Raw genomic sequence first — 95,717 nt, forward strand, 5'->3', positions numbered from 1 at the left:
CCTGAGCCAGGATCAAACTCTCCATTAAGGTGAATCTGATTGTACTCATTACTAAACTAGCATTTGTTGCAAAACGCTATTTCGTCATGCATTTGTTCAGTTTTCAAGGAACTTTGGTCCCGACTTCCGAGCGCCGTATTTGGCGAAGTTTGTCGGTCACAAGAACATATAATAGCAGGTTCCAAAAAGAAAAGCAACCCTTTTATGGGCTGCTTTTTATTTCCAACATATTCCAGATCAAACGCCTTCGAGAAGGCGGACCAATTCGGCCTCGTCGTCGATTACGGCGACGCCCAGCTCTCGTGCTTTGGCCAGCTTGCTGCCGGCCGCTTCGCCCGCAATAACGAAGTCCGTCTTCTTCGATACGCTACCGGATACCTTGGCGCCGAGCGCCTCGAGCTTCTTGGCCGCCTCATCGCGACCCATCGTCGACAGCGTGCCGGTCAACACCACCGTCTTCCCGTAGAAGACGTGGTCGGTGTTGGCCGGCGCCGCCGCGCGCTCCACGATCGGGTTGATCCCGGCGGCCTGCATGCGCTCTACGCTGCGACGCATCGTCGCATCGGCGAAGAACGACACGATGCTGTCGGCTACGATGCCGCCGATATCCGGCAGCGTCGTCAGCTCCTCGGCCGAAGCCGCCATCAGGGCGTCCAGGCTGCCGAAGTGGTCGGCGAGCACTTTGGTCGTGGTCTTGCCGGTATTGTTGATCCCAAGGGCGAACAAGAAGGAGGCGAGATCCCGCCCCTTGCTCTTCTCGAGCGCCTCTAGCAGCTTTTTCGCTTTTTTGTCGCCGAACCGCTCCAGCTTGATCAGGTCCTCGAACTGGAGGTCATACAGATCAGCCGGATCATGCACGTCCAGATGGTCGTACAACTGGTCCGCCGTCATGACGCTGAACGTCTCGATGTCCATCGCGTCGCGGGAAGCGAAATGGGCGATTCGTCCGATCATCTGCGGCTTGCAGCCGAGACGGTTCGGGCAGAAAAGATGCGCTCCGCGCTGCTCCAGCTCCGTCACGCAAGCCGGACAAACGAGCGGCACCACGATCTCCGCGCCATCGTCCTCGTTGGTCACTTTGCCGAGAATTTCCGGAATGACATCGTTCGACCGGCGGATGAAGACGGAGGTGCCCAGAGCAAACTTCAACCGTTTCCGCTCGATATCGCCGATATTGTTGAGGGTGCACTTCTGCACGGTAACGCCTGCGAGATCGACCGCCTCAACGGTCGCCACCGGCGTCAGCTTGCCGGTACGCCCGATTTCCCAAGTGACGGACTCGAGAATCGTAGTCGTCTCCTCCGCCTCGAACTTGAAGGCGACCGCCCATCGCGGGAATTTGTCCGTATAGCCGAACACTTCGCGAGTACGCATATCGGCCAGCTTCACGACGGCACCGTCGATCAAATAGTCGAACGTGTGGCGAATCGACTCCAAATGAGTCAGCTCCGCCGCGACTTCTTCGATCGAGTCGAAAAATTTGATGTATGGGTTGACCTTGAACCGGTTGTCGCGCAGGAAGGCGACCAACTCTTGGTGGTCCTGGAACCGGATATTGTCCGAGTACCCGATATTATAAATGAAGGCATTGAGCTTGCGCTCGGCCGTCATCTTCGGATTTTTGTTGCGAAGCGCTCCCGCAGCCGCATTGCGCGCGTTCTTGAGCCGCTCGATTGCTGTCTTGTTGTACTCCTCGAAGACGGACAAGAACATCATGCCCTCGCCCTGGACTTCGATAATTCCTTCTTTATAAGGGATTTCCAGCGGAATCGATTTGATCGTCTTCACCTGCGCCAGGATGCCTTCGCCCACGACACCGTTCCCGCGCGTCGAAGCTTGTACAAGCCGACCGCCGTCGTAAGTCAAGTTCAGCGAGAGGCCGTCGAACTTCAGCTCCACGACGTAGCTAGGTGCCGGAAGAGGCTCTTCCTCCGGATGCTTCGTATTGTAGTCGTTGATCAGCTTCAGCACTCGGGCATGCCATACCAGCAGATCTTCCTGGTTCTGCGCCTTGTCCAGGCTCCAGAGCCGGGCCAGATGGCGATGCGGCACGAAATCGTCCAGCAGCTCGCCGCCTACTCGCTGCGTAGGGGAATGCGGGAGCACGATGCCCGTCTCCCGCTCCATCGCTACGAGGCGGTCATACAGCTCGTCGTATTCCTTGTCGCTGAGCACAGGCTGGTCGAGCGTATAGTAAGCGTGATTATGCCCGCTGATCTCCTCGATCAGCCGCTTCATGGTGTCCAGAACGTCCTTCTCCACTACATCGTTCGCTTCCGACACAGGTTCACGATCCTCTCGTCCGAAATGTTCCACTATACCTTCGTAATCGGCGCGAACTTCGCCAGCAGCCGCTTCACGCCTACCGGCGCGGGAAAAGCAATCTGCAGCTCCGTATCGTCGCCGCTGCCCTTCACGGCAACGACGACCCCGGTGCCCCACTTGCCGTGGGACACCTTGTCTCCGTTGCCGAACGCCGTCGCCGGCCCGCCCCCCGCGGGGCCGCCGGCACCTGCAGGGCGGCTCCCCGGGGCCGCCGCCCCAACACTGCGCGCCGCGGCCGATGCCGCGGTGCCAAAACGGCCGGCGGCCGGCTGGCCGAAGCCGCCGCCAGAAGTGCCGGCAGCGCCGCTCCGGGCGCCAAAGGCCGCTGCTCCGGCTCCGCCGGCGGCGCTACCGCTGTAGCCGCCGCCATACCCGCCGGTGCCGCCGCTCGAGCGCCCGTAGCCTCCGCTGCCGTAGCCGCCCCCGCCGTAGCTGCCGGCGGACCCGAACCCCGAGCCGCCGCTCGAGACCCACTCGACGAGCGCCTCCGGCACTTCCTTCAAGAACCGCGAAGGCGGGCTCGAATTCGTCTTCCCGAACAACGTGCGCATCCGGGCGCAGGTCAAGTACAGCTGCTTCTCCGCACGGGTGATGCCGACATAAGCGAGCCGGCGCTCTTCCTCCAGCTCTTCGTTGTCCAGGAACGCTCGGCTGTGCGGGAAGACGCCTTCCTCCATGCCGATGACGAAAACAACGGGGAACTCCAAACCCTTGGCGCTATGCATCGTCATGAGAACGACGTTGTCCTTGGTCGCCTCTTCCTCGTCCTTGCCCACCGCATCGATGTCCGCGATGAGCGCAAGATCGGTGAGGAAGCTGACCAGCGACTTGTCCTCGTTGCGTTTCTCGAAGTCCATCGTCACGGACAAGAACTCGTCTATGTTCTCGAGCCGGGACTTGGACTCGATCGTATTCTCGCGCTCCAGCTCCTCGCGGTACCTCACCATCTCGAGCATCTTCTCGGTCAGCTCGGTGACGGACAAATATTCGACCATCGCATGCAGCGCCCGAATCATGTTGTAAAATTCCGTGAGCGCGCCGCGGAATCGAGCGCTCAGCTCCATCGCATCGACATGCCCCAGCATGTCGAAGATCGAGATGCTCCGCGCCGCGGCCGCTTCCGCCAGCTTATCTACGGTCGTATCGCCTATGCCCCGCTTTGGCACGTTGATGATGCGCGCCAGGCTGATGTCGTCGTCCGGATTGGAGACGAGCCTTAAGTAAGCCAGAATGTCCTTAATTTCTTTCCGATCGTAGAATTTGATACCTCCGACGATCTGATAAGGGATTTCGGACTTGATGAAAATTTCCTCGATGACCCGGGATTGCGCATTCGTCCGGTACAGCACGGCATGGTCGGCGTATGGCCGATTGTGCTTCCGGCGGTTTTGCAAAATTTCATTCGCCACATAATAGCCTTCCGCATGCTCCGAGTCGGCCAAATAAACCTTTAGCTTATCGCCGCCCTTTTGATCCGTCCATAGCCGCTTCGGCTTGCGCCCTGTATTGTTGTTGATGACCGAATTCGCCGCGTCCAGAATGTTCGAGGTCGAGCGATAGTTCTGCTCCAGATAAACCGCGGTCGATTCCGGGTAATCCTCCTCAAAGTTCAAGATGTTCGTAATATCCGCGCCTCTCCAGCGATAAATCGACTGGTCCGAGTCGCCGACGACGCAGATGTTGTGGTGCTTGTCCGCCAGCATCCGGCACAGCATGTATTGCGCCCGGTTCGTGTCCTGGTACTCGTCGACATGGATGTACTGGAACTTGTTCTGGTAAAACTCCAGCACCTCCGGCACTTGCTTGAACAGCTCCGTCGTCTTCATGATCAGGTCGTCGAAATCGAGCGAGTTGTTGCTTCTCAGCTTCCTCTGATACAGCGTATACACCTGGGCGACTCTGCTCTTGAAATAATCGCTTCCGGCCTTCTGCTCGTAGCGCTCCGGCGTAATCAACTCGTTCTTGGCATTGCCCAGCTCCGCCTGAATTGCCTTAGGCTCGAATTTCTTCGTGTCCAGGTTCAGTTCCTTCATGCAAGTCTTGATGACGGACAACTGGTCGGTCGAATCCAGAATCGTAAAGCTGGACGAGAATCCAATCCGTCCGATGTCGCGGCGCAAAATTTTGACACACATGGAGTGGAAGGTCGATACCCAAATATCGTTCGCCGACGGGCCGACCAGCTTGCTCACCCGCTCCTGCATCTCGCGCGCCGCTTTGTTCGTGAACGTGATGGCCAGAATGCTCCAAGGCGCGGCCTTGCGCGTCGCAATCAAATAGGCGATCCGGTGCGTCAGCACCCGGGTCTTGCCGCTGCCCGCTCCAGCCATAATAAGCACCGGCCCCGAGACGGTCTCGACCGCCCGCTTCTGCTCCGGATTCAGCTTCGTTACCGCCTGATGGATGTCGAGTGGAAAATTAGCATTCATGACGTGTAAACAACCTTTCTACTTTATTATCAAAACGCGGCTCATGCTCCGCCGTCAGCCGATTCCGCTTCACGGACCGCCCGAACGGTTGCCAAAGCCCGCTCCAAATCTTCATATACAATGTTGCCGACTACGATCGTATGCGCCGCTCGCGCCGCTTCTATCGCCCGTTCCGCGCCGTCGATGCCGCCCCCGTAGAACAATCGGCTCCGCTCCAGCACCGCTGCCACCCGCCGCACCAGCTCCATATCGCCGAATACGCCGCTGTACTCCACATAAAAGATCGGAAAATGAAACATCCGTTCGGACAACCGAGCGTACGCGGTCACATCCCGAACATCCAGCTCGGTGCGAGCTCCCGTCAACCGGGCTGCCGCCGACGCTCCGTTCAAGATGACATAGCCCTCCGCCGCCACTTGCTCCCAATGCATCATGGGGCCGTATTCGCGAATCGCTTCCATATGCTTGCCCACGATCCAGTCGGGATCCGACGCATTCAGCACGATCGGGATGAGGTACAGATCAAACCCCGGCACAATCGCCTCCAGATCGGACACTTCCAGGACGCAAGGCAGCTCGTACCGCCGAATCCGGGCCAGCAGGTCGACCGTATTGTCGAAGGTGACGCCTGTCGAACCGCCGACGATGACGGCATCCGTGCCGGATTCGCAGATGCGCTCCAGTGCCTCGTCCGCCAGCTCCTTGTCGGGATCGAGCTTAAAAACATGCTTCCAACGGCTGATTTCGATTCTCAACTTCCGCTAACCTCGCTTGTCCATGGTCTTCCTTACTTTCAGTCTATGCGAGAGCGATAGGGGTGTCAAATGGTTTGTAGCGAATGTATGTTCGCCAATTCTGACAAGGCGCTCCGCTGGACAAAAAAGCTGCCAACAGGCCGTAGCCGCCGCAGCTCTTCTGCTTCTATTATTAAGATTGTCCTTCTTCTTCCCCGTTCCGACGGTTCCGCTGCTGCTCGAATTGGGCCACCTTCGCCCGCAGCTCCTCGATTTCGCGTTGCAGCATTTTTTTCTCCATATCCCGCATCATCTCGTCGATCGTAGCTTCATTCGGACGGCCAGGCTGGCCATGCGCAGGCGAGGCTGTAGGGGGAGGAGTGTGCGTCGCTCCCGGAGGTTGGTTGAAGCCTTGCGTCGGTACGGAATACCCCTGCTGTCCTGGGATCGGCCCGGTTTGATAACCTGTCGAACGCCCCGTCGAAGTGTTGTAAGGCGTATGCGGACCTTGACCTGGATTGCCGTTGCTGTAAGGCTGTCGCGGGCCGCCCGTGCCGTGCGTGGAGCCGTTGTACGTGTTGTAGTAGCCTCCATTCGTGTGAGCGTGCGGGTTCTGGAACTCAAACACCGGCTCCTTCGGAATGACAAGGCAGGCGATAAAGTACAGCGGTATGACCGTCCCTCCCGAGAAAAATGCGGTTATGATGACGATCACGCGCAGCAGCGTAGAATCGACGTTGATCATTTGAGCCAAGCCGCCGCACAGTCCGAACAGCTTCGAATCGGTGCGGGATCGGTACAATTTGTTCATCTATATCATCCCTTTTGCCTTCTGATTTGTCTCTATTGTATCGCAGGCGCCGTTCGCCGGAAACGGACCCCGGTCGGTCGTTTTCCTAGACTCAGGTCGGGGTGCTCTAAAGTGTTTTGGACACCTCTATTATCGTAACTCAAATCGGACCGACTGCAAAGGGAAAACGAACGTTCGCCCTGCTGTTCCGGAAACGCTCCCTTTTTTGCTATAATGAGTTGATAAGCACAAGACGGATGACTGGGAGAAGCGAGAGATGAAAAGCTATTTGGAGCTGCTTGAGGATATCAAACAAAACGGGGTTCGCAAGGAGGACCGCACCGGGACGGGCACTTTATCCGTGTTCGGGCGACAACTGCGATTCGATCTGCAGCAAGGGTTTCCGCTTGTAACGACGAAACGGATTCATCTGAAATCGGTCGTGCACGAGCTGCTGTGGTTTCTGAGCGGGGTGACGAATACGAAATATTTGACGGATCACGGCGTGACGATCTGGGATGAATGGGCCGATGCCGAAGGCAATCTCGGTCCGGTGTACGGCTCGCAATGGCGCACGTGGCGGACGGCCGACGGCCGCACGGTTGATCAGATCAGCCAAGTGATCCGGGCGATTCAGCAAAATCCCGATTCCCGCCGCCATCTGGTCAGCGCTTGGAATGTAGGGGAAGTTGAAGGGATGGCGCTGCCTCCTTGCCACTATGCGTTCCAGTTCTATGTGGCGGGCGGGAAGCTGTCGCTGATGTTCCAGATGCGTTCGGTGGACACGTTCTTAGGATTGCCTTTCAATCTGGCGAGTTATGCTCTGCTCACTCATATGGCGGCACAGCAGTGCGGGCTGGAGGCGGGGGATTTGGTCTGGACCGGCGGGGACGTGCATTTGTATTTGAACCATCTGGAGCAGGTGGACCTGCAGCTGTCGCGGGAGCCATACCCGCTGCCTACGCTGGTGATCAAGCGCAAGCCTGACTCGATCTTCGATTATAAGTATGAGGATTTCGAGTTTGCCGGCTACCAGTACCACCCGTCGATCAAAGCGCCTATTGCGATCTGAACGTCATATAGTTTTTGTTGAGGAGCTGCAGCTATGTCTGAAAATAAACCTTCGCTAAGCCTGATCTGGGCCATGGACCGCAATCGGCTGATCGGCCGCGACAACGGCATGCCTTGGCGGCTGCCCGCGGAGCAGGCTTACTTCCGGCGCGTGACGACCGGACATACGATTGTGATGGGACGCAAGACGTTCGAGTCGATCCGCAGCAAGCCGCTGCCAAACCGACATAACGTGATACTGACTCGCGACCGCAGCTTTCACGCGCCTGAAGGCTGCACCGTGATCCACTCGTTGGAGGAAGGACTGCGGTTGGCGGAGCAGGAAACCGTGTTCGTCATCGGAGGCTCCGAGGTATACGGATTGTTCTTGCCATATGCCGATCGGCTCTATGTGACACACATCGATCACGCTTTTGAAGGCGACGCGCACTTCCCTCCGTACGACGAGTCCGCCTGGAAGGAAGTAGCGCGGGAGCCGGGTTTGACCGATGAGAAAAATCCTTACGCTTACGTGTTCTCGGTGTACGAGCGCGCTTAGCCGCTGCTGAGCTCCAGGCGACCGCTGTACAGGAGCGCTTGCGGCTCCATCTCGTCGGCCGCGCCCTCTAGGATGCGGCGCACGCCGCCTAGCGTGTCGGCAAGCGGGACCGTGACGCCCTTGCGGCCGGTGAACGGCTCGGCGAGGTAGAACGGCTGCGTCAGGAACGCTTCCAGCCGCTCCCCGGTGCGGTACCTTTGGCGCTCGTGCTCCGGCGGCTCGATGCCTCTTGCTTCTACCAGCGTTCTCAGCTCGCGGTACCGGCGCAGGCATTTGCGTGCCCGCTGCTGCAGCGCCAGATGAACGGTATCCAGCTGCGCCCCCTCGGACAGGATCGAGGTCGAGGCCACCGGATCGATCGCCGGGTACATCCCGCGCGCGATGAGCCCCATATCGAACCGCCACAGCGTATCGAGCGGTCCGTATGGGGCTTCTTCGTCGACCGCTTCCCCGCGCGTGTCGACGAGCAGCAGCGTGACATGGCGAGCGCCTGCCAGCTGCAGCCGCTCCCGCAGCTCGAACCATTCGCCGGACAGCACCGTCTCGCGGTCGGCCGCCAGCAGCACATCGCGCTCCTCGCGCAGCGAGACGACCGCCTCGAACGTCTCCTGCAGCGATTCGCAGGCTCGTTCGGCCTCTTGGGCGGCCTCGTCCACGCCCTTGGCCCGGTTCGCCGGCACCCAGAACACCGTTGCCGTCTCCCGGCCCTTCAGCCGAAGCATCAGCTCGGTCAGCAGCGCCAGCTGCCCCATGCCTGGCCGGGCGACAAGCCCTACCGCGCCGCCCCGGACAAGCGGGGCGAACAGGTCGAGGCACTTGATGCCCGTCTCGAGCATGCCGGCTCCGCCGCCGCGGATGAGCAGCTCGTCGAGCGTGCAGCCCGCCAGCATCGCGAGCGTGGCGAGGGTACGGACTTCGGCGCGGCCGATCGGGATTTTGCCGGTGCACAGGTTGGACACCGTAGCCGGTCTTAATCCGGCTGCTCTGGCGGTCGAGGTCAAGTTCGGCACTCGCCGCCGCAGCAGCGGGACATTCAATTGCAGATCGTCGTTCATTTTTAACAACACCGCCTGTTCTATGTGATCGATCCGTGAGGCAGTACGGCATGAACCCCTTGTACGCCGTTCACGATTTGCGTTATGCGCAGGTCCACGACAAGGCTGGCCAAAGCCAAAGCGAGACGCCGCTCATACCCGTACAGCTCCTTCATTAGATCGAGCATATTTTCCAACGCCAGCATGCGCGCCTCATTCAAGTCCTCGTGAAACCCGAACGTGATCCATGCTGAGTTTGTTTTCGCACGGGGTAGGGTGATCGGCATGTCGTTGCGTACGCGGAACGTCAGGTCAACCCGCTCCATCGGGCATTCCAGCGCCGGCACGCCGACTTCTCCGTCTCCCTGTACCGCATGTCCGTCTCCAACAGAGAATAATCCAGTCTGTACTTCAATCGGCAAAAATAATGTACTGCCTGCGACCAACTCTTTGCAATCGAGATTGCCTCCGGCCGGTCTCGGAATGAAAGTGGTGTGCAGCCCGGGCTCTGCCGGAGCCAACCCCATCACGCCCATAAACGGTCGCAGCGCGACTTTATGTCCCAGCGCGCTAGTGCCTACCAGGGTCCGAGGGTTCAGCTCCCAATTCAGCTGCAGCTCCTCCCCGTCGGCAATCCCCAAACGAACATTATTGGGATGCGCGAAGCCGCCCGCTCCATTCCACCCCCATGTGCCCGGGATAATTTCGTTAATGCGAATCTCCAGTGTCATGCCCGGCTCCGCGCCTCGAATCGCTACCGGCCCGCACAAGGCGTGGCCTCGATCCTTTTCACCCTCCCTAGCGAACCGTTGCCTTCCCCCTTGTGCGGAGAACGGCTCCAGCCCCCACCCTGCATCCAGCGTGTTGAACCTAACCGTATCGCCGGAATCGATCGTTAACGCGGGTGCCGTGTCGCGGGAAAAAGAGCCATGAAGCGTCGACCGTTCGGGCATGATAGCATGGATTGCCATTGTACTCCCTCCTCAAGCATTGTAATTACTTTATATAGTAACTATTATTACTTTTTAATGCAATAAATTATTTCCCGCCTTGGTTTGACACAAACAAATGTTCGGGTTATGATGAGTAAGATGAACTAGGATCGGATCAGAGAAAGGAGCGAGCGGTCAATGATGGAGGTTACAATCAAGGAGCAATTGGTGGAATCCTACAACCACCATGCCGAGGAACGCAATGGGATGGAGGTCGCCGATTGGAAGGCGCGCATGCGAGGGACTTACTTGCAGCTGCTAGAGGAGGCGGGCGCACGCAAGCTGCTCGAGATCGGGGCCGGACCGGGCCGCGACAGCTTGTTCTTCCAGCTCGAGGGGCTGGATGTGACGAGCACCGACTTATCGCCGGAGATGGTGCGGCTGTGCCGGGAGAAGGGGCTGAAGGCGCATGTGATGGACTTCGGTCGATTGGACTTCCCGGACAAGTCGTTCGATGGCGTCTATGCTTTGAACTGCCTGCTGCACGTGCCGAAGCAGGAGCTCCCGGCGGTGCTGGCCGAGATTCGCCGCGTGCTGAAGCCGGGCGGGCTGTTCTTCCTGGGCGTGTACGGGGGACCGGACTCGGAAGGGATCTGGGAGAAGGACCATTACGTGCCCAAACGTTTCTTCTCGATGTACAGCGACACGCAACTGCTCTCCGTCGTCGAGGAAATGTTCCGCATCGTCCGGTTCGAGACGGTCCCGATGGAGGACGGCGCGCCGCATTTCCAAGGGCTGGTGCTTGCCTAACCAGACGAAAGAAGCCTTCCCCCGCAGCCGCGGGAGAAGGCTTTCTCGTCCTATTATTGAGCTGGCGCCGGGGCCGGCGGCACCAACGCATCGAACATATCCTCCACGGTCATCTTCGGAATCGAATATGCCCATGCGTCGCCCTGCTTCACGATCCAAACGCTCTCTCCATCCACTTTACCGGTATATGTCTCTGTAGAATCTTTGCCGTCCTTCTTCACCTTGAGTTCAAGCTTCAGCTCCGGCGCGTCGAGCTTGAGCGAGGAAGCCGCCTTCAAGAGCTCTTCGGTGGAGAACAACAGTATTTGGTCCAAATAATCCGTCGCATCCGTTCCCGTGACTTCCTTGCCGTCCAGCTTCCAGGCCGATTCGCTCGCCGTCTTGGCGGGGTCGGACTTGGCCAGCGACTTGGAAGCGCCGTTCCACGTTACGGTAGCGCCGGTCAAATCGTTGTACCCGATATTGATCGGCATCTTCTGTATGAAGTCGAGCGGGGTTTTCTGCAATATCCTCACGCTAGTCTCCGGCAACTTGTACACCGGCGCCGTTTCTTTCAGCTTCGCATAGTAGTACCCGTAAATCGGCAGCGGCGAGCCGATCTGCAGCGTCGTCTTGCTGCCGTTCTTCAGCGTCACCTCATACTCCTCCGTCGGCGATGCGAGGCCGAACTTGCCCAGGTCAGCCGGACTGGCGTCGACGACGCCCTCCTGCGTGACCGAGATGAACCCGTTCAACCAGCCGTCGGCTTCGAACGGTGCGAGCGGCATAGCCGAAGGCTTCGTCATCGTCCACCCAGCATCCTTGCGCTGCAGCTCGACCTCATCCGCCGCCGTCTTGATGCGATAGCTGGTGACATCCTCTTCCTTAATAGCGAGGAGCGCCTTGGCGGTCTGCTCCTCCTCCTCTTTGAAGAAATTTTGACTCGATGCATAGATGAACCCTGCAATACAGAGAACCACCAGGATGATCGTCGGTAAGAAACGCTTCATCCTTTTCTCCTCCTCCACCAGATCACGCCGCCGATGACGAGGAACAGCAGCGGGAAGCCGACGACGGAGCCGTACAAGATTTTGTTACGATCGCTCGGCATAAGGAACACTTGCTGTACCTGCGCTTCCTCGCGCGGACGAATCGTGATCATGTCGGTTTGCTCTTGCAGCCAACTGACCGCATTGAGAGCAAAATCCTTGTTGCCTTGCTGCCCGATAACCTGGTCCATCAGGAATTGCGTGTTGCCGATGACGATCGCTTTCGGCTTGTTGTCCTTGTCCTGAATCGCGTAGGCCAGGTCGAGCGGCCCCTTCAGGTCGGTGTCGCCGTTTGTTGTTTTGTTAGTAGTCGTTAGCGTGGCCAGATCGGTTTCGCCATACGCCTTGTCGGTCGTAGTGAGCAACGCATTCGCTCGGAAATCAGTGTTCGCGGTGTCGGTTTGCAGCACCAGAGCCAGCGGCAGGACGGTGACGCGGTCTTCCCTCGACAGCTTGTCGACGATCACATGCAGGCTGTATTCCGGAATGATCGTCAGTTGGTCGGTCAGCGAGGTGCGTCCGGTCTCCAGCGCGATGGCATTCGGGTTCTTGACGTTGATCGCCGCCAGAAGATCGTTGATGTGCTTCCACTTCGTTAAGTCCTTGGCATACCCGATCGAGATGTACAGCTTGCCTTTGTCCTTCACATAGTCCTTGAGCGCCGTGGCTTCCTTCTCATCCAAGTCGTTCTGAGGTCCGATCAGGAACACCGCTTCAGCGTCGTCCGGAATTTTGCCGTCCTTGAACAGATTCAGCTCACCGATTGTATACCCGGCACTCTCCAGCGAGGAGCGGAAGACGGACATCTGCCCCGCCGGCAGCTCGTTGTGGCCCGTCAGGAAGTAGACCTGATGCTTCGCGTCGGAAATGAGGCTGATCAGCGTCTGCGTAAACTTTTCTTCCCCTGAGAACGCGTATGTCGATTGGGTGGACCCTTGACCGAACAGCTCATAGCTGTATACCTTCATCTGCTTGTCGCCCATCTCGAACACCGTAGTGCCGAGCGAATCGATTTGATACTGCTGGGCTTTGCTCGGCTCTTTGATCGGGTCGATCTCTTCCACCGTAATGCGGCTGCTGCGCTTCTCATATTCTCTCAGCATATCGAGGACGTGCCGATTCATGATCGCATCCGATTGCTGCTGGGCGCCGGTGAACGCTGTTATCTTGATCTCTTTATCCAGCTTCTTCAGGAAGCTCAGCGTCTGGTCGGACAACGTGTATTGCTTGTTTTTGGTCAAATCCCATTGAACGCCTTTCAGCGAGCCGAGGAAGATCGTAGCGACAATAAAGATGCCGATGACCGCCAGGGACAACACCGTAGCATTCGTACCGCGAATCCACTTATTATTCACCCATCTTCCCCCCTATCTCAACCGTTTGCGTTCCAGAATTTGAATGCTGAGCAGGACGAATACCGCCGCCAGCATGACGAAGAACAAGAAATCCGAAAAGTCGAGAATGCCTTTGTCAAAATTTCGGCCTCTTCCCACGATGGAAAATTTCGCGAACAGCTCTCTGCCTTTGCCCATCGTATCGCCCAGCCAGTCAATCAGCCAGAGAATGAGCAGCATCGCGAAGCCCGCAATGGCCGCCACCATCTGATGCGCAGACAGCGAAGAAGCGAACAAACCTACCGCCATCATTGCAGCACCTGTCAGGAACATGCTCAGCATCATCATCCACAGCACCGGTTGATCCAGCTCGCCATAACGGGACATGATGAACGGATACAGCAAGCTTCCCGCCACCAGCATGAATTGGACAATTAGCGCGGACAAATATTTACCTATTATAATTTCCCCAATGCTAGTCGGAGACGTCAGCAGCAGCTCGTCCGTGCCTTGACGCAGCTCATCCGATACAAGACGCATCGTAAGAAGCGGAATGACGAACAGGAAAATGAGCGTCGTATTGCCGGACAGCATCCGAACGTCCACTACTTGCGAATAGATGAAATTCGAACTGAAGAAAAAACCGGAAATGACAAAATACAAGGCAAATGCCACATACGCCACGGGGGAGTAAAAGTACATCTGCAGCTCTTTCTTGCAAATGGCCCATGTTCTACGCATTGCCCTTCACCTCCGTCTCATCGCTTTCATCGGCATCCGTGTCGTTGGCCGCCGACTCGTCGTCCTGCACCGCTACCGAGCTCTCATTCGTTGTAAGCTTGAGGAAGACGTCCTCGAGACTGAGGCTGGCTTTGTTCATCTCGAGAATCGGATAGCCCTTCTCCGCCAGACGGAAGAACAGCGCCTCGCGAATGTCGTCACGGCTTTGCCCGATGACGTGCAGGCGGGTCGTAGCCGAATCCACTTGATCGGCACCCTCGAGCTCCCTGACCTTCTCGACCGCCGACAAGCTGCGCAGCTCGCGGATGACGTCCTTCTTCGGCCCGCGCACCTCGAGCTTCACTTCGAACTTCTCGCTCATCGAGTTGCCGATGTTGTCCGGATGGTCGTCGAGCACGATGCGGCCCTGGTTGATGATCAACACGCGGTTGCAGATCGCATTCACTTCCGGCAGGATGTGTGTGCTGAGCAGAACCGTATGGTTCTCCCCGAGCTCGCGAATGAGCTGGCGAATCTCGATAATCTGCTTCGGATCGAGACCGGACGTAGGCTCGTCCATGATCAGCAGATCCGGCTTGTGCAGAATCGCCTGCGCCAGACCGATCCGCTGCTTGTAGCCCTTGGACAGGCTGCGAATGATTTGCTTCTCGCGGCCTTGCAGGCCCAGCTTCTCGATGACCTCGCCGATGCGGGTTTTCTGCTCGCGCACCGGCACGTCGCGCAAATCGGCCACGAACTTCAAGTATGACGAGATCGTCATCTCCGGGTACAGCGGCGGCGTCTCCGGGAGGTAGCCGATTTTACGGCGAACCTGGCGCGGATGGTCGGTCATCGACAAGCCGTCGATCTTGATCGAGCCCTTGGTCGGGTTCACATACCCGGTGATCATGCGCATCGTCGTCGTTTTGCCCGCTCCGTTCGGCCCCAGGAAACCTACGATCTCGCCGCGGGCCATGGAGAAGTCGATGTTGCGGACCCCGCGCTCATTCTGGTACAGCTTGCTGACCTGATTCACTTCTAACACACGTTCACCCTCCTGTTCTTCCACAATAAAGGTATCGCTGGTTTCTCTATTCTTTTCTCTCTAACCTTTTCTCTATCTCTCTAGCCCTCTCAATATAATCCCGAAACAATAAGCCAACCTTAAACCAATCTGAAAATAAGCTTAAAAAATTGTGTCCAAATTGTGAACAAGATGTGTCGATTTGCATAGGCAGGACAAAAAACGGCCCCTCTCGGGACCGCTCTGCTCGATAGCTGTTGGTCAGGCATCCAAAGAGACGTTGGATAACCCAAGCGGCAATGGTGTCGGGCGTTGGCACGAGCTGGTCATCTCGTAGTGACGGCCACCGTCCGAAGCGATATGGAAGCCTTCCATCGCTTCGAGCACATGATACGCCAGCTCCGCACTGGCGCGGTGAGGGCGGCCGGAGAGGATCGCTTGCGCCATATCGGCTACGCCCAGGCCGCGGCCGGCTTCCGTGAAGCCATGCGTGTGCGGCACTTCAACGAATTCCTTCTTGTCCACGCGACGGATCTGCACCGAGCCGCCGAACGTATTCGGATCCGGCACGATAAGCGTTCCTTGGCTGCCGTATACTTCAATGCGCGGCAGACTGGTGCCGCCGAACGCGTCGAAGCTCGTAATGATCGTACCGATCGCGCCGCTGTGGAATTCCAGCAAACCGGCCACATGGGTCGGGACGTCGACTTGAATCATCTGGCCGTACAGCGGCTGGCTGAGAATTTTACGCTCCGGGTAAGCGGTGCTGGTCATGCCCGCTACTTTGCGGATCGGGCCGATCATGGCGACCAAGGCCGTCAAGTAGTACGGACCCATGTCGAACATCGGGCCGCCGCCGACCTTGTAGTAGAAGTCCGGCGCCGGGTGCCAGTGCTCGTGTCCGCGACCGATCATGAACGCGGTCGCTCCGATCGGCGTGCCGATCCAGCCGTCCTCGATCAGCTTGATCGAGGTTTGGATGCCGCCGCCGAGGAACGTGTCCGGCGCGCAGCCGGCGCGCAGCCCTTTGGCCGCGGCGAGCTCGACGATTTGTTTGCCTTCCTCCTTCGTGATCGCCAGCGGCTTTTCCACATACACATGCTTGCCGGCGTTCAACGCCTTCAGACAAATGTCCGTATGCGCTTGCGGAATGGTCAAGTTGATGACAATGTCGATCTCCGGATCCGCCAGCAGCTCCTCCACGGTGCAGGCCTTGGCGAGGCTGAATTCCTCCGCCTTGGCAACCGCCCGATCCAATTCCAAATCGGCGCAAGCGGTAATTTCGTAACAGTCAAAGTGCCGCGCTTTGTTCAAATAGGCTCCGCTAATTTTTCCGCAGCCGATTACGCCTACTTTCAGCTTTTTCATCCCGATCCGCTCCCCGTTACACATTATATAGTTAGATCTTGTGTAGTCAGTCGACTGGTTACCTAGTAGTCTGGTTGGTTTCTGGCAGCTTGGTTGCTTGCACCTTGGTTGCTTGCTGCTTGGTTGCTGCCTTGTTAGCCTTGCTGGCTGTCCGCCATGCCCGTATATGCCGCTTCCGATGCCGCCTTCTTGGCAGCTGCTTCTACCGCGCGAGCCTTGCCTTCCGCCGCCCAGAGAAAACCCCGACGCATCATGAGCGTCGTCTCCGGCATGGCGATGACGTTCGCCTGATGGCCGAGCGAGTTGTAGAACACGCGGCCTACGCCCCAGCGCTTCGTCCAGGCTACAGGCATGTCGACCGCTTTGTTCAGGGAATGCGGCCCTGGCGCCAGAGGGAAACGCGTCGTCGCCAATACTTCCACCGCCGGATCGACGTGGAGGTAGTACTGCTCGCTTTTGACCACGAAATCGTCGATGCCTTCGAAAAGAGAACTGGAAGAATGCTTGATGTTCACCACGTACTCTACTCCGTCGCTCCCCGGATGCGCGACCCATTGCCCGCCCGTCATAAACTGCCAATCCACGTTCATCCGGAACGAGTCGCACATGCCGCCGTGGCAGCCTGCCAGCCCTACACCGCTTTGGACGGCTTTCGAGACATTCGCGGCGAGCTCTCTCGTGATTTCACCCATTGTCCAGCATGGAATAATCAAGTCCAGGCCCTTAAGCTTCTCGCCGTCGGCGAACGCTTCCAGCGTATCGGACACCTCTACCTCGAACTGCTCCTCCTCCAGAATGTTGCGGAACAGCTCCGCCACTTCCTGCGGTTGATGTCCGAGCCAGCCGCCCCAAACGATCAATGCTTTTTTCATGCTACGTGCAGCTCCTCTCCCTGTTGAGGGTGATGTTATAACGATGTTCCTCGCACAACCAGATGGGTTTCCAGCTTTTCCTGAAAAGGGGCCGTCTCGTGCCCGTCCGCTTGGTTCGACAGCAGCTCGAGCAGCTGGGAGGCCGCCCGCCGGCCCATCTCGAAAAAGGGCACATGCACGGTCGTCAGCAGCGGGTCGGTCAATCGGGACGCGTCGGAGTCGTCGTAGCCTACAATCGGCAGGTCGACCCCCGGGCGAAGCCCCAACTCGCGCAGGCCTTGCATCAGGCCGATCGCCATCCGGTCGTTCGCCGCGAATACGGCGTCGATCGACGAGCGGCGCTCGTAGATCCGCGAGGCCGCCGCGTAGCCGCTCTTCCGGCTGTAGTTGCCTTCGAACAGAAGCGACTCCTCGACCGGGATGCCGGCCTCCGTCATCGCATTCCAATACCCTTGCAGCCGGTCGCGGCTGTTGGAGTACAGCTCCGGGCCGTTCACGAACGCGATGCGCCGGCAGCCGCCGTGCAGCAGGTGTTTGACCGCGTCGTAGCTGCCCCGTATGTGGTCGGCGTCGACCTCGCACCATTGCCGGCCGGCGTAGTGCTGGTTGACGAGGCAGAACGGATAACCCTGCTCCTCCAGCTCCTGCAACGCCTGAATCTCGTTGGCGTCGTCCGACGACCCCAGCATGATGCAGGCGTCGACTTTCCCGGAGCGGTACAAGGAGGCATAATCGGTCTCCTCGCCCGGCGAGCGGAACAGCAGCAGCAGGTCGTACCCCAGCTCGCGCACCGTCTCGCCGATGCCGCTTAGTATTTCCGAGAAGTAGTAGGTCGAGAACAGATGCACCTTGGGCACATAAGGCAGCACGACACCAAGGTTGCCGCTGCGGCCCTTCGCGAACCGCTGGGCAATGACGTTCGGCGTGTAGCCCAGCGCCGCCGCAGCTTCGAGCACGCGCTGCTTGGTCGACTCCTTCATCGGTGTCACGCCGTTGAACACCCTCGACACCGTAGCTTCGGAAACGCCTGCCCGTTCAGCCACCTGCTTCCTCGTTCCCACAGCATCCCTCCGTCCGTCCGTCACAAAATGTACACGCGTACATTCTCTCACCGAGGACTGTGGTTGTCAACATAAAATTGCCCGATTAGCATGATTTTCCTTCCCCTGGCGAACCCTAGCTGGTAAGATGGAGCTGTCTGTCGGCGTTTGCCGACCGGCCGCGGTTCGAGACCATCCCGCGTTATCAAAACTAAGGAGGCGTTTGGGTTTGTTTAATTTGTCATGGGGCATTTTGTTTATGCTCGCGCAGTTCGCACTTTTCCTGCTTTCCTACCGGCTGTTCGGCAAGAAGGGCCTGTACGCCTGGATCGGCTTCGCCACAGTGCTGGCCAACATCCAGGTCACCAAGACGATCGAGATGCTGGGCATCGTCATGACGCTCGGCAATACGATCTACACGTCGATCTACATGTCGACCGACCTGCTGAACGAGAAGTATGGCGCGGAGGCGGCGCGGAAGGCGGTCTGGTTCGGCTTCTTCAGCCTGCTGGCGTCTACCGCGATCATGCAGATGACGCTGGCGTTCCAACCGGCGGAGTCGGATTTCGCCCAGGAGTCGCTGAAGACGATCTTCGGCCTCATGCCGCAAATCGCGGCGGGCAGCCTGTGCGCGTACTTCGTCAGCCAGTTCCTCGATGTGCGCGTGTTCTCGTATCTGAAGCGGCGTTTCCCGGTGCGCAATCAGTTCTGGATCCGCATCAACGGCAGCACGCTGCTCAGCCAGCTGGTCGACTCGCTCGTGTTCTGCACGATCGCGTTCTACGGCGTGTACACGCTGGACGTATGGCTGCAAATTTTTGCGACTACCTATTTGTTCAAGCTGCTGATCTCGATCGCGGGGACGCCGGTGCTGTATTGGGCGCGGAGCTTTAGTGTGAAAGAGGATTGAGGAGTGCGTCGTAGGCTGTTGGAGCTGGCTAGTTTGCCATTTCCCGCAGCCTTTCTTTTTGCAGATGTATACGTTTTGTACAACTGGTGGGCGAAAACGGGCGATTGGGGCGGCAGATGTATACCATTTCGACATGATAAGCCCATTTTGACGCCCCAGATGTCGATTTTCTATACATTGACCGGGTGATGCACCCGTTTCGCAGCTCAGATGTACAATCGCTGTACATCTGCCTCTGAAATACGCCCGAATTCGCCCTCAGATGTACATTTCTTATACAACTGCCTACTCCTAGAAATCAATCACCTTACTCCGATTCAACACATAAAGGCGCTTACCCCGACTGTGCCGTGCCTCAAGGTGGATCCACTCTCTCTCTTCGAGCGATTGGATCGTTTTAGCCGCCGTATGCCGATGCACGCCCAACCATTTCTGCACATCGTCACAAGCGAACGCCACCCCACGCCTGGAGCTTAGCCGGACCACCTCCCTCTCCATCAACCCTAATTCCGCCCCGGCACCCGCTCTCCCGGCACCCGTCCATCTGCCCATAAAATGCTGCACCTGCTGCTGACAGCTTCTCGGCCGATCCTTGACTTCATCGTACGAGAAACGCAAAATGCACCACCCGTCGTTCACCAAATCGTTTTGGCGTCTCAGATGGTCCTCGAACGACTGCCGGTCCAGCTCCTTCACATGCGTCGTGTAGCCGTCAACCTCAATGGCCAGGCTGACCGAACCGCAGATCCAGGCAAAGTCTATAAACCTTCTGCCGTCTTTGAAGTCGTACACCTCGTATTCGGGGTGAAGGAAAGCGAAAGTGCCGAATGCCGGCCACCACACCTTCTCAACAAACAATCGCTCGGCATGAGCATGCCCTTTTTTCAATCGCCTTTGACTTTCTCCACTCCGTTTGGCAACATGCTCCGCCAGCCAGGCGGAATGATCGGTAATAAATGAATGCATAGCACGACACCCTCCCCTACTCGACTCGACAATAAAAAACGCTGTTCCTTGTTCCCGCGTAATAGCGAGGACGAAGAACAGCGTGTGCTTCACGTTCTGTACAAGTCTGCAACTTATAACAAGATTATCAAATTTATATGGAGCCGGCAACCAAGGAACGAATGGTCAACGTTCGGATAAGAACGCCATCCACAATACAATCACTTCACCAATTGCCCCCGAGTGACCCCGAGCTGGTTCGTCGCCTTCAGCTTGCGCCACACTTGCGTGCCGCTGATGTCGCCGGACAAAGCGCGGCTGTACAGGTCGATCACCTCGCGCACCTTGGCGCCGGTCTCCTCGAGGAACTCGATGCGGTATGCTCGCACGCCGAGCTCGATGAAGTTGCTCAAGTATTCGGCGCCCGATTGCTCGATCGCGTTGTACACCGTGTTGCGGCAGCCTTCGTCAACCCGCACCGGGTGCGTCATGCCGACGCGGTCCTGCAGCCCGGCGCGATGCTCCTCGCAAGGGCGGCCGCAGTTCGTGTAGTCGGTGCCTTCGCTCATGAAGGTGCAGTAGACGCAATGCTCGGTATGAAACATCGGCAAATGCTGATGCAGCACGACCTCGATCAAACGGTTGTCGGTTCGGCTGAGCAGATCAACCATCTGTTGGATGTTCAGGTCGTAGGACGGCGTGATTCGCTTGCAGCCGGCGGCAGCGAACAGGTCGACGGTCTTGTGATTCGTCGCGTTCAGCGAGAAGTCGCCGATCAGCTCCGGCTGGAACTCCTCGGGTTTGTTCATACGATGCTGCATGAAGTAGTACATTGCGCCGGTATTGCGGACGAGCACCGCGTCCGGACGCAAGTTCAGCAGGTTCCGGAAGTAGCCGGTCTCCCCCGGCATATGGATGCGCGGTGTGGCGAGAGCGATCCTCTTGCCTGCGGCACGAGCGGCTTCCACGGCCGCCGGGAACTGCTTGATGAACTCGAAGTCCGCGTAGATCCATGGAACGTCGGTCTGCCCGGCCGCCTGCACTTGCTCGAGGCTGCGGCAGAGCGCGATCAGGTACGGCCCTGCGGCTGCGGCTGCGGTCGGATCGCCCATCAGCGATGCGGACGCAGCGGCGGCGTCCGAAGCGGATGGCGCAGCGAGCTGGGCTGCGGCGCGAGATGCGATGGCCGTCGTCCCCGGCTCCGACGCGCCTGTCCATGCGTCCGCGTACACGTCGACCGGACGCTTCACATAAGGCCGCGGACTGCGGCGCGCGGCCTCCAGCTCGGCGGCCGCCAGGCGGCGCATCTGGTTGAGCTCGCGCATCGGGACGATCAGCTCGCCCTGCAGCTGCACGTCCAGCTCCACGAGCTCGAACACAGTGCCGCCCAAGCGGCCGAACTGCTCTTCGAACAGCGTCCGGTCCATCGGACGCTTCTCCGCTTGCACGAGCGCGAGCTCGGATTCGACCGCAACGGTGTGGCCGGTCTCGAGGTCGGTCCACCACGACTTCAGCGGATGGCCGAGCGCTCCGACAACCTTGACCTTCACCGGGAACACCCGGTAAGGCTTGTCGGTCTCGAACGTCTGGCGCAGCCGCTTGTCGAGCGCCGGATCGCTCGTCTTCCAGATGCGGTCGCCGACGTGCACCCGCTTCAGGTCGACGTCGTTCCGCCCTGGCACGATCTCGATCAGGCCGCCCGCCGCTTCGCCTTCCAGCTTCACACCCTTGCGGCGCACGTCATAGACGCGGCCGCCCTCTTCCTTGCGCGTCGGATCGCCCGCATCGAACACGATGCCGTCGCCGCGCTTGAGCGGCGCCTCGAGCTCGCACACGACGCCGTCGCGCAGAATCTGCTTCACCCGGCCGAGGAACACGCCGCGGCTCTTCGGGAACGTCCCCTCGACGAGCTGCTTGTTGTTCGTGCCTTTCAGGAAGCCGTACGAGAAGCCCCGAGAGAAGCTTTGCTCCAGCTCGCGCAATTCTTCCTTGCTCGGCTTCGGATCGCGGCCTTCGAAATAAGCGTCGATCGCCTTGCGATACTTGCCGACCACATTCGCCACATATTCCGGCGATTTCAGTCGCCCTTCGATTTTGAACGACGTAACCCCCGCCTCGATCAGCTCCGGCACCAGCTCCAACGCAGCCAAGTCTTTCGGCGACAACAGGTAGGCCACGTCCCCCATCGGCTTCTGCTCGCCGTCTACGATCAGATCGTAAGGCAACCGGCAAGCCTGCGCACACTCGCCACGGTTCGCGGAGCGGCCGCCCCACATTTCCGACGTCAAGCATTGCCCCGAATAGGACACGCACAGCGCCCCATGCACGAACACTTCCATCGGGAGCTTCGCCTGATCGCCGATCTGCTTGATTTGCTTCAAATTATTTTCCCGGCCCAACACGACCCGCTCGATATCGAAAGGCTTCGTGAACTCGACCGCCTCCGGCGACGTAATCGTCATCTGCGTGGAGCCATGGATCGGGAAATCCGGCGAAATCTCGCGAATCAGCTTCACCAGCCCCAAATCCTGCACAATCACGGCGTCTACTCCTGCGTCGATGCAAGCCTCGATCAGCCGTTTGGCGTCGTTCAGCTCCTCTTCGAATACGAGAATATTGAACGTCACGAATCCTTTTACCCCGTACAGGTGCAAGAATGACATCACGTCCGGCAGCTCGTCCATCGTAAAGTTGTGCGCCCTCACCCGAGCATTGAACTTGTCCACGCCGAAAAAGATCGCATCCGCTCCGTTGGCCACCGCCGCCCGCATGCAATCCCAGTCGCCTGCCGGCGCTAGAAGCTCTATATCCGATTTGCGCAGTTTCCGCACTTGCTCACTCACTGTTTTCCTAGCCTCCATACGTTCATCTTCCTTTTTCTTATATATAAGTGTACCAGAAACGGGGGCCAAATAGCCATTTGCCGCCTATTTCCGCCGAAAACCTGCCAAGTGTTGACAAAATTCCGCGTTCTCCCGTCAAAGATTAACAAAAAACGAGCCGAATGGTATAATGTCCGTATGCTAAACTCATAATTTCCTGATAGAAGCGGGGACTTTCATTTGCGATTCGCCAAGCAAGCGGCCTGGCTCGTAAGCATCCTGCTGATTGCTTCCTGCCTTGTGTTGGTATTCGCGCAGAAGGAGGAGCACGTCCGATTGCTCTACGCAACCGGTAGCAGTGCCGATTACGACCGCGCCGCTTATCTAAATTACGAACAGTCGTTGGTTGCCAATCTGAAGCTATCCCGGTCACCGCTCGGAGGGCTGAATGCCGCCAAGCTGCAAGCTTATGATGCGGTAGTGCTGGATCCTTCTTTGAAAAAAAGCCCGACCTTGCCAGCCGATCTCGAGAAGCTTCGCCTTTATGTGGAGCAGGGCGGCCATATTCTAGTAGACGAAGGCTTGATCGACGTCATTCCGGCAGACTTGTTAGGCGGCACGGTCGATCCTGAGCTGTCGGTCGTCGGCAAGCCGGTCTTCGCCTATCCGTCGGTGGACGAGCATCTGAAGACCATGCAGGAATTGATTCAACGGTTTGCGGACGGGTTTGTCCAGACGGTGTATACCGTCGGTTTCAAGATAGACAATTACATGCCCGGCTACAAATGGGGCCGCTCACTGACCGTGACGACGGCGGAGCCGATCGTGCTGCTGCAGGACCGCCCTATCGTGACGCTGAATCGCTATGGCACAGGGACGGTGCTTACGGCAACCGCCTTCGTGCCGAACCGGTACTTCATCACCGGCTTCGACTTGCAAAGCGGCATGGACCCGACGCAGGGATTTGCGAAGCGTGTGGAGGATCATAACAAAAATGTAGGCCAGTCGACAAAAGCCAATTACTTTGATTTTAAGACCGGCTTGCCGTTGCAGCCCTTCTTCAATTTCTCCTTTGCGACGGTCAATCATTTGTTCCGCAGCGAATATGCTTCCTTCGTCTCCAAGGAGACGCACGGCTACAGCGTGAAGCGCGTATATGGCCCTTACGGCCGTCCTGCGATGGCGTTCCAGAACCATTTCGAGGCGTTGCCCGCTTTCGAGAAGCAAGAGGGGATCAAGTGGGCGGAGCTGCTCAAGCAGTATAATGAGATTCCGTCATTCTCTTTGGTTCGCTCTTCGTTCGAGTGGTGGAAATGGACGGAAGGCGTCGTTGTCCATCTGAACACCGGGACGACGGCCAAGCCGGAGTTCGTCGGGGAGTTCCCGAACTCGTTCTACTCCAGCGGGACGCATCTGCTGGCAGGAGACGGTCTTCTGTATCAAGCCGATTATCCTAAAGAAGGCATTCAGCTCGCAGAGAAGCTGGCGCTAGCTTACCGCGCTTATCCGACATTCGCCGACCTCGATGGGGACGGTCGGATGGATCTGATCATCGGCAGCGGCGACGGCAGTGTCACGTGGTACCGCAACGTCGGCATGAAGCCGTCGACGCAGCAGGTGCCGTCCGGGCTCACGTACCCGGACGCCTTCGCGCCGGGCGAGCCCGTGCGTGCCGCCACGGGCGCCGGTGGCAGCTTAGAGCCGCTGCGGCTCGCCAAGTATCCGACCGTGGCCGATGAGGACCTCGACGACGACAAAATAGCCAACGACCTTATCTTCAGTGTGACCGTTGCAGCGGCGGACCTCAACGGCGACGGTCTCGCTGATCTCGTCCTCGGCGGCGCTAACGGGAGTGTGCTCGCGGCACTGCAGCGACCTGGCGGCACCTTCGCCGCCCCGGTCGCGCTCACGTCCGGCGCAGGCACGCCGATCGTCGCCGCAGCGGGGCACGCCGCTCCCGCCATCGGCGACGTGAACGGCGATGGAGTCGCCGACCTCGTCGTCGGCGACAAGAGCGGCCGCGTGACGCTGTACCGCGGCATCAAGGGCCAGCCGCTCCGCTTCGAGAGCGGCAGCACGCTGTTCACGCTTGAGAAGGCCAAGTACGCCGCTCCGTCCATTCGCGACATGAACGGCGACGGCAAAGCCGATCTCGTCGTCGGCAACAGCGAGGGCGACTTGCTGGTCTACACGCAGCCGGCCGCAACGGAATCAAGCTGGAGCTTTACCGGCACGATCAATGGCCAGACGAACAACCAGATGGGGACGAAAGCGCTCGTCGGCGGCCAATACTCGGTTCCCGTCTGGTATGACTTGAACCATGACGGCAAGGAAGACCTGATCGTCGGCCAAGTCGAATACAGCAAGCCAGTTACGATCGACGATCCGAAATTCCCTTACAAGCAGCAGTTGACGGACTTTATTGCTTATTTGAACCAGAACAAGCTCGAGCTGTACCCTCACTTGTACTTCCAGAACTTCCTGACCGCCGAGCAGGAGAAGGCGGAGATCGCCCTGCACCGCCAGGCGTTCGAGAAGCTCGGCATCCCTTGGACGATGACCGGGACAAACCAGCATACGTGGCGCATCGGCAATCTGGACCGCCTGCAGACGCTGCGCAACGAGAATGAAGCCGACCTGTGGTTCAACTTCGGGTTCAAGCCTTCTCACGATCCGTTCGAGCCGCAATGGGGGCAGGATTATATGTGGGGCTTCCCGTTCCTGCTGGACGATGATGCCTTGAAGCACCCGATGCTGCTGCATACGCCGGGGATGAAGATGGATTACAAGAACGGCAAATTTACAACAAACGCTAACTTGTACTACGATTTCGCGGAGCTTGATCTACCTATCACTTATTTCGAACACATCGAATATCAAGACACACCGATCGAAGCACCAAGGATGATTTATAACACCGCCTTCGCCCAGTTCTTCGACAAACTGCGCACCGAGTACGATTACAACTTCGTCTCCGAACCGCAGATGGCCCGCTCCACGCTGGCCTCGATGCTAAGCGAGTACAAAGTGAGCCGCAGCTGGCTCGTCTACTTGCTGGACAAGGCGAAGGACAAATTCGGCAGCGGCAAACATCTGTCGCTCACGATCGAAGCGGACAGCCGCAACGTTCCGGCCGTTCTGGCGCTGGAATACCGCGATGCGGTAGGCGTCGTGTTCGAGCCTGGGAAAGCCTACGCCAACCTTCCGTTCCATACGGACTCCGACATCGTCACGAAGAAGGACAATCGCTTGTATGTCGGCCTTCAAGGCAAGACGAAAATCGCCGTGGCGTGGAAAGAGCAGCCGATGCAGATCTTGCGCGTCAATGTGCCGGTGGATATCGAGAAGGCCGACCGCTACTGGACGATCGCGCTGAATTCGGACGGCATGCAGCAGATCAAGCTGTTCAGCCCGCACCCCCTCCGGATCGAAGGAGCCGACCTCAAGATAGACGCCTTCGAAGCGGAGCATAATTACATTTATACGGTCACGCATTTCGGCAGCAAAACGACGATCAAGGCCACATGGTAGCATGGGGCCTTGACGCTGTACTATGGAAGGACGGTAGAACCTCATGGAACAAATCGCACAAGAGTTGGAGCAGCACATTCGCACCCGTTACGAGATCGAATCGGATGACAGCGACTTTACGCCGGATGTCCATCTGTTCGACTACGGCTACATCGATTCGATCGGCGCCACCGCGCTGATTGCCCATATGGAGAAAACTTATGGCATCCAAGTGACGAACCAGGATTTGATGCTGTATCCGCTTAACACGATTCGAGAGATCGCAGAATTTGTCGCGAAAAAAACGGGGAGGTAAGCACCATGAGCACGAGTATGAGCGGCCCATCGGAAACCGCACCTCCCGTCGTCTGCGTCATTTCTCTCGAACGCCTCGATCCGAACCAGCACGGCCAGGTGAAATACGCTTCCTCCTTTGTAGATGAGCATATTGACCGTATTTGGCTGGAAGGAACGAATTTGTACGTTGAGCATCGCTCCCCCGCCGGCAATGAGCGGATCGTCAGTCAGGTTGAGCGGCTGATCGAGCGTTTCTCGAAGGGCGACTTCGGCTTCAAGGAGCACATCCTCTACGAACGCCACGGCGCTATGCCATACAAAGGCGATATCATCGCCGAGCTCGTGCAGTCTAAGACGATCAAGGTGCTTGATCCGGGTTTGTTTTTGTTCCGCGAGCCGTTTTCGAGCTTGATGCGCTTCTTCGACTATTCGTTCGTGACGAAGGTAGCCTCCGCGTTCGGAGCGAAGGAAGAAACGTATCCGGCGATCATCCATTTGACAACGTTGGACAAGACGAACCATTTCACTTCGTTTCCGGAGCATCTGCATTTCCTCTCGCACCTGCGGGACGATCTGGACGTCATCGAATCGTTCTCCCAATCGATCCGCGAGGCAGGCGGCTGGAAGCCGGAAGCCCCGCTCGACCTGAACCGCAACATGCCGAAGCCTCGGTATGCGATGAACCCTTCGACCTGCTACCATTGCTATGAAGGATTGCAGGGCGAGACGCTGGAGGGCGACGGCATCATCGCTACGGCGATCGCCAAGTGCCACCGCTATGAGTCGCATAATCACGGCGACTTCGGCCGTTTGCTTGACTTCAGCATGCGGGAGATCATCTTCGTCGGCAAACCGGAATTCGTCCGGGAAAACCGGATGAAGGGCGTCGAGCATCTGAAGCAGCTGGCGGAGGAATGGGAGCTGGACTGCGTCATCGAGAATGCGAATGACCCGTTCTTCACGAACGACTTCCAGGTAAAAGCCTCCTTCCAGCGCAATCAAGAGATGAAGTACGAGATGCGGCTCACGATCCCGCACATCAACAAATCAATCGCCTGCTCGTCGGTCAACTTCCACAGTACGGCGTTCGGCTCCGCGTTCGACATCAAGCTGGGCAAACGTCCGGCCACGACCGGCTGCGTTGGCTTCGGCATCGAACGCTGGGTGTTCGCGTTCCTCGCCCAGTTCGGGCTGGATGAGGCGAACTGGCCGTCGGCGTTCCGTCAGCAGTACCGCGATTGGCAAGCCAAGTCGATCTAGAAGTTAGTTTCGTGAAAATAGCTTTGTGAAATCACCTTATTTCGCTCAGACCGCTCGGATTGTGACGAATAGCGTTATGGCGTCACCTTATTTCGGCGAAATCGACTCCCATCGCGGTGTTTCGGCTGAAATAGCGTTATGCCTGCACCTTATTTTTGCGTGAACCCTGGTTTCCGGCGAAATAGAGATATCGCATCACCTTATTTTTTGAGAGAGTTGATAAAACGATGGCCGCAAATCCGCACGGCGACAACGGCAACAGCCGCGACAACCGCATAGCTTCAACGCCTGCGTACCAGGCCGATGCCGGGATCGGTGCAGGCGGCGACAATGGTGGCAGCAATAGCGGTACTGTCGGCTCCGGCGGCGATGCAGGCAGTGCCCCGCTTGGGCCGCGCAGCCAGCGAGGCGGTTCGCTCAAGCCAGGCGGTTCGCTCAAGCCAGGCGGAAGCTCCAGCGTCGGATCCGGCCCCGGCTCCAGCGGTGGCTCCAGCAACGGAACTGGCATTGCCGGCACCGGCGGCTCAGCCCCTTCCGGCGGCCGCAACTGGAAGGCGCTCCGTGCCAACAGCTTCATCCTGCTGCTGCTAGCCGCCTTTGTACTGGTCGATCTCCTCGTCTCCCAGTGGGACCCGATGTCGTCCTCGCGCCGTTTTTACAAAAACGACTTCACCAAAACGCTTTACCATCATCAGTGGGATCGGTCCGGTCCCGTTTTTTTTGGCAACTCGGCGGTTACGGGGGCTTACATCGAGGAGCAGGCGCAAGTGCCTTTGGTGGAGATGGGAATGTCCTACGGCAAACTGACCGACTTGAAAGCGATCCTCCAGCAAGGGCTGTATGACTTCGAGGACCAGCTCGTCATCGGCATTGATGCGCACACGATGCTTGATCAGCTCACGACGGACCCGACTTACCAGTGGTTTAAGCGGCCGTACCAGCCTTACGTCTACTTCTATCGAGATTATTTCAAAGATTCCGGCAAGGAGTTGGTGCGGAACGCCTGGAAGGGCGCGAAGCGCGGGGAGCTCGATTTGCATACGTACGAGCCGCGTTGGATCGATAAGGAGCTGTATTTCGGCCCCAGCAAGCCGGAAGACCTTAAGGCCGACTATGAGCGCTACGAGAAGCTATTCAACTGGATGACGCTGGATGACTTGAAGGACAACTTGGAGGCGCTCGAGTGGGTGATCACGCACGCCCGTGAACAAGCTCTCCCGCTCAAGCTCATCCTGATGCCGCTCAATCCGGACCCGGCCTATCCGCCGCCCGGCTATTGGAAGCCTCTGAAGGAGCTCGTGCAGCAGCTCGCCCAGTCCGCCGATATACCGCTTCTGGACGTCTCCGACCGCTACAAGCCCGATTTGTTCCATGATCTCGTGCACTTGAACCGCGAGGTCGGCGCGCCTACATTTACCCGGGAGGTGGACGCATGGATCCGGTCTTTCGCAAGCTCCTCGAAGTAATCGTCTATCTGGCGATGCTGATTGCCGTCTTGATCGCGTTTACGGGCAAAGGACTTTTTATTTACGAGGGGTTTTAGCGCATGTCTTACTTGTTGAATATGTATGCCCTGGTCGCATTGTTCGGCATGGTGCTCGTGCTGATGCTGACCCGCTGGTGGCGGCCGAATAAGCGGTGGCTCGTACTGGCGTTCAACCTGCTGTTCCTGCTCGTGTTCAGCCAAAAGCTCTTCGTGTTCTCCCTCGTGTACGTGCTGCTCAACTATTTGGGCTACTTGTTTCTAGTGCATGTCAGGAGCGGGCGGCGCTGGTGGTTTTTGGCGTTGATCGTGGGGAATGTGGCGCTTGTGTGCGGGGTTCGGCTGCTCTGGATGGGGGTGTTCGAACATCCTTATTTCGACGCGATCTACACGTTCGGGCTCATTTATACAGTACTTAAAGTAATCGACGCTCTCTATCTCGCCTATTACGTCGGTCGGGAAGGCGGACGCGCTCCGCTGCTCGACTATGTGAACTATTTGCTCTTCATTCCTACTTTTACATCCGGGCCGATCCTGAAGTTTCGCGATTTCCTGGCCGATTCGAAGAAACCTTACACCGTAAGCGCTGCCGATTTCGAGGCGGGGGTCAAACGCATCATTCTAGGGTTGTTTAAAAAGGTCGTGTTAGTCGCGTCGATGACGGTTGTGTTCAAGTCGGTGCTGGAGCAAGATTTGACTCCGCTCCACAGCTTGTTCCTGATGGTCTGGTTTTACGCGCTGATCTACTTCGACTTCTCGGGCTACTCCGATATCGCGATCGGGTTCGGCCGACTGATGGGCTACACGATTCCGGAAAACTTCAAGCAGCCGTTCCAGTCCCCGACCCTCACGCAGTATTGGCGCAATTGGCATGCTACGCTCGGCGATTGGTTCCGCGATCATATCTACATGATCTTCTCTCGGCAGCTCTCGTCCCGCTGGGCGGGTGCCGGCGTCTCTATGCTCATCATGGTGCTGATCGGACTGTGGCATGGTTTTAGCTGGCTGTACTTGCTCTGGGGCGTGTACCACGGGGCGCTGATCGGGCTTGAAAGCTTGTTGAACAAGTCGACCGTCCAGCGGCGCAAAGTGTCGGCGGCCTACTTCTGGTTCCGTTGCGCAGTCACTCAGCTTATCGTGCTACTCGCTATCGTCGTGTATAGCGGCAATACGGAGACGGTGCTGCGGATTTATAAAGGGCTGTTGGGCTTGTAAAATAAAATCGCCCCCTCGAGTTATCTCGAAGGGGCGATTTTCATTTAGTTGATAAACACCGCCAGCTTCAGCAGTCGTTGGATCATAACCGTTGCTTCCGCGCGAGTGGCGTTGCTGTCTGCGACGAAAGCGCCGTCCGCCTTGCCGTTGGTGATGCCTGCGCTCACGATTTGCGCTACAGCCGACTTAGCCCATGCTGCGATCGTGCCACGGTCTTGGAACGTGTTCAACGCTGTATCTACGTTTAAGGAAGCATTGCGCTTGCCGACATACGCCATCGCATTGTCCATCAGCACTGCCAGCTCTTGGCGGGTGATCGGCTGGTTCGGGCGGAACGTGCCGTCCTCATAGCCGCTGACCAGCTTTGCATTATAGGCTGTGGCAACGGTGTTCGCGTACCAGGCGCCTGAGGTTACGTCGGAGAAGGCCGAGCTGCCTTTGGCTTCATCAAGCCCAAGCGCCCTTACGATTAAGGCCGTGAACTCCGCACGCGTAACCGACCCGTCCGGCGAGAAGGAAGTGTTGCTCACGCCCTGTACGATTAGCTTGGAGGCGAGCTGCTCGACTTCTTTTTTCGCCCAGTGGGAGGCTACATCCGTGAATGTTTTCTCGTTCTCAATGACGGTGTACAAGCTGTTGCCGTTCCGCTTCAAGGTAGCGATCCATTTGCCATCCGCTTGTTGGAACACCGTCGGTACAAACCGGAACACGCCCGTCACCGGATCATACCGGACACCGGTCGTGTGGGCCGGATCGATGCTGCTATCCGTCAGTTCCAGGGAACGGCTCACATAAGTCGTCCCGAAGCTGGACACCTCCGCCGACTTGCCGCCTGGCGCCGTGAACTCAATGACGAACTCGATTACTGGCGCAACCGAAGTCGCCCCCAGTTCCTTGGTCTCCGCTCCTACAGCTTGCTTTTGATCTTGTGTAGCTTGCACCAGCTTGATGTTCAAGCTCAGTTGCTCCACCGGTACTCCAAGATCCTTCGCGATCGCTTCGAGGTCCAGCACGCTGGTCGGGAGCGTGTAGATGCCGATTTCGGACTTGATCTCAATTACGGTATTGTTCTTGGCTGCCAGCTGCAGCGCCTTGGCATCCAATTGAGCCACCACTTGATCCGTGGAATCACCGGTTACCGTAATCGTTACTTTATCCGGCGACTCTTTCAACGCTTCGCTCAGTTGGGTCTCGTTGATGGTAGCTTTGGCTTCCGTACGTCCGTCGGCTCCCTTGGTTACCTCCGGCTTGATCTCAATCTTGCCGTCCTCGATGGTCGTATTGCCGGAGCCTGTTCCAGGGCCGATGATGACGCCGCCGCCGGTGCTCGTTTGGGTGAGCGTAACGGTTTTGCTGGCCACATCGGCACCGCTTCCTGTCAATACCGTCAGGTTGCCGAGTGCTGCCGATGCCGGCACAACGAACGTAAAGCTATAGGCGCCGTTTGCATCCGATTTGGCGGCGTCGAACACGACTACGCTGTTCGTGCTGTCCAACACCCGCAGCGAAACCCATGCATTAGCCGCATATGTTCCGTTTACGGTCACGCTACCACCGGCTTGTACCGACGTGGCGCTCACTTGCGAGGTTAGAGATGCGGCCCAAGCGGCCGGAGCGGCTGCTCCCAAAAGCAGCCCCGCCGCGATAATTACAGTTGCTAAACGTTTCATGTCGAACCCTCCCGTCGATTACTGCAGCACAACCGGCTGCTTGGTCGGATCGTTGGTCAGGTTGTCCACGATGTAGACTTCGACCACATCGCCGGCCTGCACGTTGAATTGAGCTTGAGCGGCTTGCGCTGACCCGTCGTAATCTTGGCGTACCGCCGCAAGTCCGATTTGGGTATTGTTTCGCACATGTTTGAACACGAGTGTTTCCGAACCTGGATTCGGGATTACAGAAGCGACGGATGCCGAGAAGGATACCCAACCGCTCTTGCCGGAATTTACGGTCAACGTCGTAATGCCGTTTGTTTTGGCGCCAACCATGTAAGCATCGTCCGCTTGTCCTGTAACTTGGTAATTGGCGCTAGAAATTTCGTACACGAGCAGGGTACCTGATATTTCGTGAGCAATGAACAGAAGCGGCTTGCCGGTCGGGCTCTTGTCTGCTGGAACGAAGTTCATGCCTTCCGGACCGAGGTCGGTCGTATGATCAAGCTTCGTGAAGTCGCGGTCGTTCTTGTATGTCACGAAGGAAGGTTGCATCGGATTGGTCACGTCATACACCATTACGCCCCCGATCCGCTCCAACCCAACGAAAGAATACGTTTTGCCGTTAATGACGCCCAGCTTCACATCTTCCGGCTCTGGACCTTTGCTGGAGCTGCGCTTGTCTTTCTTATTACCGTCGTTGCTGTAGTTGAAGTAGTCAGGTAACATAGTTGCTGTGATCGACTCGAAGTTGCTGCCGCTATCGTATACTGGGCCGGCACTGATATTGTCAGCATCCCAGATCGAAAATGAACGTGCTCCAAAAGTATAAGCTACACTATGAGTTGCGCTGCCCGTCTCACCGAAAGCTGCATCATATACGGCGGTGGTTACTTTGGCGGAATCTCCATTGATGGTGTTGAGCCACGTATTAAATTGATCCTGCGTATAATTCCCAAACTTGCTGGCATCGAATTGAAGCAACGACTTGATCGCATTCAGCTTCTTTTCCTCGGTATAAACCGTGATCTCGTGACCACTGGCATCTTTATAAATATACTCTCGGGAATCCCCTTCGTTAGCAGTTACAATATAGGTTTTCCCGCCAACTTGATAACTGGTTATTCCGTCCGGCATGTACGCGCCTAATACCGGTTGGTTGATTATGTTGATGCCGTCTTTTTCATTCAGATCGATCTCGTTGCCCGGCAACGTGTGATCCTTGTAGCCCAGCCCATATACATGCGTAAATTTCTTTGTCGTCAAGTCGAGCTTGGCAATCGCATTGTTCTCTTGCAGAGATACATAAGCAATATTACCGCTCACTGTGATGTACTCCGGCTCGAAGTCGACCGACCAGTTGTTGCCGTTCGGAAATTCCGAGCGCTTGTGGTATACGCCATCCTTAAAAGGGAAAATCCGCACATTCGGATCGATATCGTCAATCGTCAGTTCATCAAACGTTACATCCGTAACCTTGGACTGATCCACGCTGTTAATTCCGCCCGATACGTCTACGATGGTTACCGAGCCTTTCGGATCATCCGCATAAGTATTGTCGGTCGGTTCGCCTTCATTGGCTACGAGTACGGTGTTGCCGTCCGAAGTAAACATAATCATGTCCGGATGATACCCGGCTTCTACCTTTTTCAGGTATTGCCCGTTTTTGTTGAAGAACGCCACATAGCCCTTGTTCGGCTTCTCGGCCAACACAGCCACGGCAAGCAAGTCTTGTGTCGGATGGATCGCAATGCTTGTCACGTCGAAAAAGGCGGATTCGCCAAGACTGCGGATCGGAATGCGAGTCAACAAATTGCCGTTTGTTCCGCCATACACGATATCCGTCACAGAACCAGTAGTAAGCGAGGAAAAATCAATGATTTCCATCGACGGGTGATTTGCATCTCCATTTACCAGGAAGGCCTTCTTGCTGATCGGGTCAAAGTTGACTATCTCAACCCCATTCTTCTCTGTCCCGGCTCCCACTTTCATGGAATCATAGCGAGCGATCTTGGTCAGGACCAATTCCCCAGTAGCCGTCGGCGGCGTCGGAATCACATCGGCAGCGAAGACAGGCGTCGTACCAAGCACAGAGGCAATGGTTACAGTAGCAGCCAGTGTTGCAGCAAGTCTCTTCAATTTCACTTCTATTTCTCCTCCTTGTCCAATTGAGTGCACATGTTTAAAGGTACCAACGGACTATTCTGGGAAGATCAATTTGAAGTGAAGGTTTTGTAAATACATTGCAAATGTCGTCACATTTTGGAAAAAAGAGTTGTTATAGTAGTAAGAGGGTGGGATGAGGATGGATGAACTGGATCAATTGGTCGGATTGGCGAAGGAAGGGCAGCACAGCGCGTTTTCGGAAATTGTGCTTTTATTGCAACAGCAGGTGTTTCGGTACTGCTATCCTATGATCGGTCATCGGCAAGACGCTGAAGACGTTGTTCAAGAAACTTTCGTTCGCGCCTATACTAAGTTGCATCAATACGAGGAGACCGGTTCCTTTATTGGCTGGATTCTTACAATCGCGCATCATTTATGCTTGAACAAACTGAAGAAGCGCTCCAGACTAGCTGCTTTGTTTCATAGGGCCGCGCACCATTCCTCCTTGCAAGTCGATAGTCACTCTTTAAGCTCTAATTTGGAAGTGTTAGCGATGCTGGATTCTCTTCCCGCTCATGTGCGGAGTCTCGTCATCCTGAAAGTGCTCCATGGGATGAGCTACGAGGAAATCGGACAAATCATACATGGCAAACCTAATGCATTAAGAAAGCAATTCGAACGGGCTAAGCTAAAGCTTAGATCGGAAGCGATGCGTGCAGAACACAGCCAAGAAGGAGGCGCTCAGGTTGATTACTAATCAGGGAATTGAAAATAAGCTCCGGTCGCTTCACATGCCCGAGGTCGACGTACATGACCGGGTTATGCAGTCCCTCGCAACAATCGAACCGTCACGCAAGCGGAGTAATGTTCCTCTCCAATTCGCTATCGGTGCTGTTATCGCTATAACCGTGCTGCTAGTATCAGGGTATACTGTATTCTCGTCTATTACTCTGTTCAATGAGCAAGGAGTCTCTACACTAACCCTTCGTCCGTTTGATCAAGCCAATCCCCCTTCTTATACCTCTGAGGAGAGAGAGTTGGCGCTGGCGAGTATCCTGTCAGGTGAAGCGGTAGCGCTTTTCAGGCGAAGCGGGAATCCGGATCAAATAATGACCGCTATTGAGAATCCCGTAATCATCGGTAACTGGGACTCGTTGCGTCATGCCGCAGGACCCGTATTCCGGCTGCCTATCGAGCTCAGCGGTTTGGTTTCGTTCCTTCAGGGGAGCGTTCAGCACAGGGTAGGAGTACCCGATTTAGCTGAGTTGAAAAAGCTAAGCGACGAGCATGGCGGCCAACTTGCAACAACGAAAGTCGCCGTCCTTCCGCAAGCAACAGGAGTCACAATCCGGGCTTCACTGGAAGGGGCTGAAGTATCCGCATTGATCTCGGAAAGCATATGGTTTAAAACCCTCTATACCGATCTGCTGGCAGACAGTGACATTCGGGTCATTCAAGTGAATGAAATTGAAGGATTAGTCAGGAAAGTGGCGGATCACGTTGTGCTAAACTGGAGCTCGAGTGCAAGCCAGGGAGGTCTATTTTACCAAATTTCCACAGAAGCTAAAACACCCGATGCCGAACAAAAGCTGATTCACTTTCTTAACTCGCTGATACCGAGATAAACTATGCCTCCCGATACAAATAGTGTTACAAACCACTGAGACCCTAAAAAACGTCCTCCCCGACTCCGGGTGGACGTTTTCTGCTCCTCTCGCTACTGCTCCGCTGACGCCACGAACTGCGCCTCATACAGCCGCCGGTACAGCGGGCTCGACTCGAGCAGCGCCTCATGCGTGCCGGTGGCGGCGATGGTGCCGCCGTCGAGCACGACGATCTGATCCGCCTTCAGGATCGTCGAGAGCCGGTGCGCGATCACGATCGCCGTGCGATCCTGCATAAGCACCTCCAGCGCCTGCTGGATCTGGCGCTCCACGAGCGTGTCGAGCGAGCTCGTCGCCTCGTCCAGCAAGACGATGCGCGGGGCGCGCAGCAGCACGCGGGCGATGGCGAGCCGCTGGCGCTCGCCGCCGGACAGACGGTAGCCGCGTTCGCCTACGACCGTCTCGTACCCCTCAGGCAGCGAGGCGATCAGGTCGTGGATTTGCGCACCGCGGCAGGCAGCTTCGATTTCGTCTCGCGAAGCGTCCGGCCGCGCGAACAGCAGGTTGCTGTAGATCGTGTCGTGGAAGAAAAACGGATCCTGCGGCACGAGGCCCATCTGGGTGCGGAGCGCCGGCAACGTCAGCTCGCGGATGTCCCGGCCGTCCAGCAGCACCCGACCTTCCACCGGATCCGCGAAGCGCGGGATCAAGTTCATCAGCGTCGTTTTGCCGGCGCCGCTCGGTCCCACTAACGCTACCATCTGACGTGGCCTCACGTGTAAATTCACCTCGCGAAGAACCGGCTCGTACAGGCCGCCTTCCTTATTCCGGTACGCATAAGTCACGTCCTCCAGCCGGATGTCCCCTTCGGCACTCCCAGGTGCCAGCTCCGCTACACCGCCTTGCACCTGCGGCTTTGTGTCCAACATGGCAAAAATTCGCCGGAACAAAGCGATCGAGGAATACAAGTTCACATGCAGCTGCGTGAGAGAGCTTACCGGGCCATACAGCCTTCCCATCAAAGCGGTAAACGACACGATCACGCCGATCCCCATCTGGTTGTGGATGACCAACCAGCCCCCATAGCCCCACAGAATAGCAGGACCGAGCGAGCCGAACATGCCCATCCACATAAACAGCCAACGGCCAACCAACGTTTGGCGAATTTGCAGCTTGCGCAGCTCGGTGTTCACCTGATCAAATTGATCGCGTTGTGCCCGTTCCCGGCTGAATATTTGTGTCAGCAACGCCCCGCTCACTCCGAACGCCTCGCTCAGCTTAACGGTCATCGACGACTGCCTCTGCTGGATATCGTCCTGCAGCTTTTGGCGGATACGTCCGACTTTCTGAGAAGGCAGCACGAACCCAGGAACAACTAGCAAGGAGAGCAGCGTCAGCTTCCAATTCATATGGAACATCAGGAACAAGGTGCTGGCAATAATCAACAAGTTGTTTACAATGCCGATCAGCGTAGAAGTCACTACATTTTGGATAGCGGTCACATCATTCATGACTCTGGAGACGAGCTCGCCGGATTGCCGGGATGCGAAGAACGTGATCGATTGCTTCTGGATCTGGTCGAACAAAGAAAGCCGGTAGTCCGCCATTACATTCTGAGCGATCGAATTGTTCAGCCAGCTCTGCCATACGCCTAATAAGCCCGTCGTCAGCACGATGCCCAGCACGAGCAACGTAAGCTTCACTACCGTTTCTATATCGCCTTGCATAATCCCGTTGTCGATGATTCGTTGCGTCAGCCAAGCCGGAGCGACTCCCCCCAGGGCAGAAATCAGCATCAAGAATACGATCAGCAACGCACGCCGCCAATAAGGGATAAACGCACGAAAGGCACGCCTTACAATGACCCAGTCGAAACGCTCCGTCTTCGCCAGCTCCCGCATCCGGTGACGATTGCCGCCCCTACCCATACCGCCAAAGTCGCTGCCTCCTCCGCCCCCTGAACCGAACCCGCCGCCACTCCCCATATTCATGCTCACTATATCCAGCCTCCTCTCTCTTCTACGCTCACAAAAAAAAGCTTGTCCAAGCGCAGCACTCTACGCCTAACAAGCTTTTCCCCCGAAAATGAATACGACTTTCTTAACTTATCCAGTACTTGACCATCAGCACATCCATGACCAAGAACACCAAAAGACTTACTCCAGCAAAGCCGATTGCAAATTTATTTTTGGTCGGGGCTACCAGAGAACGCACCAACGCGATGGCAAGTACGATTGTGAACAGGATAACGAAAATATCGAACGTGTGGAAACGGCTTACCGCCTGTACGGCATCTTCAGCCAATAACATAGCCAGGGACCTCCTTAATGTAAACACGCAGTATACTCATCTTCATCTATGTTAACTTCCATCGTCAATGGTTGCAAGTCCTTTACTTCATTGTTAACAAGTTTGTCACCAATCAAGCCCATGCGGCCGGCCGGAAAGAAAGACATGCCCTGCAAGTATAAGATGTCCAACCCTTCCATTATCTATAACAGCAATCGGGCCATCGCACTTCCTGCTTCTCAATTATTTGTCCTGTCGAAAACGGGCGATGGATCCAAACAATCGTTCGAGATCGATTCGGATGCAGGGAAATCGACTGGTCGTCAACTCACCTATATCGATGTGGGTCGCTTCCAGCTGATAGCGTCCCCCGTCCAGCACGAATTGATCAATGGTCAGGTGTACCCGCACCCCGCCGATTAACTCATACCGCTCGGGAACATCGCAATAACCGGAGGTCTCCTTATCAACACCAGGTTTGCGTTCAGATGAGTCCTCTTTCATTAGACTCTCTCCTCCTTGATTCCTCGGATTCGCATAAATCGACAGAGAAGTCCTCCTTACCGGAAGACTCCCCTAGTGTACTGACCAGCATCTTATGGTGCCATCAAACCGCAGCCGTTTCCTTGCGCTTCTTCGACTTCTTCTCCACCTGCTCGATGGCCGCCTGGGCCTCTTCCGTGCGCTTGCGATCCCGCTCGAGAACCGGCTTCAAGTATTTGCCCGTGTATGACTCCGGCACCTTCACGACGTCCTCCGGTGAGCCAGTGGCTACGATGGTGCCGCCCTTGTTGCCACCCTCGGGACCGAGATCGACGATATAGTCGGCGGTCTTGATCACATCGAGGTTGTGCTCGATGACGAGCACCGATTCGCCGCTGTCGACGAGACGATGCAGCACCACCAGCAGGCGATCGATATCATCGATATGCAGCCCGGTGGTCGGTTCGTCGAGGATGTACAGCGTCTTGCCGGTGCTCCGGCGGTACAGCTCGGCGGCGAGCTTGACCCGCTGCGCCTCCCCGCCGGACAGCGTCGTCGCCGGCTGGCCGAGTGTCATGTAGCCCAAGCCTACGTCGAGGAGCGTCTGCAGCTTGCGGTGAATGCGCGGGATGTTCTTGAAGAACTCGCAGCCGTCCTCGATCGTCATCTCCAGCACTTCGGCGATCGTCTTGCTCTTGTACTTCACTTCCAGCGTCTCGCGGTTATAGCGCTTGCCCTTGCAAATCTCGCAAGGCACATAGACGTCCGGCAGGAAGTGCATCTCGATCTTGATAATGCCGTCGCCACGGCAAGCTTCACAGCGGCCGCCCTTGACGTTGAAGCTGAAGCGGCCTTTCTTGTAGCCGCGGACCTTGGCTTCGTTCGTATTGGAATAGACGTCGCGGATATCGTCGAACAAGCCGGTATACGTAGCCGGGTTCGAGCGCGGTGTCCGCCCGATCGGCGACTGGTCGATGTCGATGACCTTCTCGACATGCTCCAAACCCTTGAGCTCCTTGAATTCGCCCGGACGCACCTTGGCCTTGTTCAAGTCGCGAGCGAGCGTCTTGTACAGGATTTCATTGATCAGCGTACTCTTCCCGGAGCCGGATACGCCGGTCACGCATGTGAACACGCCCAGCGGGAACTTCGCGTTCACATTGCGCAGGTTGTTCTCCTTGGCGCCGCGTATTTCGAGCCACTTGCCGTTCGGCTTGCGGCGAGGCGTAGGCACGGCGATAAACTTCCTGCCGGACAAATACTGGCCGGTCAGCGAGTTCGGGTCTTCCATGAGCTCGGCCGGAGAGCCTGCCGAGACGACCTTGCCGCCGTGAATGCCGGCGCCCGGACCGATGTCGATGATGTAATCGGCCGCCAGCATCGTATCCTCATCATGCTCGACGACGATGAGCGTGTTGCCGAGATCGCGCATATGGACCAGCGTCTGGATCAGCCGGTCGTTGTCCCGCTGATGCAGCCCGATACTAGGCTCGTCCAGGATGTAGAGGACACCCATCAGACTGGAGCCGATCTGGGTCGCCAATCGAATCCGCTGCGCTTCCCCGCCGGACAAGGTGCCCGCCGCACGGCTGAGCGTCAAGTAATCCAACCCGACATTGACCAGGAAGCCAAGACGGGCGCGGATTTCCTTCAGAATGAGGTGCGCGATCGTCTGCTCCTTCGTTGTAAGTGTCAGCCCACCGAAGAATTCAGACGCATCGCCCACGGACAAGCTCGTCACAAAAGAAACATTTTGCCCGTTGATCGTCACGGCCAAGCTTTCGCGCTTCAAGCGATGCCCCTTGCACCCTACGCAAGGCTTCGCGCTCATGTACTGCTCGATATATTCGCGGATGCCGTCCGAGCCGGTCTCGCGGTAACGGCGCTCCAGGTTGCGCACGATGCCCTCGAACGGGACCAGTGCTTCCTTGGTCGCGCCGAAGTCGTTCTCATAGCGGAACCGAACCCGCTCTCCGCCTGTGCCGTACATCAGCTTCTTCATCTGATCGGCGGTGAAGCTGGAAACCGGCTTGTCGTTCGGGATCCCGTAGTGTTCGCACACTGCAGCCAGGAACTGCGGATAGTAGTTCGACGTGCTGCCGGCCCATGCCTCGAAGGCCCCTTCTTCGATCGTCATCTCTGCATTCGGGACGAGCAGGTCCGGATCGACAATCATCTTCACGCCGAGGCCGTCGCAATCCGGACAAGCCCCGTAGGGACTGTTGAACGAGAACATCCGCGGCGCCAACTCCTCGATGCTGAACCCGCATTCGGGACAAGCGAGCTTCTGGCTGAACAGCAGCTCCTCCTGTTCCATGACGTCGACAATGACGCGGCCTTCGGACAGCTTCACCGCGGTCTCGAGCGAGTCCGCCAGCCGGCTGTGCACATCATCCTTCACAATAATCCGATCGACGACGACCTCGATCGAATGCTTCTTATTCTTGTCGAGCTCGATCTTCTCGCTCAGGTCGCGTATCTCGCCGTTCACGCGGACACGAACGAAGCCTTGCTTCTGAATATCAGCCAGCAGCTTCGTGTGCTCGCCCTTGCGGCCGGAGACGATCGGCGCGAGAATCTGCAGCTTGGTTCGTTCCGGATACTCCATGATCCGGTCGACCATCTGCTCGATCGTCTGCGCCGAAATCTCGATGCCATGCTCCGGGCAATGCGGACGCCCGATCCGGGCGTAGAGCAGACGCAAATAATCGTAAATCTCGGTGACGGTCCCCACCGTCGACCGCGGGTTGCGGCTCGTCGTCTTCTGGTCGATCGAGATTGCCGGCGACAAGCCTTCAATGGAATCGACATCGGGCTTGTCCATCTGACCGAGGAACTGTCTCGCATAGGCGGACAACGACTCGACGTAGCGGCGTTGGCCCTCCGCATAGATTGTATCGAAAGCAAGCGACGATTTGCCCGATCCGCTGAGCCCCGTCAGGACGACAAACTTGTCGCGCGGAATCGTAACGTCGATATTTTTCAGATTGTGAGCCCGGGCTCCCTTAATCACAATTTGGTTGTGTCCCATGAGGGTATTCCTTCCTTTCAGTTCTGCTCCGCCTTCAGCTCGAGAATCGCGTCGCGCAGCTCAGCCGCACGCTCGAACTGCAGGCTCTTCGCCGCTTCCTTCATCTCGACCTCCAGACGCTCGATGAGCGAAGCGCGATCCTTCTTCGACATCTTGGCATCCTTGTAGCCGGCCAAGTAGTCGGCCTTCTGCTCGGCTACCTTCGTCGCCTCGATCACGTCGCGCACTTTCTTCTGAATCGTCTGCGGCGTAATGCCATGTTTCTCGTTGTAGGCTTCCTGGATTTCGCGGCGGCGGTCCGTCTCGCGAATCGCCTTATCCATCGAATCGGTAATCTTGTCGCCGTACATGATGACATGCCCGCTCGAATTCCGCGCCGCCCGTCCGATCGTCTGAATCAGCGAGCGCTCGGCGCGCAGGAAGCCTTCCTTGTCCGCATCCAGGATCGCCACGAGCGATACCTCCGGCAGGTCGAGCCCTTCCCGCAGCAGGTTGATGCCGACGAGCACATGGAACACCCCGAGCCGCAGATCGCGCAGAATCAACATCCGCTCCAGCGTCTTGATGTCGGAGTGCATGTAGCGGACCTTGATGCCGATCTCCTTCAAGTAGTCGGTCAGATCCTCCGCCATCTTCTTCGTCAGCGTCGTGACGAGCACACGCTCATCCTTTCGGATGCGGTCGTTGATCTCGCCGATCAGATCGTCGATCTGCCCCTTCGTCGGGCGGACCTCGATATGCGGATCGACCAAGCCGGTCGGACGGATGATCTGCTGCACCATCGTCGGACAATGCTCCAGCTCGTACGGACCAGGCGTAGCGGACACATAGATGATCTGCTGCGTCTTCTCCTCGAACTCCTCGAACCGCAGCGGCCGGTTATCCAGCGCCGACGGCAGACGGAACCCGTGCTCCACAAGAATTTCCTTGCGCGCCCGGTCCCCGTTGTACATCCCGCGAATCTGCGGCAAAGTCACGTGAGACTCGTCGACAATCACGAGCAGGTCGTCCGGGAAATAGTCGAACAACGTATACGGAGTGGCCCCGCGCTCCCGGAACGTAAGCGGCCCCGAGTAGTTCTCGATGCCGGAGCAGAAGCCCATCTCCTGCATCATCTCGATGTCATAGCGGGTGCGCTGCTCCAGTCGCTGCGCCTCCAGCAGCTTGCCGTTCTCTCTCAGCTCGGCCAGTCGTTCTTCGAGCTCCCGCTCGATGTCCACAAGCGCCAGCTTCATCCGCTCCTCGTGCGTCACGAAGTGAGACGCCGGGAAAATCGCGACATGGTCGCGCTCGCCCAAGATCTCGCCGGTCAGCACATTGATCTCCGTGATCCGCTCGATCTCGTCCCCGAACAGCTCGACGCGAATGGCCGATTCGCCCCGCGAAGCCGGGAAAATCTCGATCACGTCGCCCCGCACTCGGAACGTCCCGCGCACGAAGTTCAGATCGTTGCGCTTGTATTGAATATCTACCAGCATATGCAGAATCTGATTGCGCGGCCGCTCCATCCCGACCCGCAGCGACAAGACGAGATCGCGGTATTCCTCCGGCGAACCCAGGCCGTATATGCAAGATACGCTCGCTACGATAATGACGTCCCGGCGCTCGAACAGCGAGCTCGTGGCCGAGTGGCGAAGCTTATCGATCTCTTCATTGATGCTGGAATCTTTCTCGATGTAGGTGTCGCTGGAGGCGATGTAAGCCTCCGGCTGGTAGTAGTCGTAGTAACTGACGAAGTAAGAGACGGCGTTATTGGGGAAAAATTCCTGAAACTCGCTGCACAGCTGGGCGGCCAGTGTCTTGTTATGCGCAATGACCAGCGTCGGCCGGTTCAGCTTGTTGATCACTTGGGCGGCGGTAAACGTCTTCCCCGTACCCGTCGCGCCGAGCAGCGTCTGATGCCGCTTGCCCTCACGCACGCCTTGCACAAGCGCTTCGATCGCTTGCGGCTGATCGCCTTGCGGTGTATATTCAGAGATCAATTCGAACGACTTCGGACTGAACACAATTTCGTTGTTATTGTTATTCACTTGGGATTCAACGCTCCTGCCCTATAAAAGTACATGCCTGCGAATGTTTGTTCCCATCCCTCATTATACACCTTTTAAAGCTGGATTTGCAAACAGGTTAGAAAAGGAAAAGAGGGCGACGAATACCGCTTCGTCCCCTCCATACAACTCCGTTAAACCGTCTCTCCAGCCGTCGGCACGCTAGGATGCGGGCGGGATCGAGCGCCTTTCCAAGGCCGCTTCCATAGCCCGAGCAAGCTGCTCTCCTTGGCCGACACATAGTATCTCGCACTTTCATCCGGACAAAGAATGACGCCCAGCTGATGGTGATCGCCCATGAACAACGCCCGGTTCACGAACTTGCTGTGTCCCTCCAGATTGAGCACCTCCAGCTTGCAATAGGCCGGATTGATGCTCAGCGCCTGGTACAGCTCGATGCGGGTGCGGACCGGCGTCCCGTTCACCTTGACGATAATCTCGCCCGCTTCCAGCCCCATATCGGCCGCAGGCCCGTTCGGCAGCACCGCCAGAATCGTTAGCCCGGCCGGGCCGTGCACGAATCTGGGCATCTCCTGCGCTTCCTCCCGCCGACCCAGCCACACTACCGCTTCATGAAGCGCGATGACGCCGAAGGAAGCGAGCGCGATCAGCGGCTGCTGCCACTCCGCCAACAAAGCCAGCCCTAGCACGACTACTCCGTACACAGCCAGGCGAATGGCGCTCCCGGCCGCTTTGGCCCCGGGCAGGCGCGACATCGTCGATTCCGCATACCCGAGCATCGCCGGGAACGCGATGAACCCCCAGCCGGCCGTCCATAGCGCGTCTCCCAACAACGGCGTCCAAGGCAGCTCCACTGTCGCCCCGCCCGACGCCATTGGCACGAGCAGGAACAGCGGCACCGGCCAAAATTGTTGCAACCGATAGCTGCCCACCATACGCCCGCGCTTGTTCTCGACGAAGAGCGGCATCGCCATCCGGCTGCCCTGCCAGCGGACGAGGAACGCTTCAATCAAGTGCAGGACGGCGGCCAAGGCGATCAGCGACGGCATCGGCAGCCCCTCCAACGACCCTAGCAGCCTCGGCCATAGAGAGCCTTCCGCCACCGACGGTCCCAGCAGCGTCGCCAGCTCGTTCAGCAACCCCAACACACCGACCGCATACGCCATGCAGAGAAACCGGAGGCGCAGCAGCGCCAGCACGATCGTAGTTCCCCATAGCCACAGCACGGCGGCAGGCGTGAGCGAAGCGCCGACGAAAGCCATGACCACCGAACCGAGAAAGCCGGCAATGATGCCCCCGAGCAAGGTCCGCCAAGTCGTATCCAGCAGGAAATGCAGCCTTGTCGAGAACAGCTTCCGTTCCAGCTGAATCTGTTTATGATATTGAAACGCTACGAACAAAATCCCGATCAAATAAAACGGCTGGACCAAGCTTTGCACGAAAGCGTCCAGCAAACGATCCAATATGTCGAGCGTTAATTCCATATGTAATCTCCTCGTTCTCTACCAGCATCACAAAAAAAAGGAAAGAAGGCCGATTCACTCGAACCTTCTCTCCTCTTTCGACACGCCGACGGCAATATCCTGCACCACCGCGCAATTATCCAACGTTTCCCTCCGATTACTTGGCCGCAGCGCCACTCACATAATTCACAGCCGACTTCAGCTGCAAATCATTCTTCGGGTTGCGAATTTCTTTGGACACCGCTTCCTCCAGCTTCACCGCCGTCTTCTCGTCCACTTCTCCGGTAACCGGCAAATTGTTCAACCGTTGGAACGCCTTGACCGCCGTCACCGTCTGTTCGTTGAAGTAGCCGTCCGTACGGCCCGGAGCTTGCCCGATACCTACCAGCATCGTCTGAAGATTTTTCACGTCGTCGCCGGTCATATCCAGCCTGAGCACCGTTTTCTTGGACAGCGGAGCGACCTTGAAGTAAGCCGGCTGCTCTACCGCGATGTCCGGGGCGATGCCTTTCTTATGAATCCAATCGCCGTTCGGCGTCAGCCATTTCATGATCGTCATCTTGATGTTGCTGCCGTCGCCCAGCTCTTTGTCGAACGTCACCTGAACCGTACCCTTGCCGTAAGTCTTCTCGCCTACCAGCTTGGCTCCGCCCATCTGCTGAAGCGCTCCGGCCATAATTTCCGACGCGCTGGCGCTGCCGTTGTTGATAAGCACCGCTACGGGATATTTTTTGCCTGTGCCTTTGACCGACAGTGTCGATTGCTTCTGCCCATCGCGATCCTCCACCTGCACGATCGGCTTGCCCTGTGGAACGAACGGTTCCGACATCTCGATGACCGCCGGGAACAGCCCCCCCGGATTGCTGCGCACGTCGATGACTAGACCTTTCATCCCTTGATCCTCCAACTGCTTGAGCGCTTCCTTGAACTTCTGCGCGGTATGCGAGACGTATTCGCGAATTTCGATTTTGCCGATCTGCCCTTCGAGCATCTCCGAGTATATCGTCTCGACCGGGATATCGTCCCGCACGACGATCACTTCAATCGAATCCATGCCGCTGCGCATAATTCCCAATTTCGCCTGCGAGCCTTTGGGACCGCGAATTTTGCTCACCGCTTCGGTCAACGTCAGCCCGTCCAGCTTCTCCCCATTCACCGATAAAATCAGGTCGTTCGGCAAAATGCCCGCTTTCTCCGCCGGAGAGCCTTTAATTGGAGACACCACCTTCACCCGGCCGTCCTCCAGCGACACTTCCGCGCCGATCCCCTGGAACGTCGAGTTCAGCACATCCTGGAATTGACCGGCTTCCTTCGGATCCATGTAAGTGGAATACGGATCGTTCAGCGCATCCAGCATGCCGTTGACCGCCCCGTCGATGAGCTTGCCCCGGTCGATCTGCGTCAAATAATTGTCCTGTATCAGATGATACGCCGTCGACAGCTTCTTGAGCTCCGCCGCCGTGAACTCGCCCGGCTTCGCCGTCGAGCCGTTCGAAACGCCCGATTCTCCGCTCGCCAAACTGGAGGGCCTCACGATGGTCAATGTCAAGATGCTGCTCGCAAACATCCCTAACAGCAGAAATGCAACAAATACGACTAAATTGCGGCCTCTCAAAAACATTCGGTTCGCACCGCCCTTCACACCCGTCTTCTATTCCGAGGAACGCTCCTATTGTATGACAGGCCTGTACCATTTATGAGTCCGACCCGTTTGCCCCACAGAACTATTCTACCATAGCTGCAGCAAAACGCGAGAATGGCTCCCGCGCTTCGCTTGTATGGCTTTTTTATCGGCCCACATATGGACCCGGATTGACCGGATTGTTGTTCAACCGCACTTCGAAGTGCAAGTGGTTCCCCGTCGAACGCCCGGTGGACCCGACTTCCGCGATTTTCTGTCCGCGCTTCACGGAGTCTCCTTCCTCCACGACAATGCCGCCGTTGCGGATATGGCCGTACCAAGTTTGGAGATTGCCGCCGTGATCGATAACGACTGTATTGCCGTATCCGTTCGTATAGCGGGCGATAATGACGATGCCTTCTTCCGCCGCCTGGATCGCGGTGCCGGCTGGAGCCGGGATGTCGAAGCCGGTATGGTTGGCGTCCGCTTTGTTGATCGGATCGATCCGATAGCCGAAGCCCGACGACAGCGTTGTGCGTCCCGGCAAAGGCCAGTTCAGCTTGCCGCCGCTATAGGTCAGCTTGGCTTTGTTCTCCTCCAGCTTGCGATAGAGCGCTGCATTTTCTTGCGCCAGCTTGTTGACCGCCGCCAGCTGCGACTCGCTGATCTCCTCGAACGATTTCTCCTTGCTGCTCAGGCTTGCGATCAGCACTTCTTTTTCTTTCTCCTTGGCGACCAGGGTGTTCTTCATCACCTCGGCCTGTGTGGCCAAGTCCTGTACCTGCGCCAGCTGCGTCTCCACCTGCACCTTTTTATCGGCTACGACCTGACGGTCTCTCTTATTGGATTCGAGAATTTCCTTGTCCTGTCCGACGATGGACTTCAGAGCTTGGTAGCGATCCAGAAAATCGCTGAAGCTCGTCGAATCAAGCAGCACCTCGATGTAGGATACGAAGCCGTTCGTGTACATGAGCCGCAGGCGCGACTTCATCAGATTATCCCGGGCGACCACCCGCTCCTCGGCTTCCGTCAGCTGCTTGTTCGTTTCCTTGAGCTCGCCGATCACTTGCTCCTTCTGCGTGTTGAGGGCGGTCATTTGATCGTTCTGCGCTTCAATCTGCGTCAAGAGCTCTTGCATGTTTTTCGTTTCCTGGACTTTCTGGTTGGCGATATCCTTCTTCTGCTTCTCTGCGTCCTGCTGCTGCTTGGCGGCGTCGGCCGCTCTCTTCTCGTTCGCCTTAATCTGTGCGTTAATCTCAGCGTCTGTCAAGGCGTAGCCCGTATTCGGGACGGTGACCAGCAAAGCGATGCCGGCCGCCAGGATGAGGGACAGTGTCGTTCTTTTCAAAACCGTTCGATTCCTCCTTCTAACCTTACGTGGTACGTGATTTTAGACCCGCAAAAATTTACGAACGGAAAGCAAGCTTCCCCAAATGCCGATCAGAATGCCGATGCCCAGCAGCAAGCCGATAACCGGCCACATCAAATCTTGCAGTGTGATGAGCTTTACCAGCATCAGCCCGAGCTCGAGCTTCGTGTAGTTGTAGAGCTGCATATAGCCGTAGAGCAGGATCCCGACCGGGATCATCGATCCGACTAGCCCCAGCAAGCCGCCTTCAATGAAGAAGGGCCAGCGGATAAAGCCGTTCGTCGCGCCGACCAGCTTCATGATGCCGATTTCCTTGCGGCGGGCGTGGATCGTGATCTTGATGGTGTTGGAAATAAGGAACATTGCCGTGAAGGCCAGCAGCGCTACGAATAGGAGACCAACGTTGCGGACGATCGCCGTGATTTTGAACAGCGTCTCGACGGTGCCTTTGCCATAGCTGATCTTGTAGATCGGCGGCGGGTTTTTGCCGGTATTGATCTGGCTGATCTGAGCGGCGACTTGGCTGACCATGTGCGGGTCGCTCACTTCGACCGTGTACGAGTCATTGAGCGGGTTGTTCGTGCCGTCGAAGCCTTCGAGCAGCGATTGGCCGTCCTGGCCGAGCTTTTCCCGCAAAATACCCAGGCCGTCCTCCTTGGAGACAAATGTCACTTTGCCTACCTCCGGAATGGCGGCGATCTGCGCTCGCACAGCTGTGATCTGCGCCTCCGGCGTGTTGACTTCCAAGTAGACGCGAACTTCGACTTGGCTCTCGATCTGCGTCGCCAGGAAATTCACGTTCAGCGCCAGGATGAGGAAAACGCCGAGAATGAAGAGCGAGATGGAAATGGCCGCTACGGAAGCAAAGGTCATCCAGCCGTTGCGGATGATGTTGCGGGTGCCTTCCCGGGTATGGCGGACGAAGGTTCTAATCTTCATAGCCGTACTCCCCTCTAGCCTCGTCCCGCGCGATCAGTCCTTTTTCTACGGCCAGTACCCGCTTGCGCATTGTGTTGACGATTTCCCGGTTGTGCGTAGCCATGACGATTGTGGCACCCCGGAAATTGATTTCTTCCAGCAGCTTCATGATGTCCCAGGACGTCTCGGGATCGAGGTTCCCGGTAGGCTCGTCCGCGATGATGACCGACGGATTGTTCACGATCGCTCTCGCAATCGCCACCCGCTGCTGCTCGCCGCCGGACAGTTGGCCCGGGTAGGAGGCCAGCTTGTTTTTGAGCCGCACCAGCTCGAGCACATCCTGCGTCCGTTTCTTGATCAGCTTCTTCGGCGCTTCGACCACTTCCATCGCGAAGGCGACATTTTCGTACACCGTCAGCTTGGGAAGCAGTTTGTAGTCTTGGAAAATGACGCCGATGTTGCGTCTCACGTACGGAATTTTGCGCTGCTTCAGCCTCTCCAGGTTAAAGCCGTTCACGAAGATGTGGCCTTTGGTCGGCCGCTCCTCGCGATATATCAATTTCATGAAAGTGGACTTTCCGGCACCGGAAGGGCCTACCACATAAACGAATTCATTCGGATCAATCTTCACGCTGATGCCTCTCAGCGCGTGCGTGCCGTCCGGATACGTCTTCCAGACGTCCTGCATTTCAATCATTCCATCACGTCCTTCGCAAACCCCGCCAACCAAGGGACATTGTTGCTTTTTTGGTGCTCGCGGAAGAGAAACTGTGAGGCCGCAAGTAGCTGCATCCTAACCGTACCCTAGCCCTGTTGAGCCTTTCCCGTGACCGAAACTCGTCCGAGAAGCCTATACACCTGCGTCATTGGAAATAGTTAGCTACTAAGAGTTCGACACGAAATCCGCAAATCCTCTATGTTCTGGTTAAATTCAACACATTGTTGCATTCGGGTGCAAGATATTGCAGGATTTGATGCATTTCGCTCGGATTGGCGGCCGGATAGCGAATGATCGGGAAATTTGTGGGGAAATAGTTGGACGACCTGGCGCATATAGATGGGAGTGTGGTTGTGTACGAGCGTGGGGCGGTTGATGGGGATAGGGATGGGGTAGGGATGATCGGGGAGCCGGGCGTTAGTTTGGTCAGAGGTACGGAAAGAGCGAGTGTCAGGGTAGTAGATGAAGGTTGGTGTTTGGCGGACAATAGGTTCGCTATTCAGGGCGTTTTGGGCGATTCCTTCAATTTGGCGGACATAGGGTACCTTATTTGGCGAAATGGCGGGGTTTTGGCGAGGTTTAGGAGGCAATAAAGGCTCCTGTGTCCGCAAAGATTTGGGTGGGGGGTCGATTCGAGGCAGGTTGGTTACTTGTCGGTTAGTGCTGAGCGATACGAAGCGGGCGGTACAATAGGAGGCGCGGTGCAGATGCGGTACTGGCAGGGAGGCGGGAACATGCGGTGGTCCTGGCGGAGCGTGAATCGGGTTTTGATTATTTGTATTGTAGTCTGGGGCTCGGCGTTTGGGGCGTTGGCAGCGTATGCGTGGCGAGATTCGTTCCCCGCCGGGCTGGTGTGGGGCGACTGGCAGCTCGGCGGGATGCGCGAGGAGGCGTTCCGCGCGGAGCTCGACCGCCGGGTGCAAGCGTTGCTCGCAAACCGCGTGCGGTTCGAGCTGCCCGCCGGTGGGAGCACCGACGCAGTCGGCAGTGCGAGCGCGGCGGGCAGCGACAGCAGCCCGATGGCAACGGCTGGCGCACGTGGAGCCGTCAGCAGTGCAAGCGCGGCGGGTAATGCTCTGGCGACAGGCGTGGGTGGAGCTAACGCAGCAGGCAGCAGCGGTAGCCCGGTGGCAACGGCCAGCACACGTGGAGCGGCGGTCAATGCGCAAGCGGGCGGCAGTACAACGGGCGGGACGCTGCCGACGCAAAGCGCGAGCAACGCGCAAGCGGGCAGCGGCTCAGCCAGCCGCGCTCTACCCGCGGCGAGCACCACGCGCGGCGACGCGCAGGCCATCGCGCAAGGCGCGGCGGGCACGTTCAGCCTAGCGGAGCTAGGGCTGAGCGTGGACGCGTCGCGCCTCGAGGCGGCCGCCGAGCGGCTCTTCCGCGGCTCGCTGCTGGGGCGCGCCCGCGCGCGCTGGAGCCTGCGGCATGCCAGCGTGCCGCTCGAGCTGCTCATCGACCGCATCGCCGCGCTGCGCGCCGTCGGCACGCTCTGGCCGCAGCTGCTGCAAGCGCACCCGCTGGACGCCCGCCGAGTCATCACCCCCGACGACCGGGTCGGCTACGTCCCCGGGCGCGCGGCCGACCAGATCGACGCCGACGCGCTCATCCTGGGGCTCGGCCAAGCGGCCGAGGAGCGCTTCGGCGCTTTGCCGACCGGCCCGTCCGGACACGGCAACCCGGAGCTGATCACCGCATCCGCGCCCGCATCGGCATCGACATCGGCCGCCCTTCGGCCGAAGCCGCTCGCCAACAGCAACGAACCGATCGTCCTGCTAGTCCCGATCACCACGATCCAGCCGACCGTAACCGTGGACACCTTGCGCGCCGAAGGCATCGACCGCAAAATCGCCGAATTCACCACCTTCTTCCCGATCAGCGGCGAAGGACGCAAGCACAACATCCGCTCCACCGCGCAGACGGTTCACGACATGGTGCTCAAACCGAATGAGGAGTTCGACTACAACCGCATCATCCGCCAGACCGAAAAACAGTTCGGCTACAAAGAGGCGCCCGTCATCCTGAACGGCAAGCTCGTCCCGGGCGTCGGAGGCGGCATCTGCCAAGTGTCCACGACGCTCTACAACGCCGTGCTCCGCGCCGGGCTGCAGATCACCGAGCGCCGTAACCACTCCTTGCCCGTCAGCTACATACCGCTCGGGCAGGATGCAACGTTCGCCGACGGCTGGATCAACTTTCGCTTCCGCAACAACACCGGCAGCCACCTGCTCATCCGTACCGACGTGACCGAAACCGGCATCACCGTCAAGCTGTTTGGTCGTATGCCGGACACGATGACCTACGAAATCTTTTCCAACACCCTGGAAACGATCGCCCCACCCGTCAAAGTCGTCGTCAATCCGACGCTCGCCCCCGGTCAGGAAAGTCTGATTCAAGAAGGCAAGCCGGGCTACATCGTCGAGACGTATCGCATCCGCAAGCGTAACGGCGTTGAAGAAGCGCGCGAACTAATCTCGAAGGATACCTACCAAGCCCAGCCTACCCTTGTCGCCCGCAACAAAACGAACGAAGACCCAGCCAAACCGCCGGCCAAACCTACCCCCGTCCCCGAGAAGCGAATTTTGCTCGAAGACGGCGTCAGCGGGCCTACGTTCAAATCTTTCCAATAATTCCGCAGACTTGATTCGGCCTATCTTCATTCTCTACTATTATAGCTTCTTCAGCCTGCCCAGCCCTGCCTGACCTCCTTGGATCATCATCCCGACCTCACTGTTCCAGCTTAATACCTGCATACCAAGCTCCTGGCATTCAAGTAACAACGCTGTATCGGATGTAATAATACCCGTCCATCGTTGCTTTGAACGCGATGCTTCCACTATTGTTTGAATGGCGGCTTTCATCCGGGGATGGCCATATTGATTGATGATGTCCATATCCTGTGACAGGTCATTGGGCCCGACAATGAGGCCATCCAAGCCAGCTACATCCAGTATTTCACTTATATGCTCAAGCCCCTGCAAGGACTCAATTTGCCCCAAAACCACTATATCGGCATTCGCTTGATCCATATACGTGCGCAAATCGTCTACATGGTAGCCTGTATGGGCACGGGTTGTGGATACACCACGGCTACCCAGCGGCGCATATTTGCAATGCTTAATCACCGTTTGAACATCCTCGGCCTGAGAAACCATAGGCACCAGCAATCCGGCGGCCCCCATCTCCACATACTTCAATATCGGCTCTCTTCCGGTACCGGGTATTCTGACAAGGATCGGTAAATCGGCGCCTTTAGCCGCTGCAATAATATTTGCAACCATGTAATAATCGAAATAACCATGCTCACAATCCACTATGAGATAGTCAAAGCCCACCTTTTTAAGCATATACACGATATTGGGGGTGTGCAGCTCGACAAGCATCGTACCATATATACACGCTCCTTCTGCAAGCTTTTGCCTCAAATCGACCATTCGCAAATTTCCCTCGCCCCGTCCCTTTATTTTAATCTGTCGTCCTGCCCGGCAAAGCTTGCTTTTATTACCGTTCGCGTCTCATTGAAGTCGCTGCAGCGACCTGAACATAACAACGCCAGACGCAGTAATCCCATCAACGATTCATCGGGAATCGGAGACATGACACCTGGAGTCCTGGCCAATTGAACAATTCTTTCTATTAAAGGCTTGTTTTTATACGACACGCCTCCTGAAAAAATCAATCGCTCCACCTTACCCCCATCCGGGCAGAGAACTTCCATCAGCTTCATATAAACCTCGGCCATATTCTCAAAGGCTGCATGAAAAAGGGAGCCTACACGCAGGTTAGCTCCAGTAATCCCATGGATTCCTCCAGCTTCTACACCACGCTGTTGTTTATAAAAACCTACCTCTACCTCCAAATCCCCTAAAACTTCGATTCCTTCCCTATCCTGATCTTGCATCCTTTTTTCAGACGTCATGAACTGTTGGACAGCCGGAAGTACTTGTGCCCAAATTTGTTCGCTGCTAAGCTCTCGACCGAATACCGTTCGTCCCACATCTTCAATAAATTCGATCAGGACATCCAAATTACGCCCACCCGGAATACGGGTGACGGTCTGGAGAACCTCGCCCTTAAAATACGGTCTGATCTCATAGGCACCCGTCCTTGGCTCGTTACTGATTCGCGTCATGATGCCGGCCGTTCCAATCGTTAGCACAATTTCGTTGTAGCTTACCGCCATACTTCCGAGCACAGACGCCTGGTGGTCGCCTATATCCGGAAAAACGGGGATCGGTCCTTTATCGGATGCGTAGTACCCGCACGGCTCCGTCTCACCTTTGAATTCGGGGAACTTCAACGTGCCGCCGCCAGCAGCTTCAATGATCGCATGATTCCACGCTCCAGCGCCAATATCGGCGAATCCGGTAGCAGCAGCGTTGGTCAAATGGCAGGCATGCCGCCCGGTGAGACAATGAATGAGATAAGAGCCTAAGGTATGGAACATCACGGTGGCGCCATCCGGCAGCGTATGCGTCCGCAACCACTGAAATAAATTGCAGAGTGCAAGCCCCGGCTTGAGATCAAGCCCTGTCCGCCGTAGGTCGGCAGGCTTAATCAACTCTCGCAAGACCTCCATGTAACTCGCGCTACCGTCTGGCAACATTTCCAAGCAACGTTCATCCTGCCAAGGGATATAGGGGGTAATGGGTCGGCCTTGGCCATCTGTGAGCAAAAATCCTTGCATCTGGGTGGCTATCAGTATGCCTTCGACAGTCAGCTTCTTCCGTAGATACGATTGAATCAGTTGCATAACGGTATCGATAATGGAATCGGCATCGATTTCATAATAAGCGTTCTTCGGATTAGGTAATTTTCCAGGTGCAGGAAGCTTTGTCACCATCGAGATTTCGTGCCGATCCACATCCAACAGGGCTGATTTAATAAAGCTGCTGCCTATATCCAAAGCGATGTAGGCCATCGCCGCACCTCCGGGCAAATGATGATAAATGAATACCTCTGGATGAAACTAGAATCACCTGCACGGTTATCCTTTCACAGAACCTAAAAGCAATCCTTTGGCAAAATATTTTTGCAGAAAAGGATAGAGGATTAATAACGGCAGTGCTGTAATGACAATTGCAGCCATCTTGACCGGCGGCCCATATTCGAACCCGCCCAAATCAACGGCTAACGAAGAATCGGATTGTTGGATAAGCATCTGTCGCAAGAAAACCTGAAGCGGCCATCTCGATGAATCATTAATATATAAAATGGCAAGAAAGAACGTATTCCAGTTGTGCACCATGTAAAAAAGCGTGAAGGTCGCAATAGCTGGTGCAGATAGAGGAAGGACAATATTCCACAAAATCCTCCACTCCGAGCAGCCATCTATACGCGCCGACTCCTCCAGCTCCTCGGGAATGTTCTGAAAGAAGCTGCGCATGACAATCAGGTAAAAGGGAGAGATCGCTCCTACCAGCCATAATGACCAGTAAGAATTAATCAGCCCCAGCTTCGAAACAACCAAGTAGGTGGGAATCATTCCTCCGCTGAATAACATCGTGAACACGACTAGAAAATTGAATATGCCTCGTCCTTTCAACCATTTCTTAGACAAGCCATAGGCAGTGAGACAGGTTAGAACCATATTAACCAATGTGCCCATTATGGTAATAAAGATCGCATTTTTGAAAGCGGTCGTGAAGCTTTTGTAGCTCAGCAAATACCCGTACGCATTCCAAGATATCTCATTGGGCCATAGGTAAAACCCACGGGTCATCGACTCGTGATTGCTTGAGAATGAATTGGCCAAAATGTACCATAAAGGCAGTATAATCGCACATGTAAACATAATTAACAGGCTATACACAAGGATCACAAATATAAAATCATTCCGGGCAGAGGGTTGTAGCCACATCTTTAGAATACGCCTTCCCTCCCCACTTTTTTGGCCATGCCGTTGGCTGCAACAACGAGTAGCAACCCAACAAACGATTTGAACAGTCCTATTGCTGTACTATAGCTGAATTGACCGGTTTGAATACCAACTCGATAGATATAAGTGTCGAATACATCGGAAGCTGCCAGATTCGCAGGGTTTTGCATCAGAAAGATGTGTTCGAATCCGATTTCAAGTATATCGCCCAACCGAAGAATAAACAGCAGAACAATGGTCGTGGTCAATGCAGGCAAGCTTATATGAAGCAGTTGCTTCATCCGGTTCGCTCCGTCCATGATGGCTGCTTCGTAGAGTGAAGGATCTACAGATGCGAGTACGGCAATGAAAATAATGGCACTCCAACCGCTTTCTTTCCATATATTTTGCATTAAATACACCCAGGGGAAAGAATCCGCGCTAACCAGAAAATTCCATCGATCCAACCCCAAGGAGTTGAGCAAGACATTGATAGTCCCTCCAGATGGCGCAAATAAGACAACGGTTACACTGACTACGACAACCCACGATACAAAATGCGGCACATAAACAATCGTCTGAATCGTTCTGGCTATCCAGCCCTTTCGAATTTCATTGATGAATAATGCCAGTACAATCGGAGCTGGAAAATATAAAAATAAATTGATGGCGCTCAGCTTTAATGTATTGGTAAACAATCTATAAAAATCGGTATCGCTAAATAAACGTTGAAAATGCTCTAATCCTACCCATGGACTTTTCATGATCCCTTGGAACAAGTTATACTCCTGGAAAGCCACAACAAGCCCCATCATAGGGATGTATCTGAATAGAAGGAAAAACAGCATTCCGGGAAGAATCATTACATACAAGGGCATGCTGCGAATGTACGCTTTTATATGAATCACCATCTCTCATATCCGAGGCAGGGCCATTTCAGGCGACCTGCCTCTCACTCTTCACCATTTACGCCCTATTTCTTGGAGGCCAGATAATCTGCATTGATCTCTTGAATAATCTGGTCTCCGCCGTTTTTCTTCCATTCGCTGACTGCCTTATCAATTTCGCTGGCTGGCAGTTCACCTAGAATGACTTTGACCATCGACTCGTTCCACTTGTTTTTCAAATTGATGCCGTTCTTAATGTACGTTTCGGATATTAATCCGAAAGCAACGTCCCGGTAGGCATATTTTTCATTTTCACGATATAGTTTAAGCATCTTGTCTATATATTCGGGACTTTCCCATCTCGGCGAATTCTGATAAATGTCATCCTTGGGATGAAAGAAGACACGATATAAAAGAAATGGCCGTTCACTGTCAAATGCCGGAAGCGGTGCGAAAGTATCGCCTTTCTTCTCGTAATGTATGCCTTCGATTCCATGCTTCATCAGATCCATGCCCTCGTCAGATGACATATATTCTAGTAGCTGTAAGATCCGATGCTGTTTTTTGGCGTCGATTTTCGAATTGATAACGATTTTACTGCCGCCCATCTGCGTCAGCTGCCCTTGTTTGCCGTCCGCTCCTTTTGGAGGGGCAATCGGAACGCTAAGACCGTTGATTTTTTTCATTTTTTCCACATCCGTATAGTAAATACCGGATGCGCTTGTTACGGTCATTCCTACAGTACCGCTGAGATACTTGGCGTTGATATCCGAACTTTTGTTAAGGATAAAATCCGTATCCAGTACGCCTTCCGTATAAGCTTTGTTCATAAAACCAAGAAATGCCTTCAGCTCTTCTGTCTGAACCTCTATCGGAATCAATTTGCCGTCCTTCTCTTTCCAGCCCTCAGCCAATCCGAAAGCTGCCGTCAAGTGCTGGAGCGTATCAAGAAAACCTCCCGTCTTACTGACCGCTGTCGTAAATCCGAAAGTATCCTTTTTGCCGTTGCCATCCGGGTCGTTAAGCGCGAAGGCTTTGGCCACCTGATAGAATTCATCGATGGTAGTCGGCGCTTTTAGCTTCAGCTTGTCCAGCCAGTCTTGGCGAATGGCCAGAGACTCTCTTCCCGGTTGGAGATAGTAAGCAAGACCATAAATTTTCCCTGCCGGATTTAGCAGTTGAAGTTGATAAGGGTCTTGTTTCTTGAACAAACCGGGATATTGATCCTTAAACGGACTTAATTCCAGGAATACGCCATTTTGTTGCCATTTTCTAAAGCTGTTTCTATCATTAATAAAATAGACATCGGGAAATTGACCGGATGCGGCAAGCACGTTCAACTTTTCTCCGTATACATCGGACGGTACCCATTGAATTTGCAAATCGATGTTCAGCTTTTCATTTAATTTCTTGATGACCGGATGCTCGTTGTCAGGCCATCCTCCTCCGCTAAACGAGACGGTCGTCATGTTGATCGTCAGCTTCTCGTTCGTTTCCCCTCCGACCTGACTTTCCTGTTTTTTTCCTCCTGAACATCCTGTTGCAACCACAACCGACAGGATAACGCATACCATCCACAACAGTGTCTTTTTCAACTTTTAGCCCCCTCATTCTTATCCATGAATGTATTGCTTCTACAGCATATCAGGGCAGCAGCTGCTTTTCCTTGCACAGATTGACGATTCCCTACCCAATACGACGAAAAGGAATCTTGATGGAAACGACGGTTCCTTTTCCCGGAAATGAAGCGATATGAAGACCAAATTCCGTTCCGTACTTCAATACCAGACGGGCATGAACATTGGCAATCCCAAGCGAATTCCCGACCTCATACCGGCTGCCGTCTGCAATTTGCTCCAGCATGGCATTGATCTCGGACAGCCGTCTTTCTTCAATGCCAGGTCCATTGTCCGCAACTTCAATGTAAAGCATATCGCCTTCATTGTAGGCGCTAATAATAACGGTAGCATCGCCTTCTTGAGGTTCAACCGCATATTTCACCGCATTTTCTACGATCGGCTGCAAGATGAGCTTTATGCATTTACAATTCAAATATTTTTCATTTACATAGATTTCACTTCGGAAAAAAACAGGAAAACGAATTTGGATAATTTCTAAATACTGAAAGACATGGGCGATTTCTTCTGTTAACAGCACTTCATCCGTAGAAAATCGAGCATTGTACCTGTATATTTCGCCGAGGTTGCGGGAGATGGTTTCTATTTTCTGATTCTTGTCCAAATAAGCTATGCTTCGTATGATTTCGAGTGTATTATACAAAAGATGCGGATTGGTTTGGTTTTGCAGCGCCCGAATCATGGCTTCTCTTTGCTCCAGCTCCGTTTGCATATTTTTGATCTGCAAATCATAGACGGTATTAATCATGTTCTCTAATTGCTCCACCATTTGATTAAAGCTTTGCGTCAACAACCAGAATTCGTCCTTGGAACCGGGTATGCGCACACGGGACCGAAAGTCCCCGTCTGCCACCTTTCTCATCGATCGCACTAATTCGGATACGGGACGGAAAAATAAATTCGTGAGCATCGGGACCAGCACCAATGTACCGATAATCATCGAGACCAACACCACTAGCACAACAAACTTGGCTGTCTGCAACCCCCGGTTTACTTCTGCGACAGGAACGGCCGACAAGATCCGCCAGCCTTGGACGGATGAAGGGATGACCGTAACCAGCCACTGCTCATCTTTCCAATACTGAATCTCGGTTCCCTTTGTATAATTCAAATCCAGATCCTTCATCCGTGTCTGCGATATGGGTTGCCCCAGCATACTCTTCGAGGTATCGTAAATAATCGAACCATCCTCGGAGAGTATCACAAAGAACCCGTTTTTCCCTAAATGGGCACCCTTAAACGCTTTTTCAATTTCATTCAGCCTGATATCGACAATAAAGTGTCCAATGACTTTAATCGTATCGATATCATGAACGGGTAGAACAAGAGAAACCACAAATTGATTCAAGCTATTCTGATACTGCACTTTATGGGTTGGCAGTACCTCCAGCTTGTCCGTCAGTTTTTGCGTATACCAGGGTTCTTTCATAAACACGGACGATGTAGAGATTCCGATTGAAGTCACCAGATTCTTTTCTTCGGACAATAGGAACATACCCGCAATTTCCGGGAAGTAGTTGGACATGATCATGCCCATCAGCTTATCCAGTTGAATTAACTCCTGCGAATTCGCGGATTTCTGACGCAAAAATTGTTGAACCTCGGGCGTTCTGAAGAAACTGTATGTGGACTGAGCCAAATACCGAAAATACAAATCCATGTGATTGTTCAAACGGTCAGAAGTCTGTCTGGAGAATTGAAACGTTTCTGTTTTGATTGCCCCGCTGAAATAGTATTGCGAGAAAATAAACATGGTCACGAGCGTGATCAGATTAAGCGAAAAAAAAGCGATCATCATCTTCTGTTTGATCGAGATGTTTAGCTTCCTATCCATCATTTTAGCCCCAGGCTTTTCCGGTATTCATTCGGCGTTTTTCCGGACAAGCTCTTAAAGGTTCGATTAAAGTAAGGAATGGATGAAAAACCTGTCATCTCGGCGACATCATAAACCTTGATATCGGGCTCCAATAACAGTTTCTTGGCATTGGCAATTCGCGTGTTATTCAAATAGTTGATTAAAGAAACCCCTGTATGCTGTTTGATTAGAAAACGAAAATAGGAGGGGCTTAAATGAGTCATGGCAGCCATTTTGTTCAAGGTGATATTATGCATATAGTTATTGTGAATGTATTCACACGCTTTTTGTATTTCCGCTTTCACGCTTTGGTTGGTTGAAGCGCTTTGCTGCAGCCATCGCTCGGCTAGTGCCTGGAAGTGTTCACGAACGGATGAATCATCCAAGGGGTCAAATTGCGGAAGAACGTTGGAATTCTCATCTGCATGAAACAGATCCATCCACTTTCTGGCATAAAGCTTCAACAAACCGCACCGATGAGGAGTATAAGCTCCTTTTAGCCTCATGAGGCCATTTAGAATTTTTTGCATTTCCTTAACCAGCTCAGCGGATTCCAGCATCAGGCATGCATCCATGAAATGCTGGATTTTTATGCAATGCTCGTGAATTTCTTTGAAGGAATGATAATGGTCAGCCGCCCTCTTGAGCGCCATATGCAATTGTTTTTCTGAAAGCGGTTTCAATAAATATTCCAATGCCCCGAAATGCATCGCCTCTCGAGCATATTCAAATTGATCATGTCCGCTCAATATGATGGAAGCGATAGGAAGCTTGTGGTTATCGATGGTTTGAAGCAGCCATAATCCATCTCTGTTCGGCATCATAATGTCGGTGATCAGGATGTGCGGCCAGGTTTCCGTCATCTGCATATAGGCTTCCTCACCGTTTCCCGCCTCCCCTAGCACCCGGTAATTCCCCTCCGCATTCTCCACCATTTCCACAATCGCGCTGCGAATCCAGGGCTCGTCCTCGGCTATGAATACATCAAACATGCACATCAATCCCCTTTAATGAATTTACCGCTGACTGCTATTACAGTAGCTATCATAGCTCTGAGTATTCCCAACATCAACCCTTTTTCTCCATCCCCCACTCCCATAAAAAATCCCTCCCAGGTTTACATTGAGGGGTTTATTCCTTCGTGTCTACTTAAGAGGGATACGATCCAATATGGAATTTCGTGTCTTATCGTTCAATGAGATCCCCTGAACATGGTCAACCTCCCTTATGAATGGATGATGCTATTCAATCGCTCCAACGTTTCGGTATTGGAAGTTACCTTGCCGTCTGCACCGATCTGAATCAGACCAATATTCCTGAATGTGGACGATCGATAATCCTGCATTTCGTATAACAGCACTCCCGCAACAGCCTCATCCTGCTCTATTGCATGGAAAAATTCATCGGTTATATCATTGCCCTGGTGGATATAGGCATGAACCCAGACTGGCTTCCCTTGCTCTCTGGCACGTTGTTTGATTTCGTCAGCCAGCATCTGATTATACGATCCCCTGAAAGCATTTTTGATCGTTACTTCATCACTGCAATCCATCAGACGTTTCCAATCCACGATAATCTTCGGCGTTGTCCAATGACTATAAGCTCTGCTGTCCTCCGTTTGATAAAAATCGTGAAAATGCATCTGCAGTTTCTTGCCTTTGTCATGTATAAGCTGGGAGGCTTGCTCCACAAACTGGGCGAAGAAATCGCCGCGAATTCTCATAAGCTCAAGCGGGTCGGCTTGCTCGGTGTAAATATTAACCCCATGCTTTCTACGGTATTCCTCGGCAATAGGCTCATTGTAGCCAAAATCCATATCATTGCTAATTTGGCCGGAATGGTTCTGCAGACGAATATCAATACCATCAAAGCCCATGGCAAGCAGCTTGTTTACATGCTCCAACCAATACTCACGTACCTCCGGATACGCTTCACAATGGGTGCCCTTCATATATTGGAACTTGCCTCTGGCCAGACCGTACACCCTGGAAGACTGCCACCCTGCATTTGACAGGATGCCTGGACCATATTTGTCGAATTCAAAGCCATCCTTACGGAAGTCGCTGCCTGGAATGACATTAACTAAATTGGCCAATTCGCCGACAGTGGCGAATGTCTGGAGGAACCATTGATCCCTTTCCGGTATTTGCTCGGTTTGTTTGTCCGCTTCGGTTGCTCGGTTCCGCACATAACCTGAGCTCGTACTTGGTATTTCCTCTCCATTCTCCGCCCACATTTGGATCATCGAGAAAGGAATCGTGACCAAATGCTGCTCATCCGCATCAAGCGTGACCGCCACATAAGGGACATCGGAAGGAATATGCAGCTTGGAGATCGTCACCTGCCGGCAACGGCTTTCCCCTTCATAGACAGGCTGCCTGTTGGCATCAAGGATTCGCTCCTGCCTTAGTTGCTCTTCAATGACGTATTCGCCCTCATAAGGCTCATACGACCCATTATCATAGCTGGTCCATATTTTAATTCGCTCCTTGAGCGGGTGAGTCTCAAGGGTTTCATCCGACTTGACGGCAGACATCCGGTCCACATACCTGAGATGAGCCTCGCTTGGCGGTCCGAACCAACCGGGATCGATCTCCACTTGATCCAGCATAAAGCTAAGCGTGATGGTTGCGATTGTCCGGGAGATTTTGGCTTCATAATCAGGAATAGGCTTGCTTTTCACCCTGAATTCAGGATGCTCGGACAATAACGCATCAAGGCCTTGTCTTTCTCCGCCTATACAACTGACCCCACGTTCTTTCAGCAACATGGTTTTGCCATGAGGGATCGTGTAGCAGCCCCCGCCTTCATAAGGCTTCATGATCGCAAAGATTTCCATCCCTCTTTTATGAGCTTCATATGCATAGGCAAAATTGGCATCTTTTACAGTCAAGATCGATTGCAGCGCATATTGCCCCGCTGCATAAAGCGGATTCACGACATCAAGCAACGGTACAGTTAACATCGGATAACCGGGAGGTGTCGCAACAACATACACCCGCTTGAAGCCCAGCCCTTGCAGAAGATCCAATTCGTCTCCAATTGTATTCAGCGTATAGCGGCCTAGGCACAGCTGGGGAAAAATATCGATTACAGGCGAAATTGGCTTTGTGAACTTTCTCTTTGGCATGATAGGCTCCTTCTATTTGGATATCGGTGCATGATCATCTGCATCCGCAGACGTTGCATGGGCGCATGATTCAGGAATTGCGTGGTGCTGCTCGGAAGGCGGGTGTTTACGGCCTGCTGGAGAATTGGGATATCTCCCTTATCTGGGAATCGGGTGTGGCGATATTTTTGCAAGAGTCAAGTTAATCATAGGGTTCATGTAAACGATATTTCTTTTTCAACATTCAGCCCCCTCTTTCTTCTCTATGAATGCATTGCTTTTATAGAATATCAGGACAGCCGCTGCTATTCTTTGCACAGATTGACGATTCCTTACCCAATACGACGAAAAGGAATCTTGAGGGAAACAACGGTTCCTTTTCCCGGAAATGAAAGTCAGAATGTCGCCCGATCCACTTGCCGTTACTTACGTTACGGTTCGGCGTATCGCTCTAACGGCGAAATTTCTTCTTCATGCGGAACGGCCTTCCTTCGGGCCAACCTTCACCGAGAGGGTATCTAATTGACCAAGCGACAATAATCGCCTTGTGATCGCCTTACTTGTTCAAAACATCCCTCCCCCTACTTTTTATATGTCACCATCATATATTCCAATCAATGCTGTTCCCAAACGAAAGCAAAAAAGAGTCAAGAAATAAAACTCTTGACCCTTTCCTAACAATTCTTACACATTAACACCCAAGATCCTCAACTGTTCATTGATCTTCTCCTCAAGATCAGCGATTTCTTGCTTGTCCTGCTCTAATAGCTTCAACACTCCATCCAGGTCGATGGTTTGCTCTTCTTCGGATGTATCCACGTATCGAGGAATGTTTAAGTTGAACTCGTTTTCTTTGATTTCTTCAAGCGATGCTACGTGAGCATATTTATTTACATCCACACGATTTCGGTAAGTTTCAATAATCTTGTTGATGTTGTTATCTGCAAGTTTATTTTGATTTTTACCTTTCTCAAATTCGTTGCTTGCATCGATAAACAAGATATCTTTTGTTTTGCGATTTTTCTTAAATACGAGAATCGTAGTCGGGATGCTTACACCGTAAAACAAGTTGGCAGGCAGCCCTATAACGGTATCAAGGTAGTTCTTCTCAATGATGGTTTGGCGAATCGCACCTTCTGCTGCACCACGGAACAACACACCGTGCGGCAATACAATCGCCATAGTTCCCGTATCATTCAGATGATACAAGCTGTGTAAAATAAATGCATAATCTGCCTTGGTTCTTGGAGCGAGTTTACCGTATTCGCCAAAACGCGGATCTTTCAGTTTTGTTTCGCCGTTGTCCCAATGAGCAGAATAAGGAGGGTTCGCAACCACCGCGTCAAAAGAGCGTGGGTGATCCATTCCTTTTGCATCCGGTCCATCAGGCCAATCGCTTTCAAGTGTGTCGGCATTAGACAGCGTCATGTTGTTAAATGATACGCCGTGCATCATCAGGTTCATACGAGCTAAGTTGTATGTTGTCGTATTCTTTTCTTGACCAAAGAATTTAATCGCCCCTGGCTTATCTCCACCATGCAGTTCCCCTTGAACGGTTAACAGCAGTGATCCCGATCCACAAGTCGGGTCATACACCGCAAAAGTCTTATCCGATTCTTCTACACCATTCGTTACGATTTTTGCCAAAATGATAGAAACTTCATGCGGCGTGTAGAACTCTCCGCCTTTTTTACCTGCACTTGCTGCAAACTGACCGATTAGATATTCATAGATCGCGCCAAGAATATCTTTGCCATCTTCACCTTTGTAATCAATACCATCAACAAGCTTTACAATCCGGTTAAGTGATTTTGCACGTTCATTCGTCGAAGAACCGAGACGTGAATCACCCAAGTTGATATCGTTAAACACGCCGCGGAAATCTTTCGCGGCCTCTTTGTTTAATTCAGCGTTCTTATTGAAATTATCAAAAATCGTTTGATAATCACTTGGAATCACCATACTATTCTCGATTTTTTCGACTAAAGATCCCCATGTATCAAGCGGTGCAATGGCGTAACCTAGGCTAGAAGAAATGTCTTCCAAGTAGTCATTCAAATCGTCACCATTTGCTTGTTCTAAAAAGGCTTTATTGATCGATTCTCCGACGGCAACATCAATAACATTATTATCAACTAAATAGCGTTCTTGATGTTCGGACAGATAACGATAGAACATAAAGGCTAAGATGTAGTTCTTATATTCTGCGGCATCCATATTTCCTCGAAGCTCATTTGCCATCGCCCACAGTTTTGTTGTAATGATTTGTAGATTATTACTCATGTTGATATTGTCCTCCTAAATATGCAATCGCCAAATTTACTACTCATTTTTGAGATTTTCCGTCTTATATACGCTGTAACCCTCATAATGATAGCTTGCGTCGATGCCCTTCATGTAAACTTCACGGTCATTGATCTTATCGGTAAGCGCTGCTTTAAGGAGAACCTTGATTTCAACGTCCTTAATGGGGCTTCTTTCCATGGCAAGTAGATAATCTTCCTTATCAACCTTGCTCCAATCTACAACTTGCTTTATTTCTTTTTTCAATAGGGTGTCAAGCCATATTCTTGTGCTTCTTCCGTTTCCTTCTCTGAAGGGATGAGCCACATTCATCTCGACATACTTTTCTATGATTTCATCAAAGTTTGATTGCGGCATTTTTGCGATATTATCAAGTGCAACCTCAAGGTACATAACGGGTACGAATCGAAATCCGCCCTTTGCTATGTTTACATCACGTATTTTTCCCGCGAAGTCATAAATCTCTCCGAACAGACACTTATGAATTTCGGATAATGCCTTAAATGTTCCGACTTCGAATGTATCCAGCAAACCCGATTCAAACATTTCAAGAGCTTTTTTCTTGCCGAATTTTTCCTCAACATGAGCAAGCTCCGAAGAATCGGTAATCCCTAATTTGTTTTCTAAAGTCATAACTTAGTCCTCCCATCTAACAAACATTTGTTGAAGCAATGCTTTCTTCTGTTTTTGCAAGTGTTCCAGCTTACACTGATGACGGGTGATCAGGTGGTCGAGCCGGCTAAATAGTACTGATATTTTTGATTGTTCGGCCTTTATTGGCACCAGTGTTTTTAACTCAATAAGATTCCCAACCGCCAATCCCGGCTGCGCTGATTGACCAGAATACTGACCCAAATTCATTTTTCCAAATAGATAATATAAGAAGCGAGTATCGTTTTCATTATTTGCACTTACAGCAACCGCGTGTTCCGTAAAATAAGCCTTTCCATAGGAATATTGCATATTCCCACACAGGGCTCCTTGACGACCGATAAGTGCAAATTCACCGTCATGATTGTAGGCATTCGCATGCCCTCGGATGCCGTTTCCTCCGTAAACCGGATAATCGCCTAATGTGGAAATATCCGAAGCCTTGATAAACTCTCCACTGCGAAACTCATTGCATAGTTCCCCCAACCTACGCTGTTCCCAAGCGTTAGTGAATTCAGGAAAACGAACTTCTGGAAATTCATTCCTCTCTTTTGGAAACATTTTTTGAAGCAACCCGGCTTTCAAATTTTTCACGTTATTTAACTTACGCTGATGAAGGGTGATGAGGTGGTCAAGGTGCTTAAAAAAACTGCTGATTTTCACTTGTTCATCAAGACTGGGTTCTATAATAATAATGCTATTTAATATTTCTTGGCTAACATTGAAACGCGTGCTCCCACCTGCTTTACTCTCAATCTGTTTTCTATTAACGTTATTTAATGAAAGTTCTACAAAGTAAGGATCGTAATTATTTTTTCTCTTTCCTCGAATTGAAAAACCGCTATAAAGTGCATACTCATCTTGTAAATAAGCCTTTGCCCATCCAACTTCTTCAGAAGCTTCAGAAGAACGAACAAAAACTAGATCACCATTCTCGACTTTGTTTTTTTCTTCTATTTTGTTATCAACACTAACAGAATTTCTTATTTTTTCGTACGTAAGTGACTCCTTAGCTAAGATATCCATAACGCTTATCATTTTTCTTCCCTACCATAATTTTCTTTTGGGGCATTTATACCATTAGAGAAAATCATTAAATCCCTCAAGCTACGCTGTTCCCAAGCATCCGTGAATCCAGGAAACCTTATTTTAGGTACATTTTCTTTCTTTTCACTCATTTCTGTTCTCCTCATCATTTCCAAGTTGGAACAAGACTACTCCTACCACAATCTAGTTTTCCACCAATTCATCCGCTAGTCTGTAAATCGCCTCGCGCAGACCGTTTCGATATTTCATTCTAGGCAAAGACTGCACTTCCGCATCATGAGCAAGTGTCATATAGTCAGAGCTTGCTTTAGCGATAATATCACGGATTTGACCGGTATCATCCAGGTCTTGCAAGCCGTAGCGATGACGGCTAAACAACTCACGCATCCCGCTACTAGTGATAATATCCGTAATTCCCCACTTCACGCGGAAGTCAAGAAACATGCGATCAAGGCTAACGTTGTTCGCCTGCTGGATGATCTGTTCGCTGTCAATTAGCTTCACCGGATACTTGAAGTCAGAGCCTGCAGGTGGAAAGTGACCCTTGATAATGGCAGCCGCCGCATTCACAATCTTAGTCGCATAGCTGCGATCATCCAACCCATTGGCAAATTGGTTGATTTTCTCCTGCGTCTCTTTGGCTTCTTCATTCTTACGTTCGTGAACCTGGTTCAATAGTTGTTCTACGAGTTCAGTCAGATAATCATAATCTACTTTAACATCTTTCACGTGTGTCATCCGCAGTTCGATTTGATAAAGAGGGATTTTCTTCTCCTTAGCAATATGCGACTTAAGTTCATTGGTTAAGACAGTTGTCAGCATGACTTCTTGCTCTGAAGTCATCCCTAGCTTCTCTACTAACTCGTCTGGACCGTCATAGTTAAATCCGACTTTCTCGCCATCCAATTCTTCGGGATCGTATTGCTTTAATTTGGCCATCCCTCTGTTATATTCACGGAGCAACTCAAGCATCTCGTCCTTTTTCTTCTCTGATGGTGGCAACTGTTGAAATTCAGTCGTCAAGCTGCTTAATTTCTCAACAACCTGCTTCACTTCGTTAAACACATCTTCGAACGGTTCAGCAATGATCCCGTCTTTTTGATTAGACTCGCGTTGTTCATCATCAGACAACTTGGCTGAGTTTTTATTCGCATAGATGGCAAGCGCTTTATTCATCAATTTCTCGTTGTGCGCTGGCCAACGGTAATTAACGACACGTCCCCATGGTTTCTCTTGCATATCCGCAATCCGATTCGTTCGTGAATAAGCTTGTATTAACCCAGCGCCTTTCAAGGTTCTATCTACATAAAGCGTATTCAGTTCAGGTGCATCGAATCCCGTTAATAATTGGTCCACCACAATCACCAAATCAAGAAATTTCCCATTTGTGGCGGATTTATTTAAGCGCGAAGTCACATCTTGTGTGTAGCCCGAAACATCATCCATCCCGAACGATGTGCCGTATTCAGCATTATAAGCTTTGATGGCATCGAACAAACCTTGATTTGTAGCGAGCATGCTATCATTATTCGAGGTATTTTGACTGAACGTAACGGCAACTTTTAAAGTCTGTCCACCGTTCTTCTTATTTTCTTCATTAACGCGTTGAAACTCATAAAAATACATCATCGCCATTGGCGTGCTTGCTTTACCGCCGCCCACGTGAGTCGTAAACAAAGCATTGTACTTGCCTTCATTAGAACGGTTGCGCCAATTCCTAAAAACGTCTTCTACGACGAGCTTTATGTGATCTATATTTTCATCGTAGAAACTAGGCTCAACAGCATCATCCATATCTTCTTGAGAGAGATTGTTGATTTTCTTTTGAATTTGTTCTTCCGTCCATTTGGGATAACGTTCACGGTAAAATGCAGGAAGATATTGTTCTTTCATCTTCATCTCATCAATCGTTGTCTCGAAATCGACCTTGAAGCCTAGAACATTGCGGTCAGCGATCGCTTCACGAATGGTATATGCGTGTAGAAGCGGACCAAAAATATCTTCCGTTCGAAGCCCCGTGGTGGTTTCATCAAACATTGGTGTTCCGGTATAACCAACCCAGGCCGACTTCTTGAAGGCTTTCTGGATATTGTCAAAGGAGTCGCCACCTGTCGAACGGTGTGCCTCATCCACGATAAACACGATATTCTTGTCTGGAGCTTGAAAAGATTTTCGTTTCACCAACGTATCCAGTTTTTGAACGGACGTCACGATAATACTATTAGCTTTACTTTTAAGCTTGCGACTCAAATCGCTTGTGTTATCTGTGTTTTGAACGCTGCCAAATGTGTCTTCTGTCGCATCCGGGTCGTAGGCTTTATAATTTTCATTGGTTTGCTTGGTTAAGGCAATTCGATCCACCACAAAGACAACCTTATCTACTTTAGGCATACGGCTTGCAAGCCAGGCCGTTTTGAAACTTGTAATGGTTTTACCCGACCCAGTCGTGTTCCAGATATACCCAACTTTATTCATACCGAGTTCAAAATCAGCGCGCTTCAAGCTCTCGATCACGTTTTGTGTCGCATACACTTGATAAGGACGCATCACTTTCAGCATTTGTTTATTCTTTGTGCCGTCCAGAATCATGTAGTTGGTAGCCATTTGATGTGCCATTGGAATCGAAAGCATGGAGTCCGCAAATTCTTTCCAATTACGTACGATGGTATTGTCACTCTTGCGCTGCCAGTTAAAAGCGAAATCCTTATTAAATTTATCTGGCGTCGTATTAGCCATATACTTCACATTGTTTGGTGTGATAGCCACCAAAATCTGCAAAGTCGAGAAAATATCACGATACTGATTTTCATCCGCATATTGTTTCATTTGATTGAGAGCTTCATTGACATCACGCGTATTAGACTTTTCCTCAATTTGAATGATTGGCAGACCGTTAATCAAAAGAGTCGTGTCAAAACGGCGATTTAGTTTTCCTGTAATCACAGCTGGTCGTTCAATTTGATTGACCACTTGATAAACGGTATCCCCTGCCCCTATTTGTTTTTGATCAAAAACAGTAAGGAATACATGACGTCCATCGTCTAAATCTATCTCGATTTGCGACACCCCATTTAACCCATACAAAAACTGCCCCGCTTCATAAGGTGTCTGAATGCCAGAGATAATCTTCTTCACTTGATTAAATTCCACAACACTTAAAGGATGTTCTAGCGTGTTTTGATTGTGTTGCTCCAGAATCGCCTTGAAATTATCCCAGAGCTGTTCTGTAGATTTAATATTGGGTTCATATTTCCACAGCTTGGTTTTCACTACATAATCAAAAGTTGATTCTTTGACAACAAGGTCAGCTATCCCTTCAAGATGTTCTTGTTTGGAAATTGTGCCACTCGTAAGGTATTGAATTATTTCTGTTTCAAATTGATTCTCGGTCATTTATAGCTTGCCCTCCTTAGCTTTTCCAGCACTATAGCCGTTTCTAAATTTGCCGTTCTATTTTTTAATGCTTCCAACCGTAATTGATTGAAATAGAGCTCACCGATCATCCGCTGTTTGTCCATTGTTGGCAGATCCGGCAACTCAAGTTCTTTCACTTGTTTCAGCGTGTATTTTAGAACTTGAGAACCCTGCAAACCCATTTGAAACTGTTTCTTGATGAATGGATCTTCATTAAGCAAGAAAACAAGATATTTGGAACCCACCTTGTTGCCAGCCACTAACTTGACGTAGTTTTGTGTATATAGATACCCTTGCTGCTTCACACCAACGATAGTAGATTTTCCCGATACCAAACTGAAAACAACATCACCTTGACATAGCGTATTGACCTTATCAAAGGTTCGCACTTGTTTGCCGTCAGTACCACTAGAAGCAATACCCACCAAATCCGCTTCAAGATCGGGTTGTCCATAGTAGGTGTAAAGTGGCGCTGTACCATCAGTTACTTCTTTAATCCTAAATTGTGGCGACCCGCTCACAAACTCAACCATATCCTCTAGTTTTCTCATATGAATTTGTGCCTTTCTGAAATTAAATTTTATTGTTTATATATGTATTATATAAGATCGTTTTCGAAATTGCAAACTTTAAATTTATTAATTTTAAGAAATTACGTTTTTATATAAAAAGTTGTCTGCCCCATTAAAGAGCAAACAACCTTTTGATTACGTATGAGTTGTCTGGTGGTTCGCCCTACTTATGGTACGGTTCGGCGTAACAGCACAAAGGCGAAATCACTGCTCCACACGGAGCGCGTAATTTCGCCTTATCCTTGCACTTCCTATGCTCAAAGAAACAACCCTCTTACTTGCTTTTCTCCGCAAATGACTCGACCCAAGCCTGCGTCTTCTGCCACTCCAGCTCCGCACGGCCGATCGCATCCGCCACCTGGTTGGACGCCGTACCGCCGTAGACGTTGCGGGCGTTGACCACATTCTCCGGCTGCAGCACCTTGTAGATGTTCTCGTCGAACAGCTTGGAGAACTGCGTGAACTCCTCGAGCGTCAGGTCGAGCAAATATTTCTGATTCTGGATGCAGTAGAGCACCGTCTTGCCGATGACTTCATGCGCTTGGCGGAACGGCAAGCCCTTGTTGACCAGGAAGTCGGCGATGTCCGTCGCGTTGGAGAAGTCCTGATTCACGGCTTGGCGCATCCGGTCCTTGTTCACCTTCATCGTGCTGATCATCGGAGCGAGCAATTGCAGCGCGCCTTGCAGCGTCTTCACGGTATCGAACATGCCTTCCTTGTCTTCCTGCATGTCCTTGTTGTACGCCAGCGGCAGCGACTTCAACACGGTCAGCATGCCGACCAAATTGCCGTACACCCGACCGGTCTTGCCGCGCACGAGCTCGGCCACATCCGGATTTTTCTTCTGCGGCATGATGCTGCTGCCCGTCGTAAACGAATCGTCCAGCTCCACGAACTGGAATTCCGTGCTCGACCACATGACGATCTCCTCGCACAGACGCGACAGATGCATCATGATCATCGAAGCGTTCGACAGGAACTCCACGATGAAGTCACGATCGCTCACCGCGTCGAGGCTGTTCTCGTACACCCGTCCGAAGCCGAGCTTGGACGCTACGAAATGCCGGTCGATCGGGAACGTCGTGCCCGCAAGAGCGCCGGCACCGAGCGGCAGCATGTCGATCCGCTTGTAGCTGTCCTGCAACCGTTCGGCGTCGCGGCCGAACATCGAGACGTACGCCATCATGTGATGGGCGAACAGAATCGGCTGCGCCCGCTGCAGATGCGTGTAGCCTGGCACGATCGTCTCGAGGTTCGCTTTCGCTTGGCCGAGGAGAGCCTCCTGCAGCTTGACCAGCATGCCGACGAACTCCACGACGCGCTTGCGCAAGTACAGGTGCATGTCGGTCGCCACTTGGTCGTTGCGGCTCCGTCCCGTATGCAGCTTGCCGCCCACAGGGCCTACATCGTCGATCAACGCTTTCTCGATGTTCATGTGGATGTCTTCATCGCTGACGGAGAACTCCAGCTCGCCTCGGCGAATGCGGTTCATGACGCGGAGCAGCCCATCCTGAATCCTCTCGACGTCCGTCAGCGGCAAGATGCCTTGTTTGCCCAGCATCGCTACATGCGCGAGACTGCCTTGGATGTCTTCCTCGGCCAGCTCCTTGTCGAACATGATGGAAGCTGTATATTCCTCTACGAGCTGATCGGTTTTTTTGGTGAACCGTCCACCCCACAGTTTAGACATGATAACCCCACTCCTTCTTCTTTCTATTCCTCTATAGGCCATCGCCGCAGGCCCATCGAGCCGCTCTTCCCAAAAATAGGCCGCTATGCGCGGCCCATTCTGATGTATTGCCTATGACTGCGAATTCTGGTGTACGCCGGAGGCTACTTTCAACCGCAGCGCGTTCAAGCGGATAAAGCCTGTGGCGTCGTTCTGGTCGTATGCTTTGGTCGGATCGGCTTCCATCGTCGCGATATGCGGGTTGTACAAGCTGACCGGGCTCTTCACGCCGGCGCCTTGCACGTTGCCCTTGTACAGCTTCAGGCGAACCGTACCGGTGACGTTCTTCTGGCTCTCGGTGACGAGCGCCTGGATCGCCAGGCGTTCCGGAGCGAACCAGAAGCCGTTGTACACGAGTGACGCATAACGCGGGATCAAGGAATCGCGAATTTGCATCACTTCGCGGTCCATGGTGAGCGACTCCATCTTGCGGTGCGCCGTGAACAGGATCGTGCCGCCCGGCGTCTCGTATACGCCGCGGCTCTTCATGCCGACGAAGCGGTTCTCGACCATGTCGACACGGCCGATGCCGTGTTTGCCGCCGATTTCGTTCAGCGTCTCCATGATGCGTAGCGGGATCATGCGCTCGCCGTTAACGGCTACACAAAGTCCCTTCTCGAACTCGAGCTCTATATATTCAGCTTGGTCCGGAGCATCCTGCGGATCTACGCTCAGTACGTACATGTCTTTGTTGGAATCAGCCGCGGCATCGAACCAAGGATCCTCCAGCATGCCGCTCTCGAAGCTGATGTGCAGCAGGTTGCGATCCGTCGAGTAAGGCTTGGCCGCGCTCGCCGTGACGTTGATGCCGTGTTTCTCGGCATAGGCGATCATCTCCGCGCGTCCCGGGAACTGCTCGCGGAACACTTCGTCGCGCCAAGGCGCGATGACGGACAGCTCGGGCGCCAGCGCCGCCGCGGTCAGCTCGAAGCGCACTTGGTCGTTGCCCTTGCCGGTCGCGCCGTGCGCGATGGCGAAGGCGCCTTCGGCGCGGGCGATCTCGACCATGCGCTTCGCGATCAGCGGACGCGCGATGCTCGTGCCGAGCAAATATTGGCCTTCATAGAGCGCGCCGGCCGCGAACATCGGGTTGATGAAGTCGCGCGCGAACTCTTCTTGCAGGTCGTCGATGTATACTTTCGTAGCGCCGGTCTTGAGCGCCTTTTCTTCCAAGCCGTCCAGCTCTTCGCCTTGCCCGATGTCCGCGGTGAACGTGATGATCTCCGCGTCGTACGTTTCCTTCAGCCATGTCAGAATGACCGAAGTGTCCAATCCGCCCGAATAGGCGAGAACGATTTTATCCTTAGCCATGAGTTCGTTTCCCCTTTATCTTACATTGTGGCAGCCATAATGGCTTTTTGCGCGTGCAACCGGTTCTCCGCCTGGTCGAAAATGATCGACTGGTCGCCATCGATGACGCCCTCGCTCACCTCTTCGCCGCGGTGCGCCGGCAGGCAGTGCATGAACAAGTAGTCGCTCTTCGCGTACTTCGCCAGCTGTTCGTCGATCTGGTAGCCGCGGAACGCCTTGATCCGCTTCTCTTGCTCTTCCTCTTGGCCCATGCTCGCCCATACGTCCGTGTACACGATGTCCGCGCCTGCGATCGCTTCCTTCGGATCGCGGCAGACGAGGACGGTCCCGCCGGACTGAGCGGCATTCTCCTTGGACACCTTGGTCACGTCCGCATCGGGCTCATAGCCCTCCGGAGAAGCGACGGCGATGTGCATCCCGAGCTTGGCCGCGCCTATCATTAAGGAGTGTACCATATTATTTCCATCGCCGATATAGGCGATTTTGATGCCTTCGAGGCGACCTTTATGCTCCAGAACGGTCTGGTAATCGGCCATTACTTGGCAGGGATGCTCGAGGTCGGACAAGCCGTTGATGACCGGCACGGTCGATCCGCGGGCAAGCTCGATGACGTTGCGATGCGCGAACGTGCGGATCATAATGCCGTCCAGGTAGCGGGACATCACTTGCGCTGTATCCCACACCGTTTCGCCTCGGCCGAGCTGCAGGTCGTTTTTGCTCAGGAACAGCGCATGCCCGCCGAGCTGGTACATCCCGACTTCGAACGACACGCGCGTCCGGGTGGACGACTTCTCGAAAATCATGCCGAGCGTCTTGCCCTTCAAGGGCTGAACGATCTCCCCGGCCTTGTGCTGCTTCTTCATCCGGATCGACAGGTCGATCAAGTAGCGAAGCTCTTCTCCTGTATAATCAGCCAGCGATAGGAAGTCTCTGCCCTTCAGGCTGGTCGCCATTTCTTCCATTGTTGCTTCGGTCATTGCTAATCACTCGCTTTCTTCATTAATTCTTGGCCGTTGCTGCACCTTCAGCAAGCGCCGCTTGCTCTGCTAGCACACCTGCAATAATCCCCACACCGCGATCGGCCTCTTCCACACTCACGTAGAAGTTCGGCAACAGGCGGATGACATTCGGTCCCGCCGAAATGATGATCAGACCACGCTTATGCATAGTGGAAACGAAATCGCCTACCGGTCCCGTGCATTCGATACCGATGAGCAAGCCGAGGCCGCGCACCGTCTTCACGAGCGGATTGCCGGCGAGCTTCTCACGCAGCTGTGCCTGGATGTAGTCGCCCAGCTCCGCCGCACGCTCGGACAGCCGCTCCTCGAGCATTGTCTCGATCGTGGCGATGCCCGCCGCCGTCGCGATCGGCGTGCCGCCGAACGTCGTGCCGTGGCTGCCGGCGGAGAACGCCTCGCGCAGCTTCGCCTTGCCGAGCATCGCGCCGATCGGGAACCCGCTGCCGAGCCCTTTGGCCAGCGTCATGATGTCCGGCTCTACGCCGTAATGCTCGTAGGCGAACAGCTTGCCCGTCCGGCCCATGCCGGTCTGGATCTCGTCGGCGATCAGCAGCAGGTTATGCTGCTCGCACAGGCGAACCACTTCCGCCACGAACTCCGGCGTAGCCGGGATGACGCCGCCCTCGCCTTGCACAAACTCGAGCATGATGGCGCAAGTCTTGTCGGTCACACACGATTGCAGCGCTTCCGCATCATTGTAAGGAGCATGCACGAAGCCGACCGGCAACGGATGGAAGCCTTCCTTTACTTTATCCTGCCCGGTCGCCGTTAAAGTAGCCAGCGTGCGGCCGTGGAACGAAGTTTGGAACGTAATCACCTCGTATCGATCATTGCCCAGCACTTTGGCATTGTAGCGCCGCGCGATCTTGATCGCCGCTTCGTTCGCCTCCGCGCCGCTGTTGCAGAAGAACACGGCGTCGGCGAAGCTGTTCTCCGTCAGAAGCACGGCCAGCCGATCCTGGTTCGGAATATGGAACAGATTGCTCACATGCCACAGCTCGTCGAGCTGCGCAACGAGGCGGTCGCGAACCTGCTTGGGGGAATGCCCCAAGTTGGTAACCGCAATGCCGCTCGCGAAGTCCAGGTATTCGTTGCCTTGGTCGTCCCACAGCTTGCTGCCCTCGCCCTTCACCATGGTGATCGGGAATCTGGCGTACGTCGGGAACAAAGCGCTCCCGGCTTGCCCTTGCCCTTGCCCTTCTTCTTTCTGGCTGCTCATCTCGTCCTCACTCCGTTCCCCGTGTAATTCGCGTGCCGATCGTCTCGCCGTTCAGAACCCGACTCAGAATGCCCGGCTCGCTGCCGTTTACGATAACAACTTCCTGCACTTCGCCCTGGATGCACTGCGTCGCCGCTCGCACCTTCGGAATCATGCCGCCGTAGATGACACCGCTCGCGATCATCTCTTCCGTCTCTGCCACCGTCACGACCGGCAGCACCCGCTTCACGCCGTCGATCTCCTTCATGATGCCCGGCACGTCGGTCACCACGATCATCCGCTCCACGCCGATATGCGAAGCCACCGCGCCTGCCGCCGTGTCGGCGTTGATGTTGTAGCGCTGACCGGCATCGTCCAGCCCGATCGGGGCGATGACCGGCATATAGCCGAGGTCCACGATCCCTTGCACGAGCGAGCCGTTCACATGCGTGACGTCGCCTACGTAGCCGATCTCGGCCGCATTCGCCACCGGCACAGAATGGATCAAGTGGCCGTCCTCGCCGGACAAGCCAAGCGCTCTGCCTCCCGCCAATTGGATGCGCCGCACGATCTCCTTGTTGATCTGCCCCGCCAGCACCATCTCGACCACGTCGAGCACCGCTTCATTCGTCTTGCGCAGCCCGCCGACGAACTCCGTCTCGATGCCGAGCTTGCCCAGCATATCGGAGATCGCCGGCCCGCCGCCGTGTACGATGACCGGAATCATGCCATCCGCCTGCAGCGTACGCAGGTCGTCGAAGAACGAGGCGGGAAGCGCCGTCAGCGTGCTGCCTCCGCATTTCATTACAAAACAACGTTTCTTGCTCATCTATGTCCTGCTCCTTCTCGCCCTAAGTCCGGTAAGCGGCATTAATGCGCACATAATCGTATGTCAGATCGCAGCCCCATGCCGTTGCCGTTGCGCCGCCCATGTTCAAGTTCACATGGATTTGCACGAGCTCGCCCTTAAGATACTCCGTTGCCTTCGGATCGTCGAACGGCACCGGACGCGACTGCTCCAGCACGGAGATGTCGCCGAGTCGAATATCGACCGTATCTACGTTCACGGGAACACCGGCTCGGCCGACAGCGGCGATGATGCGTCCCCAGTTGGCGTCCGCTCCGAAACAAGCCGACTTCACCAAGCTCGAGCCGATGACGGTCTTCGCAATCGCACGCGCAGCGTCCTCAGACGCTGCATTCGCTACGGTCACCTCGATCAGCTTGGTCGCCCCTTCGCCGTCGCGGGCAATCGCCTTGGCGAGGTACTCGCCGACGTATTGGAACGCCGTTGCGAAGGCCGCCCAATCCGCATGCTCCGCGTCAAGCGGCTCATTGCCGGCCAGGCCGCTCGCCATCGTCACAACCATGTCGTTCGTGCTCGTATCGCCGTCCACCGTAATCATGTTGAACGTCATGTCAGTGGAGCGGTTCAGCAGCTTCTGCAGGTTGGCCGAGGAGATCGCCGCATCCGTCGTCATGAAGCCGAGCATCGTCGCCATATTCGGGTGAATCATGCCCGAGCCTTTGGCTGCACCGGCGATATGTACGGTTTTACCGTCAACCGTCAGCTCAACGCAAACCACCTTTTTAACCAAATCCGTCGTCAGAATCGCCTGCGAAAACTGCTCGCCGCCCTCTTCATCCGCGGACACAACCGCCGGCAGTCCTTCGATGCCCGGCACGACCCGGTCCATCTTGAGCAGCTCGCCGATAACCCCCGTCGACGTTACGCCCACATAGTGATCCGGCACGCCGAACGCCTTGGCCGCTTCCGCCCGCATCGTGCGCGCGTCGTCTTCCCCTTGCTGGCCCGTGCAAGCATTGGCGTTGCCGCTGTTCACGAGCATCACCTGCAGCTTGCCCTCGGCCGCCACGCTCTCCTGCGTCACCTTCAGCGGTGCCGCCTGGAACGCATTCAGCGTGTACACGCCCGCCGCCGCTGCCGGCACTTCGCACACAATGACGCCGAGGTCATTGCGCTTCGTCTTTTTCAACCCGCAATGCAAGCCGCCTGCACGAAACCCTTTCGGTGTCGTGATCGACCCATTCTCTACTACTGTAAATTGACCTTGCTGCGCCATCGTTCCCCTCACCCAATCCTCTTCACAATTTATGGATAAACCGGAGACAGCTGCAGCCCGGTTGTTTCGTCCCAGCCCATCATCAGGTTCAAGTTTTGCACCGCTTGCCCGGCCGCGCCCTTCACCAGGTTATCGATGACCGACACCACCGTTACGCGATTCGTCCGCTCGTCCACGGAGATGCCGATATCGCAATAGTTGGAGCCCAGCACTTCCTTCGTCGCCGGGTATTTGCCCTTCTCCCGAATCCGCACGAACCGACGGCCTTCATAAAACTGCCGGAACAGCTCGAACACCTCTTCTTCGGTCCGCTTCTCGCTAAGCGTTGCATAGCATGTAGCCAGGATGCCCCGCGTGATCGGAATCAGATGCGCTGTGAACGTAATCGTAATGTCTTCTCCGCCGCCCACTTGCGTCAGCACTTGCTCGATCTCCGGCGTATGCTGGTGCTTATTCACTTTGTAAGCGAGCATGTTTTCATTGATTTCGGAAAAATGATACGTTAAGCCAAGCCCCCGGCCGGCTCCCGAAACTCCTGTTTTAGCGTCAACGATGATAGAGTTGTTGTCGATCCAGCCCGCTTTTACCAGAGGCACCAGCGCGAGGGTCGTTGCTGTAGGGTAGCAGCCCGGATTGGCAATCAGGTCCGCACCATGCACATCGTCGCCGAACACCTCGCACAAGCCATACACCGATTTCTCGAGGTACGCCGGATCCGCCGGTTTGTGTTTATACCATTTCTCGTAAATTTCGCCGTTCTTCAGTCGATAGTCACCGGAAACGTCGATTACCTTCAGCCCTGCATCGAGCAGTTGCGGCGTCAGTTCCGTACTGACCCCATGCGGCGCCGCCAGGAAAATAACGTCCGCCTTCTGCTTGATCACGTCGACATCGATCGCTTCCAGCCGCTCCAGCACGATCTGGTTCAGGTGGGGATACCCTTCGGCAATCGGCGCCCCCGCGTTGGACGAAGACAGCACCATGCCGATCTCCACGTTAGGGTGATTCAATAAGAAACGAATGAGCTCCACGCCGCCGTAACCGGTCGCTCCTAAGATGGCGGCTCTTACTTTCGAATTTGGCATAAGTCCGTACCTCCTCAAAACATATGTATTATTATACGGCTAGAAGAATATTAATTCAACGGAAAATTTACTGCTTTTTACTGCTTGAACCCTTCGCCCAACACTTCCGTCGCATCCGCCAAAATGACAAACGCCCCCGGGTCGATCGACTTCACCAGCGCCTTGAGCCGCGTCACTTCCGTCTGGCTGACTACGACCATGAGGACCGGCCGCGCTTCTCCCGTATACCCCCCGTGTGCCGACAATTCGGTCAAGCCCCGGTCGAGATCGTAGAGCACCGCCTGACGGATACTCGCCGTTTCGCGCGTGATGATGAAGGCCACCTTCGTATAACGGAAGCCCAATTGAACGACGTCGATCGTTTTGGTGGTCACAAACAGGCCGATGAGGGCCAGCAATGCTTTTTCCGGTGTAAAAATAATACCCGCCGTGACAATCACGGCGCCGTCGAATAGGGCGATTGCGAGTCCGTAGCCAATGCCTGTGTATTTATGCAGCAGCTGCGCCGCCAAGTCCAGTCCGCCGGTCGACGCGCGCCCGCGGAAGACAATGCCGAGCCCCGCTCCGACACCGATTCCCCCGTATATGGTAGCTAGAATATCGTTATTCGTCAACGGCTCAATCTCTCGGGTCAGCAGCACGAAAAATGGCAGCACCACCGAGCCTACCGCAGTCTTCATGCCGAACTGGCCGCCTAGCAGCAGCAGACCCAGAATGAATAGCGGAATGTTTAGGATCCACTGCACGATCGCCGGCTCGATGCCGAGCAAGTCCTGGATGATCGTCGAGATGCCGGAGATGCCGCCGGACGCGATTTGGTTCGGGTTCAGGAACACGTTGAAGCTGAACGCGATCAGGAAGCTGCCTGCGAGGAGCAGCGCGTACTCGAACACGTGGTGGAGCGGACTGCCCAGGCGAATCCACGGCTTTTTGCGGCGCTCGCTCTTCTTTCTCATGTTGATAAAGATCCCCTCCTTCCGGCAAAAAAAGAATATCCTACACTCTGTATGTAGGATAAGCTGTATGCCCGCGAATTATGAAGGGTGGCCTGGATTTATCTGCGCCCGCAGGTAAGCGTCGATGAACGGGTTCAGCTCGCCGTCCATGACCGCTTGCACGTTGCCGGTCTCGGCCAGCGTCCGGTGGTCCTTGACCATGCTGTACGGGTGGAACACGTACGAGCGGATCTGACTGCCCCAGGCGATGTCCGACTGGTCGCCGCGAATCTCGGCGAGGTGCTTCAGCTGCTCCTCGATCTTCTTCTCGTACAGCTTCGAGCGGAGCATCTTCATCGCGCGCTCGCGGTTCTTGATCTGCGACCGCTCGGTCTGGCACGTCACGACGATGCCGGATGGCATGTGCGTGATCCGGACTGCGGAGTCGGTCGTGTTGATGTGTTGCCCGCCGGCGCCGCTCGACCGGTACGTGTCGACCTTAAGGTCTTCCGTCCGGATGTCAACCTCGACGTCGTCCTCGATCTCCGGTACGACGTCGCAGGAGACGAACGACGTATGGCGGCGACCGGAGGCGTCGAAGGGCGAGATGCGCACGAGACGGTGGACGCCCTTCTCGGCCTTCAAGTACCCGTAGGCGTTGTAGCCCTTGATGAGCAGCGTGACGCTCTTCACGCCCGCTTCATCGCCCGGCAAGTAGTCGAGCACCTCGACCTTGAAGCCGCTCTTCTCCGCGTACCTCCGGTACATGCGGAGCAGCATGTCGGCCCAGTCTTGCGACTCGGTGCCGCCCGCACCCGGGTGAAGCTCGAGGATGGCGTTCAGCTTGTCGTAGGGCTGGCTGAGCAGCAGCTTAAGCTGGAAGCCTTCGAGCTTCTCATACAGGGCCTTGATCGCCGCGGTGAGGTCGCCCGCCATCGAGTCGTCGCCTTCTTCTTCGGCGAGCTCCAGCATCATCTCGATGTCGTCGTACTCCGTGGCCATCCCTTGGAACTCGTCGACGACCGACTTGACCGCGTTCATCTCGCCGATCGTCTGCTGCGCCTTCTCGTTGTCGTCCCAGAAGTCCGGCGCCGCCATTTTCTCTTCGAAGTTCGCGACTTGCTCGAGCTTCAGATCTAAGTCAAAGAGACCCCCTAAGGTCTTGAAGTCGTTTCGCCGCTTCGCGCAAATCCTGCTTTATTTCCGGATCCAGCATGTTAGCTCACCTCATCAAGGATTGGTTGGAACAGCACGAAGCCCCCTGGAAAGGGGGCCAATGCCTTATCCATGGCCGGCCAGACCCTGGCCTAGCCGTTGATTATCCGTGTCGCGCCTTACTTGCCGTGGCACTGCTTGAACTTCTTGCCGCTGCCGCATGGGCAAGGATCGTTGCGGCCCACTTTGTTCTCGTCGCGGACGGTCGGACGGCGGCCTTCGGCTTCGAGCTTGTGGTCGACCGCTTGGCCTTCGGCTACGACTTGACGCTCGAGGTTGTTCTCCACGTGCGCCTTCATGATATATTTGGCTACTTCTTCTTGAATGTGCTCGATCATCTCTTGGAACATCGCGAAGCCTTCGAACTGGTATTCGCGAAGCGGATCCGTGCCGCCATATGCGCGGAGATGAATCCCTTGACGCAGCTGCTCCATCGCGTCGATATGATCCATCCACTTGCTGTCCACGGCGCGGAGTACGACGACCTTCTCGAACTCGCGCATCATCTCCGGCGTGATCGATTCCTCGCGCTCGTCGTAGAGCCGGCGGACGAGGCCTTGGACGTACTCGATCATCTCGTCCTTCTCCTTGCCCCACAGCTGCTCCTTGGTCAGCTGGTCTTCCCGAAGGAACGTGGAGTTCGCATACTCCACGATCGCGTCGAGATCCCATTCCTCCGGCACTTGGTCATCGGTACAATGAACCGCGATGATGCGCTCCACGACCGGCATCACCATGCCAAGCGCGATCTCCTTGATATTGTCGGAGTTCAACACTTCGCGGCGCTGCTTGTAGATAATCTCGCGCTGCTGGTTCATGACGTCGTCGTATTGGAGGACGACCTTCCGCATGTCGAAGTTGTTGCCTTCGACGCGCTTCTGGGCCGACTCGATCGCCTTCGTGATGAGGCGGCTCTCGATCGGCTGGTCTTCCTCGAAGCCGATGCGGTCCATCATGCCCATGATGTTCTCCGAGCCGAAACGGCGCATGAGCTCATCCTCCATGGACAAGTAGAACTGCGTAGAGCCCGGGTCGCCTTGACGACCGGAACGGCCGCGCAGTTGGTTGTCGATCCGGCGGCTCTCGTGGCGCTCCGTACCTATAATATGCAGCCCGCCGACATCAGCTACACCTTCGCCCAGCACGATGTCGGTACCGCGACCGGCCATGTTGGTGGCGATCGTAACCGAGCCCGGCTGACCCGCACGGGACACGATCTCCGCCTCTTCCGCATGGAACTTGGCGTTCAACACTTTGTGCTGGATGCCCTTCTTCTTCAGCAATTCGGATAGTTTCTCGGAGTTCTCGATGGACACCGTGCCGACCAGCACCGGCTGGTTCTTCTTGTGTCGCTCCGCTATAATCTCGACGACCGCTCGGAATTTGCCGTTCTCGCTCTTGTAGACGATATCCGGCATATCGGAACGGACCATCGGACGGTTCGTAGGCACGGTCACCACTTCCAGCCCGTAAATCTTCTTGAATTCTTCCTCTTCCGTCTTCGCCGTACCGGTCATGCCGGCCAGCTTGCGGTACATCCGGAAGTAGTTCTGCAGCGTGATCGTCGCAAGCGTCATGCTCTCGTTCTGGACCTTCAGCTGCTCCTTGGCTTCGATCGCTTGGTGCAGCCCGTCGCTGTAGCGACGGCCGACCATGAGACGTCCGGTGAATTCATCGACGATGATAACTTCTTCGTTCTGGACGACGTAGTCGACGTCGCGCTTCATGATTGCATGCGCCTTGAGCGCCTGCGTGATATGATGGTTGATCGTAATATTCGAATGGTCGAACAGGTTCTCGATGTGGAACGCCTTCTCGGCCTTCTCTACGCCGGACTCGGTCAAGTTCACCGAACGGATCTTGATGTCGATGGTGTAGTCTTCCTCTTCCTTCAAGCGATTTACGAACTTGTCCGCTGTGTAGTAGAGGTCGGTCGACTTGGCGGCTTGTCCGGAAATGATAAGCGGCGTCCGCGCTTCGTCGACGAGGATGGAGTCCACTTCGTCGATGACCGCATAGTGGAGCGGCCGTTGCACCATCTGCTCCTTATACAGCACCATGTTGTCACGCAAATAGTCGAAGCCGAACTCATTGTTCGTGCCGTACGTGATGTCGCAGGCATAGGCCGCTTGCTTCGCCTCGTGCGACAGGCTGTTCAAGTTCACCCCAACGGACATGCCGAGAAATTCATAGATCTTGCCCATCTCCGTGCTGTCGCGCTGTGCCAAATATTCATTGACGGTCACGACATGTGCGCCATTGCCCTTCAGGGCGTTCAGGTACACAGGCAGCGTACCGACGAGGGTTTTCCCTTCCCCGGTCTTCATCTCGGCGATTTTGCCCTCGTGGAGCGCCATGCCCCCTACGAGCTGCACGTCGAAATGCCGTTTGTTCAGCACCCTCCAAGACGCTTCCCGCACCGTGGCAAACGCCTCCGGCAGCAGATCGTCCAAGTCTTCGCCTTTCTCCAGACGCGAACGGAACTCCGCGGTTTTCGCGCTTAGCTGCTCGTCCGACAATTCCTTGAACGAAGGCTCCAAACCATTAATATAATCCACGACCTTCATCAATCGTTTGACTTCCCGGTCGTTTGAGTCGCCGAATATTTTTTTCACGAGTCCTAACATGGGCCAGACCCCTTTCGTTACATGAATGGCATCAATCAAGCTTGCTTCTCGGTATAGAAAAGTACGAGTAAAACGGTTTGCATAAATTGTAACAGTTTGCTCGGGGCGTGGCAACAATCCATATTTTATACATACGGGCGGCGTTTCATGAGGTTTCGCTGCAGCATGAAGAAAGCCCGAGCTCGCGCGTGGCGAAGTCAGGCTTTCCGAGTATGTGTTCGTTTGGGGAGAAGCGTTTTGCGGGGAAGGCTTACTTACGCGTTCGGCTCGATCAATCCATACTTCCCGTCATTGCGCCGGTAGACGACATTGACCTTCTCGGAATCCGAGTTGGCGAAGACGAAGAAATTGTGGCCGACCATGTTCATTTGCAAAATCGCTTCCTCTATGTCCATAGGTTTCAAATTAAACCTCTTCGTTCGTACGAGTTCGAGCTCATCCTCATCTTCCATATGGCGTACTGCTGTTGCAGCCGCTACACCATCGTAGCTTTCGCGGAACAGCATCTTGATGCTGCCGTCTTGGCGGAATTTGCGGTTGGCTTTGGTTTTGTGCTTGCGGATCTGTCTCTCTAGCTTCTCCGTGACCAGGTCGATCGAAGCATACATGTCTTCGCCTCGTTCTTCTGCGCGTAGCAGCACGCCTGGCAGGGGGATCGTCACCTCGACTGTCTGCAGATTTTTGGAAACGCTCAAGGTCACATGGACGCCTGAGGTGGGAGGAGCTTCAAAATACCGTTCGAGCCTGCCGATCTTCTTGGTTGCGTACTCTTTAAGCGCGTCAGTAAGAAGAATGTGTTGACCACGAATCTGAATATTCATAGCGTAAACAGCTCCTTTCGTACTTACATTATATCATATTGCCGGACAGCCTTCAAAAAAACTTTATAATAATTCAAAATTTTATTAATATTCTGACATTTGTCGCCATGCGCAGCGCGCACACATAAAAGCACCCCGGGGTTCCGGGGTGCTGGTGAGCTACCGTTACTATTAACCATCTATTGGACAGCGGTTCACGCCGGATGATGATTACAGTTTGGTTACGTTAGCTGCTTGAGGTCCGCGCGCGCCTTCTACGATGTCGAATTCAACCGCTTGACCTTCTTCCAAAGTCTTGAAACCATCGGATTGGATCGCGGAGAAGTGAACGAATACGTCGCCTCCGTCTTCGCGCTCGATAAACCCGTAACCTTTCTCAGCGTTGAACCATTTTACTTTACCTTGCATGCAGAACATTCCCTTCATCTTCAAATAACTGTGGTCACCCACATTTCGAATATATCATTCTCGGTCAAATCCTGTCAATTCAAAAACAAGCCCCCTCGTCCAAATGATTCCAATAGCCTAGGCTTGTCGAAATTGCGAGAAAATTTGGCTATTTACAAAACGTCAACAAGATGAAAGCTTGTTTTCATTACTTATTCACAGAGTTATGCACATTATCCACAGGCTGTTGTTCACAGTTCCAGGTGAGCTTGACTGCGGAAATGAGTGAAATTTATCGGGATTCCAGTTGTTCGATCCTTTCTATGGCATTGTCCGGATCATGGTCCCACATACTCATGTGGCCCTCCAACTTGCGGAAATTGGCTCTCGTCTCCTTGCGGAATTGCTGCATTTCTTCTCTGAAGCCGGCAGCATCCTGTTTGACTTCAGATAGATCCTGCTGAACTTGAGTCATGTCTCCTCGCAGAGCGTGCACATCCATCGCCAACGCTTCCAGCTTGGCATCCGTTTCATCCTGCCGATCTCGAACAGCAGTCACAATTTGAGTTAATTCCTTCAATTGAATCATAATCAAATCCAATTGTTCCTTCACCGCGATCACTCCCTTACTCCAATTATCTTCTATACCCACCAGGTTGTCCATGTTATAAAAAGACCTCCCGCAAAAAATCTACAGGAGGCCTTCTCTGTGTGTATCCTTATTTTTTGGAATCGAAAAAGAAACTCGTTTGAGTCGAATAGGCTTCGTAGCCCGACTTCACTTGCTTGCCGGCCGCCAGTTTCCCGAGCTCCTGCTCGGCTTGTTTCGACATCTGTCGAAGCTTGGCGAGAACGAGACGATCCCACTGTTGAAACTGGGCGATGTCGAAAAAACGCTTCGTTGCCTCAGACGGAACGGCTTGCTGCGCTTGCAGACGAGCGATGACGGCTTCCCGACGCTCCATGTAGTCCACCAGCTCCTCGAAACTCGCCGACGGCAGGCGTTCTGCCAGCGTACGGGTCGTCTCGTACAGCCAAGTCCAATCCTCAGACATGCTTGACTCCGGCAGGTGCAGGCGCAGTCTTGGCCAGCTTGGCCGCTTCCACCCAAGTGTCGCGCATCTCGGTCAGGAAGCCGATGACTTGCTCGATTGAAGCGGTGTCCTTGTTCATATTCGCCGTCACCAGGAGGTGGTTATAGTAGTCGTACAGTTGAAGCAGGGAATCGGCAACTGGAGCATTACGATCCAAGGTGATGACAAATTCCGAGATGATGTTCTGCGCTTTGACAATATTCGTGTGCACTTCATCGTAACGCTGCTGCTTCATAGCCTCGATGGCGGTCTTGCAGAACCGAATCGCCCCATTGTACAGCATGATGAGCAGCTGTTCCTTGGAAGCCGTCTGGATGGAGTTCTCGAAATACTTGCTTTGTTGCGCTTGCTGTTGATACATGGGACCGGTCCCCTCCATCTTATTGCTTTGTTGAGAATTGTTGCGCCAGCCATGCGCTCTGCGAATTCAACTGATTGATGTACTTCTCCATCGCCGTAAACTGTCTGTAGTAGCGGTCTTCCACAGCCGTCAGTCGGGTGGTCATCGCCTTGATCCGATCCTCCAACCGTTGAAGCTCCTTGCCCTGCAGGTAATCGGTCGGTCCGCTGAGGCTGGTCCCGGCCGTTTCCTTCAATTGATTCATGATCCGTTCGGCCTGATCGTACATCCGCACGGCCAGCCCGTCGGCACGATCGGTATTCCTGTCCTTGTCATCCGCGGTGAACATTGCCATGACTTGATCCGGCTGCTCGGCAATCGCCTTCCGCAGCTTCGTCTCATCAATATAAAGCTTGCCTTGCTCCATGTAGTTCCCGGTCTTGATCCCGATCTGGAGCAGTTGATTGAGGCTGTTCGCCGGCAAACCGCCAATAGCATTGTTAAGCGAATTGCGCATGTTCTGGAGCGCGCCGGTGAGAATCGTGTCGCTCTTCAGCAAGCCGCTCTTCGCCTTCTCCTCCCAGCGCTTGATCTCGTCTTCCTTCATATCCTTGCGCTGCTCGGCCGTAAGCGGCAGGAAATCCCGGAAACGAGCTTCGCTGGTTTTCTTGTTGACCGATTCGACCAAAGCGTTGTAGCTGTCGACGAACGATTTGATATTGGCAAATACCTTGTCCGTATCGTTGGCTACCGAGATCTTCACCGCCTGGCTGGTCAAGTTCCGGGCCGTAAAGCTGACGCCGTTGATCTCGAAGCTGTTCGTTTTATAAGAAACGGGGATTCCGTTATATTCAATATTCGCGTTGATGCCGTTGACCGTGATCTTGGAATAGTCCTGGTTGGAGACCGATGTAATCGCACTGGTCCCGGAGCTGGTCAAGACACCCAGATCTACAAGCAGGTCTACATCATCCAGCTGAGGGCCCGAAGAAATCTCCTGAAACTCAATGGGCTTGTCGTCATCCGGATTGAATATCACCAGTTTGTTGTCGGAGTTCAATTGAGCGGACACGCCGAGTTTCCCCAGATCCGAGCTGTTGATGCTGTCGATCAGATCGCCAATGGAGGTCGATTCCTTGATGACGAAGTCATAGGTCATGTTGTCGTGGACCAAGCGCAGCTTCTGATCCGGCAGAGGGCTAGTGCTTCCTTCAGGCTTTGTCAGAACTCTGTCCAACAATCCGCCGGCATAAGCTCTGCCCATGGTGATGGTCTGCCCTTTCCCGGTTTGACTGGCCGAGCCCGGGAGCTTCATGACCGTGTCGAGCAGGGCGGCATTCGTACTCTTGATCTCAATCTTGGAGTCGGCTCCGGTCAATGCATTGTTGAAAAAGAACCGATCCAGCGTTTCATCATAGCTGGCGGTGACGCCGGTAAGTCGAGCTTTGTTGTTGATGTTGGCCACTACATCGGAAATCTTGTCGGTCGGCTTCACTTGAATCGCCGTCACGCCCCGTTCGCCAGCAACGGTAAGCGTCGATTCTGCGGCAAGTCCGAGCTGAGACATGGTCGCCGAGCGGTTGTTTACCCCCAGCGCCGAGCCCGAGTTCAACATGGCGGACTTCGCGAGCTGCGTGACCTTGATCTCGTGGTTGCCTTCGACGGCAGCCGCAGTTGCGCTCGCATAGACGGCTGTTTCGTCGTCCGATGTGGCTTGTTTGGCGAGATAGCTGGATTGCAGCTTCATATCGAACGCCGAGTTCCGGAACGTTAGAAATTGACTGTACACTTCGCGATAGCTGTCGCGCTTCCATTCAATGGACTGCTTCTGCTGATTCAGCTTGTCGAGCGGCGCACGCTCCGCCTGCATCAGCTTTAATACCATCGTATCGATATCCATGCCGGTCGCTAGACCGCCGATTCTTGTAACCATACCGTAGTTCCTCCTCTACCTGCGTTCGTCGATGATGATGCCCGCCATTTCCCAGAGCTTGGCGACGAAATCGAGGTGCTTCTCAGGCGGAATTTCACGGATGATCTCGCCTGAATCCTTGTTCAAGACCTTCACCATAATCTGTTTCGTCTTCTCATGGACCGAGAAGTCCAGTACGGTATCCGGCCCTTGCATTTGCTTCATCGCTTTCTCAATCGCTCGGATGAGCTGCTCGTCGCTGATCGAGATATGCGCGCCTTTGTACTCGGCCTTCTTCATATCCCGTGTATTCGAAATCTCGACAAGCGGTTTATCTGGAATCTTGCTGGGCTGCGGAGGCGCCGATGCGGGTACGTCTGCTCCCTTGGTAGGATCGAGTCTAGGTTGTCCTCCGTTACCTCCAATCGGAATATTCGTACTCATGCTTCCGGCCTCCCATCGAAGAATGGACATATTACCCTATATATCGGAAAATAAATCCTCTTTGTTTAGAGGGCCCCGGGCAGCTGTCAATTTAATTTTTAATGAGAATGGCCATATAAGCCATGCTGGTCAGCTCGTTGTCTTTCAGAGCCTGGTGCACCTTGGCCAGATAGGCGCTGCTATGCTCAATTGTACGGGAGAACGATTGGATCAACTCGACAACCAGCTCTTCGTTCAAGCCTTTGTGATGGCGGGCGATCCCGATCAGCATGAGCTTGATCATCGCATAATGAATGACGAGCATCGTGTAGGACTCGTGGACTTCCTTCTCCGAGAACGGGAAGAGGTTTTTGTAGACGTAATTCACCAGATAGTTCTCTAGCATATACTCGTGCGCATCCATGAACGGAGCGTAATACTTTTCGTAGCCTTCCGTGTAGCGCTCCTTCAACTCGTCGACCGTCGACTCTTTTGTATAGGCAAGCCCGAACAGGAACTTGGTGATTTGCTTCAAATATCGATCGCTGTTGACTCCATGCGGGAAACGTTGGTCGAGAATTCCTTTGGCCAGCAGAAGCTGAACGGCAATTTGAGTTGGGATCTTGTCCAGCTCTTCGCGGAGCAACCCTTGGTCGACGATAGCGGTATATTCTTCAATGACCTTCGGAATTTGATGCGATTGATGACGATCTACACAGCCTTGTACACGCCCCAGAAACATGCCCAGCATGGTAAGACGATCATGGAGGCGGTAGGAGCGGTTTTGAAGCAGTTGAATGCTCATAATGCGCAGATCCCAGAAGTAGTGCTGGGCCTTGTGAACATGGGCGGGGCTATCAGCTTGCAACGACTTAATCGCAATATTGTGGGACGTCGCTTCCTCTTCATGCTGCTCGAACTCAATTCCGTTCGGATTCAGCAGAACGAGGCGGGCGATTTCGGGGCAAGAAGTCGTAGCGGAGCGCTCCAGCTCGCCGTTGACCGCATTGTTGATCCGTGGATACTGAGAGCAGGTGTTGGAGAGATACTCTTCTCCCAATTTCGCTTGGATACCGCAAAGCTTCTCTTCGCTGAGAAACGGACACGCGCCTTTGGCGCCCATTCGAATTTTGGCATAGCTGCCCGGCGTCGGATTCGAACGATTGCGGGTCACATGCTTGTCGATGATGGGGGTCAGGTGCTCGTCGCGAACCTTGACGTACTTCTTATAGGTCGATTCATCGATATTCACACGCCAACCAATACAGCAGCTATCCTCGCAGGCCGCACCGATGCATTGGAAATCCTTCATATATTGAGGCACCAGGTATTGGCGCGTCTTGGATTTCGTCGTCATGCTCATCCCTCATCACACTAAAAATTTTGGACTCATATATTCATAGACGGTTTGCTGCCAAATCTTGAATTCAGGAAGTACGCGTTGGAGCTGGGGAAGAATATCGTTCCAGCGGTAAGCTTGGAAAGAATCCGCCATCTCGGCCAGACGAGCGTTCAATTGATCGCGGACTTCGGCCCAGCGGTCCAATTGGCCCTCTTCCTCTTCTTCCTTCAGAACGAGATTTACGGAAGCTTCTACTTGCACAACCGCTTCCAGCACATTGCAATACAAACGGAGCGACGCTTCGTGAAGGCCTTGCTCGAGTTGGGACTGCATATGGGTCAAACCCTCCAAGCATGTGTCCGTCAAGGCGATCGTCTGGTCGGTCAGCTCGGGATGATTAGTCGTCATGAGGATTCCTCGCTTTCTAGTTTAGAGAAAAGGGGGACTCTAGCGATACTAGAGCCCCCCGGGATGAAGACTACGATTAACGGAGCAGCTGCAGCACGCCTTGCGGCTGTTGGTTCGCTTGAGCCAACATCGCTTGAGCGGCCTGGGAGAGAATGTTTTGTTTCGTGAACTCCATCATTTCCTTCGCCATGTCTACGTCACGGATCCGGGACTCGGAAGCGACGAGGTTCTCAGCCGAAGTACCCAAGTTGTTGATCGTGTGCTCCAGACGGTTCTGGAACGCACCCAATTGGGAACGTTGAGCGGAGACGCGCTCAATCGCGTCGTTGATGATGGACAGCGCAGCCGAAGCTTTCTCGCTTGTCGTTACATCCAGCGCGAACTCGACATTTTTGTTGTCGGAACCGCTGTTCACGTTAGCGATTGCGGTATAGGAAGCTACCGAACCGTTGTTGGCCTTCACTGTGCCTACGGAACCGTCGCCACTGATACCCAGAGCGTTCGCACGCATGTCTTCTACAGTGATCGTCATGCTTTGACCGCTGTTCGCGCCGATTTGGAACGTCGCTTGGAAATCACCCAGCGGCGAGTTCTTCGTAGAAGCGGCTGGCGCCGTCCCGGACGCGAAGTTTTCCGATTGCTTCAGGGTCAGAGAACCGTCAGAGCCTACGGAAGCCGTATACTTGTTCTTCAGGTTGGCGTTCGAGTTGATCGCGTCAGCCAGAGCCTTCGTTTGGTCGGCTACAGTGGCAGCTTCTTTGACAGCTGTACCATTCGCATAACCAACGTGTTGGTTCTTGTTGGAGACAGAGATTTCTTGACCGTCCAGGATGAACTTGGCGCCGTTCGTCAACAGGCTTTCTTGGGCGATCTTGTACTCGCCTTGAGTGCCGGTACCGCGAACATCGAGGTCAGTTGCTTTCAGGTCTTCACCGGAAGCGACTTTCTCCGTCAGCGTGATTTTGCTGCCGCTAACCGATGCGCTGTAGTTGTCTTTCAAGGACGACAGGTTGATCGCAGCCATCAAGCTTGCAGCTTGGTTGTTTACGCTGCCTGCATCAATCGTGAACTCGCCCTTAGCTGCGGAAGCAACACCAGTAACTGCAGTAAACACTTGACCGTGGATTTCCACTTTGTCGCCGGCAGCGAATGCTTTGTCGACGTTGAAGGAGTATTTCCCTTCAACTGCCTTAGTACCGCCAACCAGTGTGTCGCTGTCTTTAACAAGGGAGTTACCAACCGTATTTGTGTCCCAGCCGCCTTGAGCGGAGAACTCATACTTGCTGAAGTCAATGGAAGTGAACGAACCATTTTCATCGAAGTAATGGAATTCACCCAGTGCTTGAACCGCTTTTTGGATCTTCTCAGCCGTGTTCTCACGAGCGCTCTCAGCGGAAAGGTGAATCGTAAGGTTGCCCTTGTCTACTGTAACGCTGAGTTCGTTCTCAACAATTTTCGCTTGACCGCCGGAAAGTGTTGCAGCAGCAACTTCGATGTCATTTGCTTTGTTGTCCGTATCCCAAGTTCCAGTTGACGAAGCCGTCCAAGACGAGAAATCAATTCCATCAATTGTTCCCAGGTCACGAATGGCTGACTGAATGCTAGAAGCGCTGTTTTTGGAAGCAGTCGCGTTAGCCATGTTAATTGAGAGTACACCATCTTTATAAGAAACATTCAGCTCATTAGTAGTATTGGCCTTCAACTCTACTTTCACGCCATTAGCACGATTTGCTTGATTAGCGCTTGTTCCAGATGAAATATCCAAAGTTTCACCATCAGACTGAACTTGTGTTGTTGCAGCGATGGCATTTTGGGCAAGTGCGCGAGTGATATTAACCGTGTTAAGATTTTGGCCACCATTGTTTGTTACAACCAATTTATCGTCTGCGCCAGAACCTGCAACAGAAAGTTGATCCAATACTTGCCCGGTTGCTTGATTATTAGTTTCTGTGAGGTTGATTGTCCCGCCACTTACATTGGCATATTCAAACCTTCCCCCCAAAGTCGAGTTAGCCGCGATAGCTGCGGCAATACTCTTTGCCTGATCCTCGATAGAACGGCTACTGGATACAGCATCAGCTCCAACATCGCTTGAAAAATTGTTGATGCCCAGAACACCTTGAATTCTAGCCACATCACCACTTACACCAGCATTAATTGTAAATTGTACACTCGAAGTAGGCTGGCCATCCTTGGACGTGATTTGAATTTTATCAGTCACACCAGGGTCTTGGAGATTTACATCTGCATAGTCAGAAAGCTTATAGCCATTCTTATCGGTTGCGTTCTTAATCAAATCCAGCATGTCATCTTCATCATAGCTAAAGGATTTAACAGTGCCCGAATAAGAGTTAAGTGTTCTCAGCGCAGCGCTATCTACAACAAAATCTTTACCATCAACAGAAATTGTAATGGAAGTGTTGCTGTGGATGGCGTCTACCCCAGTGTTACCACCATTGGTATCCAGTTGCTGAGCAGCGGTACCAGCATTAGCAACAGTAAGGGCACCTGCACCATGATCACCAGTGACCGTAACAGCAGCTGTGGAAGCACCAGTAGACGTAGCTGTTATTTTTAATCCATTATTCGTACCATTCTTTTCAATGGTGTATCCCTGTAAACCACCTTTTGCTTGAACGGCTTCAAACGCCTCTACAACTTTATCAAGTTGCTCGGTAAGTGTGTCATAGGCTCCACCAGCTTTTGTGTTCAAGTTCAAAGTTACGGAGTCTGAGTCAGCATTCGATATTGCAGTAGTGGAGTCATCGACTCCAGTGATAGTAACAGTGACCCCGCCAAAAGAAATAGTTGCAGCAGCACCGTCTGTAAAAGCTGCATTAAGAGCACCTGTATTCCATGCTGCAATCTCACCCGCAAAGTCGTTTGCTGCACTTGCATTGGCTGCCATTCCTGTGTCAACAACAACAGCTTGACCTGTGACTTGAGCAACGGTATTCATACCATATGCATCGTTAATCGCCTTCACTTCAGCAGCAGTTGCGCTAGTATTGGTCCAAGTAATCGGCTGAGTTTGAGGATCTTTGGCAGTAATCTTAAGCTTGCCATTCTCCAGAGCAACTGTTGCGACATCTGAAAGCTTTGTTGCACCATTAACTGCATTTCCGATAGCTGTAACCATGTCATCCGTGGAAGCAAAGTTTACATCAAGTAAAGCATTATTTGCTGTGAAGTCCGTACCCCCGACATTAATTACAACCGAGCCTGTTGCGATACTAGTAAGGTTAGTCTTTGTTAGGCTCTCACCACCAGTCAGCGTAGCTTCGATGTTCCCAATGTTGAACTCGCCTTTGGAAGCATTAGCACCGGACAGAACAGCTGTGAACTTTTGACCGCCGATCGTGATCGTGTCGCCAGCCTCTTCAAACACGTCTGTCAACTCGAACTCGTAGTTGCCGTTTTGCTCAGCAACGCCGTCAGCCAGGGTACCGCTGTCGCCAGCAACTGGAACCGTAACCGGTTGGCCCGTGATTTGCGAAGCTGGTTCAACAACCGAGATTTTGTTCGTGGAAGTGAAGCCTGTGGACGAAGAATAGTTGCTGATAGCCGACTTCATTTCGTTGTACAAGGTGCCCAGGTTCTGAGCGCGGGAGTCGCCGCTGCTTGTTTGCCCGATAGTGAAGATGTAGTTGCCTTGACCATCGATTTCCAAACGGGAAGATTCGCTTGCCGTCGTACCTTGACGTACAGTTACGGTTTTACCGTTCAGGTCTGTGCCGTTCTCAGAAGCTTGCACACTGATCCCAACAGACAGGTTAACAGTAGCTTTCTCACCTTTGATCGATTGCGTGTTCTCTGTGATCTCGGAAGCACTGCCAGTAGCTTTGCTAGTGGAAGCTTGCAGAGAAGCTGAGGAGGATTCTACCTTCACGGAAGTTGCGACAGTTTCCAGAGCGGAAACTTGTCCAACCGCAACACCTTTAACGCCGGCTTTAACCGTGTTCAGCGTAGCTGCGGATTCAACAACTGGAGCGTTTTTGCCTTTCAGCAATGCCTGGGTGTTGAACTCCGTGGTGTTGCCGATCCGGTTGATCTCGGAGGTCAACTGGTTAACTTCCTTCTGGATCTCTTGACGGTCGACCGCTACGTTCGTGTCGTTCGCCGCTTGAGCAGCCAACTCACGCATACGTTGCAGGATGGAGTGAGTCTCGTTCAGAGCACCCTCCGTCGTTTGGATCATGGAGATACCGTCGGAAGCGTTCCGTTGTGCTTGCTCCAGACCGCGGATCTGAGCGCGCATTTTCTCGGAGATGGCGAGACCTGCTGCGTCGTCACCTGCGCGGTTGATGCGGAGACCGGAAGACAACTTCTCGATCGACTTGCCGCCTTGCCCTTGGTTTACGGTCAGCTGACGGTAAGTGTTCAGCGCCGCAATGTTGTGATTAATTCTCATTGCTTACTTCCTCCCTGAAGTTCGTTTCCCACATCCATGTGGTTTTTTGTCGAGCTCTCTGAACCGATCGGCCGATACCGGTCAGAAAGTCCTAAGGTATATATCGAAACTTGGCGAGATGAAATGAAGAGTAATTTTCCATTCTTTTTGTAAAAAAGAAAAAGAACCCTGGCGAAGCCAGAGTCCCTTAGTCGGCTAAATTCATTTATATTGATGAAATTATGCGTTATCATAGCAGCTTGGACAGATCCGATCCATCCTCGAACTAACAATCCTATGAATTTCA

General features: G+C 54.1%; 72 protein-coding genes and 2 pseudogenes. 12 read left to right on the forward strand and 62 right to left on the reverse strand.

The window, feature by feature from the left end; genetic code table 11:
- Nucleotides 1–237: 237 nt before the first annotated feature.
- From ligA to PKO02S_RS06280, 4 genes are all read right to left on the reverse strand, one after another.
- Entirely contained in the window at nt 238–2,238 is a 2,001-nt protein-coding gene (gene ligA / locus PKO02S_RS06265; protein ID WP_127580314.1) for an NAD-dependent DNA ligase LigA, read from the reverse strand.
- A 77-nt stretch (nt 2,239–2,315) separates the two neighbouring features.
- The gene (pcrA, locus tag PKO02S_RS06270; RefSeq protein WP_127580250.1) at nt 2,316–4,754 is read right to left on the reverse strand and encodes a DNA helicase PcrA; all 2,439 of its coding nucleotides are present in this window, start codon (nt 4,752–4,754) and stop codon (nt 2,316–2,318) included.
- A 41-nt stretch (nt 4,755–4,795) separates the two neighbouring features.
- On the reverse strand, nt 4,796–5,509 hold the full coding sequence (pcrB, locus tag PKO02S_RS06275; RefSeq protein WP_127580251.1) for a heptaprenylglyceryl phosphate synthase: 714 nt from the start codon (nt 5,507–5,509) through the stop codon (nt 4,796–4,798).
- Nucleotides 5,510–5,681: 172 nt separating this feature from the next.
- The gene (locus PKO02S_RS06280; RefSeq protein ID WP_127580252.1) at nt 5,682–6,299 is read right to left on the reverse strand and encodes a PspC domain-containing protein; all 618 of its coding nucleotides are present in this window, start codon (nt 6,297–6,299) and stop codon (nt 5,682–5,684) included.
- Between the two features lie 256 nt (nt 6,300–6,555).
- Between PKO02S_RS06280 and thyA the strand changes: the two genes are divergently transcribed.
- Together thyA and PKO02S_RS06290 are read left to right on the forward strand one after the other, a co-directional pair.
- On the forward strand, nt 6,556–7,350 hold the full coding sequence (gene thyA / locus PKO02S_RS06285) for a thymidylate synthase (protein WP_127580253.1): 795 nt from the start codon (nt 6,556–6,558) through the stop codon (nt 7,348–7,350).
- A gap of 33 nt (nt 7,351–7,383) precedes the next feature.
- Nucleotides 7,384–7,887 (forward strand): dihydrofolate reductase, encoded by a 504-nt coding sequence (locus tag PKO02S_RS06290; RefSeq protein WP_127580254.1) that lies wholly within the window; start codon nt 7,384–7,386, stop codon nt 7,885–7,887.
- Here the strand turns inward: PKO02S_RS06290 and PKO02S_RS06295 are convergent.
- On the reverse strand, nt 7,884–8,942 hold the full coding sequence (locus PKO02S_RS06295) for a P-loop NTPase family protein (protein ID WP_127580255.1): 1,059 nt from the start codon (nt 8,940–8,942) through the stop codon (nt 7,884–7,886). The two genes, PKO02S_RS06290 and PKO02S_RS06295, sit on opposite strands and share 4 nt — an antisense overlap.
- A gap of 20 nt (nt 8,943–8,962) precedes the next feature.
- Nucleotides 8,963–9,892, reverse strand: coding sequence for an acetamidase/formamidase family protein (locus PKO02S_RS06300; protein ID WP_127580256.1), 930 nt, complete (start codon nt 9,890–9,892; stop codon nt 8,963–8,965).
- A gap of 159 nt (nt 9,893–10,051) precedes the next feature.
- Here PKO02S_RS06300 and PKO02S_RS06305 point away from each other — a divergent pair, with 159 nt between their 5' ends.
- Entirely contained in the window at nt 10,052–10,663 is a 612-nt protein-coding gene (locus tag PKO02S_RS06305; protein WP_127580257.1) for a class I SAM-dependent methyltransferase, read from the forward strand.
- Nucleotides 10,664–10,716: 53 nt separating this feature from the next.
- On the opposite strand, the gene PKO02S_RS06310 is transcribed toward PKO02S_RS06305, so the two are convergent.
- The 7 genes from PKO02S_RS06310 to PKO02S_RS06340 form a co-directional block, all read right to left on the reverse strand.
- Nucleotides 10,717–11,652: a DUF4340 domain-containing protein gene (locus PKO02S_RS06310; protein ID WP_127580258.1), complete on the reverse strand. Its 936-nt coding sequence runs from the start codon at nt 11,650–11,652 to the stop codon at nt 10,717–10,719.
- Nucleotides 11,649–13,046, reverse strand: coding sequence for a GldG family protein (locus tag PKO02S_RS06315; protein WP_127580259.1), 1,398 nt, complete (start codon nt 13,044–13,046; stop codon nt 11,649–11,651). Before PKO02S_RS06315 ends, PKO02S_RS06310 begins: the two co-directional genes overlap by 4 nt.
- A gap of 12 nt (nt 13,047–13,058) precedes the next feature.
- Entirely contained in the window at nt 13,059–13,766 is a 708-nt protein-coding gene (locus tag PKO02S_RS06320) for an ABC transporter permease subunit (protein WP_127580260.1), read from the reverse strand.
- The gene (locus PKO02S_RS06325; RefSeq protein ID WP_127580261.1) at nt 13,759–14,790 is read right to left on the reverse strand and encodes an ABC transporter ATP-binding protein; all 1,032 of its coding nucleotides are present in this window, start codon (nt 14,788–14,790) and stop codon (nt 13,759–13,761) included. The genes PKO02S_RS06320 and PKO02S_RS06325 overlap by 8 nt, the downstream gene beginning before the upstream one ends.
- Before the next feature lie 240 nt (nt 14,791–15,030).
- A complete protein-coding gene (locus tag PKO02S_RS06330) occupies nt 15,031–16,137 on the reverse strand; it encodes a Gfo/Idh/MocA family protein (protein ID WP_127580262.1) in 1,107 nt (368 codons plus the stop codon).
- Nucleotides 16,138–16,271: 134 nt separating this feature from the next.
- Complete coding sequence (locus PKO02S_RS06335) at nt 16,272–17,009, reverse strand: ThuA domain-containing protein (protein ID WP_127580263.1); 738 nt, start codon at nt 17,007–17,009, stop codon at nt 16,272–16,274.
- 35 nt (nt 17,010–17,044) lie between these two features.
- Entirely contained in the window at nt 17,045–18,070 is a 1,026-nt protein-coding gene (locus PKO02S_RS06340) for a LacI family DNA-binding transcriptional regulator (protein WP_127580264.1), read from the reverse strand.
- Between the two features lie 208 nt (nt 18,071–18,278).
- Between PKO02S_RS06340 and PKO02S_RS06345 the strand changes: the two genes are divergently transcribed.
- A complete protein-coding gene (locus PKO02S_RS06345) occupies nt 18,279–18,959 on the forward strand; it encodes a queuosine precursor transporter (RefSeq protein ID WP_127580265.1) in 681 nt (226 codons plus the stop codon).
- 291 nt (nt 18,960–19,250) lie between these two features.
- On the opposite strand, the gene PKO02S_RS06350 is transcribed toward PKO02S_RS06345, so the two are convergent.
- Complete coding sequence (locus tag PKO02S_RS06350) at nt 19,251–19,925, reverse strand: DUF559 domain-containing protein (RefSeq protein ID WP_127580266.1); 675 nt, start codon at nt 19,923–19,925, stop codon at nt 19,251–19,253.
- Between the two features lie 200 nt (nt 19,926–20,125).
- A complete protein-coding gene (locus PKO02S_RS06355) occupies nt 20,126–22,675 on the reverse strand; it encodes a U32 family peptidase (protein WP_444980883.1) in 2,550 nt (849 codons plus the stop codon).
- 291 nt (nt 22,676–22,966) lie between these two features.
- Here PKO02S_RS06355 and PKO02S_RS06360 point away from each other — a divergent pair, with 291 nt between their 5' ends.
- The 5 genes from PKO02S_RS06360 to PKO02S_RS06380 all read left to right on the forward strand — a co-directional run bounded on the left by PKO02S_RS06360 (nt 22,967) and on the right by PKO02S_RS06380 (nt 30,491).
- On the forward strand, nt 22,967–26,257 hold the full coding sequence (locus PKO02S_RS06360) for an FG-GAP repeat domain-containing protein (protein ID WP_127580267.1): 3,291 nt from the start codon (nt 22,967–22,969) through the stop codon (nt 26,255–26,257).
- Nucleotides 26,258–26,300: 43 nt separating this feature from the next.
- Nucleotides 26,301–26,552: an acyl carrier protein gene (locus PKO02S_RS06365; RefSeq protein WP_127580268.1), complete on the forward strand. Its 252-nt coding sequence runs from the start codon at nt 26,301–26,303 to the stop codon at nt 26,550–26,552.
- 5 nt (nt 26,553–26,557) lie between these two features.
- Entirely contained in the window at nt 26,558–27,793 is a 1,236-nt protein-coding gene (locus PKO02S_RS06370) for a class-II aminoacyl-tRNA synthetase family protein (RefSeq protein ID WP_246066858.1), read from the forward strand.
- A 227-nt stretch (nt 27,794–28,020) separates the two neighbouring features.
- Nucleotides 28,021–29,259 (forward strand): SGNH/GDSL hydrolase family protein, encoded by a 1,239-nt coding sequence (locus PKO02S_RS06375; RefSeq protein WP_246066859.1) that lies wholly within the window; start codon nt 28,021–28,023, stop codon nt 29,257–29,259.
- Nucleotides 29,260–29,339: 80 nt separating this feature from the next.
- Nucleotides 29,340–30,491 (forward strand): MBOAT family O-acyltransferase, encoded by a 1,152-nt coding sequence (locus PKO02S_RS06380; RefSeq protein ID WP_127580269.1) that lies wholly within the window; start codon nt 29,340–29,342, stop codon nt 30,489–30,491.
- 44 nt (nt 30,492–30,535) lie between these two features.
- On the opposite strand, the gene PKO02S_RS06385 is transcribed toward PKO02S_RS06380, so the two are convergent.
- Together PKO02S_RS06385 and PKO02S_RS06390 are read right to left on the reverse strand one after the other, a co-directional pair.
- Entirely contained in the window at nt 30,536–32,161 is a 1,626-nt protein-coding gene (locus PKO02S_RS06385) for an S-layer homology domain-containing protein (RefSeq protein WP_127580270.1), read from the reverse strand.
- A gap of 18 nt (nt 32,162–32,179) precedes the next feature.
- Nucleotides 32,180–34,288, reverse strand: a complete 2,109-nt coding sequence (locus PKO02S_RS06390; protein WP_127580271.1) for a choice-of-anchor I family protein — start codon at nt 34,286–34,288, stop codon at nt 32,180–32,182.
- Nucleotides 34,289–34,448: 160 nt separating this feature from the next.
- Here PKO02S_RS06390 and PKO02S_RS06395 point away from each other — a divergent pair, with 160 nt between their 5' ends.
- Both PKO02S_RS06395 and PKO02S_RS06400 read left to right on the forward strand, forming a co-directional pair.
- Nucleotides 34,449–35,006 (forward strand): RNA polymerase sigma factor, encoded by a 558-nt coding sequence (locus PKO02S_RS06395; protein ID WP_164821323.1) that lies wholly within the window; start codon nt 34,449–34,451, stop codon nt 35,004–35,006.
- Nucleotides 34,996–35,874 carry a hypothetical protein gene (locus tag PKO02S_RS06400; RefSeq protein WP_127580273.1) on the forward strand — a complete coding sequence of 293 codons (879 nt, stop codon included), beginning with the start codon at nt 34,996–34,998 and terminating at the stop codon, nt 35,872–35,874. The genes PKO02S_RS06395 and PKO02S_RS06400 overlap by 11 nt, the downstream gene beginning before the upstream one ends.
- Before the next feature lie 92 nt (nt 35,875–35,966).
- Here the strand turns inward: PKO02S_RS06400 and PKO02S_RS06405 are convergent, their stop codons facing one another.
- The 10 genes from PKO02S_RS06405 to ftsE all read right to left on the reverse strand — a co-directional run bounded on the left by PKO02S_RS06405 (nt 35,967) and on the right by ftsE (nt 49,733).
- Nucleotides 35,967–37,844: an ABC transporter ATP-binding protein gene (locus PKO02S_RS06405; protein WP_246066861.1), complete on the reverse strand. Its 1,878-nt coding sequence runs from the start codon at nt 37,842–37,844 to the stop codon at nt 35,967–35,969.
- 109 nt (nt 37,845–37,953) lie between these two features.
- Nucleotides 37,954–38,163: a hypothetical protein gene (locus tag PKO02S_RS06410; protein ID WP_127580275.1), complete on the reverse strand. Its 210-nt coding sequence runs from the start codon at nt 38,161–38,163 to the stop codon at nt 37,954–37,956.
- 222 nt (nt 38,164–38,385) lie between these two features.
- Nucleotides 38,386–38,646 (reverse strand): hypothetical protein, encoded by a 261-nt coding sequence (locus PKO02S_RS06415; protein WP_127580276.1) that lies wholly within the window; start codon nt 38,644–38,646, stop codon nt 38,386–38,388.
- Between the two features lie 103 nt (nt 38,647–38,749).
- Nucleotides 38,750–41,656, reverse strand: a complete 2,907-nt coding sequence (gene uvrA / locus PKO02S_RS06420; RefSeq protein WP_127580277.1) for an excinuclease ABC subunit UvrA — start codon at nt 41,654–41,656, stop codon at nt 38,750–38,752.
- A gap of 17 nt (nt 41,657–41,673) precedes the next feature.
- A complete protein-coding gene (uvrB, locus tag PKO02S_RS06425; protein WP_127580278.1) occupies nt 41,674–43,686 on the reverse strand; it encodes an excinuclease ABC subunit UvrB in 2,013 nt (670 codons plus the stop codon).
- Between the two features lie 152 nt (nt 43,687–43,838).
- Nucleotides 43,839–45,149 carry a PDZ domain-containing protein gene (locus PKO02S_RS06430; RefSeq protein WP_127580279.1) on the reverse strand — a complete coding sequence of 437 codons (1,311 nt, stop codon included), beginning with the start codon at nt 45,147–45,149 and terminating at the stop codon, nt 43,839–43,841.
- A 136-nt stretch (nt 45,150–45,285) separates the two neighbouring features.
- Nucleotides 45,286–46,749, reverse strand: a complete 1,464-nt coding sequence (locus PKO02S_RS06435; RefSeq protein ID WP_127580280.1) for a S41 family peptidase — start codon at nt 46,747–46,749, stop codon at nt 45,286–45,288.
- A gap of 166 nt (nt 46,750–46,915) precedes the next feature.
- Complete coding sequence (locus PKO02S_RS06440; RefSeq protein WP_127580281.1) at nt 46,916–48,097, reverse strand: murein hydrolase activator EnvC family protein; 1,182 nt, start codon at nt 48,095–48,097, stop codon at nt 46,916–46,918.
- A 42-nt stretch (nt 48,098–48,139) separates the two neighbouring features.
- Nucleotides 48,140–49,057, reverse strand: coding sequence for a permease-like cell division protein FtsX (gene ftsX / locus PKO02S_RS06445; RefSeq protein ID WP_127580282.1), 918 nt, complete (start codon nt 49,055–49,057; stop codon nt 48,140–48,142).
- Complete coding sequence (gene ftsE / locus PKO02S_RS06450) at nt 49,047–49,733, reverse strand: cell division ATP-binding protein FtsE (RefSeq protein ID WP_127580283.1); 687 nt, start codon at nt 49,731–49,733, stop codon at nt 49,047–49,049. The genes ftsX and ftsE overlap by 11 nt, the downstream gene beginning before the upstream one ends.
- 755 nt (nt 49,734–50,488) lie before the next feature.
- Between ftsE and PKO02S_RS06455 the strand changes: the two genes are divergently transcribed.
- Nucleotides 50,489–52,387 carry a VanW family protein gene (locus PKO02S_RS06455; RefSeq protein WP_246066860.1) on the forward strand — a complete coding sequence of 633 codons (1,899 nt, stop codon included), beginning with the start codon at nt 50,489–50,491 and terminating at the stop codon, nt 52,385–52,387.
- 39 nt (nt 52,388–52,426) lie between these two features.
- Here the strand turns inward: PKO02S_RS06455 and PKO02S_RS06460 are convergent, their stop codons facing one another.
- The 35 genes and pseudogenes from PKO02S_RS06460 to PKO02S_RS06630 all read right to left on the reverse strand — a co-directional run.
- Nucleotides 52,427–53,191: an HpcH/HpaI aldolase family protein gene (locus tag PKO02S_RS06460; RefSeq protein ID WP_127580284.1), complete on the reverse strand. Its 765-nt coding sequence runs from the start codon at nt 53,189–53,191 to the stop codon at nt 52,427–52,429.
- 26 nt (nt 53,192–53,217) lie between these two features.
- On the reverse strand, nt 53,218–54,678 hold the full coding sequence (locus PKO02S_RS06465; RefSeq protein WP_127580285.1) for a sedoheptulokinase: 1,461 nt from the start codon (nt 54,676–54,678) through the stop codon (nt 53,218–53,220).
- Between the two features lie 66 nt (nt 54,679–54,744).
- Nucleotides 54,745–55,422, reverse strand: coding sequence for a carbohydrate ABC transporter permease (locus PKO02S_RS06470; RefSeq protein ID WP_307720010.1), 678 nt, complete (start codon nt 55,420–55,422; stop codon nt 54,745–54,747).
- A 197-nt stretch (nt 55,423–55,619) separates the two neighbouring features.
- On the reverse strand, nt 55,620–56,525 hold the full coding sequence (locus PKO02S_RS06475; RefSeq protein ID WP_127580287.1) for an ABC transporter permease: 906 nt from the start codon (nt 56,523–56,525) through the stop codon (nt 55,620–55,622).
- 62 nt (nt 56,526–56,587) lie between these two features.
- Entirely contained in the window at nt 56,588–58,096 is a 1,509-nt protein-coding gene (locus PKO02S_RS06480) for an extracellular solute-binding protein (RefSeq protein WP_127580288.1), read from the reverse strand.
- A 91-nt stretch (nt 58,097–58,187) separates the two neighbouring features.
- Complete coding sequence (locus PKO02S_RS06485) at nt 58,188–59,972, reverse strand: cache domain-containing sensor histidine kinase (RefSeq protein WP_164821324.1); 1,785 nt, start codon at nt 59,970–59,972, stop codon at nt 58,188–58,190.
- Nucleotides 59,972–60,985, reverse strand: coding sequence for a response regulator transcription factor (locus tag PKO02S_RS06490; protein WP_164821325.1), 1,014 nt, complete (start codon nt 60,983–60,985; stop codon nt 59,972–59,974). The genes PKO02S_RS06485 and PKO02S_RS06490 overlap by 1 nt, the downstream gene beginning before the upstream one ends.
- Before the next feature lie 233 nt (nt 60,986–61,218).
- Nucleotides 61,219–63,123: a hypothetical protein gene (locus tag PKO02S_RS06495; RefSeq protein WP_127580291.1), complete on the reverse strand. Its 1,905-nt coding sequence runs from the start codon at nt 63,121–63,123 to the stop codon at nt 61,219–61,221.
- 663 nt (nt 63,124–63,786) lie between these two features.
- On the reverse strand, nt 63,787–65,385 hold the full coding sequence (locus PKO02S_RS06500) for a type I restriction-modification system subunit M (protein WP_127580292.1): 1,599 nt from the start codon (nt 65,383–65,385) through the stop codon (nt 63,787–63,789).
- A 39-nt stretch (nt 65,386–65,424) separates the two neighbouring features.
- The gene (fic, locus tag PKO02S_RS06505; RefSeq protein ID WP_127580293.1) at nt 65,425–66,039 is read right to left on the reverse strand and encodes a protein adenylyltransferase Fic; all 615 of its coding nucleotides are present in this window, start codon (nt 66,037–66,039) and stop codon (nt 65,425–65,427) included.
- Nucleotides 66,040–66,042: 3 nt separating this feature from the next.
- Nucleotides 66,043–67,095, reverse strand: coding sequence for a restriction endonuclease subunit S (locus PKO02S_RS06510; protein ID WP_174819883.1), 1,053 nt, complete (start codon nt 67,093–67,095; stop codon nt 66,043–66,045).
- Nucleotides 67,092–67,235, reverse strand: coding sequence for a hypothetical protein (locus PKO02S_RS33130; protein WP_174819884.1), 144 nt, complete (start codon nt 67,233–67,235; stop codon nt 67,092–67,094). The genes PKO02S_RS06510 and PKO02S_RS33130 overlap by 4 nt, the downstream gene beginning before the upstream one ends.
- 52 nt (nt 67,236–67,287) lie before the next feature.
- Nucleotides 67,288–70,497 (reverse strand): type I restriction endonuclease subunit R, encoded by a 3,210-nt coding sequence (locus PKO02S_RS06520; protein ID WP_127580294.1) that lies wholly within the window; start codon nt 70,495–70,497, stop codon nt 67,288–67,290.
- Nucleotides 70,494–71,069 carry a restriction endonuclease subunit S domain-containing protein gene (locus tag PKO02S_RS06525; RefSeq protein ID WP_127580295.1) on the reverse strand — a complete coding sequence of 192 codons (576 nt, stop codon included), beginning with the start codon at nt 71,067–71,069 and terminating at the stop codon, nt 70,494–70,496. Before PKO02S_RS06525 ends, PKO02S_RS06520 begins: the two co-directional genes overlap by 4 nt.
- A gap of 295 nt (nt 71,070–71,364) precedes the next feature.
- Nucleotides 71,365–72,780 carry an argininosuccinate lyase gene (gene argH / locus PKO02S_RS06530; protein ID WP_127580296.1) on the reverse strand — a complete coding sequence of 472 codons (1,416 nt, stop codon included), beginning with the start codon at nt 72,778–72,780 and terminating at the stop codon, nt 71,365–71,367.
- Nucleotides 72,781–72,891: 111 nt separating this feature from the next.
- Nucleotides 72,892–74,130 (reverse strand): argininosuccinate synthase, encoded by a 1,239-nt coding sequence (locus PKO02S_RS06535; protein WP_127580297.1) that lies wholly within the window; start codon nt 74,128–74,130, stop codon nt 72,892–72,894.
- A 20-nt stretch (nt 74,131–74,150) separates the two neighbouring features.
- The gene (gene argF, locus PKO02S_RS06540; protein WP_127580298.1) at nt 74,151–75,107 is read right to left on the reverse strand and encodes an ornithine carbamoyltransferase; all 957 of its coding nucleotides are present in this window, start codon (nt 75,105–75,107) and stop codon (nt 74,151–74,153) included.
- 22 nt (nt 75,108–75,129) lie between these two features.
- Nucleotides 75,130–76,368 carry an acetylornithine transaminase gene (argD, locus tag PKO02S_RS06545; protein ID WP_127580299.1) on the reverse strand — a complete coding sequence of 413 codons (1,239 nt, stop codon included), beginning with the start codon at nt 76,366–76,368 and terminating at the stop codon, nt 75,130–75,132.
- Nucleotides 76,369–76,375: 7 nt separating this feature from the next.
- Nucleotides 76,376–77,176, reverse strand: coding sequence for an acetylglutamate kinase (argB, locus tag PKO02S_RS06550; RefSeq protein WP_127580300.1), 801 nt, complete (start codon nt 77,174–77,176; stop codon nt 76,376–76,378).
- A gap of 22 nt (nt 77,177–77,198) precedes the next feature.
- A complete protein-coding gene (argJ, locus tag PKO02S_RS06555; protein ID WP_127580319.1) occupies nt 77,199–78,431 on the reverse strand; it encodes a bifunctional glutamate N-acetyltransferase/amino-acid acetyltransferase ArgJ in 1,233 nt (410 codons plus the stop codon).
- Between the two features lie 29 nt (nt 78,432–78,460).
- A complete protein-coding gene (argC, locus tag PKO02S_RS06560) occupies nt 78,461–79,516 on the reverse strand; it encodes an N-acetyl-gamma-glutamyl-phosphate reductase (protein ID WP_127580301.1) in 1,056 nt (351 codons plus the stop codon).
- Between the two features lie 77 nt (nt 79,517–79,593).
- Nucleotides 79,594–80,472 (reverse strand): YitT family protein, encoded by an 879-nt coding sequence (locus tag PKO02S_RS06565; RefSeq protein ID WP_127580302.1) that lies wholly within the window; start codon nt 80,470–80,472, stop codon nt 79,594–79,596.
- A 78-nt stretch (nt 80,473–80,550) separates the two neighbouring features.
- Nucleotides 80,551–81,667, reverse strand: a protein-coding gene (gene prfB / locus PKO02S_RS06570; protein WP_127580303.1) for a peptide chain release factor 2 whose coding sequence is annotated in 2 segments (ribosomal slippage) — nt 80,551–81,594 and nt 81,596–81,667 — 1,116 coding nt in all. Because the reading frame shifts where the segments join, the coding sequence is not laid out codon by codon here.
- 118 nt (nt 81,668–81,785) lie between these two features.
- Nucleotides 81,786–84,293, reverse strand: a complete 2,508-nt coding sequence (gene secA / locus PKO02S_RS06575; protein ID WP_127580304.1) for a preprotein translocase subunit SecA — start codon at nt 84,291–84,293, stop codon at nt 81,786–81,788.
- 254 nt (nt 84,294–84,547) lie between these two features.
- Complete coding sequence (gene hpf, locus PKO02S_RS06580; protein WP_127580305.1) at nt 84,548–85,114, reverse strand: ribosome hibernation-promoting factor, HPF/YfiA family; 567 nt, start codon at nt 85,112–85,114, stop codon at nt 84,548–84,550.
- A 210-nt stretch (nt 85,115–85,324) separates the two neighbouring features.
- A complete protein-coding gene (locus PKO02S_RS06585; protein ID WP_127580306.1) occupies nt 85,325–85,522 on the reverse strand; it encodes a cold shock domain-containing protein in 198 nt (65 codons plus the stop codon).
- A 271-nt stretch (nt 85,523–85,793) separates the two neighbouring features.
- A complete protein-coding gene (locus PKO02S_RS06590) occupies nt 85,794–86,165 on the reverse strand; it encodes a hypothetical protein (protein WP_127580307.1) in 372 nt (123 codons plus the stop codon).
- A gap of 55 nt (nt 86,166–86,220) precedes the next feature.
- Nucleotides 86,221–86,556 (reverse strand): flagellar protein FliT, encoded by a 336-nt coding sequence (fliT, locus tag PKO02S_RS06595; RefSeq protein ID WP_127580308.1) that lies wholly within the window; start codon nt 86,554–86,556, stop codon nt 86,221–86,223.
- Complete coding sequence (fliS, locus tag PKO02S_RS06600; protein ID WP_127580309.1) at nt 86,549–86,956, reverse strand: flagellar export chaperone FliS; 408 nt, start codon at nt 86,954–86,956, stop codon at nt 86,549–86,551. The genes fliT and fliS overlap by 8 nt, the downstream gene beginning before the upstream one ends.
- A 19-nt stretch (nt 86,957–86,975) precedes the next feature.
- Nucleotides 86,976–88,868: a flagellar filament capping protein FliD gene (gene fliD / locus PKO02S_RS06605; RefSeq protein ID WP_127580310.1), complete on the reverse strand. Its 1,893-nt coding sequence runs from the start codon at nt 88,866–88,868 to the stop codon at nt 86,976–86,978.
- A gap of 15 nt (nt 88,869–88,883) precedes the next feature.
- On the reverse strand, nt 88,884–89,291 hold the full coding sequence (locus PKO02S_RS06610) for a flagellar protein FlaG (RefSeq protein ID WP_127580311.1): 408 nt from the start codon (nt 89,289–89,291) through the stop codon (nt 88,884–88,886).
- Nucleotides 89,292–89,382: 91 nt separating this feature from the next.
- Nucleotides 89,383–90,627, reverse strand: coding sequence for a flagellin lysine-N-methylase (fliB, locus tag PKO02S_RS06615; RefSeq protein WP_127580312.1), 1,245 nt, complete (start codon nt 90,625–90,627; stop codon nt 89,383–89,385).
- A 12-nt stretch (nt 90,628–90,639) separates the two neighbouring features.
- Nucleotides 90,640–91,020 (reverse strand): DUF8042 domain-containing protein, encoded by a 381-nt coding sequence (locus PKO02S_RS06620; RefSeq protein ID WP_127580313.1) that lies wholly within the window; start codon nt 91,018–91,020, stop codon nt 90,640–90,642.
- Nucleotides 91,021–91,096: 76 nt separating this feature from the next.
- Nucleotides 91,097–91,372: pseudogene (locus PKO02S_RS33820) on the reverse strand (flagellin); the annotation flags it as partial.
- A 3,645-nt stretch (nt 91,373–95,017) separates the two neighbouring features.
- Nucleotides 95,018–95,431: pseudogene (locus PKO02S_RS06630) on the reverse strand (flagellin N-terminal helical domain-containing protein); the annotation flags it as partial.
- Between the last annotated feature and the right edge of the window lie 286 nt (nt 95,432–95,717).

The organism is Paenibacillus koleovorans NBRC 103111 (assembly GCF_004000845.1).
Taxonomy (GTDB): Bacteria; Bacillota; Bacilli; order Paenibacillales; family NBRC-103111; genus Paenibacillus_AA; species Paenibacillus_AA koleovorans.

Bases quoted from the DNA above. Each gene is read 5' to 3' on its own strand.
- PKO02S_RS06295 (WP_127580255.1), bottom strand. From the start codon at position 8,942: ATGAACGACGATCTGCAATTGAATGTCCCGCTGCTGCGGCGGCGAGTG.
- PKO02S_RS06475 (WP_127580287.1), bottom strand. From the start codon at position 56,525: ATGGTGATTCATATAAAAGCGTACATTCGCAGCATGCCCTTGTATGTA.
- PKO02S_RS06465 (WP_127580285.1), bottom strand. From the start codon at position 54,678: ATGGCCTACATCGCTTTGGATATAGGCAGCAGCTTTATTAAATCAGCC.
- ftsE (WP_127580283.1), bottom strand. From the start codon at position 49,733: ATGATTGAAATGCAGGACGTCTGGAAGACGTATCCGGACGGCACGCAC.
- PKO02S_RS06430 (WP_127580279.1), bottom strand. From the start codon at position 45,149: ATGGAATTAACGCTCGACATATTGGATCGTTTGCTGGACGCTTTCGTG.
- PKO02S_RS06455 (WP_246066860.1), top strand. From the start codon at position 50,489: ATGCGGTGGTCCTGGCGGAGCGTGAATCGGGTTTTGATTATTTGTATT.
- argC (WP_127580301.1), bottom strand. From the start codon at position 79,516: ATGCCAAATTCGAAAGTAAGAGCCGCCATCTTAGGAGCGACCGGTTAC.
- PKO02S_RS06300 (WP_127580256.1), bottom strand. From the start codon at position 9,892: ATGGCAATCCATGCTATCATGCCCGAACGGTCGACGCTTCATGGCTCT.
- PKO02S_RS06330 (WP_127580262.1), bottom strand. From the start codon at position 16,137: ATGAAAAAGCTGAAAGTAGGCGTAATCGGCTGCGGAAAAATTAGCGGA.
- PKO02S_RS06355 (WP_444980883.1), bottom strand. From the start codon at position 22,675: ATGCGGGCGGCGGTGGCCAACGGAGCGGATGCGATCTTTTTCGGCGTG.
- PKO02S_RS06365 (WP_127580268.1), top strand. From the start codon at position 26,301: ATGGAACAAATCGCACAAGAGTTGGAGCAGCACATTCGCACCCGTTAC.
- PKO02S_RS06610 (WP_127580311.1), bottom strand. From the start codon at position 89,291: ATGAGTACGAATATTCCGATTGGAGGTAACGGAGGACAACCTAGACTC.
- PKO02S_RS06520 (WP_127580294.1), bottom strand. From the start codon at position 70,497: ATGACCGAGAATCAATTTGAAACAGAAATAATTCAATACCTTACGAGT.
- PKO02S_RS06510 (WP_174819883.1), bottom strand. From the start codon at position 67,095: ATGATAAGCGTTATGGATATCTTAGCTAAGGAGTCACTTACGTACGAA.
- PKO02S_RS06280 (WP_127580252.1), bottom strand. From the start codon at position 6,299: ATGAACAAATTGTACCGATCCCGCACCGATTCGAAGCTGTTCGGACTG.
- PKO02S_RS06335 (WP_127580263.1), bottom strand. From the start codon at position 17,009: ATGAAAAAAGCATTGATCGTTTGGGGCGGCTGGCTCGGACATCAACCG.
- pcrA (WP_127580250.1), bottom strand. From the start codon at position 4,754: ATGAATGCTAATTTTCCACTCGACATCCATCAGGCGGTAACGAAGCTG.
- PKO02S_RS06320 (WP_127580260.1), bottom strand. From the start codon at position 13,766: ATGCGTAGAACATGGGCCATTTGCAAGAAAGAGCTGCAGATGTACTTT.
- PKO02S_RS06290 (WP_127580254.1), top strand. From the start codon at position 7,384: ATGTCTGAAAATAAACCTTCGCTAAGCCTGATCTGGGCCATGGACCGC.
- PKO02S_RS33130 (WP_174819884.1), bottom strand. From the start codon at position 67,235: ATGAGTGAAAAGAAAGAAAATGTACCTAAAATAAGGTTTCCTGGATTC.
- PKO02S_RS06370 (WP_246066858.1), top strand. From the start codon at position 26,558: ATGAGCACGAGTATGAGCGGCCCATCGGAAACCGCACCTCCCGTCGTC.
- PKO02S_RS06435 (WP_127580280.1), bottom strand. From the start codon at position 46,749: ATGTTTTTGAGAGGCCGCAATTTAGTCGTATTTGTTGCATTTCTGCTG.
- PKO02S_RS06460 (WP_127580284.1), bottom strand. From the start codon at position 53,191: ATGGTCGATTTGAGGCAAAAGCTTGCAGAAGGAGCGTGTATATATGGT.
- fliD (WP_127580310.1), bottom strand. From the start codon at position 88,868: ATGGTTACAAGAATCGGCGGTCTAGCGACCGGCATGGATATCGATACG.
- hpf (WP_127580305.1), bottom strand. From the start codon at position 85,114: ATGAATATTCAGATTCGTGGTCAACACATTCTTCTTACTGACGCGCTT.
- thyA (WP_127580253.1), top strand. From the start codon at position 6,556: ATGAAAAGCTATTTGGAGCTGCTTGAGGATATCAAACAAAACGGGGTT.
- PKO02S_RS06350 (WP_127580266.1), bottom strand. From the start codon at position 19,925: ATGCATTCATTTATTACCGATCATTCCGCCTGGCTGGCGGAGCATGTT.
- PKO02S_RS06495 (WP_127580291.1), bottom strand. From the start codon at position 63,123: ATGCCAAAGAGAAAGTTCACAAAGCCAATTTCGCCTGTAATCGATATT.
- secA (WP_127580304.1), bottom strand. From the start codon at position 84,293: ATGTTAGGACTCGTGAAAAAAATATTCGGCGACTCAAACGACCGGGAA.
- PKO02S_RS06395 (WP_164821323.1), top strand. From the start codon at position 34,449: ATGGATGAACTGGATCAATTGGTCGGATTGGCGAAGGAAGGGCAGCAC.
- PKO02S_RS06380 (WP_127580269.1), top strand. From the start codon at position 29,340: ATGTCTTACTTGTTGAATATGTATGCCCTGGTCGCATTGTTCGGCATG.
- fliS (WP_127580309.1), bottom strand. From the start codon at position 86,956: ATGTATCAACAGCAAGCGCAACAAAGCAAGTATTTCGAGAACTCCATC.
- PKO02S_RS06405 (WP_246066861.1), bottom strand. From the start codon at position 37,844: ATGAATATGGGGAGTGGCGGCGGGTTCGGTTCAGGGGGCGGAGGAGGC.
- fliT (WP_127580308.1), bottom strand. From the start codon at position 86,556: ATGTCTGAGGATTGGACTTGGCTGTACGAGACGACCCGTACGCTGGCA.
- uvrA (WP_127580277.1), bottom strand. From the start codon at position 41,656: ATGGGACACAACCAAATTGTGATTAAGGGAGCCCGGGCTCACAATCTG.
- PKO02S_RS06500 (WP_127580292.1), bottom strand. From the start codon at position 65,385: ATGAGTAATAATCTACAAATCATTACAACAAAACTGTGGGCGATGGCA.
- PKO02S_RS06590 (WP_127580307.1), bottom strand. From the start codon at position 86,165: ATGGACAACCTGGTGGGTATAGAAGATAATTGGAGTAAGGGAGTGATC.
- PKO02S_RS06490 (WP_164821325.1), bottom strand. From the start codon at position 60,985: ATGTTTGATGTATTCATAGCCGAGGACGAGCCCTGGATTCGCAGCGCG.
- argJ (WP_127580319.1), bottom strand. From the start codon at position 78,431: ATGGCGCAGCAAGGTCAATTTACAGTAGTAGAGAATGGGTCGATCACG.
- argF (WP_127580298.1), bottom strand. From the start codon at position 75,107: ATGACCGAAGCAACAATGGAAGAAATGGCGACCAGCCTGAAGGGCAGA.
- PKO02S_RS06415 (WP_127580276.1), bottom strand. From the start codon at position 38,646: ATGAAAGAGGACTCATCTGAACGCAAACCTGGTGTTGATAAGGAGACC.
- PKO02S_RS06310 (WP_127580258.1), bottom strand. From the start codon at position 11,652: ATGAAGCGTTTCTTACCGACGATCATCCTGGTGGTTCTCTGTATTGCA.
- PKO02S_RS06565 (WP_127580302.1), bottom strand. From the start codon at position 80,472: ATGAGAAAGAAGAGCGAGCGCCGCAAAAAGCCGTGGATTCGCCTGGGC.
- ftsX (WP_127580282.1), bottom strand. From the start codon at position 49,057: ATGAAGATTAGAACCTTCGTCCGCCATACCCGGGAAGGCACCCGCAAC.
- argD (WP_127580299.1), bottom strand. From the start codon at position 76,368: ATGAGCAGCCAGAAAGAAGAAGGGCAAGGGCAAGGGCAAGCCGGGAGC.
- PKO02S_RS06525 (WP_127580295.1), bottom strand. From the start codon at position 71,069: ATGAGAAAACTAGAGGATATGGTTGAGTTTGTGAGCGGGTCGCCACAA.
- argH (WP_127580296.1), bottom strand. From the start codon at position 72,780: ATGTCTAAACTGTGGGGTGGACGGTTCACCAAAAAAACCGATCAGCTC.
- fic (WP_127580293.1), bottom strand. From the start codon at position 66,039: ATGACTTTAGAAAACAAATTAGGGATTACCGATTCTTCGGAGCTTGCT.
- PKO02S_RS06410 (WP_127580275.1), bottom strand. From the start codon at position 38,163: ATGTTATTGGCTGAAGATGCCGTACAGGCGGTAAGCCGTTTCCACACG.
- PKO02S_RS06585 (WP_127580306.1), bottom strand. From the start codon at position 85,522: ATGCAAGGTAAAGTAAAATGGTTCAACGCTGAGAAAGGTTACGGGTTT.
- ligA (WP_127580314.1), bottom strand. From the start codon at position 2,238: ATGAAGCGGCTGATCGAGGAGATCAGCGGGCATAATCACGCTTACTAT.
- fliB (WP_127580312.1), bottom strand. From the start codon at position 90,627: ATGACGACGAAATCCAAGACGCGCCAATACCTGGTGCCTCAATATATG.
- PKO02S_RS06305 (WP_127580257.1), top strand. From the start codon at position 10,052: ATGATGGAGGTTACAATCAAGGAGCAATTGGTGGAATCCTACAACCAC.
- argB (WP_127580300.1), bottom strand. From the start codon at position 77,176: ATGAGCAAGAAACGTTGTTTTGTAATGAAATGCGGAGGCAGCACGCTG.
- PKO02S_RS06535 (WP_127580297.1), bottom strand. From the start codon at position 74,130: ATGGCTAAGGATAAAATCGTTCTCGCCTATTCGGGCGGATTGGACACT.
- PKO02S_RS06620 (WP_127580313.1), bottom strand. From the start codon at position 91,020: ATGACGACTAATCATCCCGAGCTGACCGACCAGACGATCGCCTTGACG.
- PKO02S_RS06385 (WP_127580270.1), bottom strand. From the start codon at position 32,161: ATGAAACGTTTAGCAACTGTAATTATCGCGGCGGGGCTGCTTTTGGGA.
- PKO02S_RS06375 (WP_246066859.1), top strand. From the start codon at position 28,021: ATGGCCGCAAATCCGCACGGCGACAACGGCAACAGCCGCGACAACCGC.
- PKO02S_RS06485 (WP_164821324.1), bottom strand. From the start codon at position 59,972: ATGGATAGGAAGCTAAACATCTCGATCAAACAGAAGATGATGATCGCT.